At 69.0% G+C, this 92,241-nt stretch carries 81 protein-coding genes, 1 tRNA gene and 2 pseudogenes (1 of these 84 only partly in view); 65 read left to right on the plus strand and 19 right to left on the minus strand.

Features of this window, described 5'->3' with window-relative positions; genetic code table 11:
* On the minus strand, positions 1-153 hold the beginning of the coding sequence (locus NHL51_RS11175; protein ID WP_434143803.1) for an aminotransferase class IV. The gene continues 654 nt to the left of window position 1, outside the view; the window shows 153 of its 807 coding nt (coding positions 1-153); the start codon lies at positions 151-153; the stop codon falls past the left edge of the window.
* A 54-nt stretch (positions 154-207) separates the two neighbouring features.
* Between NHL51_RS11175 and NHL51_RS11180 the strand changes: the two genes are divergently transcribed.
* The 4 genes and pseudogenes from NHL51_RS11180 to NHL51_RS11195 all read left to right on the plus strand — a co-directional run.
* On the plus strand, positions 208-1,593 hold the full coding sequence (locus NHL51_RS11180) for an anthranilate synthase component I family protein (protein ID WP_434143804.1): 1,386 nt from the start codon (positions 208-210) through the stop codon (positions 1,591-1,593).
* A 109-nt stretch (positions 1,594-1,702) separates the two neighbouring features.
* Positions 1,703-4,225, plus strand: a complete 2,523-nt coding sequence (leuS, locus tag NHL51_RS11185; protein ID WP_434143806.1) for a leucine--tRNA ligase — start codon at positions 1,703-1,705, stop codon at positions 4,223-4,225.
* 166 nt (positions 4,226-4,391) lie between these two features.
* Entirely contained in the window at positions 4,392-5,273 is an 882-nt protein-coding gene (locus NHL51_RS11190; protein ID WP_434143808.1) for a helix-hairpin-helix domain-containing protein, read from the plus strand.
* Positions 5,274-5,866: 593 nt separating this feature from the next.
* Positions 5,867-7,288: pseudogene (locus NHL51_RS11195) on the plus strand (ComEC/Rec2 family competence protein); the annotation flags it as partial.
* 581 nt (positions 7,289-7,869) lie between these two features.
* On the opposite strand, the gene mmsB reads toward NHL51_RS11195, so the two are convergent.
* The 3 genes from mmsB to chvE form a co-directional block, all read right to left on the minus strand.
* Entirely contained in the window at positions 7,870-9,060 is a 1,191-nt protein-coding gene (gene mmsB / locus NHL51_RS11200) for a multiple monosaccharide ABC transporter permease (protein ID WP_434143810.1), read from the minus strand.
* Entirely contained in the window at positions 9,057-10,601 is a 1,545-nt protein-coding gene (gene mmsA / locus NHL51_RS11205; RefSeq protein WP_434143812.1) for a multiple monosaccharide ABC transporter ATP-binding protein, read from the minus strand. The genes mmsB and mmsA overlap by 4 nt, the downstream gene beginning before the upstream one ends.
* 86 nt (positions 10,602-10,687) lie before the next feature.
* A complete protein-coding gene (gene chvE, locus NHL51_RS11210; RefSeq protein WP_434143814.1) occupies positions 10,688-11,806 on the minus strand; it encodes a multiple monosaccharide ABC transporter substrate-binding protein in 1,119 nt (372 codons plus the stop codon).
* Positions 11,807-12,060: 254 nt separating this feature from the next.
* Here chvE and NHL51_RS11215 point away from each other — a divergent pair, with 254 nt between their 5' ends.
* Complete coding sequence (locus tag NHL51_RS11215) at positions 12,061-13,245, plus strand: ROK family protein (RefSeq protein WP_434143815.1); 1,185 nt, start codon at positions 12,061-12,063, stop codon at positions 13,243-13,245.
* A gap of 17 nt (positions 13,246-13,262) precedes the next feature.
* On the opposite strand, the gene xylB is transcribed toward NHL51_RS11215, so the two are convergent.
* Together xylB and xylA are read right to left on the minus strand one after the other, a co-directional pair.
* Positions 13,263-14,702 carry a xylulokinase gene (xylB, locus tag NHL51_RS11220; protein ID WP_434143817.1) on the minus strand — a complete coding sequence of 480 codons (1,440 nt, stop codon included), beginning with the start codon at positions 14,700-14,702 and terminating at the stop codon, positions 13,263-13,265.
* Between the two features lie 105 nt (positions 14,703-14,807).
* The gene (gene xylA / locus NHL51_RS11225; protein ID WP_434143819.1) at positions 14,808-15,995 is read right to left on the minus strand and encodes a xylose isomerase; all 1,188 of its coding nucleotides are present in this window, start codon (positions 15,993-15,995) and stop codon (positions 14,808-14,810) included.
* A gap of 131 nt (positions 15,996-16,126) precedes the next feature.
* Between xylA and holA the strand changes: the two genes are divergently transcribed.
* Entirely contained in the window at positions 16,127-17,140 is a 1,014-nt protein-coding gene (holA, locus tag NHL51_RS11230) for a DNA polymerase III subunit delta (RefSeq protein WP_434143821.1), read from the plus strand.
* 81 nt (positions 17,141-17,221) lie between these two features.
* On the opposite strand, the gene rpsT is transcribed toward holA, so the two are convergent.
* Complete coding sequence (gene rpsT / locus NHL51_RS11235) at positions 17,222-17,482, minus strand: 30S ribosomal protein S20 (RefSeq protein ID WP_434143822.1); 261 nt, start codon at positions 17,480-17,482, stop codon at positions 17,222-17,224.
* 231 nt (positions 17,483-17,713) lie between these two features.
* On the opposite strand from rpsT, the gene lepA reads away from it, so the two are divergent.
* The 6 genes from lepA to NHL51_RS11265 all read left to right on the plus strand — a co-directional run bounded on the left by lepA (position 17,714) and on the right by NHL51_RS11265 (position 24,803).
* Positions 17,714-19,567 (plus strand): translation elongation factor 4, encoded by a 1,854-nt coding sequence (lepA, locus tag NHL51_RS11240; RefSeq protein ID WP_434143823.1) that lies wholly within the window; start codon positions 17,714-17,716, stop codon positions 19,565-19,567.
* Positions 19,564-20,367, plus strand: coding sequence for a DUF1990 family protein (locus NHL51_RS11245; protein WP_434143825.1), 804 nt, complete (start codon positions 19,564-19,566; stop codon positions 20,365-20,367). The genes lepA and NHL51_RS11245 overlap by 4 nt, the downstream gene beginning before the upstream one ends.
* Position 20,368: 1 nt before the next feature.
* Positions 20,369-21,613: a radical SAM family heme chaperone HemW gene (gene hemW / locus NHL51_RS11250; RefSeq protein ID WP_434143827.1), complete on the plus strand. Its 1,245-nt coding sequence runs from the start codon at positions 20,369-20,371 to the stop codon at positions 21,611-21,613.
* A gap of 210 nt (positions 21,614-21,823) precedes the next feature.
* Positions 21,824-22,876 (plus strand): heat-inducible transcriptional repressor HrcA, encoded by a 1,053-nt coding sequence (gene hrcA, locus NHL51_RS11255; protein ID WP_434143829.1) that lies wholly within the window; start codon positions 21,824-21,826, stop codon positions 22,874-22,876.
* 59 nt (positions 22,877-22,935) lie between these two features.
* The gene (gene dnaJ / locus NHL51_RS11260) at positions 22,936-24,033 is read left to right on the plus strand and encodes a molecular chaperone DnaJ (RefSeq protein ID WP_434143831.1); all 1,098 of its coding nucleotides are present in this window, start codon (positions 22,936-22,938) and stop codon (positions 24,031-24,033) included.
* A 14-nt stretch (positions 24,034-24,047) separates the two neighbouring features.
* Positions 24,048-24,803 carry a 16S rRNA (uracil(1498)-N(3))-methyltransferase gene (locus tag NHL51_RS11265; RefSeq protein WP_434143832.1) on the plus strand — a complete coding sequence of 252 codons (756 nt, stop codon included), beginning with the start codon at positions 24,048-24,050 and terminating at the stop codon, positions 24,801-24,803.
* A 24-nt stretch (positions 24,804-24,827) separates the two neighbouring features.
* Here the strand turns inward: NHL51_RS11265 and NHL51_RS11270 are convergent, their stop codons facing one another.
* Positions 24,828-25,520 carry a hypothetical protein gene (locus tag NHL51_RS11270; RefSeq protein WP_434143834.1) on the minus strand — a complete coding sequence of 231 codons (693 nt, stop codon included), beginning with the start codon at positions 25,518-25,520 and terminating at the stop codon, positions 24,828-24,830.
* Between the two features lie 88 nt (positions 25,521-25,608).
* On the opposite strand from NHL51_RS11270, the gene NHL51_RS11275 reads away from it, so the two are divergent.
* Genes NHL51_RS11275 through NHL51_RS11300 form a run of 6 tightly spaced genes read left to right on the plus strand, consistent with a single transcriptional unit; the run spans position 25,609 to position 29,996 of the window.
* Positions 25,609-25,959: an HIT domain-containing protein gene (locus NHL51_RS11275; protein ID WP_434143835.1), complete on the plus strand. Its 351-nt coding sequence runs from the start codon at positions 25,609-25,611 to the stop codon at positions 25,957-25,959.
* The gene (locus NHL51_RS11280) at positions 25,949-26,938 is read left to right on the plus strand and encodes a PhoH family protein (protein WP_434143836.1); all 990 of its coding nucleotides are present in this window, start codon (positions 25,949-25,951) and stop codon (positions 26,936-26,938) included. The genes NHL51_RS11275 and NHL51_RS11280 overlap by 11 nt, the downstream gene beginning before the upstream one ends.
* The gene (gene ybeY, locus NHL51_RS11285) at positions 26,935-27,396 is read left to right on the plus strand and encodes an rRNA maturation RNase YbeY (protein WP_434143838.1); all 462 of its coding nucleotides are present in this window, start codon (positions 26,935-26,937) and stop codon (positions 27,394-27,396) included. The genes NHL51_RS11280 and ybeY overlap by 4 nt, the downstream gene beginning before the upstream one ends.
* Entirely contained in the window at positions 27,393-28,679 is a 1,287-nt protein-coding gene (locus NHL51_RS11290; RefSeq protein WP_434143839.1) for a hemolysin family protein, read from the plus strand. The genes ybeY and NHL51_RS11290 overlap by 4 nt, the downstream gene beginning before the upstream one ends.
* Positions 28,676-29,593, plus strand: coding sequence for a GTPase Era (era, locus tag NHL51_RS11295; protein WP_434143841.1), 918 nt, complete (start codon positions 28,676-28,678; stop codon positions 29,591-29,593). Before NHL51_RS11290 ends, era begins: the two co-directional genes overlap by 4 nt.
* Positions 29,594-29,612: 19 nt before the next feature.
* On the plus strand, positions 29,613-29,996 hold the full coding sequence (locus NHL51_RS11300; RefSeq protein WP_434143843.1) for a DUF5684 domain-containing protein: 384 nt from the start codon (positions 29,613-29,615) through the stop codon (positions 29,994-29,996).
* A gap of 29 nt (positions 29,997-30,025) precedes the next feature.
* Here the strand turns inward: NHL51_RS11300 and NHL51_RS11305 are convergent, their stop codons facing one another.
* Positions 30,026-31,852 (minus strand): DUF2207 domain-containing protein, encoded by a 1,827-nt coding sequence (locus tag NHL51_RS11305; RefSeq protein WP_434143844.1) that lies wholly within the window; start codon positions 31,850-31,852, stop codon positions 30,026-30,028.
* Between the two features lie 168 nt (positions 31,853-32,020).
* Between NHL51_RS11305 and leuA the strand changes: the two genes are divergently transcribed.
* From leuA to NHL51_RS11340, 7 genes are all read left to right on the plus strand, one after another.
* Entirely contained in the window at positions 32,021-33,814 is a 1,794-nt protein-coding gene (leuA, locus tag NHL51_RS11310; protein ID WP_434143846.1) for a 2-isopropylmalate synthase, read from the plus strand.
* Positions 33,815-33,976: 162 nt separating this feature from the next.
* Positions 33,977-34,600 carry a Holliday junction branch migration protein RuvA gene (ruvA, locus tag NHL51_RS11315; RefSeq protein WP_434143848.1) on the plus strand — a complete coding sequence of 208 codons (624 nt, stop codon included), beginning with the start codon at positions 33,977-33,979 and terminating at the stop codon, positions 34,598-34,600.
* A complete protein-coding gene (ruvB, locus tag NHL51_RS11320) occupies positions 34,597-35,604 on the plus strand; it encodes a Holliday junction branch migration DNA helicase RuvB (RefSeq protein WP_434143850.1) in 1,008 nt (335 codons plus the stop codon). Before ruvA ends, ruvB begins: the two co-directional genes overlap by 4 nt.
* 96 nt (positions 35,605-35,700) lie before the next feature.
* The gene (gene yajC / locus NHL51_RS11325) at positions 35,701-36,141 is read left to right on the plus strand and encodes a preprotein translocase subunit YajC (protein ID WP_434143851.1); all 441 of its coding nucleotides are present in this window, start codon (positions 35,701-35,703) and stop codon (positions 36,139-36,141) included.
* Between the two features lie 59 nt (positions 36,142-36,200).
* On the plus strand, positions 36,201-38,087 hold the full coding sequence (gene secD, locus NHL51_RS11330) for a protein translocase subunit SecD (protein ID WP_434143853.1): 1,887 nt from the start codon (positions 36,201-36,203) through the stop codon (positions 38,085-38,087).
* A gap of 2 nt (positions 38,088-38,089) precedes the next feature.
* Positions 38,090-39,112, plus strand: coding sequence for a protein translocase subunit SecF (gene secF, locus NHL51_RS11335; RefSeq protein WP_434143855.1), 1,023 nt, complete (start codon positions 38,090-38,092; stop codon positions 39,110-39,112).
* A 24-nt stretch (positions 39,113-39,136) separates the two neighbouring features.
* On the plus strand, positions 39,137-41,383 hold the full coding sequence (locus tag NHL51_RS11340; RefSeq protein WP_434143857.1) for a RelA/SpoT family protein: 2,247 nt from the start codon (positions 39,137-39,139) through the stop codon (positions 41,381-41,383).
* A gap of 18 nt (positions 41,384-41,401) precedes the next feature.
* Here NHL51_RS11340 and NHL51_RS11345 read toward each other — a convergent pair whose 3' ends face one another.
* The gene (locus NHL51_RS11345; protein WP_434143858.1) at positions 41,402-41,959 is read right to left on the minus strand and encodes a hypothetical protein; all 558 of its coding nucleotides are present in this window, start codon (positions 41,957-41,959) and stop codon (positions 41,402-41,404) included.
* Between the two features lie 86 nt (positions 41,960-42,045).
* Positions 42,046-43,278 (minus strand): DUF349 domain-containing protein, encoded by a 1,233-nt coding sequence (locus tag NHL51_RS11350; protein ID WP_434143860.1) that lies wholly within the window; start codon positions 43,276-43,278, stop codon positions 42,046-42,048.
* A gap of 120 nt (positions 43,279-43,398) precedes the next feature.
* On the opposite strand from NHL51_RS11350, the gene NHL51_RS11355 reads away from it, so the two are divergent.
* The 10 genes from NHL51_RS11355 to aroB all read left to right on the plus strand — a co-directional run bounded on the left by NHL51_RS11355 (position 43,399) and on the right by aroB (position 54,489).
* Positions 43,399-44,814 (plus strand): replication-associated recombination protein A, encoded by a 1,416-nt coding sequence (locus NHL51_RS11355; RefSeq protein ID WP_434143945.1) that lies wholly within the window; start codon positions 43,399-43,401, stop codon positions 44,812-44,814.
* A gap of 276 nt (positions 44,815-45,090) precedes the next feature.
* Positions 45,091-45,720: a 30S ribosomal protein S4 gene (gene rpsD, locus NHL51_RS11360; protein ID WP_434143861.1), complete on the plus strand. Its 630-nt coding sequence runs from the start codon at positions 45,091-45,093 to the stop codon at positions 45,718-45,720.
* Between the two features lie 251 nt (positions 45,721-45,971).
* Positions 45,972-46,175: a hypothetical protein gene (locus NHL51_RS11365; RefSeq protein ID WP_434143863.1), complete on the plus strand. Its 204-nt coding sequence runs from the start codon at positions 45,972-45,974 to the stop codon at positions 46,173-46,175.
* A gap of 68 nt (positions 46,176-46,243) precedes the next feature.
* Entirely contained in the window at positions 46,244-48,910 is a 2,667-nt protein-coding gene (alaS, locus tag NHL51_RS11370) for an alanine--tRNA ligase (RefSeq protein WP_434143865.1), read from the plus strand.
* Positions 48,910-49,413, plus strand: coding sequence for a Holliday junction resolvase RuvX (gene ruvX / locus NHL51_RS11375; protein WP_434143867.1), 504 nt, complete (start codon positions 48,910-48,912; stop codon positions 49,411-49,413). Before alaS ends, ruvX begins: the two co-directional genes overlap by 1 nt.
* 19 nt (positions 49,414-49,432) lie before the next feature.
* Positions 49,433-50,542, plus strand: a complete 1,110-nt coding sequence (gene mltG / locus NHL51_RS11380; protein ID WP_434143869.1) for an endolytic transglycosylase MltG — start codon at positions 49,433-49,435, stop codon at positions 50,540-50,542.
* The gene (locus NHL51_RS11385; RefSeq protein ID WP_434143871.1) at positions 50,509-51,486 is read left to right on the plus strand and encodes a shikimate dehydrogenase family protein; all 978 of its coding nucleotides are present in this window, start codon (positions 50,509-50,511) and stop codon (positions 51,484-51,486) included. Before mltG ends, NHL51_RS11385 begins: the two co-directional genes overlap by 34 nt.
* A 5-nt stretch (positions 51,487-51,491) precedes the next feature.
* Positions 51,492-52,688 carry a chorismate synthase gene (gene aroC / locus NHL51_RS11390; RefSeq protein WP_434143873.1) on the plus strand — a complete coding sequence of 399 codons (1,197 nt, stop codon included), beginning with the start codon at positions 51,492-51,494 and terminating at the stop codon, positions 52,686-52,688.
* On the plus strand, positions 52,685-53,416 hold the full coding sequence (locus NHL51_RS11395) for a shikimate kinase (protein ID WP_434143875.1): 732 nt from the start codon (positions 52,685-52,687) through the stop codon (positions 53,414-53,416). Before aroC ends, NHL51_RS11395 begins: the two co-directional genes overlap by 4 nt.
* A complete protein-coding gene (gene aroB, locus NHL51_RS11400) occupies positions 53,413-54,489 on the plus strand; it encodes a 3-dehydroquinate synthase (RefSeq protein WP_434143877.1) in 1,077 nt (358 codons plus the stop codon). Before NHL51_RS11395 ends, aroB begins: the two co-directional genes overlap by 4 nt.
* Here the strand turns inward: aroB and NHL51_RS11405 are convergent.
* Positions 54,471-55,181, minus strand: a complete 711-nt coding sequence (locus NHL51_RS11405) for a TetR/AcrR family transcriptional regulator (RefSeq protein ID WP_434143879.1) — start codon at positions 55,179-55,181, stop codon at positions 54,471-54,473. The genes aroB and NHL51_RS11405 overlap by 19 nt on opposite strands.
* A 257-nt stretch (positions 55,182-55,438) precedes the next feature.
* Between NHL51_RS11405 and NHL51_RS11410 the strand changes: the two genes are divergently transcribed.
* The 6 genes from NHL51_RS11410 to NHL51_RS11435 are packed head-to-tail and all read left to right on the plus strand — an operon-like array spanning position 55,439 to position 61,180.
* Positions 55,439-56,653: an ABC transporter substrate-binding protein gene (locus NHL51_RS11410; protein WP_434143881.1), complete on the plus strand. Its 1,215-nt coding sequence runs from the start codon at positions 55,439-55,441 to the stop codon at positions 56,651-56,653.
* Positions 56,654-56,664: 11 nt separating this feature from the next.
* Positions 56,665-57,435: an ABC transporter ATP-binding protein gene (locus NHL51_RS11415; protein ID WP_434143883.1), complete on the plus strand. Its 771-nt coding sequence runs from the start codon at positions 56,665-56,667 to the stop codon at positions 57,433-57,435.
* Positions 57,432-58,175 (plus strand): ABC transporter ATP-binding protein, encoded by a 744-nt coding sequence (locus NHL51_RS11420; protein WP_434143885.1) that lies wholly within the window; start codon positions 57,432-57,434, stop codon positions 58,173-58,175. Before NHL51_RS11415 ends, NHL51_RS11420 begins: the two co-directional genes overlap by 4 nt.
* Entirely contained in the window at positions 58,168-59,061 is an 894-nt protein-coding gene (locus NHL51_RS11425; RefSeq protein WP_434143887.1) for a branched-chain amino acid ABC transporter permease, read from the plus strand. The genes NHL51_RS11420 and NHL51_RS11425 overlap by 8 nt, the downstream gene beginning before the upstream one ends.
* A complete protein-coding gene (locus tag NHL51_RS11430; RefSeq protein ID WP_434143889.1) occupies positions 59,061-60,149 on the plus strand; it encodes a branched-chain amino acid ABC transporter permease in 1,089 nt (362 codons plus the stop codon). Before NHL51_RS11425 ends, NHL51_RS11430 begins: the two co-directional genes overlap by 1 nt.
* Positions 60,150-60,154: 5 nt before the next feature.
* Positions 60,155-61,180, plus strand: a complete 1,026-nt coding sequence (locus NHL51_RS11435; RefSeq protein ID WP_434143891.1) for an acetamidase/formamidase family protein — start codon at positions 60,155-60,157, stop codon at positions 61,178-61,180.
* Between the two features lie 16 nt (positions 61,181-61,196).
* Here the strand turns inward: NHL51_RS11435 and NHL51_RS11440 are convergent, their stop codons facing one another.
* Positions 61,197-62,630, minus strand: a complete 1,434-nt coding sequence (locus NHL51_RS11440) for an AAA family ATPase (RefSeq protein ID WP_434143892.1) — start codon at positions 62,628-62,630, stop codon at positions 61,197-61,199.
* 65 nt (positions 62,631-62,695) lie between these two features.
* On the opposite strand from NHL51_RS11440, the gene NHL51_RS11445 reads away from it, so the two are divergent.
* The gene (locus NHL51_RS11445; protein WP_434143894.1) at positions 62,696-64,582 is read left to right on the plus strand and encodes a VWA domain-containing protein; all 1,887 of its coding nucleotides are present in this window, start codon (positions 62,696-62,698) and stop codon (positions 64,580-64,582) included.
* A 70-nt stretch (positions 64,583-64,652) separates the two neighbouring features.
* Positions 64,653-65,456 carry a hypothetical protein gene (locus NHL51_RS11450; RefSeq protein ID WP_434143896.1) on the plus strand — a complete coding sequence of 268 codons (804 nt, stop codon included), beginning with the start codon at positions 64,653-64,655 and terminating at the stop codon, positions 65,454-65,456.
* A 24-nt stretch (positions 65,457-65,480) separates the two neighbouring features.
* Here the strand turns inward: NHL51_RS11450 and NHL51_RS11455 are convergent, their stop codons facing one another.
* Complete coding sequence (locus NHL51_RS11455) at positions 65,481-66,056, minus strand: thioesterase family protein (protein WP_434143898.1); 576 nt, start codon at positions 66,054-66,056, stop codon at positions 65,481-65,483.
* A gap of 149 nt (positions 66,057-66,205) precedes the next feature.
* On the opposite strand from NHL51_RS11455, the gene efp reads away from it, so the two are divergent.
* Both efp and nusB read left to right on the plus strand, forming a co-directional pair.
* On the plus strand, positions 66,206-66,769 hold the full coding sequence (gene efp, locus NHL51_RS11460) for an elongation factor P (RefSeq protein ID WP_434143900.1): 564 nt from the start codon (positions 66,206-66,208) through the stop codon (positions 66,767-66,769).
* A 6-nt stretch (positions 66,770-66,775) separates the two neighbouring features.
* Complete coding sequence (gene nusB, locus NHL51_RS11465; protein WP_434143902.1) at positions 66,776-67,192, plus strand: transcription antitermination factor NusB; 417 nt, start codon at positions 66,776-66,778, stop codon at positions 67,190-67,192.
* 111 nt (positions 67,193-67,303) lie between these two features.
* Here the strand turns inward: nusB and NHL51_RS11470 are convergent, their stop codons facing one another.
* Positions 67,304-67,744, minus strand: a complete 441-nt coding sequence (locus NHL51_RS11470; protein WP_434143904.1) for an MmpS family transport accessory protein — start codon at positions 67,742-67,744, stop codon at positions 67,304-67,306.
* Between the two features lie 167 nt (positions 67,745-67,911).
* On the opposite strand from NHL51_RS11470, the gene NHL51_RS11475 reads away from it, so the two are divergent.
* The 15 genes and pseudogenes from NHL51_RS11475 to NHL51_RS11545 all read left to right on the plus strand — a co-directional run bounded on the left by NHL51_RS11475 (position 67,912) and on the right by NHL51_RS11545 (position 84,259).
* Positions 67,912-68,106, plus strand: a complete 195-nt coding sequence (locus NHL51_RS11475; protein WP_434143905.1) for a helix-turn-helix transcriptional regulator — start codon at positions 67,912-67,914, stop codon at positions 68,104-68,106.
* 225 nt (positions 68,107-68,331) lie between these two features.
* Positions 68,332-68,889: pseudogene (pyrR, locus tag NHL51_RS11480) on the plus strand (bifunctional pyr operon transcriptional regulator/uracil phosphoribosyltransferase PyrR); the annotation flags it as partial.
* A complete protein-coding gene (locus NHL51_RS11485; RefSeq protein WP_434143907.1) occupies positions 68,886-69,869 on the plus strand; it encodes an aspartate carbamoyltransferase catalytic subunit in 984 nt (327 codons plus the stop codon). The pseudogene pyrR and the gene NHL51_RS11485, both read left to right, overlap by 4 nt.
* The gene (locus NHL51_RS11490) at positions 69,866-71,245 is read left to right on the plus strand and encodes a dihydroorotase (protein WP_434143909.1); all 1,380 of its coding nucleotides are present in this window, start codon (positions 69,866-69,868) and stop codon (positions 71,243-71,245) included. Before NHL51_RS11485 ends, NHL51_RS11490 begins: the two co-directional genes overlap by 4 nt.
* Complete coding sequence (locus NHL51_RS11495) at positions 71,242-71,796, plus strand: hypothetical protein (RefSeq protein ID WP_434143911.1); 555 nt, start codon at positions 71,242-71,244, stop codon at positions 71,794-71,796. Before NHL51_RS11490 ends, NHL51_RS11495 begins: the two co-directional genes overlap by 4 nt.
* Positions 71,793-72,995, plus strand: a complete 1,203-nt coding sequence (gene carA / locus NHL51_RS11500; RefSeq protein ID WP_434143912.1) for a glutamine-hydrolyzing carbamoyl-phosphate synthase small subunit — start codon at positions 71,793-71,795, stop codon at positions 72,993-72,995. Before NHL51_RS11495 ends, carA begins: the two co-directional genes overlap by 4 nt.
* A 6-nt stretch (positions 72,996-73,001) precedes the next feature.
* On the plus strand, positions 73,002-76,301 hold the full coding sequence (gene carB, locus NHL51_RS11505; RefSeq protein ID WP_434143914.1) for a carbamoyl-phosphate synthase large subunit: 3,300 nt from the start codon (positions 73,002-73,004) through the stop codon (positions 76,299-76,301).
* The gene (pyrF, locus tag NHL51_RS11510; RefSeq protein WP_434143916.1) at positions 76,298-77,164 is read left to right on the plus strand and encodes an orotidine-5'-phosphate decarboxylase; all 867 of its coding nucleotides are present in this window, start codon (positions 76,298-76,300) and stop codon (positions 77,162-77,164) included. The genes carB and pyrF overlap by 4 nt, the downstream gene beginning before the upstream one ends.
* A 26-nt stretch (positions 77,165-77,190) precedes the next feature.
* On the plus strand, positions 77,191-78,114 hold the full coding sequence (gmk, locus tag NHL51_RS11515) for a guanylate kinase (RefSeq protein WP_434143918.1): 924 nt from the start codon (positions 77,191-77,193) through the stop codon (positions 78,112-78,114).
* A 5-nt stretch (positions 78,115-78,119) separates the two neighbouring features.
* On the plus strand, positions 78,120-79,055 hold the full coding sequence (locus tag NHL51_RS11520; protein ID WP_434143919.1) for a DMT family transporter: 936 nt from the start codon (positions 78,120-78,122) through the stop codon (positions 79,053-79,055).
* A 189-nt stretch (positions 79,056-79,244) separates the two neighbouring features.
* Positions 79,245-80,276: an iron-siderophore ABC transporter substrate-binding protein gene (locus tag NHL51_RS11525; protein WP_434143920.1), complete on the plus strand. Its 1,032-nt coding sequence runs from the start codon at positions 79,245-79,247 to the stop codon at positions 80,274-80,276.
* A gap of 50 nt (positions 80,277-80,326) precedes the next feature.
* Positions 80,327-81,337, plus strand: coding sequence for a FecCD family ABC transporter permease (locus tag NHL51_RS11530; RefSeq protein WP_434143921.1), 1,011 nt, complete (start codon positions 80,327-80,329; stop codon positions 81,335-81,337).
* Complete coding sequence (locus NHL51_RS11535; RefSeq protein WP_434143922.1) at positions 81,334-82,401, plus strand: FecCD family ABC transporter permease; 1,068 nt, start codon at positions 81,334-81,336, stop codon at positions 82,399-82,401. The genes NHL51_RS11530 and NHL51_RS11535 overlap by 4 nt, the downstream gene beginning before the upstream one ends.
* Entirely contained in the window at positions 82,398-83,264 is an 867-nt protein-coding gene (locus tag NHL51_RS11540) for an ABC transporter ATP-binding protein (protein ID WP_434143924.1), read from the plus strand. The genes NHL51_RS11535 and NHL51_RS11540 overlap by 4 nt, the downstream gene beginning before the upstream one ends.
* A gap of 23 nt (positions 83,265-83,287) precedes the next feature.
* A complete protein-coding gene (locus tag NHL51_RS11545; RefSeq protein ID WP_434143925.1) occupies positions 83,288-84,259 on the plus strand; it encodes a siderophore-interacting protein in 972 nt (323 codons plus the stop codon).
* On the opposite strand, the gene NHL51_RS11550 is transcribed toward NHL51_RS11545, so the two are convergent.
* Positions 84,219-84,890, minus strand: coding sequence for a DNA-3-methyladenine glycosylase (locus NHL51_RS11550; RefSeq protein ID WP_434143927.1), 672 nt, complete (start codon positions 84,888-84,890; stop codon positions 84,219-84,221). The genes NHL51_RS11545 and NHL51_RS11550 overlap by 41 nt on opposite strands.
* Before the next feature lie 56 nt (positions 84,891-84,946).
* Entirely contained in the window at positions 84,947-85,531 is a 585-nt protein-coding gene (locus tag NHL51_RS11555) for a hypothetical protein (protein WP_434143929.1), read from the minus strand.
* A 158-nt stretch (positions 85,532-85,689) separates the two neighbouring features.
* On the opposite strand from NHL51_RS11555, the gene NHL51_RS11560 reads away from it, so the two are divergent.
* The 4 genes from NHL51_RS11560 (at position 85,690) to NHL51_RS11575 (ending at position 89,305) form a co-directional block, all read left to right on the plus strand.
* Positions 85,690-87,348: an HNH endonuclease signature motif containing protein gene (locus NHL51_RS11560; protein WP_434143931.1), complete on the plus strand. Its 1,659-nt coding sequence runs from the start codon at positions 85,690-85,692 to the stop codon at positions 87,346-87,348.
* Between the two features lie 37 nt (positions 87,349-87,385).
* A complete protein-coding gene (locus tag NHL51_RS11565; RefSeq protein ID WP_434143932.1) occupies positions 87,386-87,676 on the plus strand; it encodes a hypothetical protein in 291 nt (96 codons plus the stop codon).
* A 565-nt stretch (positions 87,677-88,241) separates the two neighbouring features.
* Positions 88,242-88,315 (plus strand) — tRNA-Ile (locus tag NHL51_RS11570).
* A gap of 99 nt (positions 88,316-88,414) precedes the next feature.
* Complete coding sequence (locus tag NHL51_RS11575; RefSeq protein ID WP_434143933.1) at positions 88,415-89,305, plus strand: hypothetical protein; 891 nt, start codon at positions 88,415-88,417, stop codon at positions 89,303-89,305.
* Here the strand turns inward: NHL51_RS11575 and NHL51_RS11580 are convergent.
* On the minus strand, positions 89,251-90,048 hold the full coding sequence (locus NHL51_RS11580) for a hypothetical protein (RefSeq protein ID WP_434143935.1): 798 nt from the start codon (positions 90,046-90,048) through the stop codon (positions 89,251-89,253). The two genes, NHL51_RS11575 and NHL51_RS11580, sit on opposite strands and share 55 nt — an antisense overlap.
* Before the next feature lie 250 nt (positions 90,049-90,298).
* Positions 90,299-90,748, minus strand: a complete 450-nt coding sequence (locus NHL51_RS11585; RefSeq protein WP_434143937.1) for a MarR family winged helix-turn-helix transcriptional regulator — start codon at positions 90,746-90,748, stop codon at positions 90,299-90,301.
* 160 nt (positions 90,749-90,908) lie between these two features.
* Between NHL51_RS11585 and NHL51_RS11590 the strand changes: the two genes are divergently transcribed.
* Positions 90,909-92,132, plus strand: coding sequence for an MFS transporter (locus NHL51_RS11590; RefSeq protein ID WP_434143939.1), 1,224 nt, complete (start codon positions 90,909-90,911; stop codon positions 92,130-92,132).
* The last annotated feature ends 109 nt before the right edge of the window (positions 92,133-92,241 follow it).

The following is a 92,241-nucleotide window of genomic DNA, read 5'->3' on the forward strand; positions in this document are numbered from 1 at the left end:
TTCCGCGCCGCCGATCGCCTCGACGACACCGGCGCGGAAGCGGTCGAGGTGCAGCGGGAATCCCCGCACCTCGGCCCGCCCGCTCGCGTCGTCGATGCGCACTCGGAACGAATCGGCGACCAGGAGCTCGCCGGCGCTCGTCGCTGCAGTCATGCCTTCACCCTACTGCCGCGCGAATGCCGCGCCCGCGGCCGCTACGCTGTTCCTGTGCAGCAGAGCGACGAACGCGGGGCGGCCGCGTCGCGCGGCCCGTTCGTCATGGCTTCCGCGGAGGTCGTCGGCATCGCCGAGCGGCTCGCTGCGAGCGGGGAGCCGTGGTTCTGGTTCGACGGCGCTGCGGCGCCGGCGGGCGAGAGCCGCACGAGCTATCTCGGTACGGCGAGCGCGATCCGCATCGCGGAGCGCGGCCGCGAACGGGAGTTCCTCGACGGGCTGCGCGCCGAGGTCGGCGCCGGCGCCGGCCGCGGGTTCCGCAGCGGCTGGGTCGTCGCACTGAGCTACGAGTTCGGCGTCTCGCTCATGGGGCTCGACCCTTCGCCCGATGACGGCGCACCGGCCTTCGCGCTGCGCGTCGATGCCGTGCTCGCGGTCGACCACGATTCGGGGGTCGCCGAGGTGCATGGAGCGGATGCCGCCGCGTGGGCCGCGCGCTTCCCGGCACCGGCCGCCGCACCGCAACCGGCACCGGCGCCGATACCGAATCCGGGGGAGGGGCAGCGGCCCGTCCCGACCTCGTGGCGGCGCGACGACGTCCGCTATGCGGAGGAGATCGAAGCCTGCCGCGCCGCGATCGGCGACGGCGACGCCTACGTGCTCTGCCTCACCGACACCGCAGCGGCTCGAGGCGAGTTCGATCCGCTCCGCACCTACCTCCGCTTGCGGCGGAGCGGCCCGGCTGCCCGCGGCGCCGTCGTGGTCGCTCACGATCGCTCGCTCGTGAGCGCGAGCCCCGAGCGCTTCCTCGGCCTCCACGACGGGGCGCTCGAAACGCATCCGATCAAGGGCACCCGACCGCGCGGGGCGAACGCAGCCGAAGACGCGGTGCTCGCCGCGGATCTGGCAGCGGACCCGAAGGAGCGCGCCGAGAACCTCATGATCGTGGACCTCATGCGCAACGACTTCAGCCGGGTCTGCGCGGCCGGCACCGTCGGCGTCGCCGACTTCCTCCGCGTCGAGACCCATCCGCACGTGCACCAGCTCGTGAGCACGGTCTCCGGTCGCCTGCTTCCGGGGCTCGGCATCGCCGACGCCATCGCGGCCTGCTTCCCGGGCGGTTCCATGACCGGCGCGCCGAAGCGGAGCGCCGTGCAGATCCTCCAACAGCTCGAAGAGCGGCCGCGAGGGCTCTACTCCGGCTGCTTCGGATGGATCGACGATCGCGGCGACGCCGAACTCGCGATGACCATCCGCGGTATCGAACTGCGTGAACCGCTGCGCGAACCGCTGCGCGACGGGGTCTCGAGCGCCAGGCGTTTCGCGGCGGCGCTCGTCGGGGCGGGAGGCGGCATCACGGCCGACTCCGACCCGCCGCGGGAGGTCGCGGAGAAGCACCTCAAGGCGGCCGCGATCATCTCGGCGCTCGGCCCTCGCTGACCGATCGCGCACTGCTCGGCCGAAGGGCGAATGCGGCCGGCTCGGCGCGGTATCCTTGAACGGTGTGTGCTCGCTCCGGCGAGCGATCCGACGACTAGTAGAGGTGCGCGTGACCGACCAGCAGCGGCGAGAATCAGAGGGCTACGACTTCAGGGCGATCCAGGATCGATGGCTGCCCGTCTGGGACGAGCTGAAGCCCTTCGAGGTCGATGAGGCCTCGCCGAAGCCGCGCAAGTACGTGCTCGACATGTTCCCGTACCCCTCGGGCGACCTGCACATGGGGCACGCCGAGGCGTTCTGCTTCGGCGATGTGCTCGCGCGCTACTGGCGCGGCCGCGGCTACGAGGTGCTGCACCCGATCGGGTGGGACTCGTTCGGGCTGCCCGCCGAGAACGCCGCGATCAAGCGCGGCGTCGACCCCCGCGAATGGACGTACGCGAATATCGCGCAGCAGAAGGACTCGTTCCGCAAGTACGCCCCGTCGTTCGACTGGAGCCGCGTGCTGCACACGAGCGACCCCGAGTACTACCGTTGGAACCAGTGGCTCTTCCTGAAGATGTACGAGAAGGGGCTCGCGTACCGCAAGGCCAGCTGGGTCAACTGGGACCCGGTGGATCAGACGGTGCTCGCGAACGAGCAGGTGCTCTCCGACGGCACCTCCGAGCGCTCGGGCGCCGTCGTCGTGAAGAAGAAGCTCACCCAGTGGTACTTCCGCATCACCGACTACGCGGATCGGCTGCTCGACGACCTCGACCAGCTCGAGGGCAAGTGGCCGACCAAGGTGCTGAACATGCAGCGCAATTGGATCGGCCGATCGCGCGGCGCCGAGGTCGAGTTCGAGATCGAGGGCCGCGAGGAGAAGGTGCCGGTGTTCACCACCCGCCCCGATACGCTGCACGGCGCCACCTTCATGGTCGTCGCACCCGATTCCGAGCTGGCCGCGGAACTGGCCGCGGGAGCGTCCGAGGAGACGCGCATCCGCTTCCAGGAATATCTCGACCAGGCCCAGAAGCAGACCGAGATCGAGCGCCAGAGCACCGAGCGCGAGAAGACCGGCGTCTCCCTCGACCACTTCGCCGTGAACCCGGTCAACGGCGAGCGCATTCCGGTCTGGGTATCAGACTACGTGCTCGCCGACTACGGCCACGGCGCGATCATGGCAGTGCCCGCCCACGACCAGCGCGACCTCGACTTCGCCCTGAAGTTCGACCTCCCGGTGCGCGTCGTCGTCGACGTGCGCGATGCCGACGGCGCGGCCCTGCCCGATCCCGCCGCGAGCGGCATCGCCACAGCGGGCGATGGCGTGCTCGTGAACTCGGGCGAGCTCGACGGCCTCGAGAAGTCGGCCGCGATCGCGCGGGCGATCGAGGTGCTCGAGGCGCGCGGCACCGGCCGCGCCGCGACGACCTACCGCCTGCGGGACTGGCTCATCTCGCGCCAGCGCTACTGGGGCACCCCGATCCCGATCCTGCACGGCACGGGCGGCAACGAGGGTCGGATGAAGCCCGTCGACGCCGCTTCGCTCCCCGTCGAGCTCCCCGCATCGCAGGGCCTCGATCTGAAGCCGAAGGGCGCGTCACCGCTCGGCGCCGCCACGGAATGGGCCACGGTCGCGGAGGCCGACGGCGACGTCTGGCTGCGCGACCCCGACACCATGGACACCTTCGTGGACAGCTGCTGGTACTACCTGCGCTTCCTGTCGTCGAACGACGACACCCAGGCGTTCGATCCGGAGCTCGCGAAGCAGTGGGGCCCGATCGACCAGTACGCGGGCGGAGTCGAGCACGCCATCCTGCACCTACTGTACTCGCGCTTCATCACGAAGGTGCTGCACGACCTCGGCTACCTCGACTTCGAGGAGCCCTTCACCGCGCTGCTGAACCAGGGCATGGTGCTGCTCGACGGTGCGAAGATGTCGAAGTCGAAGGGCAACCTCGTCGAGTTCGCCTCGGAGCTGCAGGAGCACGGCGCCGACGCGCTGCGCGTCACGCTCGCCTTCGCCGGCCCGCCCGAGGACGATATCGACTGGGCCGATGTGTCGGTGCAGGGGTCGGCGAAGTTCCTCGCGCGCGCCTGGCGCATCGCTGACGACGTGGAGCAGCGGGGCGCAGCCCCCGGCGTGGCGTTCGCCGCCGGCGACAAGGCGCTGCGCAAGCACACCCATCAGCTGCTCGCCGATGCGCCCGGCCTCGTCGAAGCGTACAAGTTCAACGTGGTCGTCGCGCGACTCATGGATCAGGTGAACTTCACGCGCAAGGCGATCGACTCGGGCTGCGGCGTCGCCGATCCGGCCGTGCGCGAATCGGCCGAGGCGATCGCGATGATCCTGTCGCTGTTCGCCCCGTACGCCGCGGAGGACATGTGGGCCAAGCTCGGTCACGAACCCTCGGTCGCCCTGGCCGAGTGGCCGGCATCGGACGCATCGCTGCTCGTCGAGGACGAGGTCACCATGGTGGTGCAGGTCGACGGCAAGGTCAGGGATCGCCTGACGCTGCCCGCCAACGTCACCGAGGCGGAGGCGGAGGCGGCGGCCCGCGCTTCGGCCTCCGTGCAGCGCTCGATCGGCGCACGCGAGGTCGTGAACGTCGTCGTGCGCGTGCCGAAGATCGTGAGCATCGCGACGCGCGGCTGACGCTGCTCTCCCGATCCCGGCCCGGCGTCTGACGCGGGGCCGGGATCGTCGCATGTGCGGGCAGTACCTTCCTCCACAGGCGACGAATCGGGCATTTCAGCGGCGACTTGTTCGGATAGCCGGATCCGCGCGCACCGGCACCCGGAGTTCGGCCTACATTGGCCGCATGAAGCCGGACATCGAAGAGATCGAGCCCAGGACGCGGGGGAGTGCGGCGCTGCGGGAGTCCGCCTCGCCGGGCGCGGTGATCTGGAGCTCCGAAGCGGTGCTGCGCGCGCGGGCCGCGGAGACGGACGGCAGCGGGCCCGCTGCCGCGCATCGCGCCGTGTCGGCGCCGATCGCACGTGCGGAGGCGCCCGGGCTCGCGGCGCAGCTGAAGCGCGCGGTCGCGGTGCCGGTGCTCGCCGGCGCGACGGTGTTCGTCGTCGCGGTCGCGATCGCCATCATCATGGCGACGCTGCAGATGCGGCCGGGAGCCGCGGCAGCGTCGGAAGTGGAGCACGCGCTGTCGGCAGCGACCGCGGCCGGCAGCGGAGCGGATGACGAACCCGAAGCCGCCGGGGGCGCGGTGGATTCCGCCGACTCCGAGATCATCGTGCACGTGATCGGAGAGGTCGCCGCGCCCGGTGTCGTACGCCTCCCCGCGGGCTCGCGCGCCGCCGACGCGATCGAATCGGCCGGAGGAGCAACGGAGGCCGCAGTGCTCTCGGCGGTGAACCTCGCGCGGACGATCGTGGACGGCGAGCAGCTGCTCGTGCCGAACGCGGCGCAGATCGAAACCGGCACCGCGGTGGACGCGCCCGCGGCCGCGGAGCCGGCCGGTGCCGCCGCGAGCGGGTCGGGGCAGGGAGCCGCATCGGTCGACCTGAACGCGGCGACCGCCGCGGAGCTCGAGACCCTGCCGCGGGTGGGCCCGGCCCTGTCGCAGCGGATTCTCGAGTGGCGCGAGGCGAACGGCGGCTTCACCGCCGTCGACCAGCTGCGGGAGGTCTCGGGCATCGGCGAGAAGACCTTCGACGGGCTGCGAGAGCTGGTGTCGGTGCGATGACCGCCGGGAACCCGCGCACACCCGCAGGGGAGACGCTGCACTGGCGCGAGGAGCGCGAGCGGTCCCCGCCCGGTACCTGGCGGCTGTTCGCGCCCGCGCTCGTCGTGTGGGCGGTCGCCGCATGCGCCGTGCTGCGGCCCGCGGCGGGCTGGGGCATCGCCATCGCGGCGGCGACCTGCGGCGGCCTGGCGCTGATGGGATCGGCGCTCTTCGGGCGGGGCCGGTCGGCGGCCTCGGCGCACCGGCTCCGCCTGCTGTTCGAGGGCGGCGCAGTGGGCTGTGCGCTGCTCGTGCTGCTCGGGTCGAGCGTCGCCGTCCACGGTCAGCAGCGCGCCGATCCGGAGATCCTCGCGGCGGCTGAACGCCGGGAACCGATCCGAGCCGCCGCGACGCTGAGCGCATTCCCCCAACTGCGGCTCGGCGACGACGGCGCCGTGCGATCGGCGTGGGCGACGGCGGTGCTCGATGCGCCGTACCGGTCCGTGCCGGTCGTGCTGTGGCTCGGCGAGACCGAGGCAGCGGCCGGTGCGCGGCTCGGACCCGGGAGCCGGGTGCTCATCGCAGGTACGGCGGTGCCGCTTGAAGCCGGGGCGATGTCGGCCTACGGCATCCGCGTCGACGCGTTCGACGTCATCGGCCCTCCGCCGCCCGGCACGCGGTCGTCCCCGGCGGCGGGCGCGCGGCAGCGGCTCGCCGAACGCAGTGCGCGGGTCGCGGCCGATCTCCGCAACGGTTTGCGGGAGACCGCGAGCCGGGTGTCCGGAGCCGAGCTGCTGCCCGGCTTCGCCGTGGGCGACACGTCGCTCGTCTCCGACGCGCTCGAATCGAGCATGAAGCAGGCGTCTACGGTGCACGTCACCGCCGTGTCCGGGGCGAACATCGGCCTGCTCACGGCCTGCGTCATCGGGCTGGTGAGCCGTCTCGGCTTCGGCCGCAGGCTGCGCATCCTCGCGGCCGCGATCGCGCTCGGCGGCTTCGTCATCATCGTCGGCCCCGACTCGAGCGTGCAGCGGGCTGCGATCATGGCCGTCGTCATGCTGGTCTCCGACTTCGGCGGGCACCGCTCGAGGTCGTTGCCCGCGCTCGGGCTCGCCATGAACGCGATGCTCATCGCCGACCCGTGGCAGGCGCTGCAGCCCGGATTCGCCCTCTCCGTCGCGGCGACCGCCGGGATACTGCTGATCGTGCCTGCCCTGGAACGCGGAACGGCGAAGCGCTGGCCGTTCGCCGCGGGCCCGCCGCGATGGCTCGTACTGCCGGTCGCGGTGGCACTCTCCGCGCAGCTCGCCTGCGGCCCGCTGCTCCTGCTGCTGCAGCCCGGTATCCCTGCCGCGGGCATTCTCGCGAACTGCTTGATCGAGACCGCGGCGCCGCTCGGCACGGGCCTCGGGCTCGCGGCCCTGGTCGCCCTGCCCCTGTCGGCCGAGCTCGGCGATGCGTTCGTACGGCTCGGGAGCTGGCCCGCGAGCTGGGTCGCCGCGGCCTCCGAGATCGCGGCGGGCCTGCCCGCGGCGCGCTGGGCCTGGCCGGGCGACTGGCCGGGGGCGCTGCTGCTGACGGCGGTCGAAGGCTCCGTGCTCGTCGCGTGGCTGCTGGCGAGCGGCCGGTTCGCTCCCCGACGCCTCGGCGACCCCGAAGAGTCGCGCACGGCGCCGTGGGCGGGTCGCGCGCAGACGCCGCTGCGCTCGCGCAGCATCGTCGCGTGCCTCGTCTGCGCCGCGCTCGGCGTGTTCGCCGGGCCCACGCTCGTCGTGCCGATCGCAACCGGATCGACGGTGCCCGCGGATTGGAGCGTCGTCGCCTGTGATGTCGGTCAGGGCGACGCGCTGCTGCTGCGCGACGGCGAGCCGCGGGGCGAGGTCATGCTCGTCGACACCGGGGACGACCCCGAGAAGCTGCGAGCCTGCCTCGACCGATTCGGAGTCTCGGAGATCGCACTGCTGGTGCTCACCCATGACGACCGCGACCATGTCGGAGCGCTCGGCGAGGTGGTCGGCCGCACTCGCGAGGCGCTCGTCGCACCGGCGAACGCGCTCGATGGCGACGACCGTCCGGTGCTCGGCGCACTCGGGGAAGCCGGGGTGCCGACGATCGTCGGCGCGAGCGGTATGCGCGGCGGCGGGCCGGCGATGTCCTGGGAGGTGCTCGCGCCCGATGCGGCCGCCCGGCCGGCCGACGCGAACTCGGCGAGCCTCGTGCTCGCCGTGCAGATCCGCGGCCTGCGAGCGCTGCTGCTCGCCGACACGGGCGAGGCCGAGCAGCGCGCGTTGCGCGCGGCCGGTGCGGAGCTGCGTGCCGATATCGTGAAGATCGCCCACCACGGCAGCAGGGATCGCGACGCCGGCTTCGCGGCGGAGGCCGGCGCAGCGCTCGGGCTGGTCTCGGTCGGGGCCGAGAACCGGTACGGGCATCCGGTGGCCGAGACGCTCGACGACTACGCGTCGACGGGCACTCGGGTGCTCCGCACCGACGAGCACGGCTCCATCGCCATCAGTTTCGGGTCGGGGGATGTCGCGCGCGAACGATGGGGCATATGGCTGGAGCGGGCCCCGGAACGACCGGTGCCCGCTCCAGCGGGAGTGCGCGGTGCGCTGGATCAGCGACCCGAACGCCGCTTGTTCCAGATGTCGAAGGCGACGGCCAGCAGCAGCACCATGCCCTTGATCGCCATCTGCCATGCGGCATCGACGGCGAGGATCGACAGGCCCATGTTCAGGACGCCCATCACCAGGCCGCCGATGACCGCGCCGACGACAGTGCCGACGCCGCCCTGCACCGCGGCGCCGCCGATGAACGCCGCGGCGATCGCATCGAGCTCGTAGTTGACACCCGCCGAGGCGACCGCGCCGCCGGCACGGGCGGTGCTGACGACGCCGGCGACGGCGGCGAGCACGCCGATGTTCACGAAGAGCATGAAGTCGACGCGCTTCGTGTTCACGCCGCTCATTTCCGCCGCGAAACGGTTGCCGCCGATCGCGTAGATGTGGCGGCCGAAGACGGTGCGGTTGAGCACGAACGAGTACGCGAGGATCAGCGCGCCGAGGATGACGAGGATGATCGGCGTGCCGTTGTACCCGGCGAGCAGCCAGCACAGCGCCATGATGGCGACGACGGCCGCGGCGAACTTGCCCCAGTAGAGACCTGCGGGCTCCATTGGAAGCCCGAGCTTCTGCAGCGTGCGGCGGTTCCGGAACCGGTCGGCGAAGAAGAACGCGCAGGCGATCAGGCCGAGGATGAGGGTGAGCGCATCCCGGTTCGCGATACCGCCGAAGACTCCGGGCAGCCAGCTCGCGCCGATCGCGATGAAGGGTTTCGGGAGGCCGCTGATGGTGCCCCCGGTCAGCAGCACGAGTGTGAGGCCGCGGAAGAGCAGCATGCCCGCGAGCGTCACGATGAACGCCGGTATGCCGACGTAGGCGATCCAGAAGCCCTGCCACGCGCCGACGACCGCGCCGACGACGAGCGCGACGAGCACCGCCGCCCACCACGGCAGCCCCCATTGCTGCATCGCGATCGCCGAGACCGCGCCGACCATCGCCACCACGGAGCCGACCGAGAGGTCGATATGGCCGGCGATGATCACCATCACCATGCCGATCGCCAGGATGAGCACGTAGGCGTTCTGCTGGATCAGGTTGTTGACGTTGCCGGGCATCAGCAGACGGCCGGCGGTCAGCACCTGGAAGAGCAGGATGATGATGACGAGCGCGACGAGGATGCCGTACTGGCGGACGTTGAAACTGATCTTCTTGCGGGGCGCTGTGCGCGCGGGAGTCTGGGTGCTCATGCGGCGCGTTCCTTTCCTGAGGTCATGAGAGTCATGAGGGCCTCCTGCGTGGCCTCTGCGCGTGAGAGCTCGCCGGAGATGCGGCCCTCGGAGATGGTGTAGATGCGGTCCGAGAGGCCGAGGAGCTCGGGAAGCTCGGAGGAGATGACGACGATCGCCTTGCCCTCTTGCGCGAGTTCGTTGATCACGGTGTAGATCTCCTGCTTCGCGCCGACGTCGACGCCGCGGGTCGGCTCGTCGAGGATCAGCACGTCGGGCTTCGTGTGCAGCCATTTGGCCAGCACGACCTTCTGCTGATTGCCGCCGGAGAGCTTGCCGGTGTGCACCGAGACATCCGGGGTCTTGATGCGCATGATCTTGCGGAAGCGCTCGGCGACCGCGTTCTCGCGATGTTGATCGATCACGCCGCGCTTCGACACCTCGCCGATGCCGGCGATCGAGATGTTCGAGGTGATCGACTCGATGAGGTTCAGGCCGTAGCGCTTGCGATCCTCGGTGACGTAGGCGATGTGGTGCCCGATCGCCTCCTGGATGGTGCGGGTCTGGATCTCGACGCCGTCCTTGAACACGCGGCCGGAGAGCACGGTGCCGTAGCTGTGGCCGAAGATGCTCATGGCGAGCTCGGTGCGGCCGGCGCCCATGAGACCGGCGAAGCCGACGATCTCGCCGGCGCGGACCGAGAACGAAGCGTCCTCGATGACGATCCGGTCGTGGTCGTTCGGGTGGCGCACGGTCCAGCCCTCGACGCGCAGCTTCTCCGCGCCGATGTTCGGGCGGTGCTCCGGGAAGAGCTGCGAGAGCTCGCGCCCGACCATCGCGCGGATGATGCGGCCCTCGTCCGCATCGCCCTCGGACATCGAGAACGATTCGATGCTCTGCCCGTCGCGGATGATCGTGACGGAGTCGGCGATCTGCTGGATCTCCTTCAGCTTGTGGGAGATGATGATCGAGGTGATGCCCTGCGTGCGCAGCTGGTCGATCAGCCCGAGCAGGTGCGCGCTATCGGTGTCGTTGAGCGCTGCGGTGGGTTCATCGAGGATGAGGAGCTTCACCTCCTTCGCGAGCGCCTTCGCGATCTCGACGAGCTGCTGCTTGCCGACACCGAGCTGGTTGATGGGCGTCGCGGGGTTCTCGTCGAGGCCGACCCGTTCGAGCAGGGCCATCGCCTCTGAGTTCGTGGCGTTCCAATCGATGACGCCGCCGCGTGCGCGTTCGTTGCCGAGGAAGATGTTCTCGGCGATCGAGAGGTACGGGCTCAGCGCCAGCTCCTGATGGATGATGACGATGCCGTCGGCCTCGCTGTCGTTGATGCCGCGGTACTCGGCGGAGTGCCCGTCGAACTCGATGCTGCCGCCGAAGCTGCCGTGCGAGTAGACGCCCGAGAGCACCTTCATCAGCGTGGACTTGCCGGCGCCGTTCTCACCGCAGATGGCGTGCACCTCGCCCGAGGCGACGGTGAGCGAGACGCCGTCGAGCGCGCGCACGCCGCCGGCGAACTCCTTCACGATGCCGTGCATCTCGAGAATTGCTGGTTCGGACATATGACCTCCTCGGTGCTGACCGAACGTGACGGAAAAGGGGGACGGGGGCCGGGAGTCGCCGAACGGCTCCCGGCCCCCGAGACGGGTCAGAGGCCGACGTCGCTCGCCTGGATGAAGCCGGAGTCGATGAGCTTCGACTGCACCAGATCGGCGGTCACGGTCTCCGGCGGCAGCAGGAACGACGGGACGACCTTCGCGCCGTTGTCGTAGGTCTCCGTGTCGTTGACCTCGGGCTCCTCGCCGTTCACGATCGACTGCGTCATCTGGAACACGCGATCACCGAGCGTACGAGTGTCCTTCCAGACGGTCATCGACTGCTCGCCGTCGAGCACGGCCTTCACGTTCGCCTTGTCGGCGTCCTGGCCGGTGAGCACCGGGTAGTCGGCGCCCGGGGTGTAGCCGGCCGACTTCAGCGAGGCGATGATGCCGATCGCGAGGCTGTCGTTGGGGGAGAGTACGACATCGACCTTGTCGCCGCCGGTGTAGAACGACGAGAGGCGGTTGTCCATCTCGGCCTGCGCCTTCGCGGAGTCCCAGCCCTGGACGCCGATCGACGCCCAGTCGTCGTTCGATTTCGGCGCCTTGCCCGACGGCACGGTCAGCCGGCCCGATTCGACATAGGGGAGGAGCACGTCCCAAGCCCCCGAGAAGAAGTACTTCGCGTTGTTGTCGTCGGGGCTGCCGGCGAACGGCTCGAGCGTGAAGGTCTCTTCCGTGTTCTCGAGGTCCAGCGTCTCGACGATGTACTCGCCCTGCAGCTGACCGACCTGGTAGTTATCGAACGTCGCATAGTAGTCGACGTTCTCGCTGCCGTTGATCAGGCGGTCGTACGCGATGACGGTGACGCCCTGCGTCTTCGCCTCCTCGAGCACCGGCGCGAGCGCTTCGCCGTCGATCGCGGCGATGACGAGGATCTTCGCGCCGCCGGCGATCTGGTTCTGGATCTGCGAGATCTGCTGGTCGGTCTTGTTGTCGGCGTACTGCAGATCGGTGGTGCAGTCGGCGTCCTTGAGCGACGCCTGCAGCTGCTCGCCGTCGTTGATCCAGCGCTCGAGGCTGCGGGTCGGCATGGAGATGCCGACGTTGCAATCGACTCCCTCGGTGCCGGCGTCCGAGGTGTTCGCGGGGCTGGCCGTGCAGGCCGAGAGCGCGAGCGCCGCGGAGCCCGCGAGGGCGAGCGCCGCGAGGGTACGGGTGGTCTTCATCGGTGTTCCTCTCTGAACATCTTGCAGTCGATACTGCATCGGTGCGAACTGCCTTTCGGGAATTTGTCGCGTCTAACAACCTATTCATGGATATGGACCCTGTCAACTCCCGTACTGCTGGGGATCGCTTCGTTTCCGAACCGTTATCGGACCCTTCGCGACTTGCGCAGGCGATGCCCGAACTGGGATGTTCTATAGGGGAAGAAATCGGTCCGAACGGGGAGCGGAGAGCCCGGAACAGGCGGAAGCGAAAGATGAGCCAGCATCAGCGCAGCAACGAGCAGGTGAGACGCGCGAACCTCAGAGGGGTGCTCCATGCGCTGCACTACGACGGTCCGCATTCGCGCGCCGCGCTGACGAAGCGCACGGGCTTCTACCGTTCGACGATCGCGGCGCTCGTGAGCGAACTCGTGCAGCTGGATCTCGCCTCCGAGGCGCTTCCCGAGGAGCGGACCGGGGTCGGGCGGCCGAGCCCGATCGTGGCCATCAACCCGCGCATCGTGGCACTCGTCGCGTACCCCGACGTCGGTGCGGTGGTCGTCGGCATCGTCGGCCTCGGCGGCGTCGTGCATGTGCGGCAGCGCCGTGAACTCTCCGAGCGCCCCTCCGCCGTCGAGGTGGTCCACGAGATCGCGGTGGCGGTCGAGCGATTGCGCCCCGAGCTCGACGCCTACGACCGCGTGGTCGGCCTCGGCGTCGCCGTGCCCGCGCTCGTCGATGTGGAGACCGGCACGGTCGAACTGGCTCCCAACCTGAAATGGACGGGGGAGCCGCTCGCGCGCCTGCTCGAGGAGCGCCTCGATATTCCGGTCGTACTCGCGAACGATGCGCAGGTCGGCGCCGCCGCCGAGCGGCAGTTCGGGCCGGGCAGGGGAGTCGATCACATGATCTACGTGAACGGCTCCGGCGGCGGCATCGGCGGCGGAGCGTACGTCGACGGCCACGAGCTCCGGGGCTACCGGGGATTCGGCGCCGAGTTCGGCCATATCGTCATCGATCCCGGCGGCGAGGCCTGCTACTGCGGTCAGCGCGGCTGCTTCGAGCGGGTCGTGCGGCAGAGCGAACTGCTGGAGCTGATCGGGCGCGGATCCCTCGACGCCGATGAGCTCGAGCAGGCGCTCGTCTCGAACACCGATGCCGCCCTCGCTCGGGCGATGGATCAGCAGGTCGATCGCCTCGGAGACGGCATCGCCGTGCTCGTCAGCGCGCTCGCGCCGCAGCTCGTGGTGCTCGGCGGCTTCCTCTCCTCGCTCTACCGAGCACGGCCGGAGCGCCTTGCAGCACGGCTCGCCGAGCGATCGTTCGGGGCGCTCTCGGCAGACGTCCGCGTCGTGAGCGGCGGCCTGGGAGCGCACGAAGTGCTCGTCGGCATCAGCGAGCGGGTGTTCGAGCGCGTGTTCGCAGACCCGGTGGTATTCGGATCCGCGACCGCCGCGTGAGCGCGCCGGAGCCGGGCTCAGCGCTGCGCGCCGACGCCTGACCGGCGATGCCGCCCGTACTGCTCGCGGATGATCGGCTGCTCGTTCACGGGCAGTTCGCGCACGAGGTCTACGGGCCATTCCGCCCACGAGCCACGTGCCGCCGAACTCGCCTGACGCGCGGCCCCCAGAGCGACGTACTCCGCGGGCTGCGGCACCCGGATCGGGAGGCCGAAGACCTCGGCCGCGATCGACTGCACGGCGGGGTTCATCGCGGCGCCGCCGATCAGCGTGACGGAGCGCGCCGCCAAGCCGACCTCGCGCAGCGCTTCGAGGCCGTCGGCGAGCCCGCACAGGAGGCCCTCGATGGCGGCGCGCGCGAGGTGCTCCCGCCGCGTCGAGGCGAGCGTCATGCCGAAGAGCGTGGCGGTCGCATCGGGCAGGTTCGGGGTGCGCTCGCCCTCGAAATAGGGCTGGAGCACCAGACCGTCCGCCCCCGGGGGCGCGGTGAGCGCCAGGCGCCCGAGTTCCTCGTGGTCGACGCCGAGGAGCCCCGCGATGCTGTCGAGCACGCGCGCGGCGTTCAGGGTCGCGATCAGCGGCAAGTGCGCGCCGGCCGCATCCGCGAACCCCGCGACCGTGCCGCTGGGGTCGGCGATCGGAGTCTCCGACACGCCGAACACCGTTCCGCTCGTGCCGATGGAGACGACGGCATCGCCGACGCCGATGCCGAGGCCCAGACCGCCGGCGGCATTGTCTCCGGCGCCGGGAGCGATCGCGATCCCGTCGGGAATGCCGGCGTCGGCGAGCCCCGCGGTGCGGGCGCCGATGCCGAGCGGGTCGAGTACTCGGGGGACGACCGCGTCGTGCCCGAGCGCGGCGCGCAGCAGCTCGGTGTCGTACGCTCCGGTACGAGCGCTCCAGTAGCCGGTGCCGCTCGCGTCGGATCGGTCGGTGAAGAGCGCGGTCAGGTCGGCGCCGCGGGGCGCGTCGTCCGCGGGGCCGTACCCGGCAAGGCGCCAGCTGAGCCAGTCGTGGGGCAGTGCGACGGCGGCCACCGCCGCTGCATGCTGCGGCTCGTGGTCGCGCAGCCAGCGCAGTTTGGAGATGGTGAACGATGCGACCGGCACGAGCCCGACGCGTTCGGCGAGCGCCTCCTCGCCGAACTCCCGGCGCAGGTCATCGGCCGCGGCCGCGGAGCGGGTGTCGTTCCAGAGCAGCGCATCGCGGATCACGCGCCCGTGCTCGTCGAGCGCGACCATGCCGTGCTGCTGCCCGCCGATGGCGATCGACGCGACATCGGCGAGGCCGCCCGCATCGGCGAGCGCGACCTGCAGCGCGTCCCACCACGCCTGCGGGTCGACTTCGGTGCCCGTCGGATGCGACGCGCGGCCCTCGCGCACGATGCGGCCGGTCTCGGCGTCGCAGATGACGACCTTGCAACTCTGCGTGGAACTATCAATGCCTGCGACGAGCATGCCGGGCCCTTCGGTGGTTCGGGTGCGGAACCGGGGACCGGCCTCCGCGGGTTGGAGAACTGAGTGGGCCCCGTGCAGGGGCCCACTCAAGGAGGATAGTCTGGATCAGCGTGCTCCCATGAGGTGCTCCATCGCGAGCTGCTGCAGACGGACGAAGCCGAAGCCTCGACCGTCGAAGTACGGCGTCGCGTCGAAGTCCTCGTAGCTCGCGCGGTCGGCCAGCAGATCGTTCAGGGTCTCGCCCGGGGCGAGCGTGGGGGTGCGCAGTTCGGCGACCCGTGCGGCCTCCAGTGCGCTCCGCACCTCGGGGTCCGCGCGGAATGCCGCGGCGCGCTCCTTCAGCAGGAGGTACATGCGCATGTTCGCGGCTACCGACTCCCAGACCCCGTCCGAATCCTCGGTGCGCGACGGCTTGTAGTCGAAGTGGCGCGGGCCGGTGTAGGCGGTGCCGCCCTCGGGCGAGCCGAACTCGAGCAGGTCGACGAGCGAGAACGCGTTCTGCAGATCGCCGTGGCCGAAGACGAGATCCTGATCGAACTTCACCCCGCGCTGACCGTTGAGGTCGATGTGGAAGAGCTTGCCCGCGTCGAGCGCCTGGGCGATGCCGTGGGTGTAGTTGAGGCCCGCCATCTGCTCGTGGCCGGTCTCGGGGTTCAGGCCGACCATCTCGGGGTGCTCGAGCGTCTCGATGAAGCCGAGCGCGTGTCCGATGGTCGGCAGCAGGATGTCGCCGCGCGGCTCGTTCGGCTTGGGCTCGATCGCGAATCGGATGCCGTATCCCTGTTCGCGCACGTACTCCGAGAGCAGGTTCACCGCCTCGCGGTAGCGGGCCAGGGCGGCCTGCACATCCTTCGCCGCATCGTACTCGCTGCCCTCGCGGCCGCCCCACATGACGAAGGTCTCGGCGCCGAGCTCGGCGGCGAGGTCGATGTTGCGCAGCACCTTGCGCAGCGCGAAGCGCCGCACCGAGCGGTCGTTCGATGTGAATCCGCCGTCCTTGAACACGGGGTGGCTGAACAGGTTGGTGGTGATCATCGGGATGACCAGGCCGGTCTCGTCGAGCGCGCCCTTGAGGCGGTCGATCTCTGCACGGCGCTCGGCGTCGCTGCTCTCGAACGGGAAGAGGTCGTCGTCGTGGAAGGTCATGCCCCACACGCCGAGATCGCTCAGGCGGTGCACGGCTTCGACCGTGTCGATCGGTGCGCGGGTCGCGCTGCCGAACTGGTCCTGCGCCTGCCAGCCGAAGGTCCAGAGGCCGAACGAGAACTGGTCTTCACGAGTGGGTGCATGCATGGTCGCTCCTTTGCGAAGGGGATGAAGGATCAAATATGTACTTACTGACAACATATAAGAATCGGCGGGTGCTGTCCAGCGACGGGCGTTGCAGCGCAGTGCGCCCGCGCGGGCCCCACTAGGCTGGTGGCGTGGCAGCAGCGCGTGGTTCGAAGTCCAAGATCCCTCAGCTCGAGTGGACCGCGGCGGCCCCCGCGCCGGTCGTGCTCATCAGCGGTCCCGAGGCGTTCCTCGCCGACCGCGCCACCCACGCGATCCGCGAGGCGCTGCGCGAGTCGCACGGCGAACTCGAGGTCCACGACGTCGACGCGGCATCGTACGCCGCGGGGGAGCTGTTCACGATCGCGAGCCCGTCGCTGTTCGCCGAGCCGCGCCTCATCCGCGTCTCGGGCGTCGAGAAGTGCTCCGACGCCTTCCTCGAAGACGCGAAGCGCTACGTCGAAGCCGCCGCAGACGATACGACGCTGGTGCTCCGGCATTCCGGCGGCCAGCGCGGCAAGGCCCTGCTCGACCGCGTGCGCGCGGGGGCGGGGGCCGGCATCGAAATCGTCTGCCCGGAGATGAAGAAGGATCAGGATCGCCTCGCGTTCGTGCAAGCGGAGTTCCGGCGCCTCGGCGCGCAGATCACCCCCGGAGGCGCTCGCATGCTCGTCGACGCGTACTCCGGCGGCCTCGGCGAGCTCGCCGGGGCGTGCGCCCAGCTCGTCGCCGATGTCGGGCCGCGCATCGCGGAGGCCGAAGTCGGCCGGGCGACCGAGGGCCGTGTCGAGACCACGGGGTTCAAGGTCGCCGATGCGGCGACCGCGGGCCGCGCGGCTGAGGCGCTCGTGCTGCTGCGCCAGGCGCTCTCGACGGGCACCGATCCGATCCCCGTCCTCGCCGCGCTCAACATGAAGGTGCGCGGCATGGCGCGGGTGCACGGCGCGCGAGGATCGAGCGGTCAGCTCGCCTCGCAGCTCGGCATGGCGCCGTGGCAGGTCGATCGCGCGCTGCGCGAGGTGCGCGGCTGGCAGGAGGAGGATCTGGCGCGCGCCGTCGATCTCGCCGCCGAGACCGAATGGCGGTTGAAGGGTGGCAGCAGGGATCCCGAGTACGCGCTCGAGAAGTACGTGCTCTTCATCGCGCGGCGCGGTCGCACCCGCTGACCGTCGCCCCGAAGGCCCGCAGAACGCACGAAAGGCCCCGCCGAAGCGGGGCCTTTCGGAGGATCCGAGAGGTGCGGCTGCTTAGAGCGCGGCGACCTTCGCAGCGAGCTTCGACTTGCGGTTCGCAGCCTGGTTCTTGTGGATGACGCCCTTCGAGACGGCCTTGTCGAGCTTGCGCGCGGCGACCTTCAGGTTGCCTTCGGCAGCGGCCTTGTCGCCGGCGGTGATGGCCTCGCGCGTCTTGCGGATGAGCGTGCGGAGCTCGCTCTTGTACGCGCGGTTGCGCTCGGTAGCCTTCTGGTTGGTCTTGATGCGCTTGATCTGCGACTTGATATTTGCCACGTTGGGGTGATTCCTTACGATTCTTCAGGTCAGTCGGGATTGTTCTGCGCGGTGAGAGAGGGCACCTTGCAGAGGGTGTGGATGATCTCCACACGCAAGCCAAGAATCAACTTTAGCAGATCGCCCCCCGATCGGTGGCAGCGAGGGCCGAAATCTCGCGGCGCGGCGCGCCTCGCCGAACGGCGCCCGCCTGGCCGGTCGCACGGCCGGATCATGCGATAATGGCAGGCGATGTCTCCTCGTAGTGTGAACCCTCCCGTGCCGGCGTCGACCGACCCCGCGAAGATCCGCAACTTCTGCATCATCGCGCACATCGATCACGGCAAGTCGACGCTTGCCGACCGCATGCTCCAGATCACCGGCACGGTGCCCGAGCGCGAGATGCGCGCCCAGTACCTCGACCGCATGGACATCGAGCGCGAGCGCGGCATCACGATCAAGTCGCAGGCCGTGCGCATGCACTGGCAGGCCGACGGGGTCGAGTACGCCCTCAACATGATCGATACGCCGGGCCACGTCGACTTCAGCTACGAGGTCAGCCGATCCCTGGCGGCCTGCGAAGGCGCCATTCTGCTCGTCGATGCGGCCCAGGGCATGGAGGCCCAGACGCTCGCGAACCTCTACCTCGCGATGGAGCACGATCTCGAGATCATCCCCGTGCTCAACAAGATCGACCTGCCGGCGGCGGACCCCGAGCGCGTGGCGCGCGAGATCTCGGACCTCATCGGCGGCGACCCGGCCGACATCCTCGCGGTGTCGGGCAAGACCGGCATGGGCGTCGAGGCCCTGCTCGACCGGGTCGTGGAGCGCATCCCCGCACCGGTCGGCGACGCCGAGGCCCCGGCGCGCGCCATGATCTTCGATTCGGTCTACGACCCCTATCGGGGCGTCGTCACCTATGTGCGCATGGTCGACGGCAAGCTCGCTCCGCGCGAGAAGATCCAGATGATGTCGACCGGCAGCGATCACGAAGCGCTCGAGATCGGCGTGTCGTCGCCCGAACCGCGCGCGACCCGGGGGCTCGCGGTCGGCGAGGTGGGATACCTCATCACCGGCGTCAAGGATGTGCGCCAGTCGAAGGTCGGCGACACGATCACGTCGAAGATCCACGGCGCCGACGAAGCGCTGCCCGGCTATACCGACCCCAAGCCCATGGTCTTCTCGGGCCTCTACCCGATCGACGGCAGCGACTACCCGGTGCTGCGCGAGGCCCTCGACAAGCTGAAGCTCGAAGACGCGGCCCTGCAGTACGAGCCCGAGACCTCCGTGGCGCTCGGCTTCGGCTTCCGCTGCGGCTTCCTCGGCCTCCTGCACCTCGAGATCATCTCCGAGCGCCTGCGCCGCGAGTTCGACCTCGACCTCATCGCGACCGCTCCGAGCGTCGTCTACGAGGTGACTGCGGAGGACGGCACCGAGGTGACGGTGACGAACCCGTCCGAGTACCCCGAAGGCAAGATCGCCTCGGTGCGCGAGCCGATGGTGCGCGTCGCGATCCTCGCCCCGAAGGACTACGTCGGCACGATCATGGAGCTCTGCCAGAGCCGCCGCGGCAGCCTGCTCGGCATGGAGTACCTGGGCGAGCGGGTCGAGCTGCGCTACGCCGTGCCGCTCGGCGAGATCGTCTTCGACTTCTTCGACCACCTGAAGAGCCGCACGCAGGGCTACGCCTCGCTCGACTACGAGCCGATGGGCGAGCAGGAGGCCGATCTCGTCAAGGTCGACATCCTGCTGCAGGGCGACAAGGTCGATGCGTTCAGCGCGATCGTCCACAAGGACAACGCGTACCACTACGGCACCATGATGACCGAGCGCCTGCGCAAGCTGATCCCGAGGCAGCAGTTCGAGGTGCCGATCCAGGCCGCGATCGGCTCGCGCATCATCGCGCGAGAGAACATCCGCGCCATCCGCAAGGATGTGCTCGCCAAGTGCTACGGCGGCGATATCAGCCGCAAGCGCAAGCTGCTCGAGAAGCAGAAGGAGGGCAAGAAGCGCATGAAGATGGTCGGCCGCGTCGAGGTGCCCCAGGAGGCGTTCATCGCCGCGCTGTCCGGAGATGTGGAGGGCAAGGAGGGGTCGAAGAAATGACGAGCTCGAACCGGGACCACGGCGGGCGGCGCAGCAGTCATGTCGGCATGCCGGCCGCGTACGCTTCGATCGGCGCGACCCGCGACCCCGATCTGCTCCGCTTCCCGCCCGAGGGCAGCACGCCCTACGAGGAGGAGCAGCGGCTCGGCAGCGGCGAGGAGCGCTTTCTCTCGGCGTCGAGCCTGCTCATGACCTGGGGCGCGCAGCGCGGCGCCGGCATGACGGTCGAGGTCGTCGAGCGCGGACCCGATGACGAGTACGAAGGCGTCGAGTTCGACGAGCACGGCGTCGCGCAGGCGGCCGCGCCCCGCGAGGACACCTTCGGGCCCGACGGCGAGCCCTATCTGAATGCGGGTACGAGCGCGGATATCGCGCTGCAGGGCGGGATAGCGCGGCGCGTGCTCATCGTCTACACCGTCGACGAGGAGCGCCGCGTCGGATTCGCCTGGGGCACCGGCGATGAGCTCGGCGCGATCGGCGAGCAGCGCTTCGTCGTGGAGCGCCGCGACGACGACACCGTCTGGGCCGTGGCCCGCGGCTTCCTGACCCCGGCCAAGAACGGCCTGCTGGGCCTCAAGGCGCGCGCCGACCTGCGCGCGGCCATCGACGCCGTCAAACTGCAGATCGGCGCGCTGGCGCCGGGCGCCGCCGCGACCGCGACCGCGGGCGCCTCGACGGGCACGGCGCGAGCGGAGGCCGCCGCGGAGCCCGAGGCGACTGCGCAGCCCGCGGAGACGTCGGATCATTCGGAGGCCGCCGCGGAGCCCGCCGATTCGCACGAGAGCGCGACGGGCGAGTAGCGTGCCGTCGGCTCTGCCCGAGGGCGACCCGGCTCCCGAGACCGGTCTGCTCCCCGCGAGCGCCGCCGTCGGTTCGGCCGAACGCGCGTTCGGGGTCTACGTGCACGTGCCCTACTGCCGCGTACGGTGCGGGTACTGCGACTTCAACACCTACACCGCGACCGAGCTCGCCGGCACGAGCCGCGACGACTACGCGGGCGAAGTGCGCGGCGAGCTCGCGTTCGGCGCCGACGTGCTGCGCCGTTCCGGCGTGGTCGAGCGCCCCGTCAGCACCGTCTTCTTCGGCGGCGGAACGCCGACGCTCCTCCCGGCGACCGACCTCGTCTCCATGCTCGCGGGCATCCGCGACGAGTGGGGGCTCGCACCGGGCGCCGAAGTGACCACCGAGGCCAACCCCGACTCCGTCGACGCGGAGTACCTCGCGGCCCTCGCCGACGCCGGTTTCACGCGGGTGAGCTTCGGCATGCAGTCCGCGGTGCCACACGTGCTCGCCACGCTCGACCGCACGCACACGCCCGAGCGCATCCCGCTCGTGACGAGCTGGGCGAAAGCGGCCGGGCTGCAGGTGAGCGTCGATCTCATCTACGGTACGCCGGGGGAGAGCCTCGCCGATTGGCAACGGTCGATCGATGCGGCCCTCGCGACCGAGCCCGACCACATCTCCGCCTACGCGCTGATCGTCGAGCGCGGCACGAAGCTCGCGGCCCAGATCCGCCGCGGCGAGGTGCCCGAACCCGACGACGATCTGCACGCGGAGATGTACGAGCTGGCCGACGGGCGCTTCGCCGCCGCCGGGTTCTCGTGGTACGAGATCAGCAACTGGTCGCGCAGCCCCGAGACCCGGTCTCGGCACAACCTCTCGTACTGGACGGGCGAGGACTGGTGGGCCGCCGGCCCCGGTTCGCACAGCCACGTCGGCGGCACCCGGTGGTGGAACGTGAAGCATCCGGCGGCGTACGCGCAGCGCATGCACGCCGGCGTCTCGCCCGCGCACGCCCGAGAGGTGCTGAGCGACGAGGCCCGGCGCGAGGAGCGCATCCTCCTCGAGACCCGCATCGCCGACGGCCTGCCGATCGCGGTGCTCGATGCCGACGAGCGGCGGGCCGTGCCGGGGCTCATCGCCGAGGGTCTCATCGACGGTCGCGCCGCGATCGCCGCCGACGGCACCGCGGGCGGGAGGATCGTTCCGACGCTGCGCGGTCGGCTGCTCGCCGATACCGTCGTGCACCGCCTGCTCGCGGGTTGATCGCGGGCGGGCCGCGTAGCGGGTTCGGCACCGACGGTTCCCCGCGGAATCAGCGGAGCGCGAACGCCGACCGCCGGGATCGGCCGCGAACTCCTCGTGCGTTAGACTGGCACTCAGTCATGGCGAGTGCCAAATGCACCCGAGTGCGACGGGCCGGGCGCGGCCGAGGACTTCACCCCGCAGAGGGCCGACCGATGGGAGAGGATGCGCATGAGCGGTGAACGCAACGTCTCCGAACGCAGTCTCGCCGTGCTGCATGCGATCGTGGGCGACTACATCGCGTCGAGCGAGCCCGTCGGGTCGAAGGCCATCGTCGACCGGCACAGCTTCGGCGTGTCGGCGGCCACCATCCGCAACGACATGGCGCTGCTCGAGGAGGACGAGCTGATCGCCCAGACGCACACCTCGTCGGGGCGCGTCCCCACGGACAAGGGGTATCGGCTGTACGTCGACACGCTCGCGAAGATCCGTCCGCTCACAACGGCGCAGCGCGCAGCCATCACGCGGTTCCTCGGCGAATCGAGCGATCTCGACGATGCCATGGTGCGCTCGGTGCGGCTGCTCGCGCAGCTCACGAACCAGGTCGCGGTGGTGCAGTACCCCTCGCTGCGCCGTACGACCATCCGGCACATCGACCTGGTCGTCCTCGGCCAGGACCGGGTGCTCTCGGTACTCATCCTCGGCAGCGGCGTCGTCGAGCAGCAGATGACCCGTCTGCCGGCATCGTTCGTGACCGAGACCTGGGTGCACGGGCTGCGCGACCGGCTGGCCGACGCCATCGTCGGCGCCGACGTCGACGCCGGCATCGCAGCGCTCTCCGCGCTCGGCGACACGATCGCCGAATGGGCGCATCCGCAGGAGACCGACCTCGTCAGGCTGCTGCTCGAGCTCGTGAGCGCGCAGCTGCAGGCGAACCGGAGCGAGAAGATCGTCATCTCGGGCGCCGCGAACCTCTCCCGGCCCGAGGAGTTCTCGGGATCCCTGCACACCGTGCTCGAGGCGATCGAAGAGCAGGTCACCCTGCTGCGGCTCTTCGGCGAGCTCGTGCAGGACGAGCGCGAGGTCTCGGCCTCGATCGGCCGCGAGAACGCCCCGTACGGGCTGCAGGCGACCTCCGTGATCGCGTCGAGCTACGAGAGCGACGGCGCATCGTCGTCGCGGCTCGGAGTGCTCGGCCCGCTGCGCATGGACTACGCGGGGAACATGGCCGCGGTGCGCGCGGTCGCACGATACCTGAACCGTCTGCTCGACGAAGACCATTGACCTCGGCGCGCGGGCAGCGCGCCGCTTGAACACGACACCATCTGCTGAGGAGCGAGAACGTGGCCGATCACTACGAAACGCTGGGAGTCTCTCGTGAGGCGACCCCCGAAGAGATCAAGAAGGCGTACCGCCGCCTCGCGCGCGAGCTGCACCCCGACGTGAACCCGAGCGAGGAGGCGTCCGAGCGCTTCAAGGCGGTCACCCACGCCTACGACGTGCTGAGCGATCCCGAGCAGCGCCAGCGCTACGACGTCGGCGGCGACGCGAACGGCGGCATGGGCGGCTTCGGCGACATCTTCGAGACGTTCTTCGGCGGGGGCGGCTTCGGCGGGGGCCAGCGAGGCCCGCGCTCCCGCTCCGAACGCGGCGACGACGCCATGATCCGCGTCGACGTCGCGCTCGACGAGGTCATCTTCGGCTCGCAGCGCGACATCACCGTCAACACGGCCGTGCTGTGCGACACGTGCCAGGGCAGCTGCTGCCAGCCCGGCACGCACCCCGTCACCTGCGACGTCTGCGGCGGCCAGGGACAGGTGCAGCGCCAGGTGCGCTCGCTGTTCGGCAACGTCGTGACGATGCACCCCTGCGGCAGCTGCCAGGGCTACGGCACCGTCATCGAGCATCCGTGCATCACCTGCGGCGGCAAGGGCCGCGTGCGCGAACGGCGCACGATCCCGGTCGACATCCCCTCCGGCATCGACACGGGCACCCGCCTCCAGATGCGCGGCGGCGGCGAGGTCGGCCCGGGCGGCGGCCCGAACGGCGACCTCTTCATCGAGTTCCGCGTCACCCACCACGACATCTTCAGCCGCGACGGCGACGACTTGCTGTGCACCATGCAGGTGTCGATGACCGACGCCATCCTCGGCGTGCAGTCGAAGCTCGAGGGCCTCGACGGGGAGATCCCCGTCGATATCGAGGCCGGGGTGCAATCGGGCGACATCATCACGGTGCGCGGGCGCGGCATCCAGGGGCTGCGCACGACGAACCGGGGCGACCTCAAGATCGCGGTGCAGGTCGCGACCCCGACGAAGCTCTCGAAGCGGGAGCAGGATCTGGTGCGGCAGCTCGCCGCGCTCCGGAAGGACGACGCGCCGCATCTCGGCGAGTTCCACCAGAGCTTCTTCGGCAAGATCAGGGACCGCTTCTTCCGCTAGGAGGCGAGCGCGAGATGGCCAACCTCTACTACCGCGAAGACCTCGACGACAGTGCCTTCGGCGCCGGCGCGACCGTCGAGGTCGTCGGCGACGAAGCGCGTCACGCCGTGAAGGTCTCGCGCCTGCGCCTCGGAGAGCGGATCTCGGTGGGCAACGGCTCCGGAGCGATCGGCTCGGGCGAGGTGGTGACGCTGGAGCGGGACCGCTTCTCGGTGCGTCTCGACACGGGGCACGCCGCGCCCGCGCCCGCGCAGCGCGTGGTGCTCGTGCAGGCGCTCGCGAAGGGCGACCGCGACGAGCGGGCCGTCGAGCAGGCCACCGAGTTCGGCGTCGACGCGATCGTGCCGTGGGAGGCTTCGCGCTCCGTGTCGCGGTGGGGGGCCGAGAAGGCCGATAAGGGCGTCGCGAAGTGGGCGCGCATCGCCCGCGAGGCCTCGAAGCAGTCGCTCCGCGCCCGCATTCCGGGCATCGACCGGCCCGTAGGTCTGCCGGAGCTCTGCACCCTCGCCGGTGCCGCGGGCACCGAGGTCATCGCGCTGCATCCGCGCAGCGGCGCTCGACTCTCCGAGTGGGCGAACGGCGGCGCGGCGCGCGCCGCGCACGAGATCGTGCTCGTGGTCGGCCCGGAGGGCGGCTTCGCCGACGCCGAACTCGATGCCCTGGAGGCCGCCGGTGCGCGTACGCTCGTGCTCGGCGATACGGTGCTGCGCACCTCGTCGGCGGGCCCCGCCGCCCTCGCGGTGCTGGCTACGGCGCTCGGCCGCTGGTAGAGCCCTCGGCGGCGACGCCGCGCCTCAAGGCGCTTGCGGCGGCAGGTCGTCGAACGGGTCGGTGCACGGGAAGCCCCTGCACGGCAGCAGCGGTGCGCGCGGCGCAGTGCCGGGCGGCGGCGCGAGCAGTTCAGCCGCCCGTTCGGCGTCGACGAACTGGATGCCCTTCGTCGTCATGACGCTGCGACCGACCTCGCACTCCGCATCGTAGGGCGGCTGCTCGTAGTCGAAGGCGCGCAGCGCTTCGACCGAGAACTCTTCCATGAGGGCGTGCGCGGCCCCGCTCCACGAATTCTCCAAGTCGGCTCCGGCAGCGGTCCGAGGGTACTTCTGCACCTCCGATACCGTGGCCGAGGCGATGGTCGGCGACGTCAGCCGGCCCAGCCTGGGGCCGCGCACCACGAGATCGTAGGTGACCCCCGCGATGAGCGGCACCTCGGTGCCCGGGTCGCTCGAGCAGGCGACCCGCTGGCGCGAGACGAACCGGCCGCAGTCGCTGACCTGCTTCGGCACGATCACCCGGCGCTCGCGGATCAGCTTCTTGCCGATCGTGCACGACGACACCTCGCTCGCGGGGAAGAGCGGGTTCGCGAGCGGCAGACCGACGCCGACGAGCAGCGCCCCGAGCACCGCCACTGCGGGGAGCCCGAGCGCAGTCCGTCGGAGACGTCGGCGCGACGGGGGCCCGCCGCTCCGCTCGGTCGAGGTTTCGGTCACCGCTTCATTCTGCCAGAACGCGGAATGCGGGCCCGTCGACCCCTGGGGCCCGGAACGCCGCGGCGGACCTCGCTGTAGACTTGAGCGCATGGCAGAAGAAACCGTGTTCGGCAAGATCGTCTCGGGCGAGATCCCGGTCGAGATCATCGCCGAGACCGACCGCGTCATCGCATTCCCCGACATCGCCCCCCAGGCGCCGCTGCACGTGCTCGTCGTGCCGAAGTCGACCGAGTACGCGAACGTGACCGAGCTCGCGGCCGGCTCTCCCGAGACCCTCGCAGAGATGATCGCGGTGGCCCAGCAGATCGCGACCGAACGCGCCAACGGCGAGTTCCGGCTCATCTTCAACAACGGCGCGAGCGCCGGCCAGACCGTCTTCCACGTCCACGCCCACGTGCTCGCCGGCGCATTCGGGGAGAGCTCGCTCGTTGGCTCCTGAACCGGAACTGCAGCGCACGGTACGGCTCACCGGGGTCGATCTCGCGGCCTTCCTCGGCCACAGGGATCAGCTCATCGCCGATCTCGAGGCGCAGCACCCCGATGTGTCCTTCCATGCGCGCGACGAGGTACTGTCGCTGCGCGGGCCGATCGAGGCCGTGCGCCGGGCCGAGCAGGTCGTCGCCGAGGTGCTCGAGGTCGCCCGACTCAGCGGCGCGGTCTCGCGCACCGATGTGCAGGCCGTCACGAAGATGGTGCAGAACGGGGCAGGGGCCGCTGCGGGGCGCGCGCTCGGCGAGCCGATCCTCTCCGTGCGGGGCCAGTCCGTGCGGGCCCAGACCGCCGGCCAGCGCGCCTACGTCGATGCGATCGACGAGAACACCATCGTCTTCGGCACGGGCCCGGCGGGCACCGGCAAGACCTACCTCGCGATGGCCAAGGCCGTTCAGGCGCTGCAGCAGCGCGAGGTCGCGAAGATCATCCTGACCCGCCCCGCCGTCGAAGCGGGGGAGCGCCTCGGCTACCTGCCCGGCAGCCTCGAGGACAAGATCGACCCCTATCTGCGACCGCTCTTCGACGCGGTCGGCTCGATGATGGACCCGGAGCTCGTGCCCCGGCTCCTCGCGAACGGCACGATCGAGGTCGCGCCGCTCGCCTACATGCGCGGCCGTACCCTCAACGAGGCGTTCATCATCCTCGACGAAGCGCAGAACACCACACCCGAGCAGATGAAGATGTTCCTCACCCGCCTCGGCTACGGCTCGAAGATGGTCATCACCGGCGACAGCACGCAGGCCGACCTGCCACTGCGCTCGAGCGGGCTGAACGTCGCGAGCCGCATTCTGCACGATGTCGAAGACATGCACTTCGCGTCCCTCACCGCCGACGACATCGTGCGGCACAGTCTCGTCGGGCGCATCGTCGATGCGTACACTGCCTACGAGGAGCGCATACAGCAGCGAAAGGACGACGCCTCATGAGTGTCGAGATCAACAACGAGTCGGCCATCGAGGTCGAGGAAACGCGCCTGCAGCGGCTCAGCGCCTTCGTGCTCGAATCGCTGCACGTGCACCCCGACACCGAGCTCGGCGTGCTGCTCGTCGACGAAGCCTCGATCGAACGGCTGCACGTCCAATGGATGGACGAGCCGGGCCCGACCGACGTGCTCAGCTTCCCGATGGACGAGCTGCGCCCCGGGCGCGTCGACGCGAAGACCCCGGCCGGGCTGCTCGGCGACGTCGTGATCTGCCCCCAGGTCGCCGAGATGCAGGCCGAGGCCGCCGGTCACGACCTGCAGCAGGAGATCTCGGTGCTGCTCACGCACGGCATGCTGCACCTGCTCGGCTTCGACCACGCGACGCCCGATGAAGAGGCGGAGATGTTCGGCCTGCAGCGCGATCTGCTGCTCTCCTTCGCCATGCGCGAGCGCTCCCGGTGAGCCCCGGCCTCGCCGCACTGCTGCTGGCGGCCGCGGTGCTGCTGCTCTCGTTCGGCGGGCTGCTCGCAGCGACGGACGCGGCCCTCGGCGTGCGCTCGAAAGCCGATCTGCTCGCCCTCGCGGAAGAGGGCACCCAGACCGGGCGCGCGATCCAGGCGATCGCCGACGACGAACGCGCGCATCTGAACACCATCGGCTTCGTACGCGTGTTCACCGAAACGCTCTCCGCCGTGCTCATCACGCTCGTGCTCGCATACTCGCTCGACCGCATCTGGCTCACGCTGATCGTCGCCGGCCTCGTCATGACCGCCGCCACCTTCGTGCTCGTCGGGTCGAGCCCGCGCACGGTCGGCACGCATCACGCCGACGCCTTCATCCGCACGACCGCGCGGCTCGTGCGCGGTCTGCGCATCATCCTCGGGCCGATCGCGACCGGGCTGATCCGCCTCGGCGATCGCGTCACCCCGGGGCGGGCCGGCTCCTCGGGGCGCATCCGCGACGAGCAGCAGCTGCTGTCCATGGTCGACCAGGCCGCCGAGCACGCCGTGCTCGAGGACGACGACCGCGAATACATCCACTCGCTCGTCGAATTCGGCGACACCCTCGTGCGCGAGGTGATGGTGCCGCGCATCGACATGATCGCCGTATCGAACGAGGCGAGCGTGCGCGAAGCGCTCGAGCAGCTGCTCGCCTCGCGCCACTCGCGCATGCCGGTCTTCGACGGCGACATCGACGAGATCGCCGGCATCGTCCACCTGCGCGACGCCAGCGGCTTCCTGTTCAGGCGGCCCGAGGAGGCCGAGACGGCCCTCGTCACCCGCATCATGAAGCCCGCGATGTTCGCCCCCGAGCTGCAGCGCGCCGACGAGCTGCTGCGGCAGATGCAGCGCGAAGCGACCCACCTCGCGATCGTGGTCGACGAGTACGGCGGGATATCGGGCCTGGTCACCCTCGAGGATCTGATCGAGGAGCTGCTCGGCGACATCTCGGACGAGCACGACCGAGAGGTCGCGGAGGTCGAACTGCAGGCCGACGGGTCGCTGCTCGTGAGCGCCCGCCTCTCGGTCGAGCGGCTCGGAGAGCTCTTCGACATCGAGCTCGAGGACGACGAGGTCGATTCGGTCGGCGGTATCGTCGCGAAGCACCTCGGCAGGCTGCCCGAAACGGGGGACCGCGTCGTAGTCGCGGGCATCGAACTCATCGCCGCGGAGACGCTGCGGCGCAATCGACGACTCATGTCAGTGGAAGCCCGATTCGTCGGGACCGAGGAGGAACAGGAATGAACGCGCAGACACCCGAGGGGTACCGGGCCGGCTTCGCCTCCTTCGTCGGACGCCCCAACGTCGGCAAATCGACGCTCACCAACGCGCTCGTCGGCGAGAAGATCGCCATCACCAGCCCGAAGCCGCAGACGACGCGGCGGGCGATCCGCGGCATCGCGCATCGCCCGAACGGCCAGCTCGTCATCGTCGACACGCCGGGCATCCACCGCCCCCGCACCCTGCTCGGCGAACGTCTGAACGCGCTCGTCGAGTCGACCCTCGGAGACGTCGACGTCATCGGCTTCTGCGTGCCCGCGAACGAGAAGCTCGGCCCCGGCGACCGCTTCATCAACGATCGCCTGAACGACTTCCCGCGCGCCAAGAAGGTCGCCATCCTCACGAAGGTCGACCGGGCGTCGAAGACCGAGATCATCGACCAGCTCACGCGTCTCGGAGAACTGCGCGAATGGGATGCGGTCGTACCGGTCTCCTCGGTCGCCAACGAGCAGCTCGACGTGCTGAGCGACGTGCTGCTCGACCTCATGCCCGAATCGCCTCCGCTCTACGTCGACAGCGAGTCCACCGAGGAGAGCGAGGACGACCGCATCGCCGAGCTCATCCGCGAAGCGGCCCTCGAAGGCGCACGCGAAGAGCTGCCGCACTCGCTCGCCGCGACCGTCGACGACCGCGAAGAGCGCGAGCCGGAGGACGATGGGCCCGGTCTTCTCGAGATCTACGCGTCGATCTACGTCGAACGCGACAGCCAGAAGGGCATCGTCATCGGAGCGGGCGGGTCGAGGCTCCGCGAGATCGGCAAGAATGCGCGCCGCGAGATCGAAGCGCTGCTCGGCCGCCGGGTCTACCTCTCACTGCGTGTGAAGGTGCTCAAGGAATGGCAGCGGGACCCGAAGGCGCTCGGCCGGCTCGGCTTCTGAACCGACTAGAATTCGAGCCATGCACGCACTCGTCGACATCACCGATCAGGCCCAGATCACCGCGCTCTCCCAGAATTACGGCATCTTCGCGATCGCCTGGTACGTCATCGTCGCCATCGCGCTCTGGCGGGTGTTCTCGAAGGCCGGGTATCCCGGCATTCTTGCGATCATCCCCATCGTGAACGTCTTCATCCTCGTCAAGGTCGCCGGCTATTCGGCGTGGATGACCCTGCTCTACCTGATCCCGATCGTGAACATCGTCTTCTCGATCTTCGTCGCGATCCGCACCGGCGACCGCTTCGGCAAGGGAGGCGCGTTCTCGTTCTTCCTGCTGTGGGTGTTCTCGGTGATCGGCTACCTCATCCTCGGCTTCGGCAGCGCAGGCTACCGGCCGCGGAGGTAGGGGCACCTACTCGAAGGCCCGCCCTATGCTCATCTTCCGCCGCTGAAGCCGCCTCCGCCGCCGCCGCCGACGGACCCCCCGCCGCTCGAACCGCCCGAGCTGCTCGAGGTGTAGCTCGTCGCCGACGTCATGGCGCTCGTGAACTGGGAGATCGTGCCGCCGATCTCCGCAGTGCCGTGCAGACCGAGCCCCGGATACCATGCCGGGCCGATATCTGTCGCGGTTCCGTACGTCGCATAGGTGACCTCGAGCGTGCGCGCCCACTCCTTCTCGAGCTTGAAGAGCACGGCATAGGGCAGCAGCTTCTCGTAGATGTGGATCACGTTCACGCTGCCGTCGTCGAAGCGCTCCACCCCCGTATACGACTGCAGCATCTGCAATCGCTCCTGCTCGGCGACGCGGATGAAGAGCTTCACCCCTTCGAGATGCTCCCGCCACTCGGCGCCGAGCGGCGTGTGCACGCGATGCTTCGACAGGCAGACCAGTGCGAGGACGAGCCCCACGACGCCCACCGCGGCGGCGATGATCGGCTGCGGGCCGATGTTGCGCGAGACCAGTGCGACGGCCGTCGCCGCGAGTCCGACGACCGCGAGCCCCAGGCCCACGAAGCCGAGCACGCGCGCGGCGGGGGTGCGCTCCTTCGTGAAGAATCCGCGTTTCAGGGCCTCGGCGTCGGCGGTCTCGCCGAGCCTGCGCATCCGGGCCGAGAAATGCTCGCTCGACTTCGGGACGACGAACGTCTCGCCCGGAGCGATCTCGTCGAAGAGCAACTGCAGCATCGCCTTGTCGAGCATGTCGGGCGCGCGGAACCCGTCGAGCACGCGGAGCATCGGCCGCGGCGCGCCGCGGCCGAAGACGCCCTGATCCTCGCCCTCTTCGATGCGGATGGCGCCGTTCACCGCGAGGTGGACGATCTCGGCGGCGGCGGCCCGACCCGTGCTCCCGACGATGGAGCCCGCGATGAGCGGCGGGAGCTCGGGCGGCACCTCGTACTGGGCGACGACCGCGCCCCGGTACTGCTTGCGGCGCGCACCGTGTCGACCGACGACGATGAGGCCTGCGACGCCGACGGCGCCTGCGCCGGCCGTGAGCGCGAGCGGCCCCCAGTCGAGCGCTGCATTCTGCAGGCGCCGCGGCGGTTGCACGACGCTTCCGGGTTCGAGCCCGATCGCGACGGTCACGCCCTGGCGGGGGAGCAGGCGGAGCGACGGCACGGCGAACTCCGCGTCGTGCTCTGAGATCGAGCATTCGGCGTTCGACCCGGCCGAGCCCGTATAGCAGCGCAGGTCGCCGTTCAAGCGGTCGGCGAGCTCGGGCGAGAACGCGATCTCGGCCGTGAACGACTCGACGGACTGCGCATGCTCGGAGTCCATGACGTCCCAGTAGAACTCGTCGGCGCGGCCATCCTCGCGCGCCAGCACGACGTCGCTGAGGGTGTACTCGATCACATAGGTCTGACGTCCGTGCACGTATGCGTCATCTCCGGTGAGCACGGCCACGAACCCGTCCTCCCGCTCCACCGCGAACGGAACGGGCGCGCCGTTCGCGTCGGTCACGGTGAAGTCGCGCGGATCGGTCGACGAGCCCTCGTAGTCGATCGGGAGCCCCCGTACGATGCCGCGATTCTGGTCGAAATCGGGGAACCTGGCCGTGATCGTCTCGCTCACGTGCGCGACGGCGCGGCCCTCCGCGTCGACGCCGATCTCGTAGCGCACGTTCCAGCTCTCGTACCCGAACATCTGCGCGTTCGCCGAGGCGGCGACGCTCGGGAGCGCGATGCCGAGGAGGATGCTCCCGAGGGCGAGCAGAGCGAGGACGAGGGCGCGGATCGGATGGACGCGTCTGATCGTTTCCATGCAGACCACTCTAGGGAACACGGGCGCGGCGGGCGGCGTGTTAGGATCGGAGCATGCTGTTCGGCTCGCTTCTCCTTAGCTGCCGCGACGAGTCCTAATCTGAGGCCTCCCTCGTCGCGGCGTTCGTGTTTGGCTGAGCAAAGTATTCGACGAGAAAGATTCGAGCCCATGAAGAACATGCAGCAGCCCTCGGGCATGCCGATCCATCGCTACCGTCCGTTCAACGAGATCATCACGGTCGAGCTCCCGGACCGCACCTGGCCGGCGAAGCGCATCACCGAGGCGCCCCGCTGGTGCGCGGTCGACCTGCGCGACGGCAACCAGGCGCTCATCGACCCGATGAGCCCCGAGCGCAAGCGCATCATGTTCGACCTGCTCGTGAAGATGGGCTACAAGGAGATCGAGGTCGGGTTCCCGTCGGCCAGCCAGACCGATTTCGACTTCGTGCGCCAGCTGATCGAGGAAGACGCGATCCCTGCCGATGTCACCATTCAGGTGCTGACCCAGGCGCGCGAGCACCTCATCAAGCGCACCTACGAGTCGATCATCGGCGCGAAGCAGGCGATCGTGCACCTGTACAACTCGACGAGCATTCTGCAGCGCGATGTCGTCTTCCGCCAGGATCGCGACGGCATCAAGCAGATCGCGCTCGACGGCGCGAGACTGTGCCGCGAATCCGAGGCCATCTGCCCCGACACCGAGGTCTTCTACGAGTACTCGCCCGAGTCGTACACCGGCACCGAACTGGAGTACGCCGTGGAGGTCTGCAACGAGGTGCTCGAGATCTTCGAGCCGACGCCCGAGCGCAAGGTCATCATCAACCTGCCCGCCACCGTCGAGATGGCCACGCCGAACGTCTACGCCGACTCGATCGAATGGATGAGCCGCAACCTGGCGCACCGCGAGAACGTGATCCTGTCGCTGCACCCGCACAACGACCGCGGCACCGCCATCGCCGCGGCCGAGCTGGGCTACATGGCGGGGGCCGACCGCATCGAAGGCTGCCTCTTCGGCAACGGCGAGCGCACCGGCAACGTCGACCTGGTCGCGCTCGGCATCAACATGTTCACGCAGGGCATCGACCCCCAGATCGACTTCTCGCGCCTCGACGAGGTGCGCCGCACCGCCGAGTACTGCAACCAGCTGCGCGTGCCCGAGCGCAGCCCGTGGGCCGGCGACCTCGTCTACACCGCCTTCTCGGGATCGCATCAGGATGCGATCAAGAAGGGCTTCGAGCGCATGCAGGCCGACGCGGATGCGGCGGAGAAGTCGATCGACGAGGTCGAATGGGCAGTACCCTACCTGCCCGTCGACCCGAAGGATCTGGGCCGTTCGTACGAGGCCGTCATCCGCGTGAACTCGCAGTCGGGCAAGGGCGGCGTCTCGTACCTGCTGAAGACCGACCACAGCCTCGATCTGCCGCGCCGTCTGCAGATCGAGTTCAGCGCGGTCGTGCAGGGCGTCACCGATTCCGAGGGCGGCGAGGTGTCGAGCGACGAGATCTGGCGCATCTTCCAGGACGAGTACCTGCCGAGCTCCGACCCGTCGTCCGATCGCTGGGGGCGCTACGAGCTGTTCCGCACCGCGACGTCGAGCGCGGGCGACGGCGTCACCGAACTCGAGGTCGACTACCGCGACGGCGCGGCCGAGAGCTCGATGACGGCCCGAGGCAACGGGCCCGTCGACGCGTTCATCAATGCGCTGAACGCCGAAGGCCGCGCGGTCACGCTCTTCGACTACGTCGAGCACGCGATGAGCTCGGGCGGCGACGCGGTCGCCGCTGCCTACGTCGATCTCGAGGTCGACGGTCAGCGTCTCTGGGGCGTCGGCATCGACCCCGACACGTCTCGCGCCACGCTGAAGGCCATCGTCTCCTCGGTCAATAGGGCAGTGCGGAACGCGAATGCAGAGCATTCGCCCAGCACTGCCGTGCCGCACACGGCGGCAGCCCACGGAGCGTAGCGCGGGGTAGCAGTGCGGAACGCGAATGCAGCGCATTCGCCGGAGACCGTCACCGCGTAGGCGTTCGCACCGACCCGCCCGCCGCACCGATCGTTCGTAGATAGTTTCGAATGGTCGGTGTGGCGGGCTCGGTTTCTCGGCCGTGCATTCTAGGCTGATGCTGTGATTGCTTCAGTGCGCGGACAGGTGCAGGCGGCGGGTGCCGGTTGGGTGGTCGTCGAGATCGGCGGCGTCGGGATGCGCGTCGAAGTGCCGAGCGGACGTGTCGCGCAATTCGTGCCGGGGGACGAGGTGCAGTTGCACACGTCGCTCGTGGTGCGCGAGGATTCGCTGACGCTCTTCGGCTTCACGGGAGCAGACGACCTGGAGGTGTTCGGACACCTGATCGGCGTGTCGGGGGTCGGCCCGCGCAGCGCCCTCGGAGTGCTGTCGGCGCTGAGCCCGGGCGAGATCGCCCGCGCGGTGGCGGCCGAGGACGAGAAGCCGTTCCGCAAGGTCTCGGGCATCGGCCCGAAGACGGCGAAGCTCATCACCGTATCGCTGGCCGGCAAGCTGGCGCAGTACGCGATCGAGAGCGATTCCGCGGTACCCGCCTCGAGCCCCGAGGAACAGGTCGCCGCGAGCGTGAGCGAGGGGCTCGTCGGCCTCGGCTGGCGCGAAGCCGACGCCGAGCAGGCGGTGCGGGACGCGCTCGACGCCGGTGCGCCCGCCGAGAGCTCCGGGCTGCTGCGCGCCGCGCTCGTGCTGCTGCAGGCCGGCCGGGCCGGCTCGAGGGCCGCGCGATGACGGGGGAGCTGTCACCGCAGGCCGCACCGTCGGAGCAGGGATTCGAGGGCGCCCTCAGGCCCACGCGCCTGGCGGAGTTCGTCGGGCAGGCGAAAGTGCGCGGTCAGCTCGGGCTGCTGCTCGAAGCGGCGACGCTCAGAGATCACACCCCCGACCACATTCTGCTCGCGGGCCCTCCCGGACTCGGCAAGACCACGCTCTCGATGATCGTGGCGTCCGAGCTCGACAAGCCGCTGCACCAGACGTCGGGCCCCGCCATCCAGCACGCCGGCGATCTCGCCGCCGTGCTCTCGGCGCTCACGCCGGGGGAGGTGCTCTTCATCGACGAGATCCACCGTATGGCGCGCAGCGCCGAAGAGATGCTGTACCTCGCGATGGAGGACTTCAAGATCGACATCATGGTCGGCAAGGGGGCGGGGGCGACGTCGGTGCCGCTCGAGCTCGCGCCGTTCACGCTCGTCGGGGCGACGACCCGTGCGGGGCTCCTGCCGAACCCGCTGCGCGACCGCTTCGGGTTCACCGCCCACCTCGAGTTCTATTCGGACGACGAGCTCGCGAGCGTCATCAGGCGCGCCGCGGGGCTGCTCGGTTTCGACCTCTCGGACGAGGGCGTGGACGAGATCGCCGGCCGTTCGCGCGGTACGCCGCGCATCGCGAACCGTCTCCTGCGTCGCGTGCGCGACTACGGCCTCGTGCACGGCGCTCCGGGCGATACCGAGACGGTGCATGCAGCGCTCACGCTCTACGACGTCGATCGGCACGGCCTCGACCGGCTCGACCGGGAGGTGCTCGCGGCCGTCGTCGAGCGCTTCGGCGGCGGCCCCGTCGGGCTCGCGAACCTCGCCGTGTCGGTCGGTGAAGAGGCCGAGACGATCGAAGCGGTCGTCGAACCGTTCCTGGTGCGCGCCGGGCTCCTCACCCGGACTTCGCGCGGTCGCATGGCCACGAAGCTCGGCTGGCAGCACGTCGGAGCCCCGATCCCGGAGCACCTTTTCTCCGTGTGACCCCGGAATTCTCGTTCACGGCGCGAATCGAGGAATCCGCACGGTAGGGTTGAGGGGTCTGTGCCGCAGGCACATCGCTTCCTCGAAAGGACCATAGTGGACCCGATTACTCTCGTCATGTTCGGCCTGATCGCCGTGCTGATCTTCTTCATGTTCCGCAACGGCAAGAAGCGTCAGCAGGCCCAGCAGGAGCTGCAGAACTCGCTGCGCCCCGGCGCCGAGGTCATGCTGCAGTCGGGCATCTTCGGCACGATCGAATCGATCGACGAGGAGAGCAACCGCGCCACCGTCATGAGCGGCACCTCGACGATCGTCGTGCACCGCAGTGCGATCAGCCAGGTCATCGCCGGCGCCGAGGCGCCCGCGGAGAGCGCCGAGCCGCAGCTCGCTCCCGATGACGACCCCGAGTTCGGCGAGCGCCTGAACGCCGAATCGGAGAAGGTCGAAGACGCCGCGAGCGACGCAGTCGAGGCCGAGGGCGTGCAGCCCGAGGAGACGAACGACGAGGACGGCAACGGGACCAAGCCCCAGGCCTGAGTCGGCGCCCCCGCGATCCGCGGGGGCTCCTGTTCGTCAGTAGAGAAAGCAGTTACGTTTTGGCCTCCACACCAGCCGTGCGCAAGGCGCGTCGATCCCTGGTCTTCCTGTTAGTGATCATCGTCGGCATCACCGGCCTGATCGCCCTCGGCGTGCAGCGCAGCGATGCGACCTGGACCCCGAAACTCGCCCTCGACCTGCAGGGCGGCACCCAGGTGCTGCTCGCGGCCGAGCAGACCGACGGCAAGGCCGTCAGCGGCGAGCAGCTGCAGCAGGCGGTGTCGATCATCCGGCAGCGCATCGATGCGGCGGGCGTCTCGGAGGCCGAGATCACCACGCAGGGCAGCCAGAACATCTCGGTCTCGATTCCGGGCAAGGTCGACGACGCGACGCTGCAGCGCATCGAGGCCTCGGCGCAGCTGGACTTCCGTCCCGTGCTCGCCATGGACTACTCGACGCCGAACCCGGACGCCTCCGCCGATGCCTCGGCCGACACAGCCGCAGCCGGCGACGCGGACGCGACCGCCGGGGACGCCGCGAAGGAAGACACTGCGAAGCAGGACACCGCGAGCAAGGACGCCGCGAAGGACGAGACTGCGAAGCAGGAGTCGAAGAAGACCGATTCCGCCGACGCCGACGCGAAGACCGCCGAGGAACCGGCCGATCTCTACCCGGACCCGCTGCCGAAGGGCGCGGGCGATCTCGAATGGCTGACGCCCGCGCTGCAGGAGCAGTTCGCGGCGTTCAGCTGCGACTCCGACGCCGCGCTCGACACCCGCAACGCGAAAGCGGATCGCCCGCTCATCACCTGCGACAACTCGGGTCAGCTGAAGTACATCCTCGGCCCGGTCGAGCTCAAGGGCGACACGATCTCCGATGCCACCGCGCAGATGGCGACCACGTCGACCGGCGCGACGACCGGCGAATGGGCCGTGCAGCTCACTCTGAACAAGGCCGGCACCGAGACCTTCGGCAAGATCAGCACGCGCCTCTACGGCGCACCGCAGCCGCAGGATCAGTTCGCCTTCGTGCTCGACGGCCGCGTGCTCGCGGCCCCGCAGATGCAGGGCCAGATCCTCGACGGCCGCCCGTCGATCACCGGCGGCTACACGCAGGAGACCTCGCAGCTGCTCGCCGACCAGCTGAAGTTCGGCGCATTGCCGATCGGCTTCACGGTGCAGAGCCAGGAGGACATCTCGGCGACGCTCGGTTCGAACCAGCTGCAGGCGGGTCTGCTCGCAGGCCTGATCGGTCTGCTGCTCGTCGTGATCTACTCGCTGTTCCAGTACCGGGCGCTCGCCTCGGTGACGATCATGTCGCTCGTGATCGCGGCGGTGCTCACGTACCTGCTGCTCACCTTCTTCTCGTGGCGCCAGGGCTACCGGCTCTCGCTCGCGGGCGTCGCGGGCATCATCGTCGCGGTCGGCTTCACCGCCGACTCGTTCATCGTCTACTTCGAGCGCATCAGGGATGCCCTGCGCGACGGCTATTCGATCGAGGGCGCCGTCGAGAACGGATGGAAGCGCGCGATCCGCACGGTGCTCGCGTCCGACGGCGTGAATCTGCTCGCCGCGGTGATCCTGTTCGTGCTCGCGGTCGGCAACGTGCGCGGCTTCGCGTTCACGCTCGGTCTCACGACCATCGTCGACGTCATCGTCGTCGCGTTCTTCACCCACCCGATGCTGGTACTGCTCGCGCGCACGCGCTTCTACCGCGAGGGGCACCGCTTGTCGGGGCTCGACCCGCGCCAGCTCGGCGCCGTCTACCGCGGCCGCATGCAGTTCCGGGCGCCGGTCATCACTGCGACCGGCGCAGGCAAGAAGAACGCCCGCAGCCGCAAGGAGGCCGAGCGCCGCCAGACGATCGCCGAGCGCAAGGCCGCCGAGGCGGCGGGGGAGAACGCCTCCATCGTCGAAGACGCCGCTGCTGCCGGAAAGGAGAGCTAGAGATGGCTCGTTCATTCGCCGAATTCGGCAACGCGCTCCACACCGGAGAGAAGTCGATCGACTTCGTGGGTCGCCGCAAGACGTGGTACATGATCTCGGCGGTGCTCATCATCATCGCCATCGTCGGGCCGTTCCTGCGCGGCGGGTTCGCCTTCGGCATCGAGTTCACGGGCGGCAGCCAGTTCCAGGTGCACCTCTCGTCGTCGCAGGATCGCGATCCTGCGATCGCGCAGGACGCCGTCGCTGAAGTGCTCCCCTCGAGCGCTCCCCGCATCTCGCAGCTCGGCCCGACCGACATCCGCGTGCAGACCGAGGCGTTGAGCGACGCCGACAACCAGGCCGTGACGGCCGCGCTCGCCGAGGGCTACGGCATCGACGAGGCGGAGGTCACCTACTCCTACATCGGCCCGGCCTGGGGTCAGGACATCACCAAGCAGGCGATCATCGCGCTCGTCGTGTTCATCTTGATCTCGGCGCTGGTGATGGCGCTCTACTTCCGCACCTGGAAGATGTCGGTGTCGGCGCTCGCGGCGCTCTTCCACGACCTCATCATCACCGCGGGCATCTACGGCATCTCGGGCTTCGAGGTCACGCCGGCCGCCATGATCGGCTTCCTCACGATCCTCGGCTACTCGCTCTACGACACCGTCGTGGTGTTCGACAAGATCCGCGAGAACACCTCGCCCGACGAGATCGGCAGCCGCACCTTCGCCGAGGCCGTCAACCTCGGCGTCAACCAGACGCTCGTGCGCTCCATCAACACGTCGGTCGTGGCGCTGCTGCCGGTCGGCTCGATCCTGTTCATCGGCGCCTTCGTGCTCGGTGCGGGCACCCTACGCGACATCTCGCTCGCGCTCTTCATCGGCATCTTCGTCGGCGCCTACTCGACGATCTTCATCGCCGCACCGGCATACGCGCACCTGCGCTCGGGCGATGCGGGCGTGAAGAAGCACGATACGTCGGTACTGAAGGCGCGGGCGCGCGAGGAGCAGCTCGATTCGCAGAGCGTGCCCCAGAAGGTGTAGCTTGAATCCATACGAGGAGGTGGCATGGCGCATCATGATACGGATACAGGCAGTACTGTCTCCCTGCGCCGCCTCGTGCCGCGCATCTTCTCGCGCGGCAGCGCCCCGGGCGCGGTCGATCAGCTGATACGGACGGTGCGCGGGAACTACCCGCGCGCCGACCTCTCGCTCATCGAGCGGGCGTACGCGACCGCGGAGCGCGCGCATCGCGGGCAGAAGCGCCGCAGCGGCGAACCGTACATCACGCACCCGATCGCCGTCGCGCAGATCCTCGCCGAACTCGGCATCGCACCGGTGGCGATCGCGGCCGCACTGCTGCACGATACGGTCGAGGACACCGACTACACGCTGCAGCAGCTCACCGACGACTACGGCGAAGAGATCGCGATGCTCGTCGACGGCGTCACGAAGCTCGACAAGGTGAAGTACGGGGATTCGGCCCAGGCCGAGACCGTGCGCAAGATGGTCGTCGCGATGTCGAAGGACATCCGCGTGCTCGTGATCAAGCTCGCGGACCGCCTGCACAATGCGCGCACCTGGGGCTTCGTGCCGAGCGACTCGGCGAAGCGCAAGGCGCAGGAGACGCTCGAGATCTACGCGCCGCTCGCGCACAGGCTCGGCATCCAGTCGCTGAAGTCCGAGCTCGAGGACCTCTCGTTCGCCGTGCTGAAGCCCAAGCTCTACGCCGAGATCGAGAACCTCGTATCGCAGCGCAACCCGCAGCGCGACGAACTCGTCGGCGTGGTCATCAGCTCGATCGAGACCGACCTGCGCGATGCGCGCATTCGCGGAGAGGTGACCGGTCGGCCGAAGGAGCTGTACTCGATCTACCAGAAGATGATCGTGCGCGGACGCGACTTCGACGAGATCTACGACCTGGTCGGCATCCGCGTGCTCGTCAATTCGATCCGCGACTGCTACGCGGTGCTCGGCGCGGTCCACGCACGGTGGACCCCCATCCCCGGTCGGTTCAAGGACTACATCGCGACGCCGAAGTTCAACCTGTACCAGTCGCTGCACACGACGGTGATCGGGCCCGACGGCCGGGCCGTCGAGATCCAGATCCGCACCGTCGAGATGCATCAGCGCGCCGAGTACGGCGTCGCCGCCCACTGGAAGTACAAGCAGCGGCAGGCACCCGCGGGGCCGAGTTCGAACGATATGGCGTGGCTCGCGCACATCTCCGACTGGCAGGCCGAGACCGAGGATCCGAGCGAGTTCCTCGACGCGCTGCGCTTCGAGATCGGAGCGAAGGAGGTCTACGTCTTCACGCCGAAGGGGCGTGTGATCGGGCTGCCCGAAGGGGGCACCACCGTCGACTTCGCCTATGCGGTGCACACCGAGGTCGGCCACCGGACGATGGGCGCTCGTGTGAACGGCCGCCTCGTGCCCCTCGAGACGCGTCTGCAGAACGGCGACGTGGTCGAGGTGTTCACCTCCAAGGATCCGAATTCCGGGCCCAACAAGGACTGGCTGCAGTTCGTCAAGAGCAAGCGGGCGCAGAACAAGATCCGCCAGTGGTTCACGAAGGAGCGGCGCGAGGAGGCCGCCGAGACCGGCAAGGTCGAGATCACGAAGGCGCTGCGCAAGGTCGGCATGCCGCTGCATCAGGTGCTGAACTCGGAGGCGCTGCAGCAGGTCGCCCTCCAGCTGAACCACGTCGACGTCACCGCGCTGTACGCGGCCGTCGGCGAGGGCCAGATCTCCGCGCAGTCGGTGATCGAGAAGGTCAGCGCGATCAACGCGATCGATCAGTCGTCGACCGAGCCGGCGGTCGCCGAGTTCTCGATCCTCGAGGCGCCGCGTGCGCCGAAGGCGACGAGCGCGAGCGGCGTCATCGTCACCGGCGCGTCCGACGTGCTCGCGAAGCTCGCGAAGTGCTGCACCCCGGTGCCCGGCGATGAGGTTCTCGGCTTCGTCACCAAGGGTCAGGGCGTGTCGGTGCACCGCGTCGACTGCCACAACTTCCAGAGCCTCAAGTCGCAGCAGGACCGCGTCGTCGAAGTCGAGTGGGCGCCGACGTCGAAGAGCCTCTTCCTCGTACAGGTGCAGGTCGAGGCGCTCGATCGCTCCGGGCTGCTCTCGGACGTCACCCGCACGCTCTCCGAGCATCACGTCAACATCCTCTCGGCCTCGGTCAACACCTCGAGCTCTCGCCTCGCGATCAGCAAGTTCCTCTTCGAGATGGCGAACGCGACGCACCTCGACCATGTGCTCGGCGCGATACGCCGCATCGAGGGCGTGTACGACGTCTACCGCATCACCAACTGACGCCCGTCGACCGGTCGTCTAGAGCTCTCGCAGCCTCGCGACGATGCGGCGCTCGTTCGGCCGGCGTCGCATCGGCAGCTCGGCGAGGAAGCCTTCGCGGCTCCCGATCGCGTGCGTGAGCAGCATGCGGCAGGCGAGCCGGTGCTCGTGCGAGAACTCGGCCCCGCGCAGCAGGTCGTAGAGCGTGCGGCGCGGGCTGGTCGCCGCGTACGGACCGATGGCGACGACCTCGCTCGCTCCGAGCCGATACTGGTGGAGAGCGACGCCGGTCTCCGAACCGAGATCATTCGGGCGCCCTCGTCTCACGATGAACGACAGCCGTGCGCCGGGGCCTCGCACGGCGCCCCAGATCCATGCCGCGGTGCGGTGCGCCGCCACGTGATCGACGGTGAAGGCATCGCCGATCGCGGCCGCGCGCACCGACGGCGTGTCGGGCCAGGAGACGAGTCGGATGCCCGGGCCGCAGCGCACGGCGATGCCGCGCAGCAGCGCCGCCGATCGCACGGCGACCGGCCAATCGTGCAGACGCGGCGGTATCGGCGGGAGCGGTGCCCTCGTCGGGGAAGGATGGCGCATGCCTCAAGGCTGAGGCCCCGGCGCGGAATGCGCCAGGGCCTCGAAGCATCTGTGGATAAGTCGGCCGGGGCCGAACTCCCGTCGACTCAGTCGCCGAGGGCGGCGAGCCACGAGCGCTGGGTGGCGAGCGCCGATTCGGCCTCCTGCACTGCCTTCGCGTTGCCACCGGCCTGAGCCGTTGCGAGCTCGCTCTCGAGCTCCGCGATCGAGGCCTCGAGCTGACCTCGCAGACCTTCGCTGCGCGCCTTCGTCTCGGGGTTCGTCTTGCGCCAGTGCTCGTCCTCCAGCTGCTTGACGTGGTCCTCGATCTTGCGCAGACGCCCCTCGACGTCGCGCAGGGCCTCACGCGGGACGCGTCCGATCTCGTCCCACTTCAGCTGGATCGCGGTGATGAGCTTGCGGGCCTTCGCATGGTCGCGCTCCTCGGCGATCGGAGCGGCCTCGTCGAGCAGCTGCTGCTTCGCGGCGAGGTTCGCGTTCTGCTCCTCGTTCGACTGCGCCGCCTCCTCGGCCTTCGCCGCGTAGAGCAGATCGCCTGCGGCCTTGAAGCGCGCCCAGAGCTGGTCGTCGAGCTTGCGGCTCGCGCGGCCGGCGGCCTTCCAGTCGTCGAGCAGGCCGCGGTAAGCGGGGATGCCCTCGATGCCGCGCGGGGCGAGCGCCTCGGCCGCGGCGATGATGCGCTCCTTGCGCTGCTTCACGTCCTTGTTGTTCGCGTCCATCTGGGCGAAGTGCGAACGACGGGCCGAATCGAAGGTCTGGCGCGCCGAGCGGAAGCGCTTCCAGAGCGCATCCGCCTGCGACTTCGGGATCTGGGGGCCGGTGCGCTGCGAGCTCTGCCAATCGGTGAAGAGCTGTTCGAACGCCTGGCTCGTATCCTTCCACCGGATCGAGGCCTCGGGCTGCGCGGCGAGGCGCTCGGCCTCGGCGACGATCGCCTCGCGCTTCGAGACGGCCTCCTGGCGGGCGGCGTCGCGTTCGGCCTGCTGCTTCTCGCTCAGCTCGGCGGTCTTGCCCGAGAGCTTCTCGACGCGTGCGCGCAGGGCGGCGATGTCGCCGACGGCCGCGGGCTCCACGAGCTGCTCCTGCAGCTTCGCGACGGTCTCGGCGGCCGAGGCATCGGCGGTGCCGCGGGCGATGCGGGCCTCGAGCAGGGTGATCTGCCCGGCCAGGTCGCTGAACTTGCGTTCGAAGTAGGCGAGCGCCTCTTCGGGGGTTCCGTCTGGGAAGGAGCCGACAGCGCGTTCGCCGTCGCCTTCGCGCACGTAGACGGTGCGGTCGTCGTCGACGCGGCCCCAGGGGTTCTCGTTGGCAGCACTCACGGTAGTTTCACCTGTCGTGGTTCGGGTCGGCTGACCGACCGTACGGAATAGACCCCTCCACTATGCCACAGGCGGGTGTGCGCAGCGCTCGATTAGGGTTGTGGTGTGAGTTCGAATCCGATGGCCTCGAGCACCGCCCCGCTGGCGGTGCGCATGCGCCCGCGATCCCTGGACGAGGTCGTCGGCCAGCAGCATCTGCTGCGACGCGGTTCGCCGTTGCGCGTGCTCGCGGCGGGCGAGACCGGCTCGGGAGCCGTGTCCATCATCCTGTGGGGCCCGCCGGGCACCGGGAAGACGACGATCGCGCAGGCGATCGCGCACTCGAGCGGGCGCCGTTTCGTCGAGCTCTCGGCCGTGACCGCCGGCATCAAGGATGTGCGCACGGTGATGGAGAAGGCGCTGAACGACCGCGACCTGTTCGACGTGTCGACGGTGCTCTTCCTCGACGAGATCCACCGGTTCACCAAGGCGCAGCAGGATGCGCTGCTGCCGGGCGTCGAGAACGGGTGGGTCACCCTCGTCGCCGCGACGACCGAGAACCCGTCGTTCTCCGTGATCAGTCCGCTGCTGTCGCGATCGCTGCTGCTCACCCTCGAACCGCTCACCGATGACGACCTGCGCCTGCTGCTCGAACGGGCGGTGGCCGACCCCCGCGGTCTCGCCGGAGCGGTCGCGCTCGAAGACGGCGCGCTCGACGCGCTCGTGCAGCTCGCCTCGGGCGATGCGCGGCGGGCGCTCACGAGCCTCGAGGCGGCCGCCATGTCGGCCCTGGCCGCCGCGCACGACGCCGATGAGGCGAGTGGTGCGAACGATGCCGAGGCCGAAGGCGATCCCGAGGCGGCCGACGATGCCGATGACGACGCGGGCGATGTCGCGCAGGGATCGCCTGTCGGCCCGGTCGCGATCACCGCGGAGATCGTGGCGGCCTCGGTCGACCGGGCGCTCCTGCGCTACGACCGGAACGGCGACCAGCACTACGACGTCACGAGCGCCTTCATCAAGTCGATGCGCGGCTCGGACCCCGACGCCGCGCTGCACTACCTCGCCCGCATGATCGAGGCGGGGGAGGACCCGCGCTTCATCGCGCGCCGGCTCATGGTCCACGCGGCCGAGGACGTCGGCCTGGCCGACCCGCAGGCGCTCTCGGTCGCCGTGGCGGCCGCCGAGGCCACGCAGCTCATCGGCCTCCCCGAGGCGCGCATCCCGCTCGCCGAGGCGACGATCTACATCGCCACCGCGCCGAAGTCGAATGCGGTCATCACGGCCATCGATTCGGCCATCGCCGACGTGCGCGCCGGGCGCTTCGGCCTCGTGCCGCCCCACCTCCGCGATGCGCACTACCCGGGAGCGAAGAAGATGGGGCACGGCAAGGGGTATATCTACCCGCACCACGACCCGCGCGGCGTCTCGACGCAGCAGTACCTGCCCGACGAGCTCGAGGAGCGCATCTACTACTCGCCGACGACGCACGGCAACGAGCGCGAGGTCTCCGAGCGCCTCGAGAAGATCCGCCGCATCAGCCGAGGCCGGTCATGAGGCACGATGCCGCGTCGGCGGCCGAAAGTCTGATAGTCTAGACGCTGGCCAACACCCCCTTCGCCGCAGGCTGCATGCGGAGGACCGGTGGCAGGCGCCCTGTAGCCGGGTTTCTGCAATGGTCGTTCCCTCACCGCGAGAGGCCCTCTCGCCTGTCGCGGTTCGCTGCGTCGCGTGCGTGGAGAGACTCCACGCGGATGCAGCACGGCCGGGAGAACAACGGGATCGCGCACCGCGCGCCCCAACCACATCAGTCAGAAACCCGAAAGGATCCACGTGTCGACTACGTCGCGTACCCGTTCCAAGACCCGCCTGAGCCGCTCGCTCGGCATCGCCCTCACTCCGAAGGCTGCGCGCTACCTCGAGAAGCGCCCCTACGGCCCCGGCCAGCACGGCCGCACCAAGCGCAAGAGCGATAGCGACTACGCCGTCCGTCTGCGCGAGAAGCAGCGTCTGCGCGCCCAGTACGGCATCCGCGAGAAGCAGCTCGTCATCGCCTTCAACGAGGCCCGCCGCCAGGACGGCCTGACCGGTGAGAACCTGGTCGAGCTGCTCGAGATGCGCCTCGACGCGCTCGTGCTTCGCGCCGGCTTCGCCCGCACCACCGCGCAGGCGCGCCAGCTCGTCGTGCACCGCCACATCCTCGTCGACGGCAAGCTCGTCGACCGCCCGTCGTTCCGCGTGAAGCCGGGCCAGCTCATCCACGTCAAGGAGCGCTCGGAGGCTCTCGAGCCGTTCCAGGTCGCCGCTGCCGGCGGCCACGCCGAGGTGCTGCCGAACGTTCCCGGCTACCTCGAGGTCGAGCTCGACAAGCTCCAGGCGCGCCTCGTGCGCCGCCCGAAGCGCGCCGAGGTCCCCGTGACCTGCGAAGTGCAGCTCGTGGTCGAGTACTACGCAGCTCGCTAAGAGCTGCGGAGTACTCGTGATGAGTACAGCGTTTCTGGCGGCCGCGCGAGCGGCGGCCTGCTGCGCAGCTCGCTAAGCAGTAATACGCGAGAAGGGCGTCGGAGATATTCTCCGGCGCCCTTCTCGCGTTCACGGGCTCGGCGATCCCTGGCGAGAATCCCAGAACCGCCATGCCCGGGGCGCTAAGCTTGAGTGGTGTTTTCGGCGCCGCGCACCCGCGCGCGACCGCGGAGCAGGAGGAGGAGCGTGGCATGCGCAAGCTGATGTGGCTGTTGAGCGGCGCGATGATCGGATTCATCGCTGCCCACTTCGTCAACCAGACGACCGAGGGGCGGCGCTTCTTCGACCGGGTGAACCGCGGCCTCGACGAGTTCGGTCGCGCCTTCGCCGCCGGCTACCACGACACCGAGGCCGGCGACGCCGAGCCCGGTACGTCGCCCGAGCGCGCGCTGTAGCCCGGGCCGCCCGCCCACTTTCTCGCGCCCCGGCGCATCCACCGCAGACGGATCATGTAAGGACCACGATGCAGACCGCTGAAATCCATCGCCGCTGGCTCGACTTCTTCGAGAAGCGCGGCCACACCGTCGTGCCCTCGGCGTCGCTCGTGAGCGACGACCCCAGCCTCATGTTCACGGTGGCCGGCATGGTGCCGTTCGTGCCGTACCTCTCGGGCATCGTGCCCGCCCCGTACCCGCGCGCCACGAGCGTGCAGAAGTGCATCCGCACGAACGACATCGAGGAGGTCGGCAAGACCCCCCGCCACGGCACCTTCTTCCAGATGTGCGGCAACTTCTCGTTCGGCGACTACTTCAAGGAAGGCGCCATCAAGTTCGCCTGGGAGCTCTTGACGACGAGCGAGGCCGACGGCGGCCTCGGCTTCGACGCGAAGGATCTCTGGGTCACGGTCTACGAGGACGACGACGAGGCGATCGCGCTGTGGAAGCAGCACTCTACACTGCCCGATGAGCGCATCCAGCGCCTCGGCATGGACACGAACTACTGGTCGACCGGTCAGCCCGGCCCGGCCGGCCCCTGCAGCGAGATCTTCTTCGACCGCGGCCCCGAGTACGGCATCGACGGCGGCCCCGCCACCGATGACGACCGCTACGTCGAGATCTGGAACCTCGTGTTCATGCAGTACCAGATCGCGGACGTGACCTCGAAGACCGACTTCACGATCGTCGGCCCGCTGCCGAAGCAGAACATCGACACCGGCATGGGGCTCGAGCGCGTCGCCTTCATCAAGCAGGGCGTCGACAACATGTACGAGATCGACCAGGTGCGCCCCGTGCTCGACCGCGCGGCAACGCTCGCGGGCAAGACCTACGGCGCGAACCACGACGACGATGTCCGTCTGCGCGTCATCGCCGATCACGTGCGCAGCGCGCTCATGCTCATCGCCGACGGCGTGACGCCGTCGAACGAGGGCCGCGGGTACATTCTGCGCCGCCTGCTGCGGCGGGTCACGCTCTCGATGCGTCTGCTCGGCGTCGACGGCCCGTGCTTCGACCAGCTCTTCCCGGTGTCGCGCGACGCCATGAAATCTGCGTACCCCGCGGTCGAACGCGACTTCGATTTCATCTCGCGCGCCGCGTACAACGAGGAGAAGACCTTCCTGCGCACCCTCGCGTCGGGCATCGAGATCCTCGACGAGGCGATCGGCACGGCGAAGAGCGCGAACGCGGCGGTTCCGGGCGACACCGCCTTCCTGCTGCACGACACCATGGGTTTCCCGATCGAGCTCTCGCTCGAGCTCGCCGAAGAGGCCGGCGTCACCGTCGACCGCGACGTCTTCACGACCCTGATGCAGGAGCAGCGCGATCGCGCGAAGGCCGACGCAAAGGCGAAGAAGGGCCAGCGCGCCGACCTGTCGGTCTACACGGAGCTGCGCGGCCTCGGCGAGACCGCCTTCGTCGGCTACGACGAGCTGCAGCACGAGAGCCGGATTCTCGGTCTGCTCGTCGACGGTGCGCCGGTGGCCGAGGCGCACGAGGGCGAGATCGCCGAGGTCGTGCTCGCCGAGACCGCCCTCTGGGCCGAGTCGGGCGGCCAGGACGCCGACCAGGGCCTCATCGTCGGCGATGGCTTCGAAGCCGAGGTGCTCGACGTGCAGAAGCCCGTGCCCGGGCTCATCGTGCACACCGTGCGCGTGGTCGTGGGCACCGTAGCGATCGATGCGCGCGCCGAGACCCGTGTCGACGCCGACTACCGCCGCGGTGCCGCGCAGGCGCACTCGGGCACGCACGTCGTGCATGCGGCGCTGCGTCAGGTGCTCGGTGCGAACGCGCATCAGGCGGGTTCGTACAACAAGGCGGGCTACCTGCGCCTCGACTTCACGCACGGCGAGGCGCTCTCGGCCGCGACGAAGAGCGAGATCGAGGAGATCTCGAATCTCGCGATCCGATCGGACTACGAGGTCGTCACCCGCGAGATGCCCATCGCCGAGGCCAAGGCGCTCGGCGCGATGGCGCTCTTCGGCGAGAAGTACGGCGACCGGGTGCGCATGGTGGACATCGGCGGCCCGTGGTCGCGCGAGCTGTGCGCCGGCACCCACGTGTCGAGCTCGTCCGAGATCGGCATGATCAGCCTGATCTCGGAGAGCTCGGTCGGGTCGACGAACCGCCGCGTGGAGTCGCTCGTGGGCATGGAGGCGTTCCGCGAGTTCGCAGCCGAGCGCGCGATCGTGCAGCAGCTCACCAGTGGCCTCAAGGTGCCCCGTGCCGATCTCATCGGCAGGGTGCAGGATCTCGGTGCGCAGCTGCGCGCCGCGGAGAAGAGGATCGCCTCGCTCGAAGCCGAGAAGCTCTCTCAGCGCGTGCCCGAGCTCCTTGCCGGCGCCGAGTCGGTCGGCTCCGTGCGCGCCGTGCTCGAATCGGTCGGTTCGGTGGCTTCCGCCGACGATCTGCGCGGCCTCGCTCTGCAGCTGCGCGAGCGGCTCGGCTCGGAGGCCGGCGTGGTCGTGCTCGCGGGCACCGTGGCGTCCGAAGCGGGCGAGAAGCCGCTCGTGATCGCCGCGACCAATGAAGCCGCGCGCACCCATGGCGTGCGCGCGGGCGACCTCGCGAAGCTCGGCGCGAAGGTGCTCGGCGGCGGCGGCGGCGGCAAGCCCGATCTGGCGCAGGGCGGCGGCGCCGATGTCGCGAAGATCGGCGATGCCCTCGCCGAGATCCGTCAGAGCCTGGCGGTCTAGTGCGCGTCGGTGTTCGTCTCGGCATCGACGTGGGCAAGGCCCGCATCGGCGTGGCCCGCAGCGACCCGCACGGCATGATCGCGACTCCCGTCGAGACCGTGCCGCGGGAAGCGCGCGGCACCGCCGATCTCGAGCGGATCGCGGCGATCGCGGCCGAACTGGAGGCGATGGAAGCGATCGTCGGCCTGCCGCTCAACATGCGCGGCGAGCGTACGCCGTCGACCGCCGACGCCGAGGGCTTCGCCGATCGGCTCGCCATGCGTCTCGCCGCCGCGGGCGTCGCGGTGCGCCTCGTCGACGAGCGGCTCTCGACGGTGTCGGCGCAGAGCCAACTGCATCAGGTCGGCAAGAAGACGAAGCAGAGCCGGTCGATCATCGACCAGGCGGCCGCCGTCGTGATTCTGCAGCACGCGCTCGATATCGAGCGCTCGCGGGGAGACGCGCCCGGTATCGCGGTGCCGCAGGCGACGACAGCGGAAGGAACCGGCGCTGACGCCGGATGACCCAGGGGAGACGATCAGCATGAACTATCTGAATCCGGAGGAGAAGCGGGCCAGGCGCCGCACGCGTGCGAAGCGGGTGGCGATCACTCTCGTGGTCGCCATCGTGCTGTTCGGCGGGCTCGGCGCCGCCGTGTTCTCGCTCTTCCCGCAGATCGGCGACCGCATCGCGCTTGAGCTCGGCTGGAAGACCGACGACTTCGAGGGCACGGGCCACGGGGAGACGAGCATCGCCATCGTTCCCGGCGAGATCGGCGAGGACGTCGCGGTCTCGCTCGAGGAGGCGGGGGTCGTCAAGACGTCGGAGGCCTTCACCCGCCTGCTGCTCGCGCAGGATCCCGCGGTCGAGTTCATGCCGGGAATGTACGCGCTGCGCCTCGAGATGAGTTCGCAGGCCGCGCTCGACATGCTGCAGGACCCCGCGAACCGCACCGAGTATAAGGCGGTCGTGCGCGAGGGGCTCACGGTCTCGCAGACCCTTCCGCTGCTCTCGGCGGGCGCGCAGGTGCCGCTCGAGGAGCTCGAGGCCGCAGCCTCGGACCCCGCGCAGTTCGGCCTGCCCGAAGGGGTGACCTCGCTCGAGGGCTGGCTCTACCCGGCGACCTACGAGTTCGAAGCGGGCAGCACCGCCGCCGACGTGCTGGGCTTGGTGGTGGGCCATCAGATCGCCGTGCTCGACGAGCTCGGCGTCGCCCCCGAGGATCGGGAGCGCGTGCTCACCTGGGCTTCGATCGTCGAGAAGGAGGCGGGCCGGGCCGAGGACTTCGGCAAGGTCTCGCGCGTGATCTCGAACCGCCTCGACCAGGGTATGAAGCTCGAGATGGATTCGACGGCCCAGTTCGGGTACGGCCAGCAGCACGACGGCTCGGTCTGGTCGTCGGACGAGGCGCTCGCCGATGACAATCCCTGGAACACGTATGCGCATGAGGGGTTGCCGGCCTCGCCGATCGCGAGCCCCGGCCGCGCGGCGATCGAGGCGACGCTGAACCCCGAGCCGGGCGACTGGCTCTACTTCGCGGCGATCAACCTCGACACCGGCGAATCGGCGTTCTCGACCACTATCGAAGAGCACGATGCCGCCGTCGCGCAGCTGGGCGAATGGTGCGCCGCGAACCCGGGCAGGGGCTGCTGATGCAGGAGACGCCGATCTCGGAGCGCGAGGTGCTCGCCGAGCGGCTCGCCGTGCTCGGCTCGCCGATCGCCCATTCGAAGTCGCCCGCGATCCACAGCGCGGCCTACGCGGCGCTCGCGCTCGATTGGGAGTACGAGCGGTTCCGCCTCGAGGCGCCCGATCTCGAGGCCTTTCTCGCGGCGAGGGAGCCCGACTGGCGGGGCTTCTCCGTCACGATGCCGCTGAAGGAGGAGGCCCATCGTCTCTCGACGGTGCTCGACCCGGTCGCCGAGGAGAGCGGCGTGGTGAACACCCTGCTGCGCATCGCGAGCGACGCGAGCGGTGCGCCCCGCTGGGCGGGCTTCAACACGGACGTCGCGGGGCTGGCCGCCGCGATCACGGACGCCGGTCTCGACGCGACGAGCACGGTCGTGCTCGGCTCGGGGGCGACGGCGGTATCCGCCATCCTCGCCGCGCGCCGGCTCGGTGCGCAGCACGTCGAGGTCGTGGCCCGCAACGCACGGGCGATCGGCGATCTCGTCGCCCGCTTCGGCGAGAGCGGCGAGCCGGGGGCCGATCGCCCGCTCCATGTCTCGGGAACGGTGCTGCCGCACGTCGATGCCCTGCTCGACGATGCCGCCATCGCGGCGGCGTCCGAGGTCGATGCTCGTATCGCCCGGCCCACGCTCATCGTCTCGACGCTCCCGGGGCCGGCCACCGCCGACCTCGAACTGCCCGAGGCGTGGACCGCGATTCCGCTCTTCGACGTCGCCTACGATCCCTGGCCGTCACCGCTCGCGGCGCGCTGGCGCTCGGTCGGCGGCGTCGCCCGCGCGGGCACCGAGATGCTCGTGGAGCAGGCCCTCGTGCAGGTGCGCGTCTTCGCCGGGGGCGACCCGTCGATCGAGCTGGACGACGAGGCCGCCGTACGCGCCGCCATGCGTGCGGCGAGTGTGGGAGGATAGTGGGCATGCTGCGTTGGCTTACCGCCGGGGAATCACACGGCCCCGAACTCATTGCCGTTCTCGAGGGCCTGCCCGCCGGCGTGCCCGTTTCGCTCGACATGGTCCGCGAGGATCTGCAGCGGCGCAAGCTCGGCTACGGCCGCGGCTCGCGCATGAAGTTCGAACAGGACGAGCTGCACTTCTCGGGCGGCATCGTTCAGGGCGTCTCGATCGGCGGCCCCGTCGCGATCCGCGTCGGCAACACCGAGTGGCCGAAGTGGACCGAGGTGATGTCGGCCGAGAAGACCGAGCTGTCCGAGAAGTCGCGCGGTCGCGGCGCTCCGCTCACGCGGCCCCGCCCCGGCCACGCGGATCTGGTCGGCATGCAGAAGTACGGCTTCGACGAGGCCCGGCCGGTGCTCGAGCGCGCGAGCGCCCGTGAGACCGCTGCGCGAGTCGCGCTCGGAGCGATCGCCCGTTCGTTCCTCGCCGAACTCGGTATCCGGCTCGTGAGCCACACGCTGTCGATGGGCGATGTGCGGGTGCCCGAGGGCGCCGCCCTTCCGCGACCGGAAGACGTGGCCGCGCTCGATGCCGACCCGTTGCGCTGCTTCGACGCCGAGACGAGCGCGCGCATGGTCGCCGAGGTCGACGACACGAAGAAGTCGGGCGACACGCTCGGCGGCATCGTCGAGGTGCTCGCCTACGGCCTGCCGCCCGGGCTCGGTTCGTACGTGCACTGGGACCGTCGTCTCGACTCGCGTCTCGCCGGCGCGCTCATGGGCATCCAGGCGATCAAGGCGGTCGAGGTCGGCGACGGCTTCGAGACGACCCGCCGTCGCGGCTCCGCGGCCCACGACGAGCTGCACCTCGATGACGGCCGCATCGCTCGCGAGACGGCGCGGGCCGGCGGCATCGAGGGCGGCATGACCACCGGCCAGGTGCTCCGCGTGCGCGCGGGGATGAAGCCGATCGCGACGGTGCCCCGCGCGCTGCCCACGATCGACGTCGCGACCGGCGAGGAGTCGAAGGCGCACCACCAGCGCAGCGATGTGACGGCGGTGCCCGCCTCGGGCGTCGTCGCAGAGGCGATGGTCGCGCTCATTCTCGCCGACGCGGTCGTCGAGAAGTTCGGCGGCGACAGCGTCTCCGAGACCCGGCGCAACCTCGAATCGTACCTCGCGGAGATCCCCGAGAACCTCGCGACCGTCATCGACTCGTGAGCGGCGACCGGGAGGCTTCGGGGGCCGAGCCGGGCCCCGGGCACCGGCCGAAGCCCTCGCCTCCGCCGACGGCGGGGGAGACCGGCGCTCCGGGCGGCCGGAGCGGCCAGGGGGCGAAGCCCCGTCGCAGGCGTCGTCGGCGCGGCCGCCGCGGCGGTGGCCTTCCGAGCCGCGCGATCGTGTTCGTCGGGCCGATGGCGGCCGGGAAGACGAGCCTCGGCAAGCGGGTCGCCCGCGAGCTCGGGGTGCCGTTCGTCGACACCGATGCCGTGATCGTGCGGCAGTACGGTCCGATCACCGAGTTCTTCGAGCGCCACGGCGAAGACGAGTTCCGTCGCATCGAGGCCGAGGTCGTCGCCGCGGAGCTCGCAGTGCCCGGCACCCGCATCGTCGCTCTCGGCGGCGGCGCGGTGATCACGGAGAGCACACGCGCGCTGCTGCAGGGGCATCCGGTCGTGCTGCTCATGACGACGCAGGAGTCGGTGCTGCGCACGGCGAACCTGTCGAGGCGGCCGCTGCTGCGCAACGACCCCGAGGCGTGGAACCGTATCATGCGTGCACGACGGCCGTTCTACGAAGAGGTCGCCGATGTGACCTACCGCACCGATCGCGCGACCAAGGAGCAGCTCGCGCGCAAGGTCGCCCAGTGGGCGCGCAGCTACCGGGGGCGCCCGCAGATGCCCGGGTCGGAGCCGGGCGCAGACGTCAAGAAGAAGGAGCAGCAATGAGCGAAACCGCGATCGAGGTCACGGGCGATACCGACTACACGGTGACGGTCGGGCGCGGCCTGCTCGGCCGAGTCCCCGAAGCCGTCGGCAATCGTGCGTCGAAGGTGCTCATCGTGCACACCTCGACGGTCGGCAAACTGGCGGAGGAGCTGCGGGAATCGCTCGCGGCTCACTACGCGCAGGTGCTGCTCGCGGAGGTGCCCGACGCCGAGTCGGCGAAGCGGGTCGAGGTGGCCGCATTCTGCTGGCAGATCATGGGCCAGGCGGACTTCACGCGCACGGACGCCGTGATCGGCCTCGGCGGCGGAGCCGTCACCGACCTCGCCGGCTTCGTCGCGGCGACCTGGCTGCGCGGCGTGCGCCTCGTGCAGATCCCGACGACGGTGCTCGGCATGGTCGACGCCGCCGTGGGCGGCAAGACCGGCATCAACACCGCCGAGGGCAAGAACCTCGTCGGGTGCTTCTACGCTCCGGCCGCGGTGCTCTGCGACCTCGACCTGCTCGCGACGCTGCCGAAGAACGAGATCCTCGCGGGGTTCGCCGAGGTCGCCAAATGCGGGTTCATCGCGGAGCCCGAGATCCTCGACCTCATCGAGGCCGATGTCGCTCGGGTCACCGATCCCGCATCGCCCGAATTCCAGCGGGCGATCGAGCTCGCGATCGGCGTGAAGGCGCGCGTCGTATCGGAAGATTTCCGCGAAGGCGGGCTGCGCGAGATCCTCAACTACGGCCACACGCTCGGCCACGCGATCGAGCACGCCGAGCGCTACCAGTGGCGGCATGGCGTCGCCATCTCGATCGGGATGATGTACGCCGCCGAGCTCGGCCGCATGGCGGGCTCGCTCTCGGACGCCGATGTGGATCGCCACCGCCGTGTGCTCACCGCGCTCACCCTGCCGCTCGCGTACCCGGCGGGTCGCTGGCCGGGTCTGCTCGCGACGATGCAGCGCGACAAGAAGGCCCGCGCCGGCATGCTGCGCTTCATCGTGCTCGACGCGATCGGAAAGCCCCGAGTGTTGGCCGGTGTCGACGACTCCGTGCTGCAGTTCGCGTATCAGGAGATCTCGAACTGACCGGACTCTAGCGTGCAAGCGCGCTCTGCGACGCGGTGCTCGATGGCGTCGAGCAGCAGATCGACGCTGAAGACGAAGGCGGCCTCGGTCTCGGGATACATCGCGGGTGCGGCGGCGGCGGCGCTCGGGAACTTCGCCGGGTCGAGCGCCGCGTAGGTGCGGCGCTGCGCATCGCGCTGCTCCGGATCCGTGAGCCAGGGCGAGAACGCTGCGACGAGGCCGTTGCCGACCGCATGATTGTAGATCGTCTGGTGGAAGTAGCCGAGCTCGTCCGCGGGCACCCCGGCGCGGATGAGCTCGCGCACCGTCCATTCGGTGAGGTGGAAGAGGCGGGGTTCGTCGTCGGGCTGCCCCGCCATCGCCTGGGAGAGCCCCTCGTTGACGCGGTAGATGCGCCACCAGGCGATCATGAGATTCTTGAGATTGTCGCGCCAGGTGAGCGACGGGTCGGGCTCGGGGATCTCGACGAAGAGCTCGTCGATGAGCGCCGTCAGCAGGGCGGCCTTGTTCTTGAAGTGCCGGTACATCGCGGTCGCGTCGACGCCGAGTTCTGCGCCGAGCTTGCGCAGCGTGAGCGCGCCGAGCCCGTCTCTGTGGAAGATGGTGCGCGAGGTTTCGAGGATGCTCTCGCGGTCGAGGCGGTGCGGAGCGCCGCTCCGGGCTTCACCCGCGACCTGCTCTGGGTCCTGCACTGAATTCCACTCCGTTCCCGATATCGGCCGTTGCCGCAATGCTACCCGTCCGTTTATCCGCCTGCTTTGAGCGGGCTGGGTGCGGACCGGCAGGGATCGACCGGGCACTGGCACAATGAAACAGGTTCACCACATAGATGTCAACAGTGTTGACATCTATGTGGTTGCATGCCAAGCTGCAGGCCACGGTGTTTCCGTGGCACGGGCGAGACTCGCAGGTCGGGCCGCCGGTGGGCATCATCTCAACGAGGAGAACCATGAAGAAGAAGCTACTCGGCGTAGCCGCTCTTGCTGCTCTGACGCTGGGCCTGTCAGCCTGCGGCGCGGATCCGAACGCGAGTCCGGCCGGTGGTGACGCGCAGGCCGACTCGGGCGATGAGATCATCGTCGGCGCCGCACTGTGCCTCACCGGCATCCAGTCGCCGCTCGACGAGCCGATCCTGCGCGGCGTGCAGCTCAAGGTCGACGAGATCAACGAGAACGGCGGCCTGCTCGGCAAGCAGGTCAAGCTCATCAACCTCGACGGCAAGAGCGACCCGGTGGTCGTCGGCAACAACGGCGAGCAGCTCGTCTCGCAGGGCGCCGAGGTCGTGATCACGCCGGCCGACTTCGACTTCGGCGGGCCCGCGAGCCGCGCCGCGCAGTCCGCGGGCATCGTGGGCATCTCGCCCGGCGCATCATCGCCGCTCTACGGTTCGAAGACCCTCGGCGACAAGCAGTTCACGCTCTCGATGTGGAACACCACGATGGGCGCCGCCGCAGCCGAGTGGGCGTACGGCGAGCAGGGGTACACGAAGGCCTACGTCGTCACGGACCAGTTCATCGACTACACGACGTCGCTCAGCGACTACTTCATCGAATCGTTCGAGCACCAGGGCGGAGAGATCCTCGGCCACGACACCTACACCCAGGGCGACCAGGATTTCTCGGCTCAGTTGCAGCGACTCAAATCCGAAGGGGCCGATGCCGAGGTCATCTTCGTATCGTCGTACATGCCCGACCTCGGCCTGATCATCCGCGACATCCGGGCAGCGGGCATCGACACGCCGATCCTCGGCGGCGACTCGTACGACGACCCCGAGCTCTTCGAAGTGCTCGGCGCCGAGTACGGCAACGGCGTCACCTACGCGAGCCATGCGTTCCTCTCGGAGCAGGCGAGCGAACTCGTCCCCGCATTCCTCGACTTGTACAAGGCGAAGCACGGCGAGGCCCCCGACACCGCTCTGGTCGCCAACGGCTACGACACGATGACCGTGCTCGCCGAAGCGATCGAAGCGGCAGGCACCACCGAGGGCGCGGCCCTCGCGAAGCAGATGACCGAAATGGAATTCCCTCTCCTCACCGGCAATCTCAGCTGGTCCTCGGCCGACACCGGTCATGCTCCGCAGAAGGAGGCCGCGCTCATGACGGTCGCCGGCGGCGAGGTGTCGTTCCTGAAGTGGGTCATGCCCGAGTGGGTCCCCGAGCCGTGATCAGCACCGCAATGAGCGAGAGGCTCACCGCCGAGGGCGTCGTCATGGACTTCGCCGGCCTTCGGGCGCTCGACACGGTGAGCCTCTCACTCGGACGAGACGAGATCGTCGGCCTCATCGGCCCCAACGGCTCGGGCAAGACGACCCTCGTGAACGTGCTCTCGGGCGCCCTGAAGCCGAGCGACGGCGCGGTGCGCATCAACGGGAAGGACGTCACGGGGCGCAAACCGAAGCGGATCGCCCGCGAGGGCCTCGTGCGCACTTTTCAAACGGTGCGCCTCTTCGGAACGATGACGGTCTTCGAGAACGTGCAGCTCGGCGCACTCGGAGGCGGATCGCGGCGAGGCGAGGCGACCCGCATCGCCGAAGAGCTCATCTCGGCGTTCGACGTGGCAGCGCTGCGCGACACGCAATGCGATGCGCTCTCGTACGGCCAGAAGCGGATCGTCGAGATCCTGCGGGCGCTCGCGACGAAATGCCAGTACCTGCTGCTCGACGAGCCGGCCGCCGGCCTGAACGAGGAGGAGAGCGACCGGCTGCTCGGTCAGCTGACCACGATCCCCGAGGTGTACGGCTGCGGGCTGCTCATCATCGACCACGACATGAACCTGATCATGCGCCTCTGCCATCGCCTGCACGTGCTGAACCAGGGCCGGACGATCGCGGAGGGCACGCCCGACGAGATCCGCTCGGACCCGACCGTCGTCGCCGCATACCTCGGCAGCCAGGCGACCGCCGGGCTCGCTTCCGAGGACATCGAACGAACTGTGGAGGACGAATGAGCCTGCTCGAAGTCGCGCACCTGCGGGTGAAGTACGGTGCCATCACCGCGGTCGACGATCTGAGCCTCGAAGTGAACGAGGGCGAGCTCGTCGCGCTCGTCGGGTCGAACGGCGCGGGCAAGACCACCACGCTCTCGGCCATCGCAGGCGTGCACCGGCCGCAGAGCGGCACGGTCGCCTTCGACGGAGAGACCGTTACCGGCAGACGGAGCGCTGAGATCGCACGGCGCGGCATCGCCCTGGTGCCAGAGGACCGCGGCATCTTCCCGAGCCTGACGGTGTCGGAGAACCTCAAACTGGGGTCGTACTTCATGAAGGACGCTGCCCTGCTCGAGACGAAGCTCGCCGAGATCTTCCAACGCTTCCCGATTCTCGAAAAGCGCGCCGATCAGGGCGCGGGCACGCTCTCGGGCGGCGAGCAGCAGCAGCTCGCCATCGCTCGCGCCGTGCTCACCCGGCCGCGGCTGCTCATGCTCGACGAGCCGTCGCTCGGCCTGTCGCCGACGCTCGTCGACAGCATGTTCGAGATCATCGAGCAGCTGCACCGCGAAGGCGTCACGATCCTGCTCGTCGAGCAGAACGTGACACGCGCCCTCGAGATCGCCGACCGCGCGTACCTGCTCACCACCGGAAAACTCACCGCGAGCGGCACCCCGCAGGAGCTGCGCGCATCCATCGACCTCACGGCCGCCTATCTCGGGGGCCTGCACCAGACCGGAACGGAGAGCGAGCATGGGTGACATCCTCCAGTTCGTTCTGAACTCGCTGAGCCTCGGCAGCCTCTACGCGCTGATCGCGCTCGGCATGATCATCATCTTCGGCATCCTGAAACTCGTGAACTTCGCCTACGGCGAGCTCATCATGGTCGCCGGCTACACCTGGTTCGTGCTGCAGAGCACCTGGCTGCCGCTCGTCGTGCTGATCGTGCTCGCGGTGGCGATGGCGGTCATCGCGAGCGTGCTCACGGAGCGCATCGCCTTCAGACCCGTTCGCTCGAACTCGCTGAACGCGATGCTGATCACCTCGTTCGCGGTGAGCTCGCTCCTGCAGAACTCCGCGCTCGTGTTCGTGTCGCCCCGCGCACGTGCGGTGCAGGTGCCGGCGGCGTTCCACAAGAACGTCTCGTGGGGCGGCGCGCAGATCTCCGTCTCGAACCTCATCGTGATCGGCGTGAGCATCCTCACCCTGCTCGCGCTCATGCTCATCATGAAGAAGACGCGACTCGGCATCACGCTGCGCGCGGCATCGGACGATTTCCGCATGCTGCAGCTGCTCGGCATCAGGGCGGACAAGGTCATCGTCTCGGCCTTCATCATCAGCGGTGCGCTCGCGGGAATCGCGGGCGTGCTCTGGATCGGACGCATCGGATCCGTCACCCCGACCATCGGCGCCGCACCGCTGCTCGTCGCTCTGATCGCGATCGTCGTGGGCGGTATGGGCAGTCTGTCGGGGGCCGTCGTCGGCGGTTTCTTCCTCGGCACCCTCACGATCGCGCTGCAACTGCTGCTGCCGCAGGAGCTGCTCGCGTTCCGTGACGCGGTGATCTTCGGCATCGTGATCCTCGTGCTCGTCTTCAGACCCCAGGGCATCGTCACGGGTCGTTTCGCGACAGAAAGAGTCGGCTGATGAAACAGGCATCCTTCCGCATCTCGCGCCGCAAGGTCTATCCGCTGCTCCTCACGGTCGCCGTGTTCACCTGCGTCGCGCTCGTCTCCAGCGTGCTGAACATCCCGCTCGTCGACCGCATCTCGACCGTCATGTTCATCAACCTGATCCTGGTGCTCGGGCTGCAGTTCTTCATGGGCAACTCGGGGGTGCTCTCGTTCGCGCACGTCGGGTTCATGGGGATCGGCGCCTACGCCTCGGCGATCCTGTCGATCCCTGTGGATCAGAAGAGCATGGCCCTCCCGAGCCTCTACGCGCCCTTCACCGGAATCGAGATGGGCTTCCTCCCGGCCATGCTCATCGGCGCGGCCGTCGCGGCCGTGTTCGCAGCCGTGATCGGGCTGCCGATCATGCGCCTCTCGGATACGGCCGCGGCGATCGCGACGTTCGCGATGCTGGTCATCGTGCACGTCGTGCTGTCGCAGTGGGGCGAGATGACCAACGGGCCGCGCACACTCTTCGGCGTGCTCAAGTACACCGACATGTGGACCGCGTTCACCTGGGCGATGATCATCCTCGTGCTGGCGTTCCTCTTCAAGGAGTCGTCACTCGGCATGAAGCTGCGCGCTTCGCGCGACAACGTGCACGCCGCCGATGCGATCGGGGTCGATGTGGTCGCATCGAGGTGGGTCGCCTTCACGATCTCGGCCTTCATCTGCGGGATGTCGGGCGCGCTCTGGGCCCACTTCATCACCTCGTTCCAGCCCGGAGCCTTCTACCTCACGATGACCTTCACCGTACTGACCATGCTGATCGTCGGCGGGCCGCAGACGATCACGGGCACGGCGCTCGGAGTGCTCATCATCACGATCGTGAGCGAGGGGCTGCGCATGACCGAGAACACGTTCAGCATCAACGGCCTGCTGCCGTTCGAGACGGTCGGCATGACCGAGATCCTCCTCGCGATCGTGCTCGTGCTGATGCTCGCCTACAAACCGGGTGGGCTCATCGAGACGATCGAACTCGGCGCCTCGCTCGGCAAGAAGCATGATGCTCGGGCCGCGGCGAAGATCGCCGCGAAGTCGGCACCAGCATCGAGAAAGGACTAGCAGACATGGAAACCCTCAGATTCGACGTCTCGCCCGATGTCGACCCGTCGAGCCTCGTCTACACCTTCGGCGGTGCCGAGGCGAAAGCGCAGATCGTGCCCGGTACGGTTGTGCAGACGTCGACGCTCGACTGCTTCGCGGGAGCGATCACCGAGGCCGGTTCGGCGCCCTCGAAGCTGCTCGACCCGCGGTACCTGAACCCGCAGACCGGTCCGTTCTACGTCGAGGGAGCAGAGCCCGGCGACACGCTCGCCGTGCACTTCATCGACATCTCCCCGCGCTTCGACTGGGGAGTGAGCACGACCGTCGAATACTTCGGGGCGCTCACCGGGACGCACGATACGGCGCTGCTGAACGCGCCGCTCGAGGAGAACACCTGGTTCTACGCCATCGATGCAGAAGCGCGCACGGTGCAGTACCAGGCGCAGGACAGCGACCTGAGTCTGGCGCTGCCGCTCGATCCGATGCACGGCACCGTCGGGGTGGCTCCGGCGCTCGGCGAAGTGCGCTCCGCGCTCGCCCCCGGCAACTGGGGCGGCAACATGGATACGCCCGAGATGCGGGCGGGGGCCACCTGCTACATCGGCGTCAACGTACCCGGTGCGCTCTTCTCCCTGGGCGACGGCCACGCTCGGCAGGGCGAGGGGGAGACCTGCGGCGTCGCCGTCGAATGCTCCATGAACTCGGTGTTCATCGTCGAGCTCATCAAAGGTCGTGCGCCCGTCTGGCCGCGCATCGAAACGGATGAATACCTCATGACGACGGGGTCGACCAAGCCGCTCGAGGACGCCTTCCGGGCCGCGAACCTCGAGATGGTGGAGTGGGTCGCCGAGCTGCTCGATCTCAGCCGCATGGACGCCTACCAGCTGGTCTCGCAGACGAACCTCAGCCCGGTCGCGAATGTGGTCGACACCGTGTACACGATGGTCTGCAAGGTGCCGAAGCGGCTGCTCGGCGCAGCGGCGCTCGGCGCCTTCGGTGGCGCCCACGCATCGCTGCGCGAACAGGCGGCGGCCTGGGCAGCGGCCTGATGCCAGGGGTTCTCGCTCATCTCGAGGCGAGCGAGAACCCCTGGCCCTCCAGAATCAGGCCGAGCACCCGGCGATCCTCGCGATGCATCACGCTCTCGACGAAGCGGCCGAGCGCGCGGTCGAGGGTCACCGCGCCGGCGCTGCCCGCTACTTTCTGCAGCACGGCCACCAGCGTGCGCGGAGCGAGCACCGACTCCTCGAGGCCGGGGCGCCCGTCGATCTCCTGCTCGGTACCCACGTAGTCGCCGAATCCGGCTCCGTGCGCTCCGGAGAACACCTGCTGGCTGATGAACGCGGCACGAGCGACGCGCACGATCTCGTCGACCGACACCGTCGACGGGAGGCGGCCGTGCGCGTCGGCGACCGCCGCGGCCGCGAGCAGCCCGTTCTCGGCCGGGAAGTCTTCGAACCGTACTCCCGCATCGGGGTAGTGCACGCGGTAGCCGTTCGCGCCGAAGCGATTGACGAGCTCGGCGCTGAGCCGGTCGAGACCGCGATAGCGATGCGGTGTCTGCTCGTTCGCCGTGGCGATGATGGCGAACCCCTCGGCCACGCGAACGCGCCGACCGACGTCCTCCTGCACGCCGAAGTCATCGCCGGGGCGCAGCTGCAGAATGCGGTTGAGACGTTTCAAGAACTCGGCGGGCATGGCGTTGATCTCGTCGAGGATGACCGGCCGACCCTCGGTGAGCGCCCGGAGCAACGGTCCGGGTACGAAGACGCTCGTCGTCGCACCGTGCTCGGCCCGCAGTTCGTGAGCGCCGAGCATCTGCGCGCTTGTGATGTCGCCGTAGCCCGACACGAGCTCGGGTTCGAGGCCGGCGCCGTGCCGTGAGAGGTGCTCGGCGAGCGCGGTCTTCGCTCCGCCGGTCTCTCCGACGAGCAGCACGGGTTCGCCGCGCAGCACCGCCGGTAGCGCCTCCGCGATGATCTGACGCATCTGGCCGGTGAGCAGCAACCCGTGCCGCAGCTGCTCCCGGGCCTCCCGCAGACGGAGCGCGCCGAGGGCCTCGAGCACTCCGTCTCGCTCGGCCGCGGTCGTGATGCCTGCGCGCCAGTCGCGCGTCGCGGCCCCGTGCTCGCGCTGCCCGTCGCGCAGCTGGCCGACGCGGTCGCGTTCGCTGCGGGTCAGATCCCTGCCCGCACCGGCAGCGGCGGCGACCACGCGCTCCGCACGTTCCCGCTGCTCGGCCCGGCGCACCTCGGCGCGTCGGGCGTGCACCGCGGTGCGCAGGATCGACGCGCGCGCGTCGAGCGCCTCCCGGATCGCGGGCCCCGTCGCGGGGTCCTCGAGCAGCGCGTCGAGGCGCTCCTGCAGCACCGCGAGATCGTGCTCGTGGGCCGCCGTCTCCGTGCCCGGGCCGCGGTCGCGGGCCGCGCGCACGATCCGCATCTCGCGCGCGATCGCCTGGGCCTCGCCGAGCGCCGGTTGCGCGTCGAAAGTGAGCATGCGGCCACGCTACCACCCGCCCTCGAAGCGCCGGGCCGGCACCGTGCTGCGTCTAGGCTGAGGGCATGCAGACGATGGAAGCCGGCGACATCGACGTACGCGCCGGGCTGCGCGCCGTCGGCGGTCTGCTCGGTCTGCCGGTCATCGTCACCGATGGCGCCGAATGGCGCCTCACGAGACGCGGCCTCGAAGTCGGCCTGCTCTGGTACGGGGCCCGCGGACACGGCTCGGCCGAGGCCATGGCGCTCGTCGCGCTGCAGTTATGGGAGGGGCCGCGCGAGCGGCTTGTGGCCGCCGACCGCGCACGCCGGCGCGACTCGTTCGAACGCCGGGCCCCGCACGAGGCTCCGCTGACCCGGGCGATCGCGCGCATGCAGGCCGTCGGCGAGCTGCTCGCGGCGTTCCCCGGGTTCCGGTCGCGTCTCGGCGCCGCGCTCGAGCGCGGCCTGCCCCGAGACCCTTCGGTGCTGCCGCGCCACCTGCAATGGGTGGTGCTGCTGCTCGCCGCCGAGCAGCCGGCGACCGAGCTGCCCGTCGACCGCGCGGTGCTCGCCGAATGGCGGCGCATGCACCGCAGATCGGGGAGCGAGGCGCTGCTGCGCCACGTCTTCGCGCCCGACGGGAGTCGACCCCCGTTGCTCAGGTTCGAGCGCGCCTATGCGCTCCTGCAGCCCGCGTATGCGCGGCTGCTGGCCATCGACGCGCGAGAGGCGCAGGGCCCGGTCGCAGGCGGCGCGCCCGACGGGGGCGACGACGCCGAGGACGACGGTCGGGATGAAGCGGGTGCAGGGGACACCGGCAGCAGCGCGGCGGGAGACGATCGGGATGCGCCCGATGAGACGCCGCCGGCGGACGAGACGGACGGCGGCGCACCCGATGCCGGGGCCGACGAGCGCGCGCGCCCGGGAGACGGGGGCGAGATCGCCGAGGGGGCCGACCTCTTCGCGGCGGAGCAGGCCGGCTTCGTCGGCACCGTGCTCGCGACACCGCTTCCGGCCGATGGCGCCATGCTCGAGGCGATGCTCGACCGCGCGACCGAGGCGACCGGCGAGGCGGCGAACGATCGCCCCGGCGGCCGCGGCACGGCAGGGGCCGCCCCGGTATCGCCGATCGACTACCGCGAGCGCGCGACCGAGCTCGCGCCGGCGATCGACCGCATGCGCGCGCTCTGGGCCAGAGTCATCGCCGAACGCATCGCGCAGCGCCGGGCCCCGAGCCGCGATGCGCGCACGGCGGGGGAGGACCTCGCCGACGACGCTCTCGCCGCCGCAGTGGCCGAGGCGCACGCCGGCGTGCCGCAGCCGCGGGCGTTCCGGGCGCGGGTGCTCCGCTCCCGACGCACGCGCCGCGCGGGCAGCACCGACTATCTGCTGCTCGTCGACCGTTCGGCGTCGATGCAGGGCCGCGCCGCCGAGGCCGCGGCCGATGCCATGCTCGTGCTCGTCGAGTCGCTCGCGGGCGTGGACCGCGACATCGCGCACGCGGAGCGCGCCGGCGGCGTCGACCTCGATCTCGACATCCGTACCGGCCTCGTCGTGTTCGACGGCGACGCGCATCTGGTGAAGCCGCTGTCGCACGGCATCGACGACGCGACGCGACGCGACCTGCAGGCCGCCGTGCGCTCACCGCGCGGATCGACGAACGACGGCGCCGCGCTGCGCCTCGCCGCCGACCAGTTCGGCATCGGCGCGCAGGCCGGCTCGGGCCCCGCTTCGCGCGACGGCCTCGAACGACGGCGCATCGCCATCCTCGTGAGCGATGGCGGGTCGAACGACCTCGCCGCTGCAGAACGAGAAGTGCAGCGGCTGCGCGCGGCGGGCGTGAGCGTGCACGGCATCGGAGTCGGCGGCGACGAGATCGCGGTGCGCTACGCGCCGACCGGGCGCACCATCCTCGACCCGCGCGAGCTCGCGCGGGCGCTCGAGGCGATCGTCGAGGATGAGCTACCGTGAGAAGCATCGAACAGGGAGCGCAAGTGCGGCCGCTCTCGAACGGACGGGCACGACGGGAAACGGGGCGGGCATGATGCAGGGATCGATGCCGGAGCGTACGCTGCTGGCGCGCGCGCTCTTCCCCGAGCTCGCCGCCGACCTCGACGCTGCGCTCGCGGAGCACGGCGAGCCTTCGCAGAGCGCCGATCTGGACTCGTGGCTCGATGCACGTGCCGCAGAGGTGCGCGCTGGCGCCGGGCTCGACGAGGTCGTCGACCCCGCGGTCGCCGCCCGCCTGCAGCGCTCGTTCACGGCCGCCCGCGGTGCGGCTGAACTACTGGGCATCCCGCTGCCGGAGCCCGAAACCTTTCTCGACGCGGGAGTCGATATCGCGGAGTTCGAACGACGGCTCGCCGCGGACGCTTCGCTCGTGCCGGTGATCGCGCCGCACGGGCTCGGGCCGGACGCCTGGATCGCCGCTTTCGCCCGGGTGCCCGACGAAGAGACCATTCTCGTGTTCGCCCGCGAGGCCGTGCGTGAGTTCGAACTGCTCGACGCCGCGCCGACCGGCGCACCGACGGTGCGCGGCGACGCGGGCGCGGTGTGGACGCTCCGGGCGATCCCCGGCGGGCCGAAGCCCGCGGTACTCGGCCTCGGATTCGCCCACGGGCCGCACCCGACGCTGCCCGAGATGCTGACGCTGCAGCTCATGCGGCTGCTCGACGACGAATCGCTCGTGGACGCGTCGAGCTTCACCTGGCTCGCGGGTCGCCTCGCCGAGGGTCGGCTCGCCGCGCGCCACGTCTACGATGCGAGCGAACGCACCATACGCATTACCTGCCGGGAGGTCGGCAGCCAGGGCCCGCACCTCGGCGCCCGGCCGCCGGTCGGCTGAGGAGCCTCGGCTGCCGCACGGGGATCAGGCGTTCGCACCCCAGCTGCTGACCGCCTCGTCGCGCAGCGACGGGAGCTTCGTCGCGAGCCCCCACCGCAGCACCGCTTCGGGCACGACGAGCTCGTCCGGGTTCGCGCCGCTCTTCGCGATGATCTCGTCGACGGGCACCACCCCACCGGCGCGGCGGAGGATGCGCGCGCGCACGAATGCGCGGGCGTAGATCTCGGGGCGGCGCTGCGCGTTCGGCCGCACGAAGCGCTGCTCCATGTAGACGGCCTGCTCGTCGAACCCGAGGATCTTCGATTCGATCCAGAATCGCTTCCACGGATTCAACGATTTGCGGTACGAGATGGTCTGCCCGACCACGACCGGGTACCAGCCCTCCTGCTTGAACAGCCCCATGACGCCGTTGCGCTGGATGAGATCGAACCGTGCGACGTCCATGATCGACAGATACTTGCCGTTGTTCATGTGGTTCAGCACATCGAGATCGGTGGGCCAGACGCGGAACCGCGAACGGGTGACGTCGGTGAAGCCGATCTTCGAACCGCGGGGACCCACGAAGAGCATGTGCCAGAACGTGCGGAAGATCATATGCATACCGTGAGCCTAGGGGAGCGGGCAACGGCACGGCGATCGCTTTGTCGGCCTCGTGCAAAGGATGCACGGGAGGCGGGGTATAGACTGTATCGGCGCACTCGGCACCCGATATCTCGCGCCCGAACCCAGAAGAACCGGAGAATACCCGTATGGCAACCTCGAACGACATCAAGAACGGCACCGTCATCAAGGATCACGGTCAGCTCTGGAGCGTAGTCGAGTTCCAGCACGTGAAGCCGGGCAAGGGCGGCGCATTCGTGCGCACCAAGCAGAAGAATGTCGTTTCGGGCAAGATCATCGACAAGACCTACAATGCGGGCGCGAAGATCGAGACCGCCAACGTCGACCGCCGCGACTTCCAGTACCTCTACCAGGACGGCGCTGACTTCGTCTTCATGGATAAGAGCGACTACGACCAGCTCACCGTTTCGGGCACCGTCGTCGGCGATGCCGCGAAGTTCATGCTCGAGAACCAGGACGTGCAGATCGGTCTGCATGAGGGCGAGCCCCTGTACCTGGAGATGCCGGCATCGGTCGTGCTCGAGGTCACCTACACCGAGCCCGGTCTGCAGGGCGACCGTTCGACGGGCGGCACCAAGCCGGCGACCGTTGAGACCGGCGCCGAGATCCAGGTTCCGCTCTTCCTCGAGGCGGGTACCAAGGTCAAGGTCGATACTCGCACGGGCGATTACCTCGGCCGCGTGAACGACTGATCGCCGTTGTCTGCACGCACCAAGGCCCGTAAGCGGGCCCTCGACATGCTGTTCCAGGCCGATGTGCGCGACGAGTCGATCTCGACGATCGTCAACGCCGAGGCGAAGCGCGCCGCGGGCGAGCCCGACCGTATGGCCTCGTGGCTCTACGCCCGCGAGATCGTCGACGGCGTCACCGATCACCGCGACGAGATCGACGAGCTCATCATGAGCTACGCCGTGGGGTGGACGCTCGAGCGCATGCCGAACGTCGACCGCGCCCTGTTGCGCCTCGCCTCCTGGGAGATCCTCTACAACGACGAGGTGCCGACGCCCGTTGCGATCGATGAGGCGGTGGAACTCGCGAAGGAGTTCTCGACCGACGACTCGAGCCGTTTCGTCAACGGCGTGCTCGGCAAGATCGCGGACCACGCCCGCGCGTAGCCGCGTCGGCGTCGTGCGCCGAGAAGGCCCCCGGACTTGTCCTGAGACGAGCCCGGGGGCCTCGGCGTCGCATCGGATGCGGCGCTCCGCAAGCGGTATTGCCGCGGCCGCCTACATCTTCGAGCAGGTCACCATGCTGAGCGGGCCGGTCGAGGTCTGCTCCGCGATGACCTCACCGTCGTGCGTGATCTTGCAGGTGATCGTCGTCGCATCCTGTGACGCCATCGCGCTGAGCGTGAACATCTGCGGGTTGAACGTTCCGCCCTGGGTCACGGATATCTCCTTCGAGAAGGGAACCGCGGCGTCGGTGGCCATCTCCTGGCCGGTTCCGCCGTCATCGAGAGTCATGTAGGTGATCGAGCTCGCGGTCGCAGCGTCGCTGGTCACCTCGTAGAGCACCGTGCTCTGCTTCTCCTGTTCGGCGGGCGCGGGCGTCTCCTCGGTCTGCGCCGGCTCGGGGGCGGGCTCGGCTGGAGCCGCGCCGTTCGAGCAGGCGGCGAGGCCGAGCGCGATCATCGCGGACAGCGCCAGCGCAGTAATCGTCTTCTTCATGATGGGTGCATTCCTTCGAACTGGTGGGTGACGACGGGCAGAATGTTTCAGCACGCAGTACAAGAACCTGTGCTTTTCACACAGTATCCTGTGCTGTGACCGAGTGACAAACTCTGTGGACTTGAGGGGTGCCAATCCCCCCGAGCCCCGATTTGACTCAACTCAAGGTGATCATCGGGCGAGCGCGCGTGCGCGAGGGGCTGACGATCGAGCAACTGTCCGAGGCCTCCGGGGTCAGTCGGCAGACGATCCTGAACCTCGGTTCGGGCAAGTACTTCGGCGACCTCAAAACCTGGCTGAAGCTCTCGAAGGCGCTCGGGATCGGTCTCGATGAGCTGCTCGCGCCCGTCTGGGGCGAGTGAAACACGTCGATCCCTCTGCCGTTCCCGGGAACCGTGGAGCCGCGTGCACCATAGGAAGGGCTGGAGTGGTGCCTGGGGCTCCACGGCGCGGCAGCGCAGGGGCCCGGGGCACTCGGGTCGACGAACTCGAGCCCGCACTCGGCGGGAATACCGCCGTGCGTGCGCTAAGATGGCAGAGCTGCAGCTTTTCTTTAACTCCCGTCCCGTGAGGCGGAGAAGGGGGGCTCGAATATGGGAACGCGAACGGTACTCGACGGTGCCGAGATCTCGCGGGCGCTGACTCGAATCTCGCACGAAATCATCGAGGCCAACAAGGGCGTGGACGACCTCGTGCTGGTCGGCATTCCGACCCGCGGCACGCTGCTCGCGCACCGCATCGCCGCCCACATCGCCCGCATCGAGGGCGTGGACGTGCCGGTCGGCAGCCTCGACGTCACCATGTACCGCGACGATCTCGCGACGAACCCGACGCGGGCGCCGCAGCCGACCGATATGCCGGTCGCGGGCATCGATGACGCCACCGTCGTGCTCGTCGACGACGTGCTCTACTCCGGTCGCACCGTGCGCGCCGCGCTCGATGCCCTGAACGACCACGGCCGCCCGCGCGCCGTGCGCCTCGCGTCGCTCATCGACCGCGGGCATCGCGAGCTGCCCATCCGCGCCGACTACATCGGCAAGAACCTCCCGAGCGCGAAGCACGAGCGCATCTCGGTGCGCCTCGAGGAGTTCGACGGCGATGATTCCGTGACCATCGGCTCGGGGAACGAGGGCGACGACGCATGAGGCACCTGCTCGACACCCGCACCCTCACCCGCGACGAGGCCATCCTCATCCTCGACACCGCCGAGGACATGGCCGCCACGCAGCAGCGCGACGTGAAGAAGCTGCCCGCACTGCGCGGCAAGACCGTGGTGAACCTTTTCTTCGAGGATTCGACGCGTACGCGCATCTCGTTCGAGGCGGCCGCCAAGCGGCTCTCGGCCGATGTCATCAACTTCAGCGCGAAGGGATCATCGGTCTCGAAGGGCGAGTCGCTGAAGGACACCGCTCAGACCCTGCAGGCTATCGGCGCCGATGGCGTCGTCATCCGCCACCCGGCATCGGGAGCGCCCGACCGCCTCGCTCGCAGTGGCTGGATCGATGCGGGCGTGCTGAACGCCGGCGACGGCACCCACGAGCACCCGACGCAGGCCCTGCTCGACGCGTTCACGATGCGCCGCCGGCTCTTCGGCGGGCAGAGCCGCGGTCGCGATCTCGACGGCGTCTCGGTCGTCATCGTCGGCGACATCGCCCACTCGCGCGTCGCCCGCTCGAACCTCTGGCTGCTGAACGCGCTCGGCGCGAACGTCTCGTTCGTCGCCCCCGAGACCCTGCTCCCGTACGGCGCGCGCGCCTGGCCCGTGAAGATCCACCACTCGCTCGACGCCGCGCTGCGCGAGGAGAAGCCCGACGTGGTCATGCTGCTGCGCATCCAGACCGAGCGCATGCACGCCGCGTTCTTCCCGAACGAGCGCGAGTACGCCCGCAACTGGGGCCTCGACGACCTGCGCCTCGCGGGGCTCGAGGAGCGCGCCATCGTCATGCACCCCGGCCCGATGAACCGCGGCCTCGAGATCTCGTCGAAGGCCGCCGACTCCGCTCGGTCGACCGTGCTCGAGCAGGTCGCGAACGGCGTTTCCGTGCGCATGGCCGCGCTCTACCTGCTGCTCTCCGGCGAACGCCCCGACCCTGCAGCGCCGACCGACCCGAGGAGGACTCCATGAGCAACCCCGACATCCTGATCCGCGGAGCGCGCATCGCGGCGGAGCTCACCGCCCCCGGAGCCGATATCTCGACCGCCGGCCCGGTCGACCTGCGCATCTCAGAGGGGCGCATCGTCGAGCGCGTCGCGCAGTCTGAGGGCGGCCTCGAGGCGCGCGACGACGAGCGCGTCATCGACGCCGACGGCCTCGTCGCGCTGACCGGACTCGTCGACCTGCACACCCACCTGCGCGAGCCGGGCTTCGAGCAGTCCGAGACGGTGCTCACCGGCACCCGCGCCGCCGCCGCCGGCGGGTTCACGAGCGTCTTCGCCATGGCGAACACGATGCCGGTGCAGGATACGGCTGGTGTCGTCGAGCAGGTGCAGGCCCTCGGCGATGCCGCGGGCTACGCGACGGTGCGCCCGATCGGCGCGGTCACCGAAGACCTCGCGGGAGAGCGGCTCAGCGAGATCGGCGCCATGGCGCAGTCGCGCGCGGGTGTCCGCGTGTTTTCCGATGACGGCAAGTGCGTGCACGACCCGCTGCTCATGCGCCGAGCGCTCGAGTACGTCAAGACCTTCGACGGCGTCATCGCGCAGCATGCGCAGGATCCGCGTCTGACCGAGGGCGCGCAGATGAACGAGGGATCCCTGTCCAGCGAACTCGGCCTCAAGGGCTGGCCCGCCGTCGCCGAGGAGTCGATCATCGCGCGCGACGTGCTGCTCGCCGAGCACATCGGGGCGCGCCTGCACATCTGCCACCTCTCGACCGCGGGGTCGATCGAGGTGATCCGCTGGGCGAAGGCCCGCGGCATCGCGGTCACCGCCGAGGTCACGCCCCATCACCTCATCCTGACCGAGGAGCTCGTGCGCAGCTACGACGCGCGGTACAAGGTCAACCCGCCGCTGCGGCGCGAGGAGGATGTACGGGCACTGCGCGCCGCAGTCGCCGAAGGCCTCATCGATATCATCGCCACCGACCACGCGCCGCACCCGACCGAGGCCAAGGAATGCGAGTGGGATGCCGCCGCGTTCGGCATGGTCGGTCTCGAATCGGCCCTGCCCATCGCGATGCTCACGCTCGTGAACGAGGGGCACGTGAGCTGGGCGGCGCTCGAAACGCTGCTCTCGCAGAAGCCGGCCGAGATCGGCCGCCTCGCGGACCACCCCACCGCGCTCACCGTCGGCGAGGTCGCCGATATCGCGCTCGTCGACCCGAGCGGCGCGAGCGAATTCGACCTGTCTCGCCTCGAGGGCCTCAGCGTGAACTCGCCGTTCCTCGGCATGGAACTGCCGGGACGCATCGCGTACACGGTGCGCCACGGGTACCTCACCCTCGACGACGGTCGCCTGGTCGAGCGCGATGCGGTCGCGGCGAACGCGGCGGCGGCACGATGAACACGTACGCGCTCGCCCTCGTCTTCGGCGCGCTCGCCATCCCGGCGCTCGGCGGCATGTGGTTCGCCTGGCGCGCCCGCGCCCGTCGCGACGCCGCGCTGCTCGACGAGACCCCGGTCCCGGCAGGCGAGCTCATCGCGAGCTTCTCCGGCGCCGGCTACGTCTCCACGACCCTCGCCGACGCGCCCCTCGAGCGCGTCGCGCTGCCGGGCCTGCGCTACAAGGGCGATGCCGATGTCGAAGTGCACCGCGACGGCGTCGTCATCTCCGTGACCGGCGAGCGCCCGGTCGGCATCGCGGCCGGGCGCATCATCGGCAGCGGCACCACGAACGCACGCATCGGCAAGGCCGTCGAACGCGACGGGCTCTCGCTGCTGCGCTGGCGTACCGGGGCCTCCGCATCGACCCCCGGCGCGGAGGCGCGCGACGTCGAATCGAGCTTCCGCTTCAACGACCCGGCCGAGCAGCTGAGATTCGCGACCGCGGTCGCCGAGCTCGCCGAACCCCATGATCCCACCACACCCCATCACACGACCCAGGAGGATGCGTGACCACGAACACCACTGAAGTGACGGTACCGCCGGCTTCCGCACGCCCCGAGGGTGCAGCGGTTCTGGTCTTCGAGGACGGCGCACGCTACCGAGGCCGCGCCTACGGCGCCACCGGGCGCACCCTGGGCGAGGTCGTGTTCTCGACGGGCATGACCGGCTACCAGGAGACGCTCACCGACCCCTCGTACGCGGGGCAGATCGTGCTCATGACGGCGCCGCACATCGGCAACACCGGCGTGAACGACACCGACAAGGAGTCGCGCAAGATCTGGGTCTCGGGCTTCGTCGTGCGAGACCCCGCCCGCCGCGTCTCGAACTTCCGCGCCGAGCGCTCGCTCGACGAAGACCTCGTGGCCGACGACGTCGTAGGCATCTCGGGCGTCGACACGCGTGCGATCACCCGCCACATCCGCTCGGCCGGCGCGATGCGCGCCGGCATCTTCTCGGGCGCCGACCTCGACCTGCCGGAGGAGGAGCAGCTGCGCCTCGTCATCGAGCAGGCCGGCATGGCGGGCAAGAACCTCTCGGACGCGGTCACGACCCCCGAGGCCTACGCAGTCGCCGCAGCCGAGAACACGGAGCGCATCGGGTCGATCGCGGTGCTCGATCTCGGCATCAAGCGCGCGACCGTGCAGTACCTCTCGGAGCACGGCTTCGACGTCACGGTGCTGCCCGCCTCGACGACGCTCGATGAACTGCGGGCGCTCGCCCCCGACGCGCTCTTCTACTCGAACGGCCCCGGCGACCCCGCGGCGAGCGACGCGCAGGTCGCCCTGCTGCGCCAGCTGCTGCGCGACGGGATGCCCTACTTCGGCATCTGCTTCGGCAACCAGCTGCTCGGTCGGGCCCTCGGCTTCGACACCTACAAGCTGCCCTTCGGCCACCGCGGCATCAACCAGCCGGTGCTCGACAAGCGCTCGGGCCGCGTCGAGATCACCGCGCAGAACCACGGCTTCGCCGTCTCGCTGCCGATCGACGGCGAGACCGATTCGCCCGAGGGCTTCGGGCGCGTGCAAGTCAGCCACTACAGCCTGAACGACGAGGTCGTGGAGGGGCTCGAGTGCCTCGACATCCCGGCCTTCTCGGTGCAGTTCCACCCCGAGGCGGCGGCGGGCCCGCACGACGCCTTCTACCTGTTCGATCGTTTCCGCGAGCTGGTCAAGGCCCGCGCTACCGCCACCACCGGCTCGGAGGCCTAACCCACTATGCCCAAGCGTTCAGACATCAACTCCGTCCTGGTCATCGGCTCCGGGCCGATCGTCATCGGCCAGGCGTGCGAATTCGACTACTCGGGCACGCAGGCCTGCCGCGTGCTCCGCGAGGAGGGCGTGCGCGTCATCCTCGTGAACTCGAATCCCGCGACGATCATGACCGACCCCGACTTCGCCGACGCCACCTACGTCGAGCCGATCACCCCCGAGGTGATCGAGACCATCATCGCGAAGGAGAAGCCCGACGCGATCCTGCCGACGCTCGGCGGCCAGACCGCGCTCAACGCGGCCATGGCGCTGCACGAGCAGGGCATCCTCGAGAAGTACGACGTCGAGCTCATCGGCGCCCGTCCCGAGGCCATCCAGCGCGGTGAGGATCGTCAGATCTTCAAGGACCTCGTGATCGAGAGCGGCGCCGACGTCGCGAAGTCGTACATCGCCAACACGGTCGAGGACGCGATCGAATACGCCAAGGATCTCGGCTACCCGCTCGTCGTGCGCCCGTCGTTCACCATGGGCGGCCTCGGCTCGGGCTTCGCCTACACGGAAGAGGAGCTCGTCCGCATCGTGCGCGACGGCCTCCACTACAGCACCACGACCGAAGTGCTGCTCGAGGAATCGATCCTCGGATGGAAGGAATACGAGCTCGAGCTCATGCGCGACCAGGCCGACAACTCGGTCGTCGTCTGCTCGATCGAGAACGTCGACGCCGTCGGCGTGCACACCGGCGACTCGATCACCGTCGCGCCGGCGCTCACGCTCACCGACCGCGAGTACCAGAAGCTGCGCGACATCTCGATCGACATCATCCGCTCGGTCGGCGTCGATACCGGCGGCTGCAACATCCAGTTCGCGATCGACCCGAAGACCGGCCGCGTCATCGTGATCGAGATGAACCCCCGCGTCTCGCGCTCGTCGGCGCTCGCCTCGAAGGCCACCGGCTTCCCGATCGCGAAGATCGCCGCGAAGCTCGCCCTGGGCTACCGTCTCGACGAGATCCCGAACGACATCACGCAGAAGACGCCGGCGAGCTTCGAGCCCGCGATCGACTACGTCGTCGTGAAGACGCCCCGCTTCGCGTTCGAGAAGTTCCCGGCCGCCGACGACACGCTCACCACGACCATGAAGTCGGTCGGCGAGGCGATGGCGATCGGCCGCAACTTCACCACCGCGCTGCAGAAGTCGTTGCGCTCGCTCGAGAAGCGCGGCACCTCGTTCCACTGGGGCGCCGAGACCCGCACGGTCGAGGAGCTGCTCGAGTCGATGCGCCGCCCGACCGACGGCCGCATCGTCGACATCCAGCAGGCCCTGCGCCTCGGCGCGACCATCGAGCAGATCTTCGAAGCGACCGCCATCGATCCCTGGTTCGTCGACCAGATCGTGCTCATCAACGAGGTCGCCGAGCGCATCGTAGCGGCGTCGCAGCTCAGCTACGACGCGCTGTACGAGGCGAAGGACCACGGCTTCTCGGACGCGCAGATCGCGCAGCTGCGCGGCGTCAGCGAGTCCGAGATCCGCGGGCTCCGCCACGGTCTCGGACTGCGCCCGGTCTTCAAGACCGTCGATACCTGCGCAGGCGAGTTCCCGGCGCTCACGCCCTACCACTACTCCTCGTACGACCAGGAGACCGAGGTCGAACCCTCGGACCGCAAGAAGATCGTCATCCTCGGTTCGGGCCCGAACCGCATCGGTCAGGGCGTCGAGTTCGACTACTCGTGCGTGCACGCCTCCTTCGCGCTGAGCGAGGCGGGCTACGAGACCGTGATGATCAATTGCAACCCCGAGACCGTGTCGACCGACTACGACACGAGCGATCGCCTCTACTTCGAGCCGCTCACGCTCGAGGACGTGCTCGAGGTCATCCACGCGGAACAGGCATCGGGCGAGGTCGTCGGCGTCGTCGTGCAGCTCGGCGGCCAGACGGCCCTCGGCCTCGCGCAGCCGTTGAAGGATGCGGGCATCCCGATCCTGGGCACGACCCCCGAGGCGATCGATCTCGCCGAGGAGCGCGGCGCCTTCGCCGAGATCCTCGACCGCGCGGGCATCCTCGCTCCGCGCAGCGGCACCGCGATCGACGAGGAGGGCGCCATCCGCGTCGCCGAGGAGATCGGCTACCCGGTGCTCGTGCGCCCGTCGTTCGTGCTCGGCGGCCGCGGTATGGAGATCGTCTACGACACCGAGTCGCTGCACGGCTACTTCGAGCGCATCGCCGGTCATGCTCTGGTCGGCCCCGGCCACCCGCTGCTCATCGACCGCTTCCTCGACGACGCGATCGAGATCGACGTCGACGCGCTCTACGACGGCGAGCAGCTCTACGTCGGCGGCGTGATGGAGCACATCGAAGAGGCGGGCGTGCACTCGGGCGACTCGAGCTGCACGCTGCCGCCCGTCACGCTCGGCCACGCCGAGATCGGCCGTGTGCGCGAGGCCACTCACGGCATCGCCGAGGGCATCGGCGTGCGGGGCCTGCTCAACGTGCAGTTCGCGATCGCGCAGGGCGTGCTCTACGTGCTCGAGGCGAACCCGCGTGCGAGCCGCACCGTGCCATTCGTGTCGAAGGCGCTCGGCATCCCGCTCGCGAAGGCCGCATCCCGCATCATGGCCGGCGAGAGCATCCAGCAGCTCATCGATGCGGGCATCCTGCCCGAGCGCGACGGTTCGCGCGTCGCCATCGACGCCCCGATCGCCGTGAAGGAGGCCGTGCTGCCGTTCAAGCGCTTCCACACGCACGACGGCCGCGTGGTCGATTCCCTGCTCGGGCCAGAAATGCGTTCGACCGGCGAGGTCATGGGCATGGATCGCGACTTCCCGACCGCATTCGCGAAGAGCCAGTCGGCGGCCGGTAGCGAGCTGCCGACCTCGGGCACGGTGTTCCTCTCGGTCGCCGACCGCGATAAGCGCTCGATCGTGCTGCCGGCGCTGCGCCTGCAGGAGCTCGGATACCGCATCCTCGCCACTCAGGGCACCCAGGTCGTGCTGGCGCGCAACGGCATCGACTCCGAGACGGTGCGCAAGCACTCGGCGCAGGCGGAGGGCGACACCATCGTCGACCTGATCAACCGCGGCGAGGTCGACATGGTCGTGAACACGCCGTCGGGCTCTTCGGCCCGCGCCGACGGGTACGAGATCCGCGCCGCATCGGTCGCGGCCGACAAGCCCATCTTCACGACGGTCTCCGAGCTCTCGGCGGCGGTCGGCGCGATCTCGGCGCAGAAGGTCGGCTTCGACGTGAAGTCGCTGCAGGAGTACCAGCTCGACCGCGATGCGGCGAGCGCGGAGGCGGCCTCGGCATGAGCCGGGCCTCCTTCGGCGACCGGCTCGCCGCGGAATTCGCGGCGGGCCGGCACCTCTGCGCCGGCATCGATCCCCATGCGCCGCTGCTCGACAGCTGGGGCCTCTCGGCCGACGCGGCAGGGGCCGAGCGCATGGGGCGCGAGGTCGTCGCGGCCGCAGCCGGGGTCGCCGCATGCGTGAAGCCGCAGGTGTCGTTCTTCGAGCGATTCGCTTCGCAGGGCTTCGCGGCGCTCGAGCGCGTGCTCGCGGATGCGCGGGATGCCGGGCTGATGGTCGTCGCCGATGCGAAGCGCGGCGACATCGGCTCGACGTTCGCGGCGTATGCGGAGGCGTGGCTCTCTCCCGGCTCGCCGCTCGAGGCCGACGCATTGACCGCGGCGCCCTATATGGGGTTCCGAACGCTCGCCGGCGCCTTCCCGTACGTGCGCGAGCACGGCAAGGGCCTCTTCGTGCTGGCGGCGACGTCGAACCCGGAGGCACGTGGGACCCAGCTCGCACTGCGCGCCGATGGCAGTACCGTCGCAGCGGCGATCGTGGACGATGCCGACGCCTGGAACGCCGATGCGCATCCCGATGCGGCCGTCGGCTCGATCGGAGTCGTGCTCGGGGCGACGCTGCGGCTCCCGGAGTTCGGGATCGACACCGCCCGTCCCCGTACGGGCCCGGCGCTGCCGGTGCTCGCACCGGGATTCGGCCATCAGGGCGCGCGCATCGAGGATGCCGCGAGTATCTTCGGTACGATCGGAGACGCAGTACTCGCGAACGAGTCGCGCAGCATACTCGTCGGGGGGCCCGAGGGGCTCTCCGGCAGGATTCGTTCCCGCGCAGCAGCGATCGCCGAGGCGATCGCGCTCGAGAACTAGGTCAGGCGGCTGGGAGGCCAATACGTATGAGCAGCAAGCAGGGGGCCGCGCAGGGCATGCCCGACGTCGACCGGGTCGCCGCGAACCGTGCGGCGGTCGAGGCGCGCAGGGCGCGCGCCGAACTCAAACGGCGACTGCGCGGCGGTGAAGTCTCGCCCCTGCGCGTGCTCGAACAGTCGCTGGTGCCCGGTGATATCGCGGCCACCCTCCGCATCACCGACTACCTGCTCTCGTTCCCGGCCATCGGCAGCGTGAAGGCCGAACGCATCAGGCAGAAGCTCGAGATATCCGATCGCAAGCGGCTCGGCGGGCTCGGCAAGCTCCAGCGACAGCGGCTCGAAGCCTTCGTGCGCGATCGCATCGGCGCCCCGGAGTCGGGGGAGCGGCCGCCGCTGACCGTGCTCGCGGGCCCGACCGCGGTGGGCAAGGGCACGGTCGCGGCGTACATCCGCGAGCACTACCCCGAGGTCCGCCTCTCGGTCTCCGCGACGACCCGGGCCCCCCGCCCGGGCGAGCACGAGGGCGAGCACTACTTCTTCGTCGACGACGAGGGGTTCGATCGCATGCTCGCGAGCGGCGACCTGCTCGAGTGGGCGACCGTGCACAACAAGTTCCGCTATGGCACTCCGCGCGGGCCGGTCGTCGAGGCCGCCGAGCGCGGCGAGCCGATGCTGCTCGAGATCGACCTGCAGGGCGCGCGCCAGGTCCGCGCGAGCATGCCCGAGGCGCGGCTCGTCTTCCTCGCCCCGCCGAGCTGGGACGAACTCGTGTCGAGACTCGTCGGCCGCGGCACCGAGGGGGCGGAGGAGCGCGCACGCCGCCTCGAGACCGCCAAGGTCGAACTCGCATCCGCGTCGGAGTTCGACGAGATCATCGTCAACGACGAGGTTCCCCGCGCTGCGGCGCGTCTCGTCGCGCTCATGCGAGGTGAACGGCCCGAGGGCGGCTGATCGCCGTGCCAGAGTCCGTGCAGCTGCTGAATCCGCAGCAGTTCCTCGGCATCCCGCTCGCGCTGCTCGGTGCGGCGCTGCTCGCGTTCGGGGCGCAGTACCAATCCCGCGGCCTCAACAAGGTCGAGCGCCTCCTCGGGAGCAGCGCCGGATCGGGGCTGTCCCTGCGGCACCTGAAGAGCATGCTGCGGCGCCCGTCGTGGGTGATCGGCACGCTGCTGCTCGGTCTCGCCGTCGTCTTCCAGGTCGGTTCGCTCTCCCTGTCGCCGCTCATCATCGTGCAGCCGATCGGCGTCGTCGGGCTCGTCATCACCTCGGTGCTGAACTCCCGCATCAGCGGGGTGCGCCTCGGCAAACGCGTACGCGCCTCGATCTCGCTCGCGGTGGTCGGCATCGTCGTCTTCGTCAGCGTCGCCGCGTTCACGGCTTCGGATCGCCCGGTGACCGATGCGAAGCTCATCACCATCTTGATCGTGTTCGCCATCGTGCTCCTCGCCGCGCTCCTCCTGTTCGTCCTGTTCCGGCATCGCGGTATCGCGCTCATCTACATCGTCGGCGCGGGCGTGCTCTACGGCTTCGTCGCGACGTTCGCGAAATCCGTGATCGGCCGTTTCCAGCAGCACGACATCGAGTGGCTGACCTGGCTGTGCGTGCTCGCACTCGTCGTCGGGGCGCTGCTCGGCATGGTGTTCGTGCAGAACGCCTACTCTTCGGGCCCTCCCGACCTCGTCGTGGCGGGGCTGACCGTCATCGATCCCATCGTGGCGGTGCTGATCGGCATCATCGTGCTGCACGAGGCGGCATACGCGCCGACGTGGGCATATGCGGTATTCATCGTCTCGGGCGCGATCGCGGTGATCGGCGTGCTCGGCCTCGCGAAGTTCCACCCGCAATCCGGCCAGACCGTCCTCGATGATCGTTCGGCTCCGGAAGCGGCCTGACGAGGGCTGCCGCACGCTTCGCAACCCGCTGTTCGGGGTCGCGACCATTGGTGATTTCGTGGTGCCTCGAAGCGCGGCACTTGCATTCGACCATTCATCTGATGATAACTTAGGTGTGCCTAAGTCTCATGTGATGAAGTGTCGCATGAGCGCGTGCCGCACCGCGGCTGCTCTCGAAAGGATCACGAATTGCGTTTCTCACGACTCTGCGGCGCCGTTATCGCCGCCGCCGCGCTGCTCGCCGCCTCCGCATGCTCATCGACCGGGGCGGCCGAGCCGGCGGGCGGCGACGGCGGGGCCGGGTTCCCCATCACGATCGAGCACGCCCTCGGCTCGACCACGATCTCGCAGAAGCCCGAACGCGTCGCGACGGTCGCCTGGTCGAATCACGAAGTGCCGCTCGCACTCGGCATCGTGCCCGTGGGCATGAGCGAGGCGACCTGGGGCGATGACGACGGCGACGGCGTGCTGCCCTGGGTCGAACAGAAGCTCGACGAGCTCGGCGCCGAGACGCCGGTGCTCTTCGACGAAACGGATGGCATCGACTTCGAGGCCGTGGCCGAGACCGAACCGGATGTGATCCTCGCCGCCTACTCCGGCCTGTCGTCGGAGGAGTACGAGACCCTGTCGAAGATCGCCCCGGTCGTCGCGTATCCCGAGACTCCGTGGGGCACCAGCCTCGAAGCCATGATCGCGCTGAACTCCGAGGCTCTCGGGCTCGCCGACGAGGGCGCCGCGCTGACGGCGGAGCTGCGCTCGACGACCGAGCAGGCGCTCGCCGAGCATCCCGAGCTCTCGGGCACGAAGGCGCTCTTCGCATTCATGAACCCGTCGGATCTCTCGAAGATCGGCTTCTACACGGTGCACGACACGCGCCCCGGATTCCTCGCGGATCTCGGTCTGCCGCAGCCGGACGCCGTCGAACGGGAGACGGCCGGCACCGACGAGTTCTACATCGAATACAGCTCCGATCTCGCCGACCGCTTCTCGGACGTCGATGTGTTCGTCACCTACGGAGATGCCGACGGCGATCTGGTCGAGCAGCTCCGGGCCGACCCGCTGATCTCGCAGATTCCTGCCGTAGCGCAGGGGCGCATTGCGATCCTCGAAGACGACACCCCGCTCGCCGCTTCCGCCAACCCGTCACCGCTCTCGATCGGATGGGGCATCGGGGAGTACTTCGCGGTGCTCGCGCAGGCCGCCGCCGAGAGCGGCGCGTGACGCTCGCCGACGCCGGTACGGCGCGTTCCTCCCGTGGGAGCGCGCCGTCCGTGTCGTATGCCCTGCAGCGGAGCGCGCTGCACCGAAGCGCCTGGTTCGCCCTGCTGCTCGTGCTGCTTCTCGCGCTGTGCATCGCATCCGTCGCCTTCGGAGCGCGCGGCGTCGACCTCGGCGAGATCTTCGGCGGCCTGCGGGGCGACGCGGGCTCCTTCGGCGAGGCCGCGGTCGCGAAGCGCATCCCGCGCACCGTGCTCGCAGCGATCGTCGGCGCGGCGCTCGCCATCTCCGGTGTCGCGATGCAGGCAGTGACGCGCAATCCGCTCGCCGAACCCGGCATCCTCGGCATCTCGGGCGGCGCCACTCTGGCGGTCATCGCCGCGATCACGTTCTTCGGCGCGCATCGGCCGTTCTCGCTCATGCTCATCGCGATCACCGGAGCGGCCGCTGCCGCAGCACTCGTCTACGCCATCGGCGCGATCGGCGGCGCCGCCGATCCGTTGAAGCTCGCACTCGCCGGGGCGGCATGCGCCGCGGCATTCATGTCGTTGACGACCGCGATCATGCTGCCGCGCGTCGATCTGCTGCGCACGTTCCAGTTCTGGCGCGTCGGGAGCATCGGCGGTGCGAGCTGGTCGAGCGTCGCGCTCGCGCTGCCGCTCATCTGCACCGGCGCCATCGTCTGCGCGGCGCTCGCGCGCGGCATGAACTCGCTCGCCCTCGGAGACGACCTCGCCAGCGGGCTCGGCGAACGGGTCGGGCGCACCCGCCTCGTCGCGGCGCTCGGGGCCGTGGTGCTCTGCGGCGCCGCGACCGCCGTCGCCGGGCCCATCGCCTTCGTCGGGCTGGTGGTGCCCCACGTGTGCCGCACGCTGTCGGGGCCGGATCATCGCTGGCTGCTCGCGTTCTCGGCGGCGGCGGGCGCGTGCCTGCTCGTCGGCGCCGATGTGCTGGGGCGCGTCATCGCCCGTCCCGAGGAGATCGAGGTCGGCATCATCACCGCCTTCATCGGCGCCCCGTTCCTGATCTGGATCGTGCGACGCGGGCGGGTGAGCGCGCTATGAGCATCGCGGTCGCTCCGGCGGATCTCGCCGCGGTGCGGCGCCGCGATGGACGCCGTCACGCTCTCCGCATCGCGTTCGTCGTCGCGGGTCTCGTGCTCTGCTTCGCAGCGGATCTGATGCTCGGGCGCACCTTCACCGGCCCGGCCGAGCTCGTCGAGGTGCTGAGCGGCGAGCCCGTTCCCGGAGCTTCGTTCACCGTGCTCGAGCTCCGGCTTCCCCGAGCAGTGCTCGCGGTGCTCGGCGGTTTCGCGCTCGGCATGGCGGGTGCAGCGTTCCAGGGCATGCTCGGCAACCCGCTGGCGTCGCCCGACATCCTCGGCATCAGCGCCGGCGCCGGCACCGCCGCCGTACTCGCGATCCTCGTACTCGGATGGAACGACACGGCCACCGCGATCGTCGCGCTCATCGGTGCTCTCGTCACGGCAGCCGTCATCTTCTCGGTCTCCGGATTCGGCGGGCGCGAGGCGGCAACCGTATCCGGCGTCGGCGGCTTCGCGGGTACGCGGTTCATACTGATCGGCGTCGGCCTCGCCGCGATGCTGCAGAGCACGACCTCGTACCTCATCGCGCGTTCGGCCGAGTGGGATATGCAACGGGCGATGCAGTGGCTGAGCGGAAGCATCAACGGCGCGGCCTGGGAGCGCGTCCTGCCGCTCGCCGGTGCCGTCGCCGTGCTCGTGCCGATCCTGCTGCTGCGGTCCGCGCGACTCGAGGTGCTCCGTCTCGGGCCGAGCGCCGCGACCGCACTCGGCATTCCGGTCGCGCGCACCCGCGCGCTCCTGCTCGTCACCGCAGTGGCGCTTCTCGCCTTCGCGACGTCGGCGTGCGGGCCGATCATGTTCGTGTCGTTCATGGCCGGGCCGATCGCGCTGCGCCTGATCGGCAGCGCGCGGTCGCCGCTGCTCGCGGCCGGTCTCGTCGGCGCGCTGCTCGTGATCGCGGCCGATCTGATCGGGCAGCATCTCCTCGCCGAACGCTATCCGGTCGGCATCATCACGGGCGCGGTCGGTGCCCCGTACCTCGTCCTCCTCCTGATACGAATGAATCGCAAGGCCCGCGCATGACGCCCTCGAAGACCTCAGACGCCGTCGACCGAACCGGAGCCCGAACCGGGCTCCGCACCGAGGCGCTCAGCGTCGGGTACGGCGAACGCACGATCCTCGCCGATCTCGACATCGCCTTCGCGGCCGGACGCGTGACATCGATCGTCGGCGCGAACGGCAGCGGCAAGTCGACGCTGCTGCGCTCGTGCGCGCGCCTGTTGAAACCGTCGCGCGGCTCCGTACTGCTCGACGGAAGAGCCGTCGACGCGCTGCCGACGAAGGCGCTGGCGCGGCGCCTCGGGCTGCTCCCGCAGCACCCGATCGCGCCCGAGGGCATCACCGTCGCCGACCTCGTCGGCCGTGGGCGGCACCCTCACCAGGGGGCGCTCTCCCGATGGTCCGCCGCAGACTACGCCGCGGTCGCCTCGGCGCTCGAGGCGACGCGGCTCGGCGACCTCGTCGACCGTCCGGTCGACGAGCTGTCGGGCGGACAACGTCAGCGGGTCTGGATCGCGATGGCCCTCGCGCAGCAGACCGGGATACTGCTGCTCGATGAACCGACGACCTATCTCGATGTGGCGCACCAGATCGAGATCTTGGATCTGGTGCGCACGCTCAACCGCGATCGCGGCACGACGGTCGTCATGGTGCTCCACGACCTCAACCTCGCGGCGCGCTACTCGGACGAACTGATCGCGCTGCGCGACGGCTCTGTACGCGCGGCGGGAGACCCGCGCAGCGTGCTCGACGAAGCGCTCGTGCGCGAGGTGTTCGGCCTCGAAGCGCGAGTCATCCCCGACCCGGTCTCGGCGTCTCCGCTGGTCATCCCGATCGGAGAGTACCGCCCCGAAATGTCGTCGGCCGAGTGGTCGTCGGCCGAGTGATCCCTGCAGAGGAAGGAGCGACCATGCTCGAGAAGACCCCGCCGTTCGTCGCCGCGGTCGTGCACGTGGACGCGGTCGAACGCGTGTCACCGAGTTTCGTGCGAATCGTGCTCGCAGGCGACACCCTGCGCGGCATCGGGAATCCGGGCCGAACATTCGACCAGCGCATCAAACTCGTGTTCCCGGCGGCCGCGGGCAGAGCGCCCGTACTGCCGCCCGACACGACCGATTGGTACGCGGCCTGGCTTGCGGTGCCCGAGGCCGAGCGCGGCACGATGCGGACCTACTCGATCCGCGAAGTGCGGGTGGAGCCCGACGGCACGACCCGCCTCGTCGTCGATTTCGTGCTGCATCTGGTCGAAGGCGAGACCGGGCCTGCTTCATCATGGGCGAATGCCGCCGAAGCCGGCCACGAACTGCTGCTCGTCGCGCCGCGCAGAGGCCGGTTCGACGGCGGCGGCATCGAATTCGACACCGAGCGCACGGGGCGGCTGCTGCTCGCCGGCGATGAGACCGCGGCCCCGGCGATCGCGAGCATACTCGAAGACCTGCCCCGCGACGCGGTCGGCGCGGCGTTCATCGAGGTGCCGGAGCGCGCCGACGCCCTCGCGATCGACGCCCCGGTCGGCATCGCGGTGCATTGGCTCGCACGCGCGGGCGAAGCGCACGGCTCTCGTCTGCTGCCGGAGGTGCTCGAACACCTCGGGGTCGCACCCGATCGGGTGCGCTCACCGGGTGCTGCCGACGCCACGCGGCCCGCGAGTGCGAGCAGCGAGGATCTGCTCTGGGAGACTCCGAGCTACTCCGGGGCCGGGGAAACGGTCGATGAGCCGGATGCGCCTGGCGCAGCGCATTCGGACGACGCCTTCTGGATCGCCGGCGAGAGCGCGGTCGTCACGAAACTGCGGCGGCACCTCGTGAAGGATCTCGGGATTCCGCGCGCGCAGGTCGCATTCATGGGGTACTGGCGTCGCGGGGTCGCGATGAAGGGCTGATCACCGCGCCTCTTCCCGGCCTGAACGCCGAGACGGACGACTCGTTCGGCAGCCAGAAGCGCCACGGGAACTCGGGGCCGCCGGCGGCACCCGCGACGCCGACGCGCGGGCCGGACATCACCGCGGGAGGCTCGCCGTCGCGTGCGATGAGCGTGAACGGGGGAGCGAACAGGTCGAGGCCGTCGTGCTCGGTGCGCGTGATGCCGAGTGCGGAGGCGAGATTACCGGGGCCGCGTGCGAGCAAGCGGAGCGTCACCGGTGTCGCGCGGCGCTTCACCGAGCGGCGTTCGAACGCCAGCGGCGCTCCTTCGACGACCTCGCCGGCACGCAGCAGCACCCCGGATGCCGTGCCCTCGGGGGAGCAGACGAGGTTCACCGCGTAGTGCATGCCGTAGCTGAAGTAGACATAGGCATGTCCGGGCGGGCCGAACATGGAGGCGTTGCGTTCGGTGCGCCGATCCTTCGAATGGGAGCCCGCGTCGTACGGCCCCGGGGTTCCGACGCCGTGGTAGGCCTCGACCTCGGTGATGCGGATCGCGACCGTCCCCTCCGCGGAGTCGAGTCGCAGCACCGAACCGAGCAGGCGCGGGGCGACCTCGAGCGCGTGGGGTATGAAGAATGCGCGGTCCATGGTTCCATTCTGGCAGGATGCCCGGGAGGCGTGCTCTGAGCTTCTCGCGTGCGGGGTCACCGTGCGAGGCGCTCGCGTTCGCCGACCAGGGCATCCCGTACGCGGAGAATGGCGGGCGAGCGCTCGGTCAGGTCGGCGGCGGCGAGCAGACGGGCGCGCGCGGGGAGGTACCGCTCTTCGCGGAGCGCTCGGGCGCGCTCGGGATCGATCACGGCCAGGTCGGGGTTCGAGACGAGATTCCACGAGTTGTCCACGAGCTTCACCAGGCGCCCGAGCGGGTGCGCGCACGATCTCGTGATGAGATCGGGGTACGGTTCGCCGTTGCGGCGCGTCACGGAATCGACGGCGGAGACGACGCTCGGGTGGATGCCCTGCGCGGTCAGCGCATCGGGCGTGTACGGGGTGTCTTCGACGACGTCGTGGAGCCATGCGGCCGCCACGAGGTGCGGTGCGTTCGCGGCGTCGAGCGCGGTCGCGAGCGCTTCTGCGCCGTGCGCGATCGGGGTGAGATGCGCGTCGAAGTAGTCGCGATGCTGCTTGTCGCGCTGCGAGGCGTGAGCCGCCCGCGCGATCGCCATCGCCCGCGCAACGGTCGTCGGCATCTGCTCGCTTTCGGAGGGGTGGCCGGTTCGCGTGTTCATACAGGGATCTTCGCACCCCGCGACCGGGAGGTCGACCTTCTTCCTCCACAGGGTGGCGTTTCGGGCGGATTCGCCTGAATCGGGCGAGTTATCCACAATTCCTGATCAGAAGCATTTTTCGGGGTGCGGATGTCGGTGGGAACTGGGACAATGGAAGCATGTTCACCACCTCCGATCACGCGCCTCAGGGCCCGGGTTCCGTGCTCGCGGAATCCGGTACTTCCGGGGTGCGTGCCGGTGCTCGTGCCAGAGCTGGGGTGGGTGCTTCCGGCGGCCCTTCGGGGGCGGTGCCGGTGGGGGTGTTCGGGCCGGGCAGCCCGAACCTTGCAGCGTTGGACCGTGCGGTGTCGTGGGTCGAGGATATCGAGCGGCGCTCTCGCGCGCTCGAGGCGGAACGTCTGCGGGCGCACGCGTATGTGCGGGCCGTCGCTGCCGCCGAGGATGCGGGCCGGATTGCGGGGGAGCCGGGCTCGTGTGACGAGGCTTCGGTGGCGGGGAAGTCGGGGGATGGGCCGGTGGAGCGGTCGCTCGCATATCGGAGCGCGGTCGCTGACGTTGCCGCGTCTGCGCGGTTGTCGGAGCAGTCGGTGCAGCAGCGCATCGAGAATGCAGTCGAACTCACCACCCAGTACGCGCAGGTCGTGACCGCGCTCGAGGCGGGGGAGGTGGCGCCGCAGCATGCGGGCGTGATCGCGGAGGCCGGCCGCATCATCGGTATCCCCGGCAGTGCAGATACTTCGGAGATCTCGCAGCGTCGCCGGGAGTATGTGCGGCTCGTGCTCGACAAGGCCCGTACCGTGTCCCCGAACCAGCTGCGCCCCTATGCGCGCAGGGTTGCGGAGAAGTATGCGTGGGAATCGATCGACGACCGGCATGCACGCGAACAACGACACCGGCGGGTATGGATCGAGACCGCGAGCGACAGTATGGCGCTGTTGTGCGCGTATCTGCCGGTGGATCGGGCGCAAGCGATCTACACCCGGCTCACCCGTATGGCGCAAGCTACCGCCCAGGCCGAGGCGGCAGAGGCACGCGCAGCGCGGGAGGACACCCAGAAGCAGGGCACTGAACCGCCGGCGGTGCGGCCGCGGGGTGTGGGGGAGATCCGGGCGGATCTGCTCGCCGATTTCCTCGGCATCGACTTCACCACCGAAGCAGGCGCCGAGGCGGTCGCGGATGCGGCAGTGGCCGCGGAGTCGGCGGCTGCGGGGAATGTGCAGGGCATCGTGCAGGTGATCGTTCACGCGGACGACCTCGACACCGGCCTCGAACCCGACCTCGAACCCGACCTCGGCCCCGGCCTCGACACCGACATGGCACGCGACCCCGATGCTGAAGCATCCTCGGGCCCCGGGGCGCGACTGCAGTCCACGCTCCAGCCCGAGCTCGAGGGCTGCGGCCCCATCCCGGCCGACATGGCCCGCCGCATCGCGGGAGCCGCGACCTCATGGACGGAGATCACCGTGAATCCCGGTACCGGCGACATCCGTGAGGTCGCATCGCGGGTGCCGTCGGCGGATCAGAAGCGCAAGCTCCAGGTCCGAGACGCGCATTGCCGGTGGCCGGGCTGCAGGATGCCGGGGTTCCGCTGCGATATCGACCACACGATCGCCGTGCAAGACGGCGGCGAGACCGCGATGACGAACCTCGGGTACTTGTGCCGTAATCATCATCTCGTGAAGCATCACGGCGGCTGGCAGGTGGTCCAATTGCCGGACGCGACCTACGAATGGACCTCGCCGACCGACCGGAAGACCCGGACGGTGCCGGAGGGCCGGGTCAGGTTCGTCGAGACCGGCGAACCACCACCCTTCTAACTCGACACTCTCGCTTTCGATGTGATTGGGTTGACCCATGTCGCGAGCGAGTTTCACCTTCACCGTCGGAGTGCAGGAGCTTCATGCCGTCAGCGTAGACGTTGCTGGCTTGCGCAACCGCATCACCATTCGCGTAAACGACGCGATGGTCGTCGACAGCGGCGGCAACCTCGGTAACGTCATGCCGAACGTATTCGACTTCGAAGTCGGTGTGCATGAACGGCACATCGTCTCAGTACGTTTCATCGCTCAGCAGCGCATCGACGGCGGAGCTACGTACATCGACGTGTTCATCGACGGAAAGTACGCGTTCCGACAACCTTGGTGATTCCTACTCGACGGCATGTCGAGCACTTGTCAGCGGGGCGTGTGGGGTTTGAACCCAGGACCGAGGGACTGTGAGGTAGAAGCGCAGCGTATGAAGGGCAACGGATGGGTCACCTGACGTCCGAGTCGGCGCGATCCCCCCGTGAAGTGCCTCCTCGTGACAGCAAGCTCATCGTCGACATCAAGAACCACTTACTCGCCCATCCAAAATCAGGGCGATCAAAGGCGCTATTCTGGCCAGGGCGAGCTCCTGGCTCCTGTGAGATCGACTCTCGACACCTCTCCGCAATCACTTCAAGCCTGCTCTGCTGAGAGCCAAGCTTCCGAAGATGCGGATCCATGACCTACGACACACCGCGGCAAGCCTCTGGCTCGCGGCAGGCTTCTAGCCCCACGAAGTCAGCCGCTGGCTCGGCCACGCGAACGTCGCGACTACCGATGCGATCTACGCCCACCTCTATCCAGCCGGATACAGTGCTCAGCTCGCCCGATTCGAGGCCTTCAGAAGAGCGAGCGGAAACGGTCTGGCTGAGGGGGCCGTACCTATAGGATGGAAAAGTTGCCAGGGGGCGTTAGCTCAGTCGGTTAGAGCACTGGACTCATAATCCATCGGTCGCGGGTTCAAGTCCCGCACGCCCTACAGACTCCTTAGATATCGCTCTCTTTTTCCTTCGTGGTTGCTTTATCTGTAATTTTGCAATTGTGCAGTTCGCGAAATGACATGGGGTACATTCGCCATATGACAGAACCTGTGTCGGCGAGCCTTGCTGCAGCTAGTGCCGTAACTGGCATCCTCAATTCGGAGCCATCAAAGACAGCAGGACGACTCCTTGAACGAGTTCTGGGAAGGTCCGCGGACGCAATCGGAGATGCACTTGGAAGGTATACCGAGTACCGCCTCCGCAACGTGGGTCAGGTGCTAGAAAAAGCGGAAGGAAAGGCTCGCGGACGTGCTGGTGCTCCCCATCCGCGTGTAGCCCACCGCATATTGGAAGAGGGCTCATATGCTGAAGATGAAGTCATGGCGGAATACTTGTCTGGCGTGCTTGCCGCAAGTATGGATGAGGCAACTGATGACCGCGGCGTGGCGTGGGCGGCTCAAGTTTCAGACATGAGTGCGCTTCAGATCAGGATGCACTTCATCCTCTATCGAGAGTGGGCCACCGCCGCGTTACATTCGGGCTTGGCAGTTGGTCAGGAATCTGAGCGTAATAAGTTGGAGATTTCGATCGACTTGGATGAGGTTCTGAATGTGCTTGATCCTTGCGGAACTGAGCAAGCATCGGCGACCTTCGCCCATGTCCTCGGAGGTTTGAATCGCCTAGGTTTCGTCAGCACCTGGGGTTTCGGTCCTGTAGAAGCGTCGGAGAACGAGCAAATTTCTTGGGATATGGAGATGTTTGCAACAATGACTGCTTCCGGGATGGAGTTGTATGCCTGGGCCTTGGGCGAACCGAGCCTTGAACTTCATTCCTTTGGTGAGCTTGACCAACATGTCGCCTCCGTCCGTGTAGATCGGCCGAAGAACGTCGCATTCCCAAGGCTATCTATACCGTCTGAAGAAACTAGTGCGAGTCAGCCAGTTGATTCTTCAGGCCCGTCTTCTCTCTCAAGCAATACAAGATCGTAGATCGAGCACAATTCTGCCGCTGGGATTGTACTCAATTCCATCAAGCCTGCAACTAGTTTTCCGGTGCCAGTCAAATGGATCGAACTAAGATTCGTATCAATAAGAGGCAACCCAACTCTCGCCGTTTTGGTGCGCCCATATGTCAGCAGTTCACCGCCAATATCGGCCATTCTTATGAGGCGACTTCTCACGGTGTGAGTCTTCCAGTCCGCTGCCTTTTGAGGTTCAGACTTTGGAAGCGGATACTTCTCAGGCTGATCAACTATTGCGATTAGGCATAGCTCCAACCAGGAAAGCCCCTCCGCGGTCTGAAGAGCAAAGTTAGCCGTAGCGGAGTCGATTGTTGGGATGAATGCCACATTGGCAAGCAAATTTCCGAGAAAGGGCAGCTTTCTCTCTTCGAATGTTTGCATTGCTGCGAGTGTCACTCCTTCAGCAAACTCGTAACCGTACGAGTGTTCACCTTCGAAGAAGTCGTCCTCTCGAATGGACTCCCCGAGAACCTTCTTGGCGCTAATTACTGAGCCTGCGTAGAAGATCAATGCTCCTACACGGGCCTCCTGACGAGGGCTCAGTACTCTTGCGGCTATCTCGTTTCCGACTGCACCAAACAAAGACCCGGACATCGCTACGGCAGTACCTACTGGATCACCGCCAGATCCAAGGTATGTGCCAGCACCTATTCCAATTGTTTCAATACCTTTGGCGACGAGTCGGCGAAGTCCATTCGTTTCTGAGTCCACAACCAAAACTTACACGGAAGCCAAATGTGCGTGTCTCGCCCATTTCGACCGATGTCATGTGTCCATCTAGCTCATGGACAGGATTGATCGGAGGGGATCTCGCGGGGATTTACATCCGTGTAGTTACAGCGGATGCGCCGCGATCCCAGTAAGTACAAGGCCGAGAGCGACCGGGCCAAGAACACGACCGAAGGATTATGAGTCCTTTGCTCTAACCGACTGAGCTAACGCCCCTCACAACCGTTCCAGCCTACCGGACCAGCGCGGGGGACTGGAGCGCATGAGCGATCGGCGCGAGCTCGGGCTGCTCCTCCGCCTCGGCGAGCACCCGCTCGAGCGTGTCATCGTGCACCGGGCGGGCGAGTTCGTAGAGCTGCTGGCCAGCGGCAGTGAGCTCGGTGTAAATACCTCGGCGGTCGTCGGCGCACAGAATGCGGGTGAGTAGCCCGCGATCCTCGAGCCGCGTGACCAATCTCGTGGTGGCGCTCGGGCTCAGGGCGGTCGCGCGGGCCAACTGCTGCATGCGCATGTGCCAGCCATCCTGCCGATTGAGCGCGTCGAGCACGGTGTACTCGACGACCGACAGCTCTGCGACCCGACCGAGTTCGCGTTCGAGCTCAGCGTCGATCAGTCCGTGCAGCGCTGCGAGCGTCCGCCACCCGCGAGCGCGGATCTCGACCGCGTCGTCTGCGATGCCCATGATTCCCGCCTTTCGAAGCGTCCGGACGACGCTCGAGAAATAGTTGCTTGCGCTTGATAGTTGCGTGTGCAATGATTGTGTTCATCGACGCAATATCCCGCGTCTGCAATTAGATTACCAGAAGCCCGCCGCATACGGCAGGGCGGGAAGCAGGATTCTCGTGCCACTCGGACTCGTCGCCCTCGCGCTCGGCGCATTCGGCATCGGACTCACCGAGTTCGTCATCATGGGCCTGCTGCCCGAGGTCGCCGGCGACTTCGGGGTGAGCGAAGCCGCCGCGGGATGGCTGATCTCGGGCTACGCCCTCGGCGTCGTCGTCGGCGCGCTGGGGCTGACCGCCGTCACGACGAAGCTGCCGCGCAAGCCGGTGCTGCTCGGTCTGATCATTCTCTTCATCATCGGCAACACGCTCACCGCGCTCGCCACCGGCTACGACCTCGCGATGGTCGGTCGGGTGATCGCAGCGCTCAGCCACGGCGCCTACTTCGGCATCGGCTCGGTCGTCGCCGCCGGGCTCGTCGCCCCCGAGAAGCAGGCCAGCGCGATCGCGATGATGTTCACCGGACTCACCGCGGCGAACGTCTTCGGCGTCCCCTTCGGCACCTTCCTCGGTCAGCAGTTCGGCTGGCGCGCAACCTTCTGGGTCATCTCGGGCATCGGCGTGCTCGCGTTCATCGGCATCGCCGCCCTCGTCACGGCCCCGCCGCAGACGGGGGAGCAGGTGAGCCTGCGCAGCGAGCTGCGCGCGTTCCGTTCGGGCCAGGTCTGGCTCTCGCTCATCGTGACCGTGCTCGCCTACGGCGGCATGTTCGGCGCATTCACCTACATCGCCTACACGCTCACCGGCGTCTCGGGCTTCGCCTCGACGACGATCCCGTGGCTGCTCGTGCTCTTCGGCGTCGGACTCGTCGTCGGCAACTGGGCGGGCGGGCGCCTCGCCGGCCGTTCGATCGACGGCACGCTCATCGGCTTCATCGCCGCCCTCGTCGTCGTGCTCGCCGCATTCGGTCTGCTCGCCGGATCGCAGCCGGCGGTGATCGTCATCCTCGTACTCATGGGCGGTTTCGGCTTCGGCACCGTTCCGGGCCTGCAGAGCCGCATCATGCAGTACGCGGGCGGTGCACCCACGCTCGCCTCGGGTGCCAACATCGGCGCGTTCAACGTCGGCAATGCGCTCGGCGCCTGGGCCGGCGGCGTCGGCGTCGCGGCGGGCCTCGGCTATACCTCGCCGATCTGGATCGGCGCAGGCATCACGGCCCTCGCCCTCATCGTCATGGCGATCGCCGCCGTGGCCGAGGTCAGGAGCCGTGCAGCGCGAAGCGCCAGCATGGAGGGGGAGCGCTCGACGGCGATCCCTGCAGCTGAGCCTCTACCCGTCGCCTGAACGCAGCGGCCGAGCGGGCCAGCGACCTGCACACCGACTTCGATTCGTACACCACTGTGAGGCTTGTTCTTGGCTGGTCTGGGACTGGCTGGCAGGGTAGGCGTTGGCC

The sequence above is a fragment of the Leucobacter sp. gxy201 genome (assembly GCF_051043335.1).
In the GTDB taxonomy this organism is placed as follows: Bacteria; Actinomycetota; Actinomycetes; order Actinomycetales; family Microbacteriaceae; genus Leucobacter.

What these genes read in the sequence shown, in the direction of transcription:
- NHL51_RS11545 (WP_434143925.1), top strand. Translation starts at nt 83,288, where the DNA reads ATGCTCGAGAAGACCCCGCCGTTCGTCGCCGCGGTCGTGCACGTGGAC.
- xylB (WP_434143817.1), bottom strand. Translation starts at nt 14,702, where the DNA reads ATGCTCGTCGCAGGCATTGATAGTTCCACGCAGAGTTGCAAGGTCGTC.
- alaS (WP_434143865.1), top strand. Translation starts at nt 46,244, where the DNA reads ATGCAGACCGCTGAAATCCATCGCCGCTGGCTCGACTTCTTCGAGAAG.
- mmsB (WP_434143810.1), bottom strand. Translation starts at nt 9,060, where the DNA reads ATGAGCACCCAGACTCCCGCGCGCACAGCGCCCCGCAAGAAGATCAGT.
- NHL51_RS11555 (WP_434143929.1), bottom strand. Translation starts at nt 85,531, where the DNA reads ATGAACACGCGAACCGGCCACCCCTCCGAAAGCGAGCAGATGCCGACG.
- NHL51_RS11425 (WP_434143887.1), top strand. Translation starts at nt 58,168, where the DNA reads ATGGGTGACATCCTCCAGTTCGTTCTGAACTCGCTGAGCCTCGGCAGC.
- aroB (WP_434143877.1), top strand. Translation starts at nt 53,413, where the DNA reads ATGAGCGAAACCGCGATCGAGGTCACGGGCGATACCGACTACACGGTG.
- NHL51_RS11560 (WP_434143931.1), top strand. Translation starts at nt 85,690, where the DNA reads ATGTTCACCACCTCCGATCACGCGCCTCAGGGCCCGGGTTCCGTGCTC.
- NHL51_RS11450 (WP_434143896.1), top strand. Translation starts at nt 64,653, where the DNA reads ATGATGCAGGGATCGATGCCGGAGCGTACGCTGCTGGCGCGCGCGCTC.
- NHL51_RS11245 (WP_434143825.1), top strand. Translation starts at nt 19,564, where the DNA reads ATGACGAGCTCGAACCGGGACCACGGCGGGCGGCGCAGCAGTCATGTC.
- NHL51_RS11495 (WP_434143911.1), top strand. Translation starts at nt 71,242, where the DNA reads ATGAACACGTACGCGCTCGCCCTCGTCTTCGGCGCGCTCGCCATCCCG.
- NHL51_RS11445 (WP_434143894.1), top strand. Translation starts at nt 62,696, where the DNA reads ATGCAGACGATGGAAGCCGGCGACATCGACGTACGCGCCGGGCTGCGC.
- ybeY (WP_434143838.1), top strand. Translation starts at nt 26,935, where the DNA reads ATGAGTGTCGAGATCAACAACGAGTCGGCCATCGAGGTCGAGGAAACG.
- NHL51_RS11535 (WP_434143922.1), top strand. Translation starts at nt 81,334, where the DNA reads ATGAGCATCGCGGTCGCTCCGGCGGATCTCGCCGCGGTGCGGCGCCGC.
- NHL51_RS11550 (WP_434143927.1), bottom strand. Translation starts at nt 84,890, where the DNA reads ATGGACCGCGCATTCTTCATACCCCACGCGCTCGAGGTCGCCCCGCGC.
- NHL51_RS11300 (WP_434143843.1), top strand. Translation starts at nt 29,613, where the DNA reads ATGCACGCACTCGTCGACATCACCGATCAGGCCCAGATCACCGCGCTC.
- chvE (WP_434143814.1), bottom strand. Translation starts at nt 11,806, where the DNA reads ATGAAGACCACCCGTACCCTCGCGGCGCTCGCCCTCGCGGGCTCCGCG.
- NHL51_RS11485 (WP_434143907.1), top strand. Translation starts at nt 68,886, where the DNA reads ATGAGGCACCTGCTCGACACCCGCACCCTCACCCGCGACGAGGCCATC.
- ruvB (WP_434143850.1), top strand. Translation starts at nt 34,597, where the DNA reads ATGACGGGGGAGCTGTCACCGCAGGCCGCACCGTCGGAGCAGGGATTC.
- NHL51_RS11575 (WP_434143933.1), top strand. Translation starts at nt 88,415, where the DNA reads ATGACAGAACCTGTGTCGGCGAGCCTTGCTGCAGCTAGTGCCGTAACT.
- NHL51_RS11265 (WP_434143832.1), top strand. Translation starts at nt 24,048, where the DNA reads ATGGCCAACCTCTACTACCGCGAAGACCTCGACGACAGTGCCTTCGGC.
- NHL51_RS11410 (WP_434143881.1), top strand. Translation starts at nt 55,439, where the DNA reads ATGAAGAAGAAGCTACTCGGCGTAGCCGCTCTTGCTGCTCTGACGCTG.
- NHL51_RS11585 (WP_434143937.1), bottom strand. Translation starts at nt 90,748, where the DNA reads ATGGGCATCGCAGACGACGCGGTCGAGATCCGCGCTCGCGGGTGGCGG.
- NHL51_RS11190 (WP_434143808.1), top strand. Translation starts at nt 4,392, where the DNA reads ATGAAGCCGGACATCGAAGAGATCGAGCCCAGGACGCGGGGGAGTGCG.
- secF (WP_434143855.1), top strand. Translation starts at nt 38,090, where the DNA reads ATGGCTCGTTCATTCGCCGAATTCGGCAACGCGCTCCACACCGGAGAG.
- gmk (WP_434143918.1), top strand. Translation starts at nt 77,191, where the DNA reads ATGAGCAGCAAGCAGGGGGCCGCGCAGGGCATGCCCGACGTCGACCGG.
- NHL51_RS11565 (WP_434143932.1), top strand. Translation starts at nt 87,386, where the DNA reads ATGTCGCGAGCGAGTTTCACCTTCACCGTCGGAGTGCAGGAGCTTCAT.
- NHL51_RS11455 (WP_434143898.1), bottom strand. Translation starts at nt 66,056, where the DNA reads ATGCATATGATCTTCCGCACGTTCTGGCACATGCTCTTCGTGGGTCCC.
- leuA (WP_434143846.1), top strand. Translation starts at nt 32,021, where the DNA reads ATGAAGAACATGCAGCAGCCCTCGGGCATGCCGATCCATCGCTACCGT.
- NHL51_RS11415 (WP_434143883.1), top strand. Translation starts at nt 56,665, where the DNA reads ATGAGCGAGAGGCTCACCGCCGAGGGCGTCGTCATGGACTTCGCCGGC.
- mltG (WP_434143869.1), top strand. Translation starts at nt 49,433, where the DNA reads ATGAACTATCTGAATCCGGAGGAGAAGCGGGCCAGGCGCCGCACGCGT.
- carB (WP_434143914.1), top strand. Translation starts at nt 73,002, where the DNA reads ATGCCCAAGCGTTCAGACATCAACTCCGTCCTGGTCATCGGCTCCGGG.
- NHL51_RS11470 (WP_434143904.1), bottom strand. Translation starts at nt 67,744, where the DNA reads ATGAAGAAGACGATTACTGCGCTGGCGCTGTCCGCGATGATCGCGCTC.
- NHL51_RS11430 (WP_434143889.1), top strand. Translation starts at nt 59,061, where the DNA reads ATGAAACAGGCATCCTTCCGCATCTCGCGCCGCAAGGTCTATCCGCTG.
- NHL51_RS11355 (WP_434143945.1), top strand. Translation starts at nt 43,399, where the DNA reads ATGGCCTCGAGCACCGCCCCGCTGGCGGTGCGCATGCGCCCGCGATCC.
- era (WP_434143841.1), top strand. Translation starts at nt 28,676, where the DNA reads ATGAACGCGCAGACACCCGAGGGGTACCGGGCCGGCTTCGCCTCCTTC.
- NHL51_RS11345 (WP_434143858.1), bottom strand. Translation starts at nt 41,959, where the DNA reads ATGCGCCATCCTTCCCCGACGAGGGCACCGCTCCCGCCGATACCGCCG.
- NHL51_RS11420 (WP_434143885.1), top strand. Translation starts at nt 57,432, where the DNA reads ATGAGCCTGCTCGAAGTCGCGCACCTGCGGGTGAAGTACGGTGCCATC.
- efp (WP_434143900.1), top strand. Translation starts at nt 66,206, where the DNA reads ATGGCAACCTCGAACGACATCAAGAACGGCACCGTCATCAAGGATCAC.
- xylA (WP_434143819.1), bottom strand. Translation starts at nt 15,995, where the DNA reads ATGCATGCACCCACTCGTGAAGACCAGTTCTCGTTCGGCCTCTGGACC.
- pyrF (WP_434143916.1), top strand. Translation starts at nt 76,298, where the DNA reads ATGAGCCGGGCCTCCTTCGGCGACCGGCTCGCCGCGGAATTCGCGGCG.
- NHL51_RS11215 (WP_434143815.1), top strand. Translation starts at nt 12,061, where the DNA reads ATGAGCCAGCATCAGCGCAGCAACGAGCAGGTGAGACGCGCGAACCTC.
- mmsA (WP_434143812.1), bottom strand. Translation starts at nt 10,601, where the DNA reads ATGTCCGAACCAGCAATTCTCGAGATGCACGGCATCGTGAAGGAGTTC.
- NHL51_RS11435 (WP_434143891.1), top strand. Translation starts at nt 60,155, where the DNA reads ATGGAAACCCTCAGATTCGACGTCTCGCCCGATGTCGACCCGTCGAGC.
- NHL51_RS11440 (WP_434143892.1), bottom strand. Translation starts at nt 62,630, where the DNA reads ATGCTCACTTTCGACGCGCAACCGGCGCTCGGCGAGGCCCAGGCGATC.
- NHL51_RS11365 (WP_434143863.1), top strand. Translation starts at nt 45,972, where the DNA reads ATGCGCAAGCTGATGTGGCTGTTGAGCGGCGCGATGATCGGATTCATC.
- lepA (WP_434143823.1), top strand. Translation starts at nt 17,714, where the DNA reads ATGTCTCCTCGTAGTGTGAACCCTCCCGTGCCGGCGTCGACCGACCCC.
- hrcA (WP_434143829.1), top strand. Translation starts at nt 21,824, where the DNA reads ATGAGCGGTGAACGCAACGTCTCCGAACGCAGTCTCGCCGTGCTGCAT.
- NHL51_RS11540 (WP_434143924.1), top strand. Translation starts at nt 82,398, where the DNA reads ATGACGCCCTCGAAGACCTCAGACGCCGTCGACCGAACCGGAGCCCGA.
- aroC (WP_434143873.1), top strand. Translation starts at nt 51,492, where the DNA reads ATGCTGCGTTGGCTTACCGCCGGGGAATCACACGGCCCCGAACTCATT.
- NHL51_RS11385 (WP_434143871.1), top strand. Translation starts at nt 50,509, where the DNA reads ATGGTGCGCCGCGAACCCGGGCAGGGGCTGCTGATGCAGGAGACGCCG.
- NHL51_RS11305 (WP_434143844.1), bottom strand. Translation starts at nt 31,852, where the DNA reads ATGGAAACGATCAGACGCGTCCATCCGATCCGCGCCCTCGTCCTCGCT.
- NHL51_RS11275 (WP_434143835.1), top strand. Translation starts at nt 25,609, where the DNA reads ATGGCAGAAGAAACCGTGTTCGGCAAGATCGTCTCGGGCGAGATCCCG.
- NHL51_RS11490 (WP_434143909.1), top strand. Translation starts at nt 69,866, where the DNA reads ATGAGCAACCCCGACATCCTGATCCGCGGAGCGCGCATCGCGGCGGAG.
- NHL51_RS11340 (WP_434143857.1), top strand. Translation starts at nt 39,137, where the DNA reads ATGGCGCATCATGATACGGATACAGGCAGTACTGTCTCCCTGCGCCGC.